Source organism: Isoptericola chiayiensis (genome assembly GCF_013149805.1).
GTDB classification, from domain to species: domain Bacteria; phylum Actinomycetota; class Actinomycetes; order Actinomycetales; family Cellulomonadaceae; genus Isoptericola; species Isoptericola chiayiensis.
Genome location: NZ_JABEZT010000001.1, coordinates 1 through 115,343, shown reverse-complemented (window position 1 = coordinate 115,343; position 115,343 = coordinate 1). Strand labels below are relative to the sequence as shown.

Annotated in this window: 92 protein-coding genes and 1 rRNA gene (1 of these 93 running past the window's edge); 62 read left to right on the top strand and 31 right to left on the bottom strand. The window is 73.1% G+C overall.

The window, feature by feature from the left end; all coding sequences use genetic code 11:
• The 14 genes from HDG68_RS00460 to HDG68_RS00395 all read left to right on the top strand — a co-directional run.
• A protein-coding gene (locus HDG68_RS00460) for a F0F1 ATP synthase subunit delta (RefSeq protein WP_172148266.1) crosses the window boundary here: on the top strand, window positions 1–14 show its 3' portion. It extends 802 nt beyond the left edge of the window; only the last 14 of its 816 coding nucleotides appear in the window; its start codon lies beyond the left edge, outside the window; it ends in the stop codon at window positions 12–14.
• Window positions 15–93: 79 nt separating this feature from the next.
• Window positions 94–1,722, top strand: a complete 1,629-nt coding sequence (atpA, locus tag HDG68_RS00455; RefSeq protein WP_172148264.1) for a F0F1 ATP synthase subunit alpha — start codon at window positions 94–96, stop codon at window positions 1,720–1,722.
• A 4-nt stretch (window positions 1,723–1,726) separates the two neighbouring features.
• A complete protein-coding gene (locus tag HDG68_RS00450) occupies window positions 1,727–2,626 on the top strand; it encodes a F0F1 ATP synthase subunit gamma (RefSeq protein ID WP_172148262.1) in 900 nt (299 codons plus the stop codon).
• Window positions 2,627–2,690: 64 nt separating this feature from the next.
• On the top strand, window positions 2,691–4,175 hold the full coding sequence (gene atpD, locus HDG68_RS00445) for a F0F1 ATP synthase subunit beta (RefSeq protein ID WP_172148260.1): 1,485 nt from the start codon (window positions 2,691–2,693) through the stop codon (window positions 4,173–4,175).
• A gap of 101 nt (window positions 4,176–4,276) precedes the next feature.
• On the top strand, window positions 4,277–4,564 hold the full coding sequence (locus HDG68_RS00440; protein WP_172148258.1) for a F0F1 ATP synthase subunit epsilon: 288 nt from the start codon (window positions 4,277–4,279) through the stop codon (window positions 4,562–4,564).
• A gap of 15 nt (window positions 4,565–4,579) precedes the next feature.
• Complete coding sequence (locus HDG68_RS00435; RefSeq protein ID WP_172148256.1) at window positions 4,580–5,002, top strand: DUF2550 domain-containing protein; 423 nt, start codon at window positions 4,580–4,582, stop codon at window positions 5,000–5,002.
• Window positions 5,003–5,023: 21 nt separating this feature from the next.
• Window positions 5,024–5,719: an endonuclease NucS gene (nucS, locus tag HDG68_RS00430; RefSeq protein WP_172148254.1), complete on the top strand. Its 696-nt coding sequence runs from the start codon at window positions 5,024–5,026 to the stop codon at window positions 5,717–5,719.
• A gap of 53 nt (window positions 5,720–5,772) precedes the next feature.
• The gene (locus tag HDG68_RS00425; protein ID WP_172148252.1) at window positions 5,773–7,041 is read left to right on the top strand and encodes an N-acetylglucosamine-6-phosphate deacetylase; all 1,269 of its coding nucleotides are present in this window, start codon (window positions 5,773–5,775) and stop codon (window positions 7,039–7,041) included.
• Window positions 7,042–7,110: 69 nt separating this feature from the next.
• Window positions 7,111–8,559: a GH1 family beta-glucosidase gene (locus HDG68_RS00420; protein ID WP_343037340.1), complete on the top strand. Its 1,449-nt coding sequence runs from the start codon at window positions 7,111–7,113 to the stop codon at window positions 8,557–8,559.
• A gap of 509 nt (window positions 8,560–9,068) precedes the next feature.
• The gene (nrdH, locus tag HDG68_RS00415) at window positions 9,069–9,311 is read left to right on the top strand and encodes a glutaredoxin-like protein NrdH (RefSeq protein ID WP_172148242.1); all 243 of its coding nucleotides are present in this window, start codon (window positions 9,069–9,071) and stop codon (window positions 9,309–9,311) included.
• 81 nt (window positions 9,312–9,392) lie between these two features.
• Entirely contained in the window at window positions 9,393–9,824 is a 432-nt protein-coding gene (nrdI, locus tag HDG68_RS00410; protein ID WP_172148240.1) for a class Ib ribonucleoside-diphosphate reductase assembly flavoprotein NrdI, read from the top strand.
• Entirely contained in the window at window positions 9,782–11,989 is a 2,208-nt protein-coding gene (gene nrdE / locus HDG68_RS00405) for a class 1b ribonucleoside-diphosphate reductase subunit alpha (protein WP_425483719.1), read from the top strand. The genes nrdI and nrdE overlap by 43 nt, the downstream gene beginning before the upstream one ends.
• Before the next feature lie 50 nt (window positions 11,990–12,039).
• Window positions 12,040–13,020, top strand: coding sequence for a class 1b ribonucleoside-diphosphate reductase subunit beta (gene nrdF, locus HDG68_RS00400; RefSeq protein WP_172148238.1), 981 nt, complete (start codon window positions 12,040–12,042; stop codon window positions 13,018–13,020).
• 168 nt (window positions 13,021–13,188) lie between these two features.
• A complete protein-coding gene (locus HDG68_RS00395; protein ID WP_216647863.1) occupies window positions 13,189–14,997 on the top strand; it encodes a 5'-nucleotidase C-terminal domain-containing protein in 1,809 nt (602 codons plus the stop codon).
• 72 nt (window positions 14,998–15,069) lie between these two features.
• On the opposite strand, the gene HDG68_RS00390 is transcribed toward HDG68_RS00395, so the two are convergent.
• Both HDG68_RS00390 and HDG68_RS00385 read right to left on the bottom strand, forming a co-directional pair.
• A complete protein-coding gene (locus HDG68_RS00390; protein WP_172148236.1) occupies window positions 15,070–15,567 on the bottom strand; it encodes a phosphoribosyltransferase in 498 nt (165 codons plus the stop codon).
• Window positions 15,568–15,748: 181 nt separating this feature from the next.
• Entirely contained in the window at window positions 15,749–16,717 is a 969-nt protein-coding gene (locus tag HDG68_RS00385; RefSeq protein ID WP_172148234.1) for an FKBP-type peptidyl-prolyl cis-trans isomerase, read from the bottom strand.
• A 109-nt stretch (window positions 16,718–16,826) separates the two neighbouring features.
• On the opposite strand from HDG68_RS00385, the gene HDG68_RS00380 reads away from it, so the two are divergent.
• The 3 genes from HDG68_RS00380 to HDG68_RS00370 all read left to right on the top strand — a co-directional run bounded on the left by HDG68_RS00380 (window position 16,827) and on the right by HDG68_RS00370 (window position 18,778).
• Window positions 16,827–17,126, top strand: coding sequence for a hypothetical protein (locus tag HDG68_RS00380; protein WP_172148232.1), 300 nt, complete (start codon window positions 16,827–16,829; stop codon window positions 17,124–17,126).
• 73 nt (window positions 17,127–17,199) lie between these two features.
• Window positions 17,200–17,979 (top strand): alpha/beta hydrolase, encoded by a 780-nt coding sequence (locus HDG68_RS00375; protein WP_172148230.1) that lies wholly within the window; start codon window positions 17,200–17,202, stop codon window positions 17,977–17,979.
• Window positions 17,980–17,986: 7 nt separating this feature from the next.
• Entirely contained in the window at window positions 17,987–18,778 is a 792-nt protein-coding gene (locus HDG68_RS00370; protein WP_172148228.1) for an alpha/beta fold hydrolase, read from the top strand.
• A 92-nt stretch (window positions 18,779–18,870) separates the two neighbouring features.
• Here HDG68_RS00370 and HDG68_RS00365 read toward each other — a convergent pair whose 3' ends face one another.
• The gene (locus HDG68_RS00365; RefSeq protein WP_343037339.1) at window positions 18,871–20,352 is read right to left on the bottom strand and encodes a coiled-coil domain-containing protein; all 1,482 of its coding nucleotides are present in this window, start codon (window positions 20,350–20,352) and stop codon (window positions 18,871–18,873) included.
• 272 nt (window positions 20,353–20,624) lie between these two features.
• Between HDG68_RS00365 and HDG68_RS00360 the strand changes: the two genes are divergently transcribed.
• Genes HDG68_RS00360 through HDG68_RS00350 form a run of 3 tightly spaced genes read left to right on the top strand, consistent with a single transcriptional unit; the run spans window position 20,625 to window position 24,254 of the window.
• Window positions 20,625–22,175 carry a hypothetical protein gene (locus HDG68_RS00360; protein ID WP_172148226.1) on the top strand — a complete coding sequence of 517 codons (1,551 nt, stop codon included), beginning with the start codon at window positions 20,625–20,627 and terminating at the stop codon, window positions 22,173–22,175.
• Window positions 22,172–23,260, top strand: coding sequence for a DUF8094 domain-containing protein (locus HDG68_RS00355; RefSeq protein WP_172148224.1), 1,089 nt, complete (start codon window positions 22,172–22,174; stop codon window positions 23,258–23,260). The genes HDG68_RS00360 and HDG68_RS00355 overlap by 4 nt, the downstream gene beginning before the upstream one ends.
• 49 nt (window positions 23,261–23,309) lie before the next feature.
• Complete coding sequence (locus tag HDG68_RS00350) at window positions 23,310–24,254, top strand: tetratricopeptide repeat protein (RefSeq protein ID WP_172148222.1); 945 nt, start codon at window positions 23,310–23,312, stop codon at window positions 24,252–24,254.
• Window positions 24,255–24,299: 45 nt separating this feature from the next.
• Here the strand turns inward: HDG68_RS00350 and glgB are convergent, their stop codons facing one another.
• From glgB to HDG68_RS00335, 3 genes are all read right to left on the bottom strand, one after another.
• A complete protein-coding gene (glgB, locus tag HDG68_RS00345; RefSeq protein WP_172148220.1) occupies window positions 24,300–26,516 on the bottom strand; it encodes a 1,4-alpha-glucan branching protein GlgB in 2,217 nt (738 codons plus the stop codon).
• A gap of 70 nt (window positions 26,517–26,586) precedes the next feature.
• Entirely contained in the window at window positions 26,587–27,603 is a 1,017-nt protein-coding gene (locus HDG68_RS00340) for a LacI family DNA-binding transcriptional regulator (RefSeq protein WP_172148218.1), read from the bottom strand.
• A gap of 64 nt (window positions 27,604–27,667) precedes the next feature.
• On the bottom strand, window positions 27,668–29,668 hold the full coding sequence (locus HDG68_RS00335) for a cellulase family glycosylhydrolase (RefSeq protein ID WP_172148216.1): 2,001 nt from the start codon (window positions 29,666–29,668) through the stop codon (window positions 27,668–27,670).
• Window positions 29,669–29,839: 171 nt separating this feature from the next.
• Here HDG68_RS00335 and HDG68_RS00330 point away from each other — a divergent pair, with 171 nt between their 5' ends.
• The 8 genes from HDG68_RS00330 (at window position 29,840) to HDG68_RS00295 (ending at window position 40,150) form a co-directional block, all read left to right on the top strand.
• On the top strand, window positions 29,840–31,087 hold the full coding sequence (locus HDG68_RS00330; RefSeq protein ID WP_172148215.1) for an AGE family epimerase/isomerase: 1,248 nt from the start codon (window positions 29,840–29,842) through the stop codon (window positions 31,085–31,087).
• Window positions 31,084–32,001 (top strand): carbohydrate kinase family protein, encoded by a 918-nt coding sequence (locus HDG68_RS00325; RefSeq protein WP_172148214.1) that lies wholly within the window; start codon window positions 31,084–31,086, stop codon window positions 31,999–32,001. Before HDG68_RS00330 ends, HDG68_RS00325 begins: the two co-directional genes overlap by 4 nt.
• A gap of 122 nt (window positions 32,002–32,123) precedes the next feature.
• Entirely contained in the window at window positions 32,124–33,140 is a 1,017-nt protein-coding gene (locus HDG68_RS00320; RefSeq protein ID WP_172148213.1) for a substrate-binding domain-containing protein, read from the top strand.
• 192 nt (window positions 33,141–33,332) lie between these two features.
• A complete protein-coding gene (locus tag HDG68_RS00315) occupies window positions 33,333–34,652 on the top strand; it encodes an ABC transporter substrate-binding protein (protein WP_172148212.1) in 1,320 nt (439 codons plus the stop codon).
• Between the two features lie 167 nt (window positions 34,653–34,819).
• Window positions 34,820–35,665: a carbohydrate ABC transporter permease gene (locus HDG68_RS00310; RefSeq protein ID WP_343037338.1), complete on the top strand. Its 846-nt coding sequence runs from the start codon at window positions 34,820–34,822 to the stop codon at window positions 35,663–35,665.
• A complete protein-coding gene (locus HDG68_RS00305; protein WP_172148210.1) occupies window positions 35,662–36,591 on the top strand; it encodes a carbohydrate ABC transporter permease in 930 nt (309 codons plus the stop codon). Before HDG68_RS00310 ends, HDG68_RS00305 begins: the two co-directional genes overlap by 4 nt.
• Entirely contained in the window at window positions 36,588–39,143 is a 2,556-nt protein-coding gene (locus HDG68_RS00300; RefSeq protein ID WP_343037337.1) for a glycoside hydrolase family 2 protein, read from the top strand. Before HDG68_RS00305 ends, HDG68_RS00300 begins: the two co-directional genes overlap by 4 nt.
• A complete protein-coding gene (locus HDG68_RS00295) occupies window positions 39,140–40,150 on the top strand; it encodes a glycoside hydrolase family 113 (RefSeq protein WP_246253407.1) in 1,011 nt (336 codons plus the stop codon). Before HDG68_RS00300 ends, HDG68_RS00295 begins: the two co-directional genes overlap by 4 nt.
• Here HDG68_RS00295 and HDG68_RS00290 read toward each other — a convergent pair whose 3' ends face one another.
• The 6 genes from HDG68_RS00290 to glgX all read right to left on the bottom strand — a co-directional run bounded on the left by HDG68_RS00290 (window position 40,151) and on the right by glgX (window position 50,750).
• Window positions 40,151–41,539 carry a phosphotransferase gene (locus HDG68_RS00290; RefSeq protein ID WP_172148209.1) on the bottom strand — a complete coding sequence of 463 codons (1,389 nt, stop codon included), beginning with the start codon at window positions 41,537–41,539 and terminating at the stop codon, window positions 40,151–40,153.
• Between the two features lie 11 nt (window positions 41,540–41,550).
• Complete coding sequence (treS, locus tag HDG68_RS00285) at window positions 41,551–43,350, bottom strand: maltose alpha-D-glucosyltransferase (protein ID WP_172148208.1); 1,800 nt, start codon at window positions 43,348–43,350, stop codon at window positions 41,551–41,553.
• Window positions 43,347–45,410, bottom strand: coding sequence for a maltotransferase domain-containing protein (locus HDG68_RS00280; RefSeq protein ID WP_172148207.1), 2,064 nt, complete (start codon window positions 45,408–45,410; stop codon window positions 43,347–43,349). The genes treS and HDG68_RS00280 overlap by 4 nt, the downstream gene beginning before the upstream one ends.
• Window positions 45,411–45,573: 163 nt before the next feature.
• Entirely contained in the window at window positions 45,574–46,572 is a 999-nt protein-coding gene (locus tag HDG68_RS00275) for a hypothetical protein (RefSeq protein ID WP_172148205.1), read from the bottom strand.
• A gap of 188 nt (window positions 46,573–46,760) precedes the next feature.
• Window positions 46,761–48,458 carry an FAD-binding dehydrogenase gene (locus HDG68_RS00270; protein ID WP_172148203.1) on the bottom strand — a complete coding sequence of 566 codons (1,698 nt, stop codon included), beginning with the start codon at window positions 48,456–48,458 and terminating at the stop codon, window positions 46,761–46,763.
• Window positions 48,459–48,512: 54 nt separating this feature from the next.
• The gene (gene glgX / locus HDG68_RS00265) at window positions 48,513–50,750 is read right to left on the bottom strand and encodes a glycogen debranching protein GlgX (protein ID WP_172148201.1); all 2,238 of its coding nucleotides are present in this window, start codon (window positions 50,748–50,750) and stop codon (window positions 48,513–48,515) included.
• A gap of 187 nt (window positions 50,751–50,937) precedes the next feature.
• Between glgX and HDG68_RS00260 the strand changes: the two genes are divergently transcribed.
• Window positions 50,938–51,741, top strand: a complete 804-nt coding sequence (locus tag HDG68_RS00260; RefSeq protein ID WP_172148199.1) for an electron transfer flavoprotein subunit beta/FixA family protein — start codon at window positions 50,938–50,940, stop codon at window positions 51,739–51,741.
• A gap of 11 nt (window positions 51,742–51,752) precedes the next feature.
• Window positions 51,753–52,730, top strand: a complete 978-nt coding sequence (locus HDG68_RS00255) for an FAD-binding protein (RefSeq protein ID WP_172148197.1) — start codon at window positions 51,753–51,755, stop codon at window positions 52,728–52,730.
• 91 nt (window positions 52,731–52,821) lie between these two features.
• Here the strand turns inward: HDG68_RS00255 and HDG68_RS00250 are convergent, their stop codons facing one another.
• The 6 genes from HDG68_RS00250 to HDG68_RS00230 all read right to left on the bottom strand — a co-directional run bounded on the left by HDG68_RS00250 (window position 52,822) and on the right by HDG68_RS00230 (window position 57,164).
• Window positions 52,822–53,490 carry a hypothetical protein gene (locus HDG68_RS00250; RefSeq protein ID WP_172148195.1) on the bottom strand — a complete coding sequence of 223 codons (669 nt, stop codon included), beginning with the start codon at window positions 53,488–53,490 and terminating at the stop codon, window positions 52,822–52,824.
• Between the two features lie 187 nt (window positions 53,491–53,677).
• Window positions 53,678–53,920: a MoaD/ThiS family protein gene (locus HDG68_RS00245; protein ID WP_172148193.1), complete on the bottom strand. Its 243-nt coding sequence runs from the start codon at window positions 53,918–53,920 to the stop codon at window positions 53,678–53,680.
• A 1-nt stretch (window position 53,921) separates the two neighbouring features.
• Window positions 53,922–55,004, bottom strand: a complete 1,083-nt coding sequence (gene moaA / locus HDG68_RS00240) for a GTP 3',8-cyclase MoaA (protein WP_172148191.1) — start codon at window positions 55,002–55,004, stop codon at window positions 53,922–53,924.
• On the bottom strand, window positions 55,004–55,276 hold the full coding sequence (locus tag HDG68_RS16645; RefSeq protein ID WP_216647861.1) for a DUF6457 domain-containing protein: 273 nt from the start codon (window positions 55,274–55,276) through the stop codon (window positions 55,004–55,006). The genes moaA and HDG68_RS16645 overlap by 1 nt, the downstream gene beginning before the upstream one ends.
• Complete coding sequence (mobA, locus tag HDG68_RS00235) at window positions 55,273–55,848, bottom strand: molybdenum cofactor guanylyltransferase (protein WP_216647860.1); 576 nt, start codon at window positions 55,846–55,848, stop codon at window positions 55,273–55,275. Before mobA ends, HDG68_RS16645 begins: the two co-directional genes overlap by 4 nt.
• Window positions 55,845–57,164, bottom strand: coding sequence for a molybdopterin molybdotransferase MoeA (locus tag HDG68_RS00230; RefSeq protein ID WP_172148189.1), 1,320 nt, complete (start codon window positions 57,162–57,164; stop codon window positions 55,845–55,847). The genes mobA and HDG68_RS00230 overlap by 4 nt, the downstream gene beginning before the upstream one ends.
• Window positions 57,165–57,497: 333 nt before the next feature.
• On the opposite strand from HDG68_RS00230, the gene HDG68_RS00225 reads away from it, so the two are divergent.
• The 7 genes from HDG68_RS00225 to HDG68_RS00195 all read left to right on the top strand — a co-directional run bounded on the left by HDG68_RS00225 (window position 57,498) and on the right by HDG68_RS00195 (window position 68,079).
• Entirely contained in the window at window positions 57,498–58,883 is a 1,386-nt protein-coding gene (locus HDG68_RS00225) for an MFS transporter (RefSeq protein ID WP_172148187.1), read from the top strand.
• The gene (locus HDG68_RS00220; RefSeq protein ID WP_172148186.1) at window positions 58,880–61,117 is read left to right on the top strand and encodes a molybdopterin oxidoreductase family protein; all 2,238 of its coding nucleotides are present in this window, start codon (window positions 58,880–58,882) and stop codon (window positions 61,115–61,117) included. The genes HDG68_RS00225 and HDG68_RS00220 overlap by 4 nt, the downstream gene beginning before the upstream one ends.
• Complete coding sequence (locus HDG68_RS00215) at window positions 61,114–62,766, top strand: FAD-dependent oxidoreductase (protein ID WP_172148185.1); 1,653 nt, start codon at window positions 61,114–61,116, stop codon at window positions 62,764–62,766. Before HDG68_RS00220 ends, HDG68_RS00215 begins: the two co-directional genes overlap by 4 nt.
• 239 nt (window positions 62,767–63,005) lie before the next feature.
• On the top strand, window positions 63,006–65,684 hold the full coding sequence (nirB, locus tag HDG68_RS00210; RefSeq protein ID WP_172148184.1) for a nitrite reductase large subunit NirB: 2,679 nt from the start codon (window positions 63,006–63,008) through the stop codon (window positions 65,682–65,684).
• A complete protein-coding gene (gene nirD / locus HDG68_RS00205) occupies window positions 65,681–66,154 on the top strand; it encodes a nitrite reductase small subunit NirD (protein WP_172148183.1) in 474 nt (157 codons plus the stop codon). Before nirB ends, nirD begins: the two co-directional genes overlap by 4 nt.
• 1 nt (window position 66,155) lies before the next feature.
• Window positions 66,156–66,950, top strand: coding sequence for a uroporphyrinogen-III C-methyltransferase (gene cobA, locus HDG68_RS00200; RefSeq protein WP_172148182.1), 795 nt, complete (start codon window positions 66,156–66,158; stop codon window positions 66,948–66,950).
• A gap of 31 nt (window positions 66,951–66,981) precedes the next feature.
• A complete protein-coding gene (locus HDG68_RS00195) occupies window positions 66,982–68,079 on the top strand; it encodes a uroporphyrinogen-III synthase (protein ID WP_172149030.1) in 1,098 nt (365 codons plus the stop codon).
• A gap of 7 nt (window positions 68,080–68,086) precedes the next feature.
• On the opposite strand, the gene HDG68_RS00190 is transcribed toward HDG68_RS00195, so the two are convergent.
• Both HDG68_RS00190 and HDG68_RS00185 read right to left on the bottom strand, forming a co-directional pair.
• Window positions 68,087–69,415: an ATP-binding protein gene (locus HDG68_RS00190; protein WP_172148181.1), complete on the bottom strand. Its 1,329-nt coding sequence runs from the start codon at window positions 69,413–69,415 to the stop codon at window positions 68,087–68,089.
• Window positions 69,412–70,068: a response regulator gene (locus tag HDG68_RS00185; protein ID WP_172148180.1), complete on the bottom strand. Its 657-nt coding sequence runs from the start codon at window positions 70,066–70,068 to the stop codon at window positions 69,412–69,414. The genes HDG68_RS00190 and HDG68_RS00185 overlap by 4 nt, the downstream gene beginning before the upstream one ends.
• A 90-nt stretch (window positions 70,069–70,158) precedes the next feature.
• On the opposite strand from HDG68_RS00185, the gene HDG68_RS00180 reads away from it, so the two are divergent.
• The 3 genes from HDG68_RS00180 to HDG68_RS00170 are packed head-to-tail and all read left to right on the top strand — an operon-like array spanning window position 70,159 to window position 73,194.
• Window positions 70,159–71,385, top strand: coding sequence for a LolA family protein (locus HDG68_RS00180; protein WP_172148115.1), 1,227 nt, complete (start codon window positions 70,159–70,161; stop codon window positions 71,383–71,385).
• Window positions 71,382–72,341, top strand: coding sequence for an ABC transporter ATP-binding protein (locus HDG68_RS00175; protein ID WP_172148179.1), 960 nt, complete (start codon window positions 71,382–71,384; stop codon window positions 72,339–72,341). The genes HDG68_RS00180 and HDG68_RS00175 overlap by 4 nt, the downstream gene beginning before the upstream one ends.
• Window positions 72,328–73,194, top strand: coding sequence for an ABC transporter permease (locus HDG68_RS00170; protein WP_172148177.1), 867 nt, complete (start codon window positions 72,328–72,330; stop codon window positions 73,192–73,194). The genes HDG68_RS00175 and HDG68_RS00170 overlap by 14 nt, the downstream gene beginning before the upstream one ends.
• 31 nt (window positions 73,195–73,225) lie before the next feature.
• On the opposite strand, the gene HDG68_RS00165 is transcribed toward HDG68_RS00170, so the two are convergent.
• From HDG68_RS00165 to HDG68_RS00145, 5 genes are all read right to left on the bottom strand, one after another.
• On the bottom strand, window positions 73,226–74,278 hold the full coding sequence (locus HDG68_RS00165; RefSeq protein WP_172148176.1) for a sulfate/molybdate ABC transporter ATP-binding protein: 1,053 nt from the start codon (window positions 74,276–74,278) through the stop codon (window positions 73,226–73,228).
• Window positions 74,275–75,123 carry an ABC transporter permease gene (locus tag HDG68_RS00160; protein WP_172148175.1) on the bottom strand — a complete coding sequence of 283 codons (849 nt, stop codon included), beginning with the start codon at window positions 75,121–75,123 and terminating at the stop codon, window positions 74,275–74,277. The genes HDG68_RS00165 and HDG68_RS00160 overlap by 4 nt, the downstream gene beginning before the upstream one ends.
• Window positions 75,120–75,926, bottom strand: coding sequence for a molybdate ABC transporter substrate-binding protein (gene modA, locus HDG68_RS00155; protein ID WP_172148172.1), 807 nt, complete (start codon window positions 75,924–75,926; stop codon window positions 75,120–75,122). Before modA ends, HDG68_RS00160 begins: the two co-directional genes overlap by 4 nt.
• Window positions 75,923–76,330, bottom strand: coding sequence for a TOBE domain-containing protein (locus HDG68_RS00150; RefSeq protein WP_172148170.1), 408 nt, complete (start codon window positions 76,328–76,330; stop codon window positions 75,923–75,925). Before HDG68_RS00150 ends, modA begins: the two co-directional genes overlap by 4 nt.
• A 76-nt stretch (window positions 76,331–76,406) precedes the next feature.
• Entirely contained in the window at window positions 76,407–77,273 is an 867-nt protein-coding gene (locus tag HDG68_RS00145; protein ID WP_172148168.1) for a GyrI-like domain-containing protein, read from the bottom strand.
• Window positions 77,274–77,370: 97 nt separating this feature from the next.
• Between HDG68_RS00145 and HDG68_RS00140 the strand changes: the two genes are divergently transcribed.
• The 7 genes from HDG68_RS00140 (at window position 77,371) to HDG68_RS00110 (ending at window position 86,275) form a co-directional block, all read left to right on the top strand.
• Window positions 77,371–78,669: a molybdopterin-binding protein gene (locus tag HDG68_RS00140; protein WP_172148166.1), complete on the top strand. Its 1,299-nt coding sequence runs from the start codon at window positions 77,371–77,373 to the stop codon at window positions 78,667–78,669.
• Window positions 78,669–79,157 carry a cyclic pyranopterin monophosphate synthase MoaC gene (gene moaC, locus HDG68_RS00135; protein ID WP_172148164.1) on the top strand — a complete coding sequence of 163 codons (489 nt, stop codon included), beginning with the start codon at window positions 78,669–78,671 and terminating at the stop codon, window positions 79,155–79,157. The genes HDG68_RS00140 and moaC overlap by 1 nt, the downstream gene beginning before the upstream one ends.
• Window positions 79,154–80,206 carry a molybdenum cofactor biosynthesis protein MoaE gene (locus HDG68_RS00130; RefSeq protein WP_172148162.1) on the top strand — a complete coding sequence of 351 codons (1,053 nt, stop codon included), beginning with the start codon at window positions 79,154–79,156 and terminating at the stop codon, window positions 80,204–80,206. The genes moaC and HDG68_RS00130 overlap by 4 nt, the downstream gene beginning before the upstream one ends.
• A 136-nt stretch (window positions 80,207–80,342) precedes the next feature.
• Complete coding sequence (locus HDG68_RS00125; RefSeq protein WP_172148160.1) at window positions 80,343–82,628, top strand: PhoX family protein; 2,286 nt, start codon at window positions 80,343–80,345, stop codon at window positions 82,626–82,628.
• A gap of 179 nt (window positions 82,629–82,807) precedes the next feature.
• Window positions 82,808–84,049, top strand: coding sequence for a cysteine desulfurase family protein (locus tag HDG68_RS00120; protein ID WP_172148158.1), 1,242 nt, complete (start codon window positions 82,808–82,810; stop codon window positions 84,047–84,049).
• A gap of 55 nt (window positions 84,050–84,104) precedes the next feature.
• A complete protein-coding gene (gene mnmA / locus HDG68_RS00115; protein ID WP_172148156.1) occupies window positions 84,105–85,241 on the top strand; it encodes a tRNA 2-thiouridine(34) synthase MnmA in 1,137 nt (378 codons plus the stop codon).
• Window positions 85,238–86,275, top strand: coding sequence for a uroporphyrinogen decarboxylase/cobalamine-independent methonine synthase family protein (locus HDG68_RS00110; protein ID WP_172148154.1), 1,038 nt, complete (start codon window positions 85,238–85,240; stop codon window positions 86,273–86,275). Before mnmA ends, HDG68_RS00110 begins: the two co-directional genes overlap by 4 nt.
• A gap of 53 nt (window positions 86,276–86,328) precedes the next feature.
• Here the strand turns inward: HDG68_RS00110 and HDG68_RS00105 are convergent, their stop codons facing one another.
• Window positions 86,329–88,488 (bottom strand): prolyl oligopeptidase family serine peptidase, encoded by a 2,160-nt coding sequence (locus HDG68_RS00105; protein ID WP_172148152.1) that lies wholly within the window; start codon window positions 88,486–88,488, stop codon window positions 86,329–86,331.
• A 180-nt stretch (window positions 88,489–88,668) separates the two neighbouring features.
• On the opposite strand from HDG68_RS00105, the gene HDG68_RS00100 reads away from it, so the two are divergent.
• Genes HDG68_RS00100 through HDG68_RS00080 form a run of 5 tightly spaced genes read left to right on the top strand, consistent with a single transcriptional unit; the run spans window position 88,669 to window position 92,723 of the window.
• A complete protein-coding gene (locus HDG68_RS00100) occupies window positions 88,669–90,129 on the top strand; it encodes an ATP-binding protein (RefSeq protein ID WP_172148150.1) in 1,461 nt (486 codons plus the stop codon).
• On the top strand, window positions 90,126–90,545 hold the full coding sequence (locus HDG68_RS00095; RefSeq protein WP_216647859.1) for a roadblock/LC7 domain-containing protein: 420 nt from the start codon (window positions 90,126–90,128) through the stop codon (window positions 90,543–90,545). Before HDG68_RS00100 ends, HDG68_RS00095 begins: the two co-directional genes overlap by 4 nt.
• Before the next feature lie 12 nt (window positions 90,546–90,557).
• Window positions 90,558–90,914 carry a DUF742 domain-containing protein gene (locus HDG68_RS00090; RefSeq protein WP_172148140.1) on the top strand — a complete coding sequence of 119 codons (357 nt, stop codon included), beginning with the start codon at window positions 90,558–90,560 and terminating at the stop codon, window positions 90,912–90,914.
• Entirely contained in the window at window positions 90,895–91,497 is a 603-nt protein-coding gene (locus HDG68_RS00085) for a GTP-binding protein (protein WP_172148138.1), read from the top strand. Before HDG68_RS00090 ends, HDG68_RS00085 begins: the two co-directional genes overlap by 20 nt.
• Complete coding sequence (locus tag HDG68_RS00080; RefSeq protein ID WP_172148136.1) at window positions 91,494–92,723, top strand: cytochrome P450; 1,230 nt, start codon at window positions 91,494–91,496, stop codon at window positions 92,721–92,723. Before HDG68_RS00085 ends, HDG68_RS00080 begins: the two co-directional genes overlap by 4 nt.
• Window positions 92,724–92,744: 21 nt before the next feature.
• Here the strand turns inward: HDG68_RS00080 and HDG68_RS00075 are convergent, their stop codons facing one another.
• The gene (locus HDG68_RS00075; protein WP_172148134.1) at window positions 92,745–94,235 is read right to left on the bottom strand and encodes a flavin-containing monooxygenase; all 1,491 of its coding nucleotides are present in this window, start codon (window positions 94,233–94,235) and stop codon (window positions 92,745–92,747) included.
• 128 nt (window positions 94,236–94,363) lie between these two features.
• A complete protein-coding gene (locus tag HDG68_RS00070; RefSeq protein ID WP_172148132.1) occupies window positions 94,364–95,140 on the bottom strand; it encodes a hypothetical protein in 777 nt (258 codons plus the stop codon).
• Window positions 95,141–95,223: 83 nt separating this feature from the next.
• On the opposite strand from HDG68_RS00070, the gene ligA reads away from it, so the two are divergent.
• Both ligA and HDG68_RS00060 read left to right on the top strand, forming a co-directional pair.
• Complete coding sequence (gene ligA, locus HDG68_RS00065; protein WP_172148130.1) at window positions 95,224–97,653, top strand: NAD-dependent DNA ligase LigA; 2,430 nt, start codon at window positions 95,224–95,226, stop codon at window positions 97,651–97,653.
• Window positions 97,654–97,707: 54 nt separating this feature from the next.
• Window positions 97,708–98,973, top strand: a complete 1,266-nt coding sequence (locus HDG68_RS00060; protein WP_172148128.1) for an acyl-CoA thioesterase/bile acid-CoA:amino acid N-acyltransferase family protein — start codon at window positions 97,708–97,710, stop codon at window positions 98,971–98,973.
• Window positions 98,974–98,991: 18 nt separating this feature from the next.
• Here the strand turns inward: HDG68_RS00060 and HDG68_RS00055 are convergent, their stop codons facing one another.
• Together HDG68_RS00055 and HDG68_RS00050 are read right to left on the bottom strand one after the other, a co-directional pair.
• Window positions 98,992–99,663, bottom strand: coding sequence for a ThuA domain-containing protein (locus HDG68_RS00055; RefSeq protein ID WP_172148126.1), 672 nt, complete (start codon window positions 99,661–99,663; stop codon window positions 98,992–98,994).
• Entirely contained in the window at window positions 99,660–100,856 is a 1,197-nt protein-coding gene (locus HDG68_RS00050) for an ROK family protein (protein ID WP_172148125.1), read from the bottom strand. The genes HDG68_RS00055 and HDG68_RS00050 overlap by 4 nt, the downstream gene beginning before the upstream one ends.
• Window positions 100,857–100,986: 130 nt before the next feature.
• Between HDG68_RS00050 and HDG68_RS00045 the strand changes: the two genes are divergently transcribed.
• The 7 genes from HDG68_RS00045 to HDG68_RS00015 all read left to right on the top strand — a co-directional run bounded on the left by HDG68_RS00045 (window position 100,987) and on the right by HDG68_RS00015 (window position 113,962).
• Window positions 100,987–102,507 carry a sugar ABC transporter ATP-binding protein gene (locus tag HDG68_RS00045; protein ID WP_172148124.1) on the top strand — a complete coding sequence of 507 codons (1,521 nt, stop codon included), beginning with the start codon at window positions 100,987–100,989 and terminating at the stop codon, window positions 102,505–102,507.
• The gene (locus tag HDG68_RS00040) at window positions 102,504–103,535 is read left to right on the top strand and encodes an ABC transporter permease (protein WP_172148123.1); all 1,032 of its coding nucleotides are present in this window, start codon (window positions 102,504–102,506) and stop codon (window positions 103,533–103,535) included. The genes HDG68_RS00045 and HDG68_RS00040 overlap by 4 nt, the downstream gene beginning before the upstream one ends.
• 82 nt (window positions 103,536–103,617) lie before the next feature.
• Complete coding sequence (locus HDG68_RS00035) at window positions 103,618–104,688, top strand: substrate-binding domain-containing protein (protein WP_172148122.1); 1,071 nt, start codon at window positions 103,618–103,620, stop codon at window positions 104,686–104,688.
• A 109-nt stretch (window positions 104,689–104,797) separates the two neighbouring features.
• Window positions 104,798–105,976 carry a Gfo/Idh/MocA family protein gene (locus tag HDG68_RS00030; RefSeq protein WP_172148121.1) on the top strand — a complete coding sequence of 393 codons (1,179 nt, stop codon included), beginning with the start codon at window positions 104,798–104,800 and terminating at the stop codon, window positions 105,974–105,976.
• Window positions 105,977–106,121: 145 nt separating this feature from the next.
• Window positions 106,122–112,046, top strand: coding sequence for a ThuA domain-containing protein (locus HDG68_RS00025; RefSeq protein WP_246253406.1), 5,925 nt, complete (start codon window positions 106,122–106,124; stop codon window positions 112,044–112,046).
• A 250-nt stretch (window positions 112,047–112,296) separates the two neighbouring features.
• Complete coding sequence (locus HDG68_RS00020; protein WP_172148120.1) at window positions 112,297–112,911, top strand: hypothetical protein; 615 nt, start codon at window positions 112,297–112,299, stop codon at window positions 112,909–112,911.
• A gap of 49 nt (window positions 112,912–112,960) precedes the next feature.
• Window positions 112,961–113,962, top strand: coding sequence for a sugar phosphate isomerase/epimerase family protein (locus tag HDG68_RS00015; protein WP_172148119.1), 1,002 nt, complete (start codon window positions 112,961–112,963; stop codon window positions 113,960–113,962).
• A gap of 101 nt (window positions 113,963–114,063) precedes the next feature.
• Here HDG68_RS00015 and HDG68_RS00010 read toward each other — a convergent pair whose 3' ends face one another.
• On the bottom strand, window positions 114,064–114,624 hold the full coding sequence (locus HDG68_RS00010) for a GNAT family N-acetyltransferase (RefSeq protein WP_172148118.1): 561 nt from the start codon (window positions 114,622–114,624) through the stop codon (window positions 114,064–114,066).
• 656 nt (window positions 114,625–115,280) lie between these two features.
• On the opposite strand from HDG68_RS00010, the gene HDG68_RS00005 reads away from it, so the two are divergent.
• Window positions 115,281–115,343, top strand: a 16S ribosomal RNA gene (locus tag HDG68_RS00005); the annotation flags it as partial.

The following is a 115,343-nucleotide window of genomic DNA, read 5'->3' as shown; positions in this document are numbered from 1 at the left end:
GGCTGGCCGGCTGACCTACACGACGCCCAGCCGGCCGCCGGTCGGCGCAGATGAACGTTCGGTCGCACCTGCGGCCACGACAGGAGAAGAGCAATGGCTGAGCTGACGATCCGGCCGGAGGAGATCCGCGCCGCACTGGACAGCTTCGTGAAGTCCTACGAGCCCGAGGGAGCGGCGACCGAGGAGGTCGGCCGCGTGACCTTCGCCGCCGACGGCATCGCGAACGTCGAGGGCCTGCCCGGCGCGATGGCGAACGAGCTGCTGCGCTTCGAGGACGGCACGCTCGGCCTCGCGCAGAACCTGGACGTCCGCGAGATCGGTGTCGTCGTCCTCGGTGAGTTCACCGGGATCGAGGAGGGCCAGGAGGTCCGTCGCACCGGCGAGGTGCTCTCGGTCCCCGTGGGCGAGGGCTACCTGGGTCGCGTCGTCGACCCGCTGGGCAACCCGGTCGACGGTCTCGGCGACATCGAGTCCGAGGGCCGCCGCGCCCTCGAGCTGCAGGCGCCCGGCGTCATGCAGCGCAAGTCGGTCCACGAGCCGCTGCAGACCGGCATCAAGGCGATCGACTCGATGATCCCGGTCGGTCGGGGTCAGCGTCAGCTGATCATCGGCGACCGCCAGACCGGCAAGACCGCGATCGCGATCGACACGATCATCAACCAGAAGGCCAACTGGGAGTCCGGCGACCCGGACAAGCAGGTGCGCTGCATCTACGTCGCCGTCGGCCAGAAGGGCTCGACCATCGCCTCGGTGCGCGGCGCGCTCGAGGACGCCGGCGCGCTGGAGTACACGACGATCGTGGCCGCCCCGGCGTCGGACCCGGCGGGCTTCAAGTACCTCGCCCCGTACACCGGTTCCGCCATCGGCCAGCACTGGATGTACGCCGGCAAGCACGTGCTGATCATCTTCGACGACCTGTCGAAGCAGGCCGAGGCCTACCGCGCCACGTCGCTGCTGCTGCGCCGCCCGCCGGGCCGCGAGGCCTACCCGGGTGACGTCTTCTACCTGCACTCCCGGCTGCTGGAGCGCTGCGCCAAGCTCTCCGACGAGATGGGCGCGGGCTCGATGACCGGTCTGCCGATCATCGAGACCAAGGCGAACGACGTGTCGGCCTACATCCCGACCAACGTCATCTCCATCACCGACGGGCAGATCTTCCTGCAGTCCGACCTCTTCAACGCCGACCAGCGCCCCGCTGTCGACGTCGGCATCTCGGTGTCCCGAGTCGGCGGTGACGCGCAGGTCAAGGCCATGAAGAAGGTCTCCGGCACGCTGAAGCTCGAGCTGGCGCAGTACCGCTCGCTCGAGGCCTTCGCGATGTTCGCCTCGGACCTCGACGCGGCGTCGCGCGGGCAGCTGGCCCGCGGTGCGGTGCTCATGGAGCTGCTCAAGCAGCCCCAGTACACCCCGTACCCGGTCGAGGAGCAGGTCGCCTCCATCTGGGCCGGCACCAAGGGCAAGCTGGACGACGTTCCCGTCGCGGACGTCAAGCGGTTCGAGTCCGAGCTGCTGGAGCACCTGCGCCGCAACACCGACGTCTTCAGCACCATCACGGAGACCGGCAAGCTCGAGCAGGAGACCGAGGACGCCCTGGCCGCGGCCGTGGAGGACTTCCGCAACGGGTTCCTCAAGGGCGACGGCTCGGCGCTCGTCGGCGGCGAGGACGTGTCCGGGGACACCGACGTCGAGCAGGAGCAGCTCGTCGTGCAGAAGAAGGGCTGATCGTATGGCCGGAGGATCCCAGCGCGTCTACAAGCAGCGGATCAAGTCGACGCAGTCGCTGAAGAAGATGTTCCGCGCGCAGGAGCTGATCGCGGCGTCCCGCATCGGCAAGGCGCGCGGCCGGACGGCTGCCGCCGCGCCGTACGAGCGCGCGATCACGCGCGCCGTGTCGGCCGTGGCGACGCACACCTCGACCGATCACCCGCTGACCACCGAGCGCACCGACACCGACCGCGTCGCGGTGCTGGTCATCGCCTCGGACCGTGGCATGGCCGGGTCCTACTCGGCCGCCATCATCCGCGAGTCGGAGCGGCTCGTGGCCCGGCTGACGGCCGAGGGCAAGCAGGTCTCGCTCTACGCCGCCGGGCGTCGCGCGATCTCGTACTACAAGTACCGGGACCGCGAGCTGGCCGGTCAGTGGTCCTACGGGTCCGACAGCCCGGAGTCCGAGGTGGCCGGCGACATCGCCGACACGCTGCTCGGTGCCTTCCTGGCCCCGGAGGCCGAGGGGGGCGTCAGCGAGCTGCACGTCGTCTACACGCAGTTCGTGAACATGGTGACCCAGCGCCCGCGGGTCGTGCGCATGCTCCCGCTCGAGGTCGTCGAGGGCGTCGCGACGCCCGGCGAGCACGACGCGCTGCCGCTGTACGACTTCGAGCCGTCGCCGGAGAGCGTCCTGGACGCTTTGCTGCCGCGGTACGTGCGCAGCCGCATCTTCAGCTTCATGCTGGAGGCGGCGGCGTCCGAGCTGGCGTCGCGCCAGCGTGCGATGCACACCGCGACGGACAACGCCGAGGACATCATCCGCAACTACACGCGCCTGGCGAACCAGGCCCGCCAGGCGGACATCACCCAGGAGATCAGCGAGATCGTCTCGGGTGCTGACGCCCTCGCGGCGTCGTGACGTCCCGCGTCCGACGCCGTCGATCGACGAACTCACACCCGAACCTTTCGAAGCGAGGCAAGCAATGACCGCCACCACTGTGGAATCGCCGCAGGGCGCGGCCCCCGCCGGGCCGGGCACCGGCCGCGTCGCACGCGTGATCGGCCCTGTCGTCGACATCGAGTTCCCCGAGGACTCGATCCCCGACATCTACAACGCGCTCACGGTCGACATCGACCTGTCGAACCAGGGCGAGGGCGAGAGCTCCTTCACCCTGACCCTCGAGACCGCTCAGCACCTGGGCGACTCCCTCGTGCGCGCCATCGCCCTCAAGCCGACCGACGGCCTGGTCCGGGGCGCGGTCGTCACCGACACGGGCGAGCCCATCTCGGTGCCCGTCGGCGACGTCACCAAGGGCAAGGTCTTCAACGTCACCGGCGAGGTCCTGAACCTCGCCGAGGGCGAGCAGATCGAGGTCACCGAGCGCTGGCCGATCCACCGCAAGCCGCCGGCGTTCGACCAGCTCGAGTCGAAGACGCAGATGTTCGAGACGGGCATCAAGTCGATCGACCTGCTCACCCCGTACGTGCAGGGTGGAAAGATCGGTCTCTTCGGTGGTGCGGGCGTCGGCAAGACGGTCCTCATCCAGGAGATGATCCAGCGTGTCGCCCAGGACCACGGCGGTGTCTCCGTGTTCGCCGGCGTCGGCGAGCGCACCCGTGAGGGCAACGACCTGATCCACGAGATGGACGAGGCCGGCGTCTTCGACAAGACCGCCCTGGTCTTCGGCCAGATGGACGAGCCGCCGGGCACGCGTCTGCGCGTCGCCCTGTCCGCGCTGACGATGGCGGAGTACTTCCGCGACGTCAAGAAGCAGGACGTGCTGCTGTTCATCGACAACATCTTCCGCTTCACGCAGGCGGGTTCCGAGGTCTCCACGCTGCTCGGCCGCATGCCGTCCGCCGTGGGCTACCAGCCGAACCTCGCCGACGAGATGGGTCTGCTGCAGGAGCGCATCACGTCCACGCGCGGTCACTCCATCACCTCGCTGCAGGCGATCTACGTGCCCGCGGACGACTACACCGACCCGGCGCCGGCGACGACGTTCGCCCACCTGGACGCCACGACGGAGCTCTCGCGCGAGATCGCCTCGCAGGGTCTGTACCCGGCGATCGACCCGCTGACCTCCACCTCGCGCATCCTCGACCCGCGGTACGTGGGCCAGGAGCACTACGAGGTCGCCACGGCGGTCAAGCAGATCCTGCAGCGCAACAAGGAGCTGCAGGACATCATCGCGATCCTCGGTGTCGACGAGCTCTCGGAGGAGGACAAGACGCTGGTGGCCCGTGCGCGCCGCATCCAGCAGTTCCTCTCCCAGAACACCTACATGGCCAAGAAGTTCACCGGTGTCGAGGGTTCCACGGTGCCGCTGAGCGAGACGGTCGAGGCGTTCAAGAAGATCACCGAGGGCGAGTACGACCACGTGGCCGAGCAGGCCTTCTACAACATCGGTGGTCTCGAGGACCTCGAGCGCAACTGGGCGCGCATCCAGAAGGAGTACGGGGCCTGACGACCGCGTCGCCCCTCTCGACGGCGTCGCCCTGCCGTGTACCGTACGGACCGGTGGGGCGACGCCGTACCACCCTCGACTGAAGAACCCTGGAGCCCGACATGGCAGAGCTGAACGTCGATCTCGTCGCGGCCGACCGCAAGGTCTGGTCCGGCGCGGCGCGCGAGGTCAGCGCCCCGTCCGCCGACGGTCAGATCGGCATCCTCGCCGGACACACGCCGCTGCTCGCGGTGCTGCGCCCCGGCACCGTCAAGGTCTCCACCGCACCGGGCCAGGTCGCGGTCGAGGCTCAGGTCAGCGGCGGGTTCGTGTCCGTCGACGACGACGTCGTCACGCTCGTGGTCGACGACCTCTCCGAGGTCGGCGGCCACGCGGGGACGCGAGCCTGAGGGACGGATCGCGAGATGGGTCAGTACGTGCTCGTGGCGCTCGGCGTCGTGCTGCTCGTGCTGGTCCTGGTCGCGCTGGCCGGGGCGTCCCGGCTGCGTACCCTGTCGCACCGGGTCGGGTCGTTCCAGTGCAGCGCCCGGGCCGGCAGCCGGCCGCAGGCCGCCTGGTCGGTCGGTATCGCCCAGTACGGCGCGGGACGCATCGACTGGTGGCGCTGCTGGTCGCTGGCCCCCCGCCCGGCGCGGACGTGGCAGCGTGACCGGCTCGCGATCACCGGCCGGGTCTCGCTCGACCAGGCCGGACAGCCCGACCTGGTCCTGGTCCGCTGCCGTTACGACGGCACGGACTTCGAGCTGACGATGTCGCCCGGGGCGTACTCGGGCCTGGCGTCGTGGCTGGAGTCCGCACCCCCGGGTCGCCGCGACCTCGTCGTCTGACCTGTTCCCTCGAGGAGTTCTGTGCGTCTCGTCGTCGCCCGCTGCTCGGCCCGGTACACGGGTCGGCTGACCGCTCATCTGCCGCCGGCTACCCGGCTGCTGCTCGTCAAGGCGGACGGCAGCGTGCTGCTGCACTCCGACGGCGGGTCGTACAAGCCGTTGAACTGGATGAGCCCGCCCTGCACGACCGCGGTCCGCGAGCCGGAGCCGGAGGCCGCCGAGCGCGGTGTCGTCGAGGTCTGGGCGGTGCAGCACCAGAAGTCCGACGACCGGCTCGAGATCGAGCTGTACGAGGTGCTGCACGACTCCGCGCACGAGCTCGGCGTCGACCCCGGCCTGGTGAAGGACGGGGTGGAGGCGCACCTGCAGGAGCTGCTCGCCGCCCAGATCGACCTGCTCGGTGCGGGGCACTCGCTCGTGCGCCGGGAGTACATGACGGCGATCGGGCCGGTGGACATCCTCGCCCGGGACGCGGACGGCGCGTCGGTCGCGGTGGAGATCAAGCGTCGTGGCGAGATCGACGGGGTCGAACAGCTGACGCGCTACCTGGATCTGCTCAACCGTGACCCGCTGCTGGCGCCGGTGCGAGGGGTGTTCGCCGCTCAGGAGATCAAGCCGCAGGCCCGGGTGCTCGCCACCGACCGGGGGATCGACTGCCTGGTGCTCGACTACGACGCGATGCGTGGGGTCGACGACCCGGGGTCGCGGCTCTTCTGAGGCGTTAGGCAGGACTGCTTCCTAATGCCCGACCGGTGGGGCAGGATGGGTCCATGACCAGCGATCGCGACACCGACGTCCTCGTCCCGGAACCGCCCCAGGTCTTCGCCCTGCGCGGAGACGTCGTCACCCCCGACGCCGTCGTCCCCGACGGCGCGGTCGTGGTGGCCGACGGCACGATCGTGTGGGCCGGGCCGATCGAGGAGGCCGCGGGGGCCGGCGTGGGCGACGAGGTCGCCGCGGCGGAGGAGCCCCCGCCCGGCACGTACGTGCTCCCCGGGCTGGTCGACCTGCACAACCACGGCGGCGGGGGAGCGGGCTTCCCCGACGCCGCCGACGCGGACGAGGCCCTGCGCGCCGTCGTCGAGCACCGGACGCACGGGACGACGACGCTGCTCGCCTCCCTGGTGACGGCTCCCACGGAGACGCTCGTGCGCCAGCTCGAGCTGCTGAGCGGCCTGGCCGAGGCCGGCGAGATCGACGGCATCCACGCCGAGGGGCCGTTCCTCGCGGCCGCGCGGTGCGGTGCCCAGGACCCGCGCTACCTGATCCCCGGCGACGTCACGCTCGTGCGCGAGCTCGTGGAGGCGGCGGGTGGCCACCTGCGGACGATGACCGTCGCCCCCGACGTCGACGGCGTCGGGGGGCCCGGCGGGGCGGCGGTCGCGCTCGTCCGGGCCGGTGTGATCCCGTCGCTCGGACACACCGACAGCAGCACCGCGCAGGCCGAGGACCTGGTGGGCCAGGTCCTCGGTGCCCTGGCCGAGGCGCCCGGACCCCGCCGGCGGATGACCGCCACGCACCTGTTCAACGGGATGCGCCCGCTGCACCACCGCGATCCCGGGCCGATCGCCGCCTGTCTCGCGGCGGCGTCGCGGGGCGACCTGGTCGTCGAGCTGATCGGCGACGGCGTGCACCTCGATCCGGCGACGGTGCGGACCGTGACCGAGACGGTGGGCGCGGACCAGGTCGCCCTGGTCACCGACGCCATGGGTGCGGCCGGGATGGCCGACGGGGCCTACCGGCTCGGTCCCCAGGACGTGACGGTGACCGACGGCGTCGCGCGCCTGACCGACCCCGCGGACCCCGGCAACGGCGCCATCGCCGGCGGGACCGCGCACCTGGTCGACGTGGTGCGCAGCGCGGTCGTGGACGCCGGCCTGCCGCTGGTGACGGCGGTACGCTGCGCCTCGTGGGTCCCCGCGGGCGTGCTCGGCCGCGACGACGTCGGCGGTCTGGTCGCCGGGCGCCGCGCCGACGTCGTCGTCACCGACCGGGACCTGCGGGTGCAGCACGTGTGCCGGGGCGGCCGGCCCGTCTGATCGGGTCGCGCAGCGGTCGGGTGAGCGTCGGGCCGAGCACGTCGGCCCCGGAGGGGTGAGGAGCCAGCTGTGAGCACCATCAACGCCGGCACGTTCGGCCAGGACTTCCTGTGGGGGACCGCCACCGCGGCCTACCAGATCGAGGGCGGCGCCACCGAGGGCGGTCGCGGACCGTCGATCTGGGACACGCTGTGCCGCGTCCCCGGCGCTGTGCAGGGCGGCGACACCGGCGACGTCGCCTGCGACCACTACCACCGGTGGCGTGAGGACGTCGACCACCTCGAGCGCCTCGGCGTCGGCGGCTACCGCCTGTCGATCTCCTGGCCCCGGGTCCAGCCCGGCGGTCGCGGACCGCTGAACCCCGAGGGCGTCGCCTTCTACCGCGACCTGCTCGACGCGCTGCGGAGCAAGGGGATCACCCCTTTCGTGACGCTCTACCACTGGGACCTGCCCCAGGAGCTCGAGGACGCCGGCGGGTGGGCCGTGCGGGAGACGGCCGAGGCGTTCGCCGACTACGCCCGGGCCATGGCCCGCGAGCTCGGGAACCGCGTCGCGACGTGGACGACGCTCAACGAGCCGTGGTGCAGCGCCTGTCTCGGGTATGCCTCCGGCGTGCACGCCCCCGGACGGACCGAGCCGGCGTCGGCGCTCGCGGCGGTGCACCACCTGAACCTCGCGCACGGCCTGGCGGTGCGTGCGATCCGCGAGGAGCTGCCCGGGGCGCAGTGCTCGATCACGCTGAACCTGCACGTCTTCCGCGCCGCGACCGCCTCGGACCAGGACGCCGACGCCGTGCGCCAGGTCGACGGCCTCGCCAACCGGGTGTTCCTGGGCCCGCTGCTCGAGGGCGCCTACCCCGACGACGTGCTCGCCGACACCGCGGACGTCTCGGACTGGTCGTTCGTGCGCGACGGCGACCTCGACGTCACGCGGCAGCCGATCGACGTGCTCGGGGTGAACTACTACTCGTCGACCCGGGTGCGGCGGTTCTCCGGCAACGGCGAGCCGGTGCGCGCCGACGGGCACAGGACGACCGTGACCTCGCCCTGGGTCGCCGCGGACGACGTCGAGTTCCTGCCCCAGCCCGGTCCGCACACCGCGATGGGCTGGAACGTGGAGCCGGCAGGGCTGACGGAGCTGCTGGTCTCGCTGCACGAGCGCTACCCGGACCAGCCGCTGGCGGTGACGGAGAACGGCGCGGCGTTCGACGACGTCGTCGTGCCCGACACGGCGCTCGGGATCGACCGGGTGCACGACGTCGCGCGTGTCGCCTACCTGCGCGACCACGTGGCGGCCGTCGGTGCGGCGATCGACGCGGGTGCGGACGTGCGCGGCTACTTCGCCTGGTCGCTCATGGACAACTTCGAGTGGGCCTACGGCTACTCGAAGAGGTTCGGCCTGCTCCGCGTCGACTACGACACGGGCGAGCGCACCTGGAAGGACTCGGCCTACTGGTTCGCCCGCCTGGCCCGGACCGGTCGGCTCCCGGCGGTGTTCGAGGCGCAACCGGTCCTCTGACACGCCGGGCGCCGAGGTGTGAGGAAGATCTGAGCCAGGCTCGTGCGGGCCCCGGACCGGATCTGCACAGCCTGTGGACCGTCGTCGTCCACCGGGTGTGGACGACGGGTGCCGTGCCGCGCGAACCTGCGCCCCGGGAGCCGTCGGGCCGGTGCACGCGGCGGTGGACGACCGCGGTGTCGGAGGCGGGTGAGAAGGTGGTCCCAGGCGTCGTCGAGGTGGCCCGTACCGGCGATTCCGGACGAATCACACGGGCGAAATCACACCCGTGTGAACCACAACATGTCGTGGGCGAGCGGCCGCCGAACACTAGGTGTAGTGTTGGGGACACGTCGCAGCCCTAGGCTCCGACGGAAAGAACATCGGCGTAGTTCCACCGGTGTCGTCCCAGGTCGGAGGCTCTCGCGGAGGGCTTCGCGGGGTCTCGGACGGCAGCTCCCGGAGCTCGTCGGAGCAGAACTCGGGACATCGGACGACCGCCGATCGGGCGGCGAGACAGGGAGTGCGACATGAGCGTCACGGTCTACAGCAAGCCGGCCTGCGTGCAGTGCGACGCGACCTACCGTGCCCTCGACCGCAAGGGCGTGGAGTACGACGTCGTCGACATCACGCAGGACGCCGACGCGCTCGAGATGGTCCGTGGGCTCGGCTACCTGCAGGCGCCGGTCGTCGTCGCCGGCGACACCCACTGGTCGGGCTTCCGCCCCGACCAGATCAGCGCCGTCGCGGCGCAGCAGGCCGTCTCGGCCTGACCCTCGACCCCGGCCCGGTCCCCGACGTCGTCGGCGACCGGGCCGGCTCCACCGCAGCACGACCGACGGGGGGAGCGTGACATGGGATCGCTCGTCTACTTCTCCAGCGTCTCGGAGAACACGCACCGCTTCGTCCAGCGCCTCGGGCTGGAAGAGCTCGGGATGTCGGTCCACCGCATCCCGCTGCGTCCGTCCGACGGCTTCCTGACCGTCGACGAACCGTACGTCCTGATGGCCCCCACCTACGGCGGGGGCAACGAGGGCGGCGCCGTCCCGCGGCAGGTGCGCAAGTTCCTCGGGGACGTGGGGAACCGTTCCTTGATCCGCGGCGTCGTGGCCGCGGGCAACACCAACTTCGGCGCTGCGTACTGCATCGCCGGCGACATCATCTCCGCGAAGTGCCAGGTGCCCTACCTGTACGCCTTCGAACTTCTCGGGACGGCCGAGGACGCCCAGCGCGTCCGTGACGGATTGGGACGATTTTGGCAACGACAGTCACTGATCTCGGCGTGAGCGCAACCTCCGCCGACGCTCCGGAGCAGACCGGGAGCGTGACGCTGCAGCAGTCCGAGCTCGACTACCACGCGCTCAACGCGATGCTGAACCTCTACGGGCCGGACGGCGAGATCCAGTTCGAGAAGGACCGCGAGGCCGCGGCGGCCTACTTCCGTCAGCACGTGCTGCCCAACACGATCGAGTTCGACACGCTCGACGCCAAGCTCGACCACCTGGTCGAGAACAAGTACTACGACCCCGCCGTGCTGGCCAAGTACTCCCGGGCGTTCGTCAAGGAGCTGTTCCAGCGTGCGTACGCCGCGGACTTCCGGTTCGAGTCGTTCCTCGGCGCGTTCAAGTACTACACGTCGTACACGCTCAAGACGTTCGACGGCAAGAAGTACCTCGAGCGCTTCGAGGACCGCGTCTCGATGGTCGCCCTCGGCCTGGCGGACGGTGACGAGCAGGTCGCTCGCGACATCGTCGACGAGGTCATCGCCGGGCGGTTCCAGCCCGCGACCCCGACGTTCCTCAACGTGGGCAAGGCGCAGCGTGGCGAGCCCGTGTCCTGCTTCCTGCTGCGCATCGAGGACAACATGGAGTCCATCGCGCGCGGCATCAACTCCGCCCTGCAGCTCTCCAAGCGCGGCGGCGGCGTCGCCCTGCTGCTCAGCAACGTGCGCGAGCACGGCGCGCCCATCAAGCACATCCAGAACCAGTCCTCCGGCGTCATCCCCGTCATGAAGCTGCTGGAGGACTCGTTCTCCTACGCCAACCAGCTCGGGGCACGCCAGGGCGCCGGCGCCGTCTACCTGCACGCCCATCACCCCGACATCCTGCGTTTCCTCGACACCAAGCGCGAGAACGCCGACGAGAAGATCCGCATCAAGACCCTCTCGCTCGGCGTCGTCATCCCGGACATCACGTTCGAGCTGGCCAAGCGCAACGAGGACATGCACCTGTTCAGCCCGTACGACGTCGAGCGCGTGTACGGCAAGCCGTTCGCCGACATCTCGATCACCGAGAAGTACGACGAGCTCGTCGCCGACGACCGCATCACCAAGAAGACGATCAGGGCGCGCGACTTCTTCCAGACGATCGCGGAGCTGCAGTTCGAGTCCGGGTACCCGTACGTGATGTTCGAGGACACCGTGAACCGGGCGAACCCGATCGCCGGACGTATCACCCACTCCAACCTGTGCTCGGAGATCCTCCAGGTCTCCACGGCGTCGACCTTCAACGAGGACCTGTCGTACGACGAGGTCGGCCGGGACATCTCCTGCAACCTCGGGTCGCTGAACATCGCCAGGACGATGGACTCGCCCGACTTCGGGCACACCATCGACACCGCGATCCGGGCGCTCACCGCCGTGTCGGACCAGACGAGCATCGAGTCGGTGCCGTCGGTGAAGAAGGCGAACGAGCTCGGTCACGCCATCGGCCTCGGCCAGATGAACCTGCACGGCTACCTCGCGCGAGAGCGGATCCACTACGGGTCGACCGAGGGCATCGACTTCACCAACATCTACTTCTACACCGTCGCCTACCACGCGATCGCGGCCTCCAACCGGCTCGCGAAGGAGCGTGGCCGGGCGTTCGGCGGGTTCGCGGACTCGGCGTACGCCTCGGGGGAGTACTTCGACAAGTACACCGACGCCGAGTGGAAGCCGGCGACCGAGCGCGTCGCCCGACTGTTCGCGGACGCCGGCGTGCACGTGCCGACGCAGGACGACTGGCGTGCACTGAAGGCGTCCGTCATGGAGCACGGGATCTACAACCAGAACCTCCAGGCGGTGCCCCCGACCGGGTCGATCAGCTACATCAACCACTCGACGTCGTCGATCCACCCGGTGGCGGCGAAGATCGAGATCCGCAAGGAAGGCAAGCTCGGCCGCGCCTACTACCCGGCGCCGTACATGACGAACGACAACCTGGAGTACTACCAGGACGCGTACGAGATCGGGTACGAGAAGATCATCGACACCTACGCCGCGGCCACGCAGCACGTGGACCAGGGCCTGTCGCTCACCCTGTTCTTCCCGGACACGGTCACCACCCGCGACGTCAACAAGGCGCAGATCTACGCCTGGCGCAAGGGCATCAAGACGCTCTACTACATCCGCCTGCGCCAGCTGGCGCTCGAGGGGACCGAGATCGAGGGCTGCGTCAGCTGCATGCTGTGACGCCTCCGCACCTCCGTCCCCGAACCGCCGCGCACCCCGAAGGAACCGCCATGGCACCCACCGGACAGCTCAAGCTCATCGACCGCGTCAGCGCGATCAACTGGAACCGCCTGCAGGACGAGAAGGACCTGGAGGTGTGGGACCGGCTGGTCGGCAACTTCTGGCTGCCGGAGAAGGTTCCGGTGTCCAACGACATCCAGTCGTGGAACACCCTCTCCGAGGCGGAGAAGCTCATGACCACCCGGGTGTTCACCGGTCTCACGCTGCTGGACACGATCCAGGGCACGGTCGGGGCGGTGTCCCTGATCCCGGACGCGCTGACCCCGCACGAGGAGGCGGTGTACACCAACATCGCGTTCATGGAGTCGGTGCACGCCAAGAGCTACTCGTCGATCTTCTCCACGCTGATCTCCACCAAGGAGATCGACGAGGCCTTCGCCTGGTCCGAGCAGAACCCGCACCTGCAGCGCAAGGCCGAGATCGTCCTCGAGTACTACCGCGGCGACGACCCCCTCAAGCGCAAGGTCGCCTCGACCATGCTCGAGTCGTTCCTGTTCTACTCGGGCTTCTACGCCCCGATGTACTGGTCGAGCCGCGCCAAGCTGACGAACACGGCCGACGTCATCCGCCTCATCATCCGCGACGAGGCCGTCCACGGGTACTACATCGGCTACAAGTACCAGAAGGGGCTGGCCAAGCTCTCGGCCGCCGAGCAGGAGGAGATGAAGGGCTACACCTTCGAGCTCCTCTTCGAGCTGTACGAGAACGAGGTGGAGTACACCGAGTCGTTGTACGGCGAGCTGGGGCTCACCGAGGACGTCAAGAAGTTCCTGCGGTACAACGCCAACAAGGCGCTGATGAACCTCGGCTACGAGGGCCTGTTCCCCAAGGACGAGACCGACGTCAACCCGGCGATCCTCGCGGCGCTGAGCCCGAACGCGGACGAGAACCACGACTTCTTCTCCGGCTCGGGTTCCTCGTACGTGATCGGCAAGGCCGTGGAGACCACGGACGACGACTGGGACTTCTGAGGTCCCGACCGTGGACCGGCCGGGGTGCCGGCCGCGGAGCGGCTGAACCGGCGGAGAACTCTTCGCGACGATGCGCCGGTGAGCCTGGACATGGTGCAGATCCTGTGCCTGAATAGCGAAGGTCGAACGAACCCTGCTCCCGGAGCTCGCCTCCGTCGAAGGAGAAACGTGTCCTCACTCCGCAGCCGACTCATCCCCGCGACCGCGGCCCTCGGCGCCGTCGCTCTCACCGCCGGGCTGGCCGCGCCGGCCGTGGCCGGCGACCGCGACCGGCATCACGGCCACAGCGGCGCCGACTTCACCCTGACGATCCTGCACAACAACGACGGCGAGTCCAGCCTGCTGCCGACGACGGTCGACGACGCCGAGTACGGCGGCATCGCCCGGTTCGTCCGCAAGGTCGACACCCTGCGGTGGCGCTCGTACCTCAACTACGACCGCGGCGAGTCGTTCAAGCGCGGCGTCGTCACGCTGAACTCCGGGGACAACTTCCTCGCGGGCACGACGTTCCAGGCCTCGCGCGAGGAGGGCGCGCCGTTCTACGACGCGGTGGCCCAGAACCTCGTCGGCTACGACGCGCTCGGAGTGGGCAACCACGAGTTCGACTTCGGTCCGGGCGTGTTCGGCGAGCTGGTGCGCGACGTCAAGCGCACCCCGTTCGTCTCCGCCAACCTCGACTACTCGGCGGAGGACTCCCTGGCCGGCCTGCGCCAGCTCGTCCCCAGCACCGTGATCCGCGAGCGCGGCGAGAAGATCGGCGTCGTCGGCCTGACCACGCCGTCGCTGCCGACGATCTCCTCGCCGGGCGACGTCGAGGTCCTGACCGACCTCGCCGGGATCGCGCAGGAGCAGGTCGACGCGCTCACCGAGCGCGGCGTGGACAAGATCATCCTGGTCTCGCACCTGCAGGGGCTGAGCAGCGAGCTCGAGCTGGTCGGTTCGCTGACCGACGTCGACGTCGTCATCGGCGGCGGCGGCGACGAGATCCTCGCCGACGACTCGACCCAGCTCTTCCCGGGTGACGCCGACGACGTGTACGGCGAGTACCCCCAGATCGCCACGGACGCCGACGGCACCGAGGTGCCGGTGGTGACGACGCCCGGCAACTACCGGTACGTCGGTCAGCTGGAGGTGACGTTCGACCGCAAGGGCGACGTCGTCGGCATCGACGGCGGCGACTCGGGCATCAAGGTCGTCACCGACACCGGTGCCGAGGCCGTGGGCACGAGCCGGAAGGCCGAGCGCAAGATCGAGGAGCCGGTGGCGGCGTACGAGGCCGCCCTGGCCGAGGACATCGTGGCGACCAGCGACGTGGTCCTCGACTGCGAGCGCAGCGAGGTGCGCGGCGTCGAGGCGAACTGCGGCAACCTGATCGCCGACGCCCACCTGTGGACCGCGCAGCAGGCGGCCGCCGACTTCGGTCTGGACGCGCCGCAGGTGGCGATCCAGAACGGTGGCGGCATCCGCGGCGAGATCGACCAGGAGGCGGGTCCCGTCTCGGTCGCCGACACGTTCCGGCTGCAGCCGTTCGGCAACTTCGTCGCCATCGCCGAGGACGTGCCGGTCGAGACGTTCCGCCAGATCCTGGAGGAGGGCGCCTTCCGGCTCCCCGAGTCCGGGGACGGCGCGTTCGTCCAGGCCGCCGGCTTCAGCTACACCGTCGACACCTCCTTCCCGGCGCGGGACGCGGACCAGTCCACCGGTGAGCAGTTCGCCCCGGGTGAGCGGGTCCGCTCGGTCGTGCTGGACGACGGGACGGTCCTGGTCGAGGACGGGGTGTCGGTCGACGGCACGGTCGACGTCGCCGGCCTGAACTTCTCGCTGAACGGCGGGGACGCCTACCCGACGCTCGAGAACACCACCATCGGTGTCTCCGACCAGCAGTCCCTGGAGAACTTCCTGGCCGAGGCGCTCGGTGGGGTCGTCAGCCAGGCCGACTACCCGCGCGGCGGGGAGGGGCGGATCACGATCGAGTGATCGGCTCGCACGTCCGCTGAGACGGGCCGCGCTCCACCGGGGCGCGGCCCGTCGTCGTACCGGGCCCCGGCCTCACGCCACGACGTCGGGCGCGGCGCCCTCGACCGGAGGTTCGGCGGACCAGGGGAACGTGATCCACAGGTCCGTCTCCCGCCAGGAGTAGTCGGGCCGGATGATCGAGCGTGGTTTGGTGTACAGGACGGCCGAGCGTGCGTCGGCACCACGTTCGCCCAGCTTGCGCATGACCAGCTCCAGCGTCCGCCCCGAGTCCGCGACGTCGTCCACGACGAGCACGCGGGAGCCGGGCAGCTCGGAGGTGTCCATCAGCGGCGGCAGGATGCGCGGGTCGTCGAGGGTGCGTCCGATGTCGGTGTAGAACTCGACGTTCATCGTCCCGACGCCCTTGGTGCCCAGCGCGTAGGCGACGGCCCCGCCCGGCACCAGCCCGCCGCGGGCCACGGCGACGACGACGTCGGGTCGGAACCCGTCGGCGACGACGTCCTCGGCCAGCCGGCGCGCCGCGGTGCCGAAGTCGGACCAGGTCAGGATCTCGCGCTCCGTGCTCGTCATGGATCCGAGGTTCTCACGCCTCGCACGTCCGGGCCGCCTCCCGGTGGACGACGACGCCCCCGCACCTCGAGCGGTGCGGGGGCGTCGTGGTCGGTGCGCCCACGTCGCGGGGGAGTTGCCTACCCCGGCGGAGGTTTGCCTACCTCGCGGGGGAGTTGCCTACTTCGCGGGAGGGGCAGGGTCAGGAGGCGTCGAGGATGTCGACGACGAAGATCAGGTCCTGACCGGCGAGCTCGTTGTCCTCGCTCTCCTCGGCGCCGTAGGCCTGCGCGGCGGGGATCACGAGCAGCACCTGGCTGCCGACGGTCTGGCCGGACAGGCCCTCGGTCCAGCCCTCGATGACGGCCTGCAGGGAGAAGGACGCGGGCTCGCCGCGCTCCCAGGAGGAGTCGAAGACCTCGCCGTCGGTGGTCCAGCCGGTGTAATGGGCGCGCACCGTCTGGTCGGCGGAGACCTCGGCGCCGTCACCCCGGATCAGGGTCTGGGCCACGAGCTCGTCGGGCGCCTCGTAGCCGTCGGGGATCTCGACGGACGGGGTGCCGTCGTCGGCCAGGGAGACGGTCGGCAGGCCCTCGGCGGGCTCGACGGCCTCACCCTCGGCGCGGGTCGGCACCTCGACGACGTCGGTGACCTCGATGAGGTTGACGACGGTGGTCGGGTTGTTCTCGGCGTCGTAGGTGGGGTTCGCGATCAGGATGCGCGCGCCGACCTGCTGACCGGCCAGCGGGTCGGTCAGCAGCGAGTAGTTCGCCTCGCCGAAGAAGAAGCTCTCGGGGGCGTCGGTCTCCCAGGTCGACCCGATCCGCTCGCCCGCGGCGTCGTAGGCCACGTACTGCACCGTGACCTTCATGCCCTCGGCGATCTCGGCCCCGTCACCCTCGTCGACGACCCGCGAGGTCGGCACGGACACCTCGATCGAGTCGTAGGACAGCTCCGGCTCCTCACCGGGGTCACCCGTCACCTCGACGGCCTCCAGCGCCGCCACGTCCTCCTCGGTGGGCTCCGGCGGTGCCGTCGCCTCGGCGGACTGGGTGGCCTCCGTCGACGCGGACTCCGACGCCGTCGGTTCGGCCGACCCTCCGTCGGAGCACGAGGCGAGCAGGAGGGTGGAGGCGAGCGCTGCGGCGACGCCTGCGGTACGGAGCTTCACGAGAGACCCTTCGGTCGCGGGGGAGTGCTGGTCCGGGTCGACGGACCCGGGACACTCTAACGGTCGGGACGTCCTCCCGGTTCCGGGCCGACGCGCGAGAATGGGTGCCATGCCCTCACGTCGACCCTCGCGCAAGCGGCCCTGGAACGCCCAGCACCAGCCCCTCGACCTCGACCGGGCGCTCGGCGGCGTCCGGCACGTCAGCGGCGGCGACGGGGAGTGGACCGTGCGCCGCGTCAAGGGCGGCGACAAGGCGTACACGTGCCCCGCGTGCCACCAGACGATCCCTCCCGGCACGGCGCACGTCGTCGCGTGGCAGCGCGACGTCGTCGGCGGCGAGCAGGCCGGCCTGGAGGCGCGTCGGCACTGGCACCGGTCGTGCTTCGACCGGCGCGAACGCCTGCTCTGAGCAGGGGAGCCGCTCCCGGCCGCGCCGTCGTCCCCACCGGGCGGGAGCGCGGGCGCGAACTAGGCTGGAGACGATGAACGACGACGCCGCCACCGGCCACCAGATCCGCTCGATGACCGTCCTGCCCGCCCGCCGCGAGGACGTCGACCTGCACACCGCGGACGGGCTGACGCTCGTCGGCGAGCTCGCGCTGCCCGCCGCGAAGGACCCCGCGGCGAGCCTGCTGACGCTGCACCCGCTGCCCACCCACGGCGGGTACATGGACTCCCACGTCTACCGCAAGGCCGCCTGGCGGCTGCCCGCGCTCGCCGACCTCGCCGTCCTGCGCTTCAACACGCGCGGCACCTCCTCGCCGCGCGGCACCTCCGAGGGGGAGTTCGACGGCGGTGACGCCGAGAGGTTCGACGTCGCGGCCGCGCTCGAGCTCGCCGAGTTCCGCGAGCTGCCCCGCCCGTGGCTCGTCGGCTGGTCCTTCGGCACCGAGCTGGTGCTCAAGCACGGCGCCGACCCGAGCATCGAGGGTGCGATCCTGCTCTCGCCGCCGCTGCACCGCGCCACCGACGCCGACCTGGACCGGTGGGCCGAGTTCGGCAAACCGCTCGTGGTCCTGGTCCCGGAGCTCGACGACTACCTGCAGCCCGCCGAGGCCCGCGAGCGGTTCGCCCGCGTGCCGCAGGCCGAGGTCATCGGCGTCGACGGCGCCAAGCATCTCTGGGTCGGCGAGCCGGCGGTGCGCCGCGTGCTCGACGAGATCGTCCAGCACGTGCTGCCGGGTCACGACCCGCTGCCCACCCACTACGACGGCGACGTCGAGCAGGCCTCGGACGTCGCCCCGGCCACCACGAGAGGATGAGGGACCGATGACGCGACCGCACCTGGCCACGACCGTTCTGCGCGACGGAGCCGGTCCACCGCTCGTGCTGCTGCACGGCTTCCCGCTGGACCTGCGGATGTGGCGGCCGGTGGCCGAAGCCCTGCCGGCCGGGATCCGTGTCATCGGCGTCGACCTGCCGGGTCAGGGGCACAGCGACCTCGACCACCTGCCCCCGTCGCTCGACGCGGCGGCCGACGCCGTGCACGCCACCCTGCGGGCCCAGGGGGAGGGCAACGCGGTCGTCGTGGGGCTCTCGATGGGCGGCTACGTCGCGCTCGCCCTCGCCGAGCGGCACGGCGACTTCGTGCACGGTCTGGGGCTGGTCGACACGAAGGCCACCGCCGACACGCCCGAGGCGCGGGACAACCGCCGCAAGATCGCGCGGGACGTCGAGGACACCCAGACCGTGGACGCCGTGCGCGGCATGCCCGCCAAGCTCCTCGGCCCGACCAGCGAGCTCGAGCGTCGTGCCCTCTACCCGGCCGTCGACCACTGGATCCGCAGCCAGTCCCCGACCGGCGTGGCCTGGGCCCAGCGGGCCATGGCGGCTCGCCCGGACCGCACCGCCGCGCTCGCCGACTTCGACGGGCCCGTGGCCGTCGTGGTCGGCGCCGAGGACGACATCACCCCGGTCGACGACGCCCGCCACATGGTGGAGGCGGCCCGCCACGGGGTCCTGACGGTGGTGCCGAACGCCGGCCACCTGACCGCCCTCGAGGAGCCCGCGGCCGTCGCGAAGGCCCTCGCGGACCTGCACCACCGGGCCGCGCACGGCTGACGCCGCTCCGGCACGACGGGCCGACGCCCGGCAGACGACGAGGCCCCCGCGTCGCGCGACGCGAGGGCCTCGTGGTGCCCGAGGGCTGCGGCTCAGGCCTGCGACCGGGCCGGGGTGTCCTCGGCCGGGGTACCGGCCTCGGCCTCGTCGTCGGCGGAGTGCGTCGACGCGGCGCGCGCCACCTGGGCAGGGGTCCTGCCGTCGGAGGCGTCCCGCGCCGGCGTGCCGGCCTCGGCGTCGTCGTCGCCCGCACCGGACGCCGAGGACTCCGCGGGCGAGCCGGCCCCGCTCTGGGCCGAGTCGGTCCAGGAGGGGCTCTCCTCGGTCACCGTGTCGTCGCCCCCGGCCTCCTCGGCGCGCTCCGTGCCCAGCAGACCGCGCAGCTCCTCGAGGTAGGAGTTGATCGAGTCGTGGCGACGGGTGAGGTCCTCGAGCTGGCGCTCCGCGGTGGTGCGGCTCTGGTCGGCCTCGGTCCGCGCGTCGTTGACGGTCTGCTCGGCGAAGGTCCGGGCCTCGGAGACGATGGAGTCCGCCGTGCGGCGCGCGTCGGCGACGAGCTCCTTGACGTAGGTGTCGGACTCGGACCGCACCTGGTCGGCCTGCTGCAGCGCCGCGGCGACACGCTTCTCCGCCTCGGAGGCGTGCTCCTCGGCGACGGCGATCAGCCGTTCGGTCTCGGCTCGCGCCGTCTCGTGGCGTTCGGCGGCCTCGGCCTCGACCCGCTCGCGGGTCTGCGCGGCCTCGAGCTCGGCGTCGGACAGCTCCCGGCGCGCCCGCTCGCGCAGCTCCTCCAGCTCGGAGGTGACCGAGTTCGCGGCTTCCGCCGCCTGGTGCTTGGCCTCGGCGACGATCCGCGCGGCCTCGTTCCGGGTGCGTTCCAGCAGGTCGTTGGCCTCCCGCTCGGCCTCCTCGCGCGCGGCGGCGGCCTCCGCCGCGGCCTCGGCGCGCAGCTGCGCGATCTCGCGGTCCGCGGCGACACGGGCCTCGGTGATCTCCCGCTCGGCCGTGGACCGCTGGGTCCCGATCTCGCGCTCGAGGCCGGCGCGGCGCTCGTTCTCCTCGGTGGTCAGCGTGCTGGTGATCAGCGCGGCCTCCCGCTCGGCGGAGCCGACGAGCTCCTCGGCGCGCCGCTGGGCCCCCTGGAGGGTGCCCTCGGCCTCCGCGCGGGTCGTGGACCGCACCTCCTCGGCCTCGCGCCGCGCGCTGGCGAGCAGCTCGGAGGCCTCCGACTCGGCGCGCTGGCGCACCTGCCCGGCGGAGAGCTTGGCGCGGGCCATGATGTCCGAGGCCTGCTGGTTCGCCTGGGTCATCACCTCGGCGGCCTGCTCGTCCGCGGACCGCAGGAGGCGCTCGGCGCGGGCCCCGAGGCCCGCGTAGGAGGGCTTGTCGTTCTCCCGCAGCTGGCGGTGCGCCTCGGCCAGCTCGGACGAGAGCTGCATGGCGCGTGCGTCGGTGGACTCGACGTTGCGGCGGGCCTCGTCCACCGCCTGCTCGAGGCGGGAGATCTGGTTCTCCACCGCGGCCCGGTCGTAACCGCGCATGGTGATGGGGAAGAGCGTGCGCTCGTCGGACACGTGGAGACCTCCGTGTAGTCAGTGGGTGCCCCGGCTCCGGTCAGGATAGTGGGCACGGGTGCGCACCGATACCTGAGGCGCCGGTCCGGCGGTGCTGTGGGCCACGTCGCCGCAGGCGGGGTGGGCACGGCGATGCCAGTCGTGGCAGGCTCGGGGACGCCGGTACCGGACTCGTGAAGGGTTCGTGAACCGATCCTGCGCAGAGCCTCCCGACGACCGGAGGTCCGGCGCGGATACCTATCCTGAGGAGTCCACGTCGAAAGGGAATCTCGGTGCTGCAACGCATACTCGGTGTCGTCCTCGTGGTCGCTGGCCTGGGCGCCATCGTGTTCGGGGTCGCGACGGCGACGGTCCTGCGCGAGTCGGACTCCGTCGTGGCCACGGCCGCGCCCGCCGGAGACGGCACGCTCGTGGTCACCGACCCCGGCGTCCTCGGGCTCGTCGACTCCGACGTGACGGTGACCGCCTCGGTGCCGCAGGGGCAGGAGGTGACGGTCGTCGTCGGTCGCGACGTCGACGTCGAGGGCTGGATCGGCGAGGACCCGTACACCCGGGTCACGGGACTGAGCGACTGGGAGACCCTCGCGACCGAGGAGGTCGTGCCCGAGACCGACGAGTCCGAGGAGCCCGCCGAGTCCGAGGACGCCGACGCCGCCCCGCCGGCCGACCCCGCCGGCTCCGACATGTGGGTGACCGAGCTCTCCGACGCCGAGCAGGTGACCCTGCGCTGGACCGACCGCCCGGGCCGCTGGGTCCTGCTCGCGGCCGGGACCGGGCCGGCGCCCGTCGAGGACGGCGCCGAGGACGAGCAGGAGGGTGCGGACGCGCCGGCCGACGAGGCCGTGGCGCAGGCGCCGACCCTGGAGCTCACCTGGGACCGCCAGGTGGGGACGCCGCTGCTCTGGCCGGCCGTCGGCGGCGGCGCGGTGCTGCTCCTGATCGGCGTCGTGCTGCTGATCGCCGGCCGACGCCGCCGCAAGCGGTCCCGGCGTTCGACGGCGGCCGCCGGGGTCGAGGTCGCCGCACCCGCGTCGAGCGGGTCGGGCGCGTCGCCCGCGAGCACGTCGTCCCCAGCGCGCGACGACGTCGCCTCGTCGCCGGCACCCTTCGCGCCGACCACCCTCGGCCCGGGCGCGAGCGGGTGGCCGGCGGCCACGCCGAGCACGTCGAGCACGCCGGGCACGTCCGGCACGTCGAGCACGCCCGTGCCCGCGCCGTTCGCGGCCGGCGGGCAGGACGGGACCGACACCGGTGCCGGCGAGACCACCGCGGAGCCCGCCGCGGAGCCCGCCGCGCAGGACGACGAGACCGCCGAGAGCTCGTCCGCGTCCGGGGGGCGCACCGGTACCGCGCCGGTACCCGTCGCGGGCCGCTTCCGGCGTTCGCGCCTGCGGCGTCGGTCCGACGACGGCGCCCCGGCGGCGTCCGACGGCCCCGCGGCGCCCGCGGCGGACGGCCCCGCGCCGGTGCCCGCACCCGTGCCCGCGCCGTCGCCCGCCACCGGCTCGGACGACGTACCGGCCGACGCGCCGACCTCGGCGACCTCGCCGACCCTGCCGGAGGGACGGCCCCTGACCCGGCGCGAGCTGCGCCGTCGCGAGGAGGAGCGCCGCGCGGCCGAGCAGACCGGCGTCGGACGCGCCTTCCGGGCGCTGACGGGCCAGACGCCGGCGGTGCCGCCCGCCGCCGCCCCCGCCCCCGAGGACGGCACGACCGAGGCGACCGGCTCGCGGCGCGCCTCCGCCTGGCGCGAGACCTGGGGCTTTGGGGACGCCGCCGGCACCACGAAGCCCGACGACACGACCGACGGGGGAGCACGATGACCCGCACCGAGCCGATCAACGCACCCCTCCGCCGCCGTCGGGCCGGGCGTGGTGCTGCCGCCGTCGCGGCGGCGGCGACCACCGGACTGCTCCTGACGGCCTGCGCCGAGGAGATCCCGCAGCCGGCCGCCGACGAGCCCTTCGCCGGGCCCGCGCTCACCGCGGACCAGGAGACCGCGGTCGTGCAGGCCGTGGCCGAGACGGTCGAGAAGGCCGACGCGGAGCTCGCGCCCAAGCAGCTCGACGCCCGCGTCCAGGGACCGGCCCGCGAGGTGCGCGCGAGCCAGATCAAGGTGGCGAAGGCGCGCGACGACGACTCCCTGATCACCTCGATCCCGGCCGAGCTGCAGCGCATGATCATTCCCACGACCGAGTCGTGGCCGCGGGTGAGCTTCACGATCACCGAGGAGACCGAGAACCTCGAGGTGCCGCGCCTGGTCGCCTACGAGCAGTCCTCGGCGCGCGACAACTACAAGATGCGCAGCTGGGTCCAGCTCATCCCCGGCACCACCATGCCGAACTTCGCCGACCCCGAGGTGATCGGCTCCGAGGCCGTCGCCACCGACGACGACTCGCTCGCCGCCTCCCCGGAGCAGGCCCTGAACCGCTACGCGGACCTGGTGGCCAACGGCGACGACTCGGAGTTCGCCGACCAGTTCGAGCTGCCCGGGGACAGCCCGGACCTCGTCCAGCGCGTGCAGGCCGACGCCCGCAACGTGCGCGGCGACGACGGGTTCCAGGAGGCCGACGGCTCCTACCGGCTGGCCTTCGCCTCCCGTGGCGGCGAGGTCGTCGCGGTACGGACCTCCGACGGCGGGGCGCTCGTGATGGGCGTCCTCGACGGCAACGTCCGGGCCACGGTCGAGGAGGACGGCGAGATCGGTCCGCTCACCGAGACGCAGAAGGCCCTCATCGGGGACGAGGACAACACCAACGAGCTCTATGTCGAGTACACCGACCAGGTGGCGCTGTACGTGCCGCCGTCGGGCTCGGAGGAGAAGATCCGTCCGCTCGGCTACTCCCACGTGCCGACCGACGCCTCGACGTCGGTGCCGGCCAAGAAGGACCGCAACACCGCCCGGTGACCGCCGTCCGACGGCGCGGACGGCCACCACGAGTTCGTAGGATGTGCGCATGAGCAACCCCACGCCCGAGCCGACCTTCAGCCCGCGCGGCGCCGTCGACCTGTCGGCGCTGAACCGCCCCCAGTCGCCGCCCCCGGGGGAGCCGGGCGGCGCGCCGACCGCCGGCGGGTTCGTCGTCGACGTCACCGACGCCAACTTCGAGCAGACGGTCAAGGACTCCACGAAGCACGTCGTGGTGATGCTGCTGTGGAAGCCCACGGACCAGGCCAACGCCGAGCTCGCCACCACGCTGGGCCGGATCGCCGAGGAGTACGCGGGCCGGTTCCTGCTCGGTCGTCTCGACGTCGACGCCTACCCGCAGATCGCGGCGGCCTTCCAGCCGCAGGGCGTGCCGACCGTGGTCGCTGTGCTGCAGGGCCAGCCGCTGCCGCTGTTCGCGGGCGCGGCCTCCGAGGAGCAGGTCCGCGGCGTGCTCGACCAGGTCTTCGCCGCCGCGGAGCAGAACGGAGTCACCGGTCGGGTCGCCGGCGCGGGAGATGCTGCCGGCGAGGAGGAGCCCGCCGAACCGGTCGAGGAGCCGCTGCCGCCGCTGCACCAGGAGGCCTACGACGCCATCGAGCGCGACGACCTCGAGGCGGCCGAGGCGGCGTACGCCAAGGCGATCAAGCAGGACCCGAAGGACGCCGACGCGATCGCCGGGCGGGCGCAGGTGCGCCTCATGCGGCGGACCCGCGGGGCCGACCTGCAGCAGGTGCGCCAGGCGGCCGCGGACGCGCCGGCGGACGTCTCCGCGCAGCTCGCGGTGGCCGACATGGACATGCTGGGCGGCAAGGTCGACGACGCGCTCGACCGGCTGATGCAGCTGCTGCCCGCCTCCGACGGCGACGACAAGGAGGCGCTGCGGGCGCGGCTGGTCGACTACTTCGAGGTCGTCGGCCCGACGGACCCGCGGGTGGCCAAGGCGCGCCGGCGCCTGGCGATGTACCTGTACTGAGGCACCGGCAGGCACCGGCACCGCGTCGGGTGCCGGCCGGGCGGCTCAGGGGGCCGTGGCCGGGACGAGCACCAGGGCGCCCAGCGGGGGGACCCGCAGGGCGGCCGAGTGCTCCCGCCCGTGCCACGGCACGTCCTCCGCGAGCACGGGTCCGGTGTTGACCACCCCGGAGCCCCCGTACTCGGGGGCGTCGGTGTTGAGGGCCTCGGTCCACGTGCGCCCGTCCGGCAGCCCGATCCGGTAGCCCTCGTAGGGGATGCCCGCGAAGTTGACGACGACCACCACGGGGGAGCCGTCCGCGGCGCGACGCACGTAGGACAGCACGTTGCGGGCGGCGTCGTCGGCGTCGATCCACTCGAAGCCGGAGCCGTCGAAGTCCCGCTCCCACAGCGCCGGCGTCGCGCGGTACAGAGCGTTGAGGTCGCGCACCGTGCGCTGCACCCCGGCGTGACCGGCGTCGTCGAGGTGCCACCAGTCGACGCCGCGACCCTCGTTCCACTCGGCGTCCTGGGCGATCTCGGAGCCCATGAAGAGCAGCTGCTTGCCCGGGTGCGTCCACTGGTAGGCCAGGAACGAGCGCACGCCCGCGAGCTGCTTCCACCGGTCGCCCGGCATCTTGCGCAGCAGCGACCCCTTGCCGTGCACGACCTCGTCGTGGCTGATGGGCAGCACGTACTGCTCGGAGAACGCGTAGACCAGCGAGAACGTCAGCTCGCCGTGGTGGTGGCTGCGGTACATCGGGTCGCGGGACACGTACTCGAGGGAGTCGTTCATCCAGCCCATGTTCCACTTCAGCCCGAACCCGAGGCCGCCGGAGCTCGTGGGCCGGGTGACCCCCGGGTAGGCGGTGGACTCCTCGGCGATGATCATCGTGCCGGGGTTGCGCCGGTAGGCCGTGGCGTTGGCCTCCTGCAGGAACGAGATCGCCTCGAGGTTCTCGCGCCCGCCGTGGACGTTGGGCACCCACTCGCCGTCGTTGCGGGAGTAGTCGAGGTAGAGCATCGAGGCGACGGCGTCGACCCGCAGACCGTCGGCGTGGAACTCCTCGAGCCAGTAGGTCGCGTTGGCGACCAGGAAGTTGCGCACCTCGCGGCGGCCGAAGTCGAAGACGTAGGTGCCCCAGTCGGGCTGCTCGCCGCGGCGCGGGTCGGGGTGCTCGTACAGCGGGGTGCCGTCGAACCGCGCGAGCGCGAACTCGTCCTTGGGGAAGTGGCCGGGCACCCAGTCGAGCAGCACGCCGACGCCGGCCTGGTGCAGCCGGTCGACGAGGTGGCGGAAGTCGTCGGGCGAGCCGAGCCGGGAGGTGGGGGCGAAGTAGCCCGTGACCTGGTAGCCCCACGAGCCGCCGAACGGGTGCTCGGCCACCGGGAGGAGCTCGACGTGCGTGAAGCCCTGCTCGACGACGTAGGCGGTGAGCTCCTCGGCGAGCTCGCGGTAGCCGAGACCCGGCCGCCACGAGGCCAGGTGGACCTCGTAGACGCTCATCGGGCCGCCGTGCGGGTCGGCCTCACGCCGACGGGCCATCCACGCGTCGTCGCCCCAGGTGTACTCGGAGTGGGTGACGACGGAGGCCGTCGCCGGGGGCACCTCCGCGGCCTTGGCCATGGGGTCGGCCTTGGCGCGCCAGATGCCGTCCGGTCCGCAGACCTCGTACTTGTAGCGGGTGCCGGGGCCCACGTCGGGCACGAACAGCTCCCACACGCCGCTCGAGCCGAGGGAGCGCATCGGGTGCACCCCGCTCCACCGGTTGTGGTCCCCGACGAGGCGGACGCCGCGGGCGTTCGGGGCCCAGACGGCGAAGCTCGTGCCGACGACGTCGCCCAGCGCGCTGGGGTAGACGTGGCGGTTGGCGCCGAGCACCCGCCAGAGCTGCTCGTGGCGGCCCTCGCCCACGAGGTGCAGGTCGACCTCGCCGAGCGACGGCAGGAACCGGTACGGGTCGTCGCCGGTGTGCACGTCGTCGCCGTACCGCGTGCGCACCCGGTAGTCGGGGGCGTGGCGGGTCCCGTCGTCGTCCGTCGGCACGGGCACGACGGCGGTCCACACGCCGGCCGCCTCGTGCCGGGCCGCGTGTTCCCAGGGTCCGTCGGGGCCGTCGCCGAGGACGACGACCTCGTCGGCGAGCGGGCGCAGCACGCGCACGGCGGCCCACGGTCCGGACTCGAGCAGGTGCGGGCCGAGCACGGCGTGCGGGTCGTGGGCCGTGCCGCGGGCGACGGCGGTGAGGTGCTCCGGGTCGACGGTGGGCGGCTCAGGCGTCATACCGCCACCCTTCCACGCCCGGCGCGAGGCTGCGTGCTGAACACGCGTGTCCGGCGGGCCTGCTGCTGATTCAGCGGGACAGGCGCCCGCGTCGCACGAGCGTGGTCGGTACGACGGTCCGGCGGGCCGGGGCGTCGGGCTCCTCGAGCCGGTCGAGGACGCAGCGGGCCGCCTCCTGCCCGAGTCGTGCGGCGTCGTAGGTGACGACGCTGATGCCGAGGGCGTCGGCGAGCTCGAAGTCGTCGAAGCCGACCAGGACGGGGTCGGGGCGGGGCCCGAGCGCGCGCACGACGGCGGTGCTGGCCCGGTTGTTCGCGGCCAGGACGGCGGTGGGCGGGTCCGGCCGGTCGACGAGCTCGCGGACGACGTCGACGAGCCCGGCGTCGCCGTGGTCCCCGAGCCGTTCCCAGGCAGAGGGCGTCTCGAGCCCTGCCGCGGCGAGTCCGGCGCGGTAGCCCTCGAGCCGGTCGCGCAGGGTGACGAGCTCGGCCGGAGTGCCGAGGAAGGCGATGTCCCGGTGCCCGGCGGCAGTGAGGGCCGCGACGGCGCTGCGGGCTCCGCCCACGTTGTCGAGGACCACCGTGTCGACCTCGAGACCGCGGGCCGGACGGTCGAGCGCGACGACAGGGGTGCCGAGCCGTTGCTCGTGCGCGAGATGGGAGCTGTCCCCGGCGATGGGGACGACGACGAGGCCGCGGACGCGTTCGGCCAGCAGGGCGTCGACGGCGGTGCGTTCGGCCGCCGGGTCGTCCTCGGTGGCGGCCAGGACGAGGGTGAGCCCGCGGGCGGTGAGCTCGCGCTCCATGCCGGCCGCGACGGCGGCGTAGAACGGGTTGCCCAGGTCGCCGACGACGAATCCGACGGTGCGGGACACCCCGCCGCCGCGCAGGCCGGCGGCGAGCCGGTTGGGCCGGAACCGCAGCCGGGCGGCGGCCTCGAGGACGGCGTCGCGGGTGGCGGGGGCGACGTTGGGCTCGCCGGACACGACGCGGGACACCGTCTTGGCGCTGACCCCGGCCAGGCGTGCGACGTCGGCCAGCGTGGCGCGGGTGCCGCGGCGGTCGGAGGGGGAGTCGGTCGAGGTCATGGAGGGCAGGTTAACGGTCGGGGCGGCCGGTGCCGCTGCAGGTGGCACCGGCCGCCGGGCGGGATCAGATCAGGGTGAGCCGATCGACGGCGAACGTGCCGGCGTCGAGATACACGAGGATGTCGTGCACCTCGTCGAGAGCCTCCCGGGCACACCCCAGGTCCTCGATGTCGATGGCGACGGTGGCCGTCCTACCGGGTTCGATCCATTCGAAGGGTGACTGGCACCAGGTCCAGTCGGAACCTGTCCGCACCGCGAGGGCGACGGACGTGCCGTCCGGTCCGGTCCGGACGTCGATCTCCAGCGCGGTGCGGTCCGTCAGGTCGAGGGGTGGGTCGAGCTGCGGGGAGCCGAACCAGGCGCCGTTCGAGACGATCTCTAGCGAGCGCTCGCCGTGGCTCGACCACGTCTCGGAACCGGCCACGGTTCCGGGGGCGGACTGCCAGTCGGCGGGGACCCAGCCCGCGGTGCCCGTCTCCCAGGACTCGACGACCTCGGCGGCTCCAGGCGGTGGCTTGACGACGACGGTCAGGTCGGCCGAGGTGGTGCGTCGCAGCCGGTCCTGGACCGCGTAGGGAATCGTGACGGTGCCGGTGAAGTCGTCCGCGGCGGTGACCTCGACGGTCCAGTCCGCCGTGATGCGTGCCGTCACCCCGTCGATCGTGACGTGGTCCCGAGCCCCCTCGGCGTCGGACAGCGTCAGCGTCCGGGCCCGGACGGAGGTGAGGAGGGCGACGTCGTTCGCCAGGACGTCGACGGTGGTCGAGCGCCCCGACTCGAGGACGACCTCGTCGTGGTCGGCGATCGGGTGCGGGACGGACCACCGGTCCGGTCGCGGTACCAGCCGGGCGTGGGTCGAGACCAGCTCGCACACGGGCGAGGGACAGTAGACCGTGAACCCGTCGTAGTCGGCGTAGAGCGTCCCGTCGTCCTGCTCGGCCGACAGGATCCAGTACAGCGCGCCGTCGACGCCCCAGCGCCGGACGTCCTGCAACCACTCGTGGTAGACCGGCATGCGGGTGGCCTCGTCGGTGATCCCGAACTCGCCGAGGTAGACAGGTTTGCCGATCCGCAGGGACGCCTTGGCGTGCTCCGCGATCCAGCCCGAACCCCACTCCGGTGTCGTCTTCCAGTGGTCCGGGTACAGGTGCATCGACATCATGTCGATGTCGTCCAGCGAGGCCAGGGCGACGGTGTCGACGCCCTCGGCGCAGTCCTCCCCGAAGTCCGGGCCGTACCCGGAGGCTCCGTAGCGGTCGTCCATGACGCGCCGCGCCTCGTCACGGCAGAAGAACCCCTCGTCGCCGGCGGTGAGCAGGTGGTTGTCGTCGACGGACTTGACGTGGGCGCTCATCTCGGCGGCCCAGGTGGTGATGGTCCGGGTGTCGCAGTCCCCGTCGGGGTAGGCGCCGGCGCTGGTGCACCGTGGCTCGTTGGCGAGCTCCCAGGCCATGATCGTGGGGTCGTCCTTGTACGCGACCCCGGTCACCGTGTTGACCCGGTTCAGCAGGGTGCTGATCCACTCCTTGAACCAGGTGCGGATGCGGGGGTCGGTGTAGAAGTCGGCGTGCTCGTCGGCGCCGGCCCACCGGACGTACTGGTCCATGCCGCCGAACGCGTTCCAGTTGTTGGTGAAGGGGATGACGAGCCGCAGTCCCCGCTCGGACGCCGCGGCGACGACGTGGTCGAGGCGCTCGAGCCCGTCTGCCCCGGTGTTGACGACGGGTCGGCCGGCCTCCTCGTCCCAGGCCTGGTACCAGACGCCTTCGAAGTTCTGATGGACGGATCCGGAACCGTCGGGGTTCTGGTAGTCCTGGAACCCCCAGGTCCGGACGACGTCGAACCCGGCCTCGGCGGCGTCGTCGAGGACCGCCTCGGCCATCTGCGCGGACTTGTAGCCCAGGTAGTAGTTGTTGGTCCCGGCGAACTCGTAGGGTTCGCCGTCCAGGACCAGGCGGTGTCCTTGCGTCTGCACGAAGCCGGTGTCGCGCGTCGGGCCGGTGTCGTGCGTCGGGCCGGCCTCGGCCGGTACTGCTGCGGCCAGGACCAGTGCTGCGGCGGCCACGGCTGCTGAGCCGACCGGCGCGCGTCGTCGTCGACCAGGGTGCATCGTCGTCCTCCCTGTGGTGGTGGTGGCCGCGGCGGTGCGGCCGGCTGCCAGTGGACTACATTAAGCGTTTAATGTCAACGCTGTCAGATAGGGTGACCACCCTGAGATCGACCTGCTGGAGCGAGGATGACCGTGACTGCCTGGACCACGAGCCCCGAACACCGCGCCTGGTTGCGCACCGAACGCCTCCGACTGCTCGACTTCGGTCGGCACGCCGCGCTGCCCGGCGGCGGCGCCGGCTGGCTCGACGTCGAGGGCCGGCCCGACCTCGACCGCGGGATCGAGACCTGGATCACCGCCCGGACCGTGCACACCTACTCCCTCGGCGCCCTGCTCGGCGTCCCGGGCGCCCGGGACGTCGCTCGCGGTGCGCTCGCCGGGCTCTTCGGCCCGCAGGCGCCGCTGCGCGACCGGGAGCACGGCGGGTGGTTCGCCAGGGTCGCCCGGGACGGGACGGTCCAGGACGGCGACAAGCAGTGCTACCAGCACGCCTTCGTGGTGCTGGCCGCCTCGACGGCCGTCGCCGCCGGCCTCGACGGCGCCACCGAGCTCTTCGACGAGGCGACCACGACGTTCCTCGAGCGTTTCTGGGACGACGCGGCCGGGATGTGCGTCGACGCGTACGACCGGACGTTCGCGGAACTCGACCCCTACCGCGGTGTCAACGGCAACATGCACGCCGTCGAGGCGATGCTGGCGGCCGGCGACCTCACCGGCGACGTCGCCTGGCGCGACCGGGCGCTGCGGGTCGCCCGCCGCGTGGTGACGGAGGCCCGGGCCCACGACTGGCGCATCCCGGAGCACTACGACGCGACCTGGACCGCCGACCTCGACCTCAACCGCCAGCGCCCCGACGACCCGTTCAAGCCGTACGGCGCGACCGTGGGGCACGGCTTCGAGTGGTCCCGCCTGCTCGTGCACCTGGAGGCGAGCACCGGAGCGGAGGACCTGCTGACGGCTGCACGAGCCCTCTTCGCCCGCGCCGCGGCCGACGGCTGGGCGGTCGACGGCCGCGAGGGGTTCGTCTACACCACCGACTGGACGGGTGCCCCCGTGGTCCGCGACCGGATGCACTGGGTGCCCGCCGAGGCGACCGCCGCCGCGGCGGTGCTGCACGCCCGGACCGGCGACGAGGACTACGCCCGCTCCTACGCCACCTGGTGGGACCACGTCGCGACCGCCTTCGTCGACACCGAGCGAGGGTCGTGGCACCACCAGCTGGACGCCACCAACACGCCGACCGACACGGTGTGGCCCGGCAAGCCGGACCTCTACCACGCGGTCCAGGCCACGCTGCTCCCCGTCGCCCCGCTGTCGCCGGGGCTGGCCGTGGCGGTGCGCGACGGTCTCGTCCCGACGAGGACCGACGCATGAGCGCCGCGCTCCCCGCCGTCGGGGTCACCGTCGTCGGCGAGGCACTCGTCGACATCGTCCGCCGGGTCGACGGAAGCACGCAGGAGCTGCCCGGGGGCAGCCCGGCGAACGTCGCGCTCACCCTCGGCCGGCTCGGTCGCGGGCCCCGGTTGCTCACCCGTCTCGGCGACGACGAACGGGGCCGCCGGGTGCGTGCCTGGCTGGAGGAGTCCGACGTCGAGGTGCTGTCCTGCCCGGCGACCCGCACCTCGACGGCGCTGGCACGGCTCGACGCCGACGGCTCCGCCGAGTACGAGTTCGACCTCGACTGGGACCTGCGCGGCGCCGAGGTGCCCGCCGCCGCGGTGCTGCACGTCGGCTCGATCGCCGCCGTGCTCGAACCCGGCGGGACGACGGTGCTGGAGGCCGTGCGCTCGGCGTCCGGACTGGTCACCTACGACCCGAACGTGCGTCCCACCATCACGCCCGACCCCGACGTCGTCCGGCCGCGCGTCGAGGAGATCGTCGCGTCGGTCGGCGTCGTCAAGGTCAGCGACGAGGACCTCGCCTGGCTCGCACCCGGCACCGCACCGGAGGAGATGGCGTCGCGCTGGTCGCGTTCCGGCCCCGCCCTGGTCGTCATGACGGCCGGCGGCGACGGGTCGGTCGTGCTGCGCGACGGCGTGCCGGTCGCCCGCGTCCCCGTGCCCTCCGTGACGGTGGTCGACACCGTCGGCGCGGGTGACACCTACATGGGCGGACTGATCGACGGCCTGCTCGCGCTCGGCCTGGACACCGCCGAGCGGATCGGGGCCGCGACGGACTCCGACCTCGGCGCCGTCTGCGGGCACGCCGCACGTGCGGCCGCGGTGACCGTCTCCCGGCCCGGCGCCGACCCGCCGCGCCGGGGCGAGCTCGGCCTGCCGCGCACCTGAGCCGGGCACGCGGCACGAGCGCCCGCGGCGTGCCGGCGCGACCCCGGCCGTGACCGGCGGCCGCGGGGGCGTGCGACGGCTACGCTCGGACGGTCACGAGGCGGAGCGGACCAGGAGGTCGGGTGCAGCGGATCACCATCGCGGACATCGCGCGGGAGGCCGGGGTGTCGACCGGAGCGGTCTCGTACGCGCTCAACGGCCGACCGGGCGTGTCGCGGGCGACCCGGGACCGGATCCTCGCGATCGCCGAGGAGCTGGGGTGGGAACCCAGCCCGGCGGCCCGGTCGTTGACGGGGGCCAGCACCCAGACGATCGGCCTCGTCCTCGCACGCCACCCGAGCACGCTCGGTGTGGAGTCCTTCTACATGCAGTTCATCGCGGGGATCGAGTCCGAGCTGGCTCCGCGGTCCTTCGCCCTGCTCCTGCAGGTGGTGCCCGACATCGAGGCCGAGCTGCGGACGTACCGACGGTGGCGTGCCGCACGGCGGGTCGACGGGGTCGTCGTCGTCGACCCGCGGCACGACGACCCACGGGTCGCGCTCCTCGGCGAGCCCGACGCCCTGCCCGCCGTCGTCGTCGGGGACCCCGCCCTGGCCGGCGGGCTGACCAACGTGTGGACCGACGACGCCGCGGCCGTGCGGGAGTCGGTGCGCTACCTGTACTCCGCCGGGCACCGGCGGATCGCCCGGGTGAGCGGTCTTCCCGAGCTCGGGCACACCTTCATCCGTGACGTCGCCTTCGCCGAGGAGATGACGCGCGTCGGCCTCGAGGGCGAGATCGCCGGGACCGACTACACCACGGGATCAGGAGCCTCCGCGACGCGGAGGCTCCTGACGTCGCACGAGCCGCCTTCCGCGATCGTCTTCGACAACGACGTGATGGCGCTCGCGGCCATGGGTGTGGCCGCCGAGCTGGGCCTGCGGGTCCCCGACGACCTGTCGATCATCGCCTGGGACGACTCACCGCTCTGCCAGGCGACGTTCCCCGCCCTCTCCGCGCTCAGCCACGACGTGACCGGGTTCGGTGCCCACGTGGCGCGGCGGTTGTTCGAGCGCATCGCGGGTGAGCGGGGCGGCAGCCATCTCGACTCGACCCCCACGCTGCGTCCGCGAGGCACCACGAGGGCCCGGCTCGTCTGACGCCTCGCCGTCGCGGGCGTCCCGAGACCTGATCGTGACCATGACAGCGTTGACACCCGGCACTTAAGCGATTAATTTCAGGGAGTGCCCCCTCAAGGTGGGGCCGTCGTCGAGCGGTATCGAAGCTCGGCGACGACCGGGACACCGGCGAACTGAAGCGCTTGATCGGTCGACGACGACAGGAGATGCACGATGGCGCGCAAGCACATGACCGCGATCGCGGCCGCAGGAGCCCTGGCTCTGGCCCTGACCGCCTGCGGCAGCGAGGACGACGCCGGCGACGGGGCCACGGACCCGACCGGCAGCGGCGAGGTGAGCGGGGACATCACCGTCCTGACCAACCGCACCGACCTCGTCGACACCACGTTCCAGGAGTACAAGGAGAGCTTCGAGGCGGAACACCCCGAGGTGAACGTCGAGTTCGAGGCCGTCACCGACTACGAGGGCGACGTCTCGATCCGCCTGAACACCCAGGACTACGGTGACGTCCTGCTCATCCCGAACACCGTGAGCAAGGACCAGCTGCCGAACTTCTTCCTGCCTCTCGGCACCACGGACGAGGTCGCCGAGACGTACCGGTTCGTCGAGGAGCAGGCCTACGACGGGCAGGCCTACGGGGTGGCCATCACCGGCAACGCCCAGGGCTACGTGGTCAACAAGGCGGTGTGGGAGAGCGCCGGCGTGACCGAACCACCCACGACCCCCGAGGAGTTCCTCGCCGGTCTGCAGGCGATCGCGGACACCACCGAGGCGACGCCGTACTACACCAACTACGCCGACGGCTGGCCGCTGAGCCAGTGGCAGGGCAACCGGGGCGTGATCGCGGGACCCGAGACGGAGCAGGAGCTCGCCGCCACCGACGCGCCCTGGTCGGAGGGGGAGGAGCAGTACGCGCTCGACTCGCTCCTGTACGACGTCGTCGACGCCGGGCTCAGCGAGCCGGACCCGACCACCACCAACTGGGAGGAGTCGAAGAACCTGCTCGGCTCGGGGCAGGTCGCCACGATGGTGCTCGGATCCTGGGCCGTCACCCAGATGCAGGACGCCGCCGAGGCCAACGGCGGGTCGGCCGACGACATCGCCTACTGGCCGATGCCCTTCCAGGTGGACGGCACGTTCCGCTCCACGATCGGCGGGGACTACAAGAACGCCGTGAGCAAGCACACCGAGAACCCCGAGGCGGCACGCGCCTGGGTCGACTGGTTCGCGCAGGAGTCCGGCTACGCGCAGTCCGAGGGCGGCCTGCCGCCCACGGTCGGCGGCGACCTCCCGGACACGTTGTCGGAGTTCGAGCCGCTCGGCGTCGAGCTCGTCGAGATCGCGCCGGCACCGGCCGGGGAGGAGAGCCTGCTCTCCGACATCTACGACACCGCGGAGATCGACCTCTGGGGCAACGTCTACCGGCAGAAGCTCGTCGACGTCGCCCGCGGTGCCGCCGACGGTGACAAGCAGTCGTACTTCGACGAGCTCAACCAGCGCTGGTCCGACGCTCGCGCCGAGGTGACGGGCTGAGCCCACACGCTGTCCGGCGGCCCCCGCTGCGGCGGGGGCCGCCGTCCCCATCGAAAGGACCACAGATGTCCGTGACGACCGGACTCGACTCCCGGGCAAGGAACGTCGCAGCGCGCAGGACGTCGGCGCCTCGCGGACCCGGGCCACGACCGCGCAGGGGTGCGGCCGTGCCGTGGCTGTTCCTGCTCGCACCGATCCTGCTGCTGGTGCTCTTCACCTACGTGCCGGTCGCCAACATGGTCTGGTACGGGTTCACCGACTGGGACGGCCTCGACCCCGTCAAGGAGCCGGTCGGCCTGGCGAACTACGTCGAGATCTTCACGCGCCCCGAGATCTTCCAGGTCTTCCTCGTCTCGCTGTACTACGTCGTCGGAGCGTTCGTCCAGCTGATCGTGGCGCTCTACTTCGCGACGGTACTGAGCTTCAGCACGAGGTTCCGGAACTTCTTCAAGGGCGTGCTGTTCTTCCCCTACCTGCTCAACGGGGTGGCCATCGGCCTGGTGTTCCTCTACTTCTTCCGGCCGGGCGGCACCCTCGACGCCCTCCTGGCGCTCGTCGGGGTGGGGGAGCCGCCGCTCTGGCTCGGCGACCCCGACATCGTCAACGTCTCCCTGGCCGCCACGTCCGTCTGGCGCTACATGGGACTCAACTTCGTCCTGTTCCTCGGGGCCATCCAGTCCATCCCGTCCGAGCTCTACGAGGCCGCCGAGCTCGACGGTGCCGGCGGATGGGACAAGTTCCGCTCGATCGTGCTCCCCGGCATCCGCCAGATCGTCGGTCTGTCCTTCATCCTGGCCGTCTCGGGTGCGCTGAGCGTCTTCGAGATCCCCTACATCATGACCGGCGGGGCCAACGGGTCGGAGACCTTCGTGATCAAAACGGTCACGACCGCCTTCACCTTCTCCAAGGTCGGCCTGGCCTCCGCGATGGCGGTCGTCCTCCTGGCCATCGTCCTGATCTTCACCTGGCTGCAACGCCGCATCTTCCCCGACGACAAGGTGGACCTGACATGAGTGCCGCCCAGACCTCCTCCACCGCGGACACCCGGCGTCCCGGGGGACGCCTCGAGGCCGGCACCCTCGCCCTGCGCCGCGGGATCCGCGGCCTCGCGCCCGTGCTCGGGCCGTTAGGGACCACCGCCAAGTACGTCAGCCTGCTGGCTGCGGTCGTCGTCGCGCTCCTCCCGCTCGTCACCGTGCTCATGGCAGCCTTCAAGACACCGGCGGAGTTCGCCTCGACGTCGCCCCTCGACCCGCCGTCGAACTGGCTGAACGTCGACAACTTCGTCACGGCCTTCGTGCGCGGCGGCATGCTGCAGGGCTTCGTCAACACCACGATCATCCTGCTGCTGGCCGTCACCGGCACGGTCGTCATCGGCACGATGACGGCCTACGCCCTGGACCGCTTCGAGTTCCGCGGCCGCAGGCTGGTCCTCGGCGGCTTCCTGCTCGCCACCCTGGTCCCCGCGGTCACGACCCAGGTCGCGACGTTCCAGGTGATCAACTGGCTCGGGCTGTTCAACACCCGGTGGTCCGCCGTCGTGCTCTTCATGGGCACCGACATCGTGGCGATCTACATCTTCCTGCAGTTCATGCGCTCGATCTCGCGCTCGCTCGACGAGGCGGCCATGCTGGACGGTGCGAACCGTTTCACGATCTACGCCCGGATCATCTTCCCGCTGCTCAAGCCGGCGATCGCCACCGTGGTCATCATCAAGGGTCTCGCCATCTACAACGAGTTCTACATCCCCTTCCTCTACATGCCCTCCCAGGACCTCGGTGTGATCTCGACGTCGCTGTTCCGGTTCAAGGGGCCGTTCGGAGCCCAGTGGGAAGTGATCTCTGCCGGGGCGATGATCGTGATCATCCCGACCCTGGTCGCCTTCCTGTTCCTCCAGCGCTACATCTACAACGGCATGACGTCAGGAGCCACCAAGTGACGAGCACGACCCCCACCAGCACCGACGAGCGTCGACCGGCGGTCCACGGCGCACGGCGCGTGCAGCACGACCTCTCCACCGGGTGGACCGTGCGGCACGTCGGCGGTCCCGTCCCCGCGAGCACCGCCGCACCGCTGCACGAGGTACCCGCCACGGTGCCGGGCAGCATCCACACCGACCTGCTGGCCGCCGACCTGATCGTGGACCCCTACCTCGACGACCACGAGCGGCAGCTGCAGTGGATCGGCCGCTGCGACTGGGAGTACGCCACCACCTTCACCGTGGACCGCACCAGCAACGAGCGGCACGAGCTCGCGTTCGACGGTCTCGACACGGTCGCGACCGTCGCGCTCAACGGCACCGAGGTCGCCCGGACCGCCAACCAGCACCGCCGCCACCGGTTCGACGTGACCGACCTGCTGCGCGACGGCGAGAACGAGCTCACCGTGCGGTTCTCCGCCCCGGTGCCGTTCGCGGACGCGCAGAGCATGGCGCTCGGGCAGCGTCCGCAGGTGAACCACCACCCCTTCAACGCGATGCGCAAGATGGCCTGCAACTTCGGGTGGGACTGGGGGATCGACGCCGCCACCGTCGGGATCTGGCGCCCCGTCCGGCTCGAGTCGTGGACCGCGGCTCGCCTGGGTGTCGTCACCGCCGTGGGCACGGCCGACCTCGCCCCCGACGGCAGCGCCACCGGTCGCCTCGAGGTCCGCGCCGCGGTCGAGCGGGCCGCCGGCGCCCCCGCCGAGGACGTGGAGGTGACCGTGACGCTCGACGGCGGGCGCAGCGCGACCGTCACCGTCCCGGCCGACGCGAGCTCCGCCGTCGTGCACCTGGACGTCCCGGACGTGGCGCTGTGGTGGCCCCGCGGGTACGGGGAGCAGCCCCTGCACGACGTCGAGGTCACGCTCGGCGACACCACCGGGACACGGGACGCGTGGCGCACCCGCACCGGGTTCCGGTCCGTGCGTCTGGACACGACGCCGGACGACGACGGCACACCCTTCACGATCCTCGTCAACGACCGTCCGATCTGGGTCAAGGGCGCCAACTGGATCCCGGACGACGTGTTCGCCCACCGCGTCGACCGCGCCCGCTACGCACGCCGGCTCGACCAGGCCGAGCAGGCGAACATGAACCTGCTGCGCGTCTGGGGCGGCGGCATCTACGAGGACGACGCCTTCTACGAACTGTGCGACGAGCGCGGCCTCCTCGTGTGGCAGGACTTCGCGTTCGCGTGCGCCGCCTACAGCGAGGCCGAGCCGCTGCGCTCCGAGGTGGAGGCCGAGGCCCGCGACAACGTCGCCCGCCTCGCCCCCCACCCGTCCCTGGTGCTGTGGAACGGGTCCAACGAGAACATCTGGGGCGTGCAGGCCTGGGGCTGGGAGCCGCTGCTGGCGGACAAGAGCTGGGGTCTGGGGTACTACACCGACCTGCTGCCGACCGTCGTCGCCGAGATCGACGGGACACGGCCGTACACGCCGTCGTCGCCGTGGTCGGGCGTGCTGCCGATCGACCCGACCCGGGACCAGAACGAGACCGACCACGGCTCCATGCACTCGTGGGAGGTGTGGAACCGGCTCGACTGGACGCACTACCGCGACGACGTGCCCCGGTTCATGGCCGAGTTCGGATGGCAGGCACCGCCCACGTGGGCCACCCTCACCCGGGCCGTCTCCGACGACCCCCTCACGCCCGAGTCGCCCGGCATGCAGGTGCACCAGAAGGCCATGGAGGGCAACAAGAAGCTCTCCGTGGGGCTGGTGCGGCACGTCGCCGTCCCGGACGACATGGACGACTGGCACTGGGCCATGTCGTGGAACCAGGCCACGGCGGTGCGCACCGCCGTCGAGCACCTGCGGTCCTGGGCGCCGCGCTGCACCGGATCGGTGGTCTGGCAGCTCAACGACTGCTGGCCCGTGACGTCCTGGGCCGCCGTCGACGGTGACGAGCGCCCCAAGCCGCTGCTGCACGCGCTCGGCCACGCGCACGCCGACCGCCTCGTGACCATCCAGCCGCGGCCCGCAGGACTCGCGGTCGTGGTCGTCGACGACACCGACACGCCCTGGGTCGGAGACGTCGTCGTGCGGCGCCTCACCTACGACGGCACGGAGCTGGCCACCGGGACCGTCGCGGTCGACGTGGGTCCCCGCGGTGCCGCGACCGCCGTGCTGCCCGCCGAGGTGGCCACTGCCACGGACCCGGGCGGCGAGCTGGTCGTCGCCGAGCTCGACGGGGTCCGGGGGCTGTGGTTCTTCGCCGAACCCCGCGACTCCGCGCTGCCCGCACCCGCCGTCCGCACCGCCGTCGTCCCCGCCGACGGCGGCTGGCGCGTCCGCGTGCAGGCCGACACGCTCGTGCGGGACCTCACCCTGCTCGCGGACAAGGCGCACCCCGACGCGCGCGTCGACGACCAGATGGTCACCCTGCTGCCCGGGGAGTCCGTCGAGCTCACGGTGCGGGTCCCCGACGGTGTCACCGTCGACCCGGAGGCGCTCGCGGCCCCGCACGTGCTGCGCAGCCTCAACCAGCTCGTCGGCGGTGGACGATGACGGCCGGGTCCCCGCACGACGCCCTCGTCGTGCCCCTGCCGGGCGGTCCCGTGCTTGGCATGACCTGGGGCTGGACCGGCGTCCGTGGCACCTGGGCCACGTCCCGTGCCGAGGCCTCGATGGACGCGATGGTCCGCGAGCTCGGCACCACCTGGACGGCCGTGACCTACGCGGCCGAGCAGGCCACGGCGCAGTCCACGACGATCCCGTTCCGGGACGCGCCCGCCCTCACCGACGACGAGGTGCGCTGGGCCGTGCGCGCAGCCCACGCCCGCGGGCAGCGCGTCTGCCTCAAGCCGGTGGTCAACGTCGCGGACGGCACCTGGCGAGCCCACATCGGGTTCCTGGACCCTGAGGTGCCGAACGAGCCCACCTGGGCCGAGTGGTTCGCCGCGTACACGCAGTTCGTCGTCCACCACGCGCGCCTCGCTGCGGAGGAAGGTGCGGAGATGTTCTGCGTCGGCTGCGAGATGGTGCGCGCCGACGCCCACGCCGACCGGTGGCGTGCCATCGTCGCCGCCGTCCGCGAGGTGTACGACGGGCTGATCACCTACAACTGCGACAAGTACCAGGAGGACCGTCTGACCTGGTGGGACGCCGTGGACGTCATCAGTGCGTCCGGGTACTACCCGCTGGGTGGGTGGGAGTCCCAGCTCGACCGGATCGAGGCCGTCGTCGCACGTGAGCGCAAGCCGTTCTTCTTCATGGAGACCGGGTGTCCCAGCCGCCGCGGCTCCGCGGCGCTGCCCAACGACTGGACTCTCTCCGGACCGCCCGACGGCGGCGAGCAGGCACGTTGGTACGTCGACATGCTCACCGCGACGTCGGCGCGGCCCTGGGTGCAGGGCTGGGTCCTGTGGGACTGGCCGGCAGCGTTGTACCCACCTGAGGAGGCGGCGACGAACGGCGACTACTGCCCGTCCGGCAAACCCGCCGCCGAGGTGATCCGGGCGACCTACGAGCGTGTCGCCGACCTGTCGGCGGCCCGTGACGGCTCGCCGCGCTGATCAGCCCAGCACGCGGTCGACGGCGGCCAGGGGGATCGGCAGCCACTGCGGGCGGTGGTGGTTCTCGTACACCACCTCGTAGAGCGCCTTGTCCAGCACCAGGGCGTCCAGCACCAGGGCGGCGGTGTCCGCGTCGAGGCCCGACGGCGGAGCCACCGTCGCGCCGTAGGCCTCGCGGAACGCCGCGGCCGCCTCGGCCTGCCACCCGGCCGGGTCGGACGCACCGCCGACCGCGGCGGCGTAGTCGAAGGACCGCAGCATCCCGGCGACGTCACGCAACGTCAGGTCGGGCGCCGTGCGCTCGGAGACCGGCCGCTGCGGCTCGCCCTCGAAGTCGAGGACCTTCCAGTCGGAGTCGCCGTGCAGGGTCTGCCCCAGGTGCAGGTCGCCGTGGACGTGCTGGGTGGTCACGGGGCCCGGCAGGCCGGTCAGCCGGCGCTCCAGCTCGTCGAGCAGGGCGACGATCTCGGCCGCCCGCCCGGCCAGCTCCGGGGCCTCGGAGACGGCACGGTCGGCGCGGCGTCGCAGCCCGCCGACGAACTCGCCGGCGTCCAACGACGGGCCCGGCGGCAGCACCCGGCCCAGGCGTCCGTGCAGCTCCCCGACCAGCCGGCCCAGCGCCGCCGCCTGCTCGGCGAACGACTCGTCCCGGCTCGCCAGGTCGCAGGCCAGCTCGAACCCGTCGACGGCGTGCCCGACCAGCTCGGACAGGATCGCCAGGTGCAGCGGGACGCCGTCACCGGGGTCCACCTCGAGCGCGCCGAGGAAGCGCGGCACCCCGTCCCAGCCGTCCGCCGTCAGGGCCTCCGGCACCACCACGTCCGGGTGCGGGCCGTCCGCGATCGTGCGCAGGATCTTCAGCATGCCCCCGGTGCCCGCGGGCGACGGCACGGCGGGCAGGATCACCGACGTGTTGGACTGCTCGCCCGCCAGGGCCCGGCCCCGCTCGGTCAGCACGTCCGGCTCGCCCTCGACGCCCATCGCGTGCAGCAGCGTCACCCACCCCGTCGGGTGCGCGCCGCCGTCGTGCACCGCGACCTCCCCGGCCGGAGTCGTCACCGTCCCGATGTGGCCGAGGCCGATGTGCTCCACGTCCGAGAGCACCAGCGGGACCTGGGCGATCACCTCGCCGCCGGGGAGCGCCTCACCGACGAGCCGGACGAGGAGCAGCACGAGGTGCGGTTCGTGCGGGACGCCCGCCCCGTCGTCGGACACCGGAGCCGCACCCGGAGCGCCGTCGCCGGACCCGTCGTCGAACGTGACGGCGAGCCACGGCTCCACCTCGACGTCGCCCGTGCCGGGGTACCACCGCCGGGTGGGCAACCAGGCGGCGAGCAGCTCGCCCACGCTCGGGTCGGGGACCGCGGGCTGCACGGCGACGTCGATCATGGCTCGTCTCCTCAGGTCTCGACGGCGGACGTCCCGGTCGGGGACTCGGCGGGCGGGGTGGCCAGCAGCCAGTAGAAGTCGCGCGACCCCCACGACAGCTGCACGGTGCCGTCGTCGCCGACGCGCGGGAACCGCCCGCCGCCGAACACGTCGGTCAGGTCCCACCCCTCCAGTCCCGGTGCGGAGATCGTGGCCGACCGGGCGGTGGTGGACAGGTTGGCGGCCACCAGCAAGGTCTCGTCGTCGGTGCGGGTGAAGGCGAGGATCGCCTCGTCGTCGACCTCGCACGCCGTGAACGCTCCCGTGCCGAACGTGGGGTGCAGGCGGCGCACCGCCAGCATCCCGTGCACCCAGTGCAGCAGGGAGGTCGGTTGGGCGAGCTGCGCCTCGACGTTGGCGTGGTGGTAGTGGTGCACCAGCGACTGGTTCAGCGGCAGGTACAGCTTGCCGGGGTCCGCGGTGGAGAAGCCGGCGTTGCGGTCCGGGGTCCACTGCATCGGCGTGCGCACCGCGTCACGGTCCGGCAGCCAGATGTTGTCGCCCATGCCGATCTCGTCGCCGTAGTACAGGCACGGGCTGCCCGGCAGCGACAGCAGCAGCGCGTGCGCCAGCTCGATCTCCTTGCGGGAGTTGTCCAGCAGCGGGGCGAGCCGACGGCGGATGCCCACGTTGGCGCGCATCCGCGGGTCGTGCGCGTACCACCCGTACATGGCCGCGCGCTCCTCGGTGGAGACCATCTCCAGCGTGAGCTCGTCGTGGTTGCGCAGGAACGTGCTCCACTGCCCCCCGGACGCTGGGATGTCCGGGGTGTCGGCCAGGATGTCCAGGAGCTGGTTGGCCCGCTGGTCCCGCAGCGCGTAGTAGATGCGCGGCATCACCGGGAAGTGGAAGCACATGTGGCACTCGGGCTCGGACTCCGAGCCGAAGTAGTCCACGACGTCGTGCGGCCACTGGTTCGCCTCCGCCAGCATGATGCGGCCGGGGAACTCCTCGTCGATCATGGCGCGCACCGTCCGCAGGAAGTCGTGGGTGCGCGGGAGGTTCTCGCAGTTGGTGCCCTCCTCCTCGAACAGGTAGGGCACGGCGTCGAGCCGGAACCCGTCCACGCCGGTGCGCAGCCAGAAGCGGACCACCTCCAGCATTGCCTCGGCGACCTTCGGGTTCTCGAAGTTCAGGTCGGGCTGGTGGCTGAAGAACCGGTGCCAGAAGTACTGCCGGCGCACCGGGTCGAACGTCCAGTTCGAGGTCTCGGTGTCGACGAAGATGATGCGGGCGTCCGGATAGCCCTCGTCGTCGTCCGCCCAGACGTAGAAGTCGCCGTACGGCCCCTCGGGGTCGGAGCGGGACGCCTGGAACCACGGGTGCTGGTCGCTGGTGTGGTTCATGACCAGGTCGATGATGATGCGGATGCCGCGGGCGTGCGCGGCCTCGATGAGCTGGCCGAAGTCCTGCAGCGTGCCGTACTGGGCCGAGATCGCCGTGTAGTCGGACACGTCGTAGCCGCCGTCGCGCAGCGGCGAGGGGTAGAACGGCGGCAGCCACAGGCAGTCGACGCCCAGCCACTGCAGGTAGTCGAGCCGGTCGATCACCCCGCGCAGGTCGCCGGTGCCGGCGCCCTCGGAATCCGTGAAGGCCCGCACGAGCACCTCGTAGAACACCGCCTTGCGGTACCAGTCCGGGTCCTCGGTGAGTCCCGGCTTGGGCAGCGGCGGCGGCTCGGGCTGGCGCCGCGGGGGGAGTGCCTGGACGGGGATCTGGCGGGTGATGGGACGCGGGACCTCGACACCGCCGGCGCTGATGGAGGCGTTCATGCCGGCGTCACCCGCAGCACGTGGGCGACCTGCTGGTGGGGTTCGAGCCGGACGTACGGATGCCTGCCCCACGGATAGGTGGCGCCGGACAGCTCGTCGTGGACCGTGAAGAACGGTTGGTCCTCCACCCCGTCGGGCGGGGTCAGTCCGAGGGCTTCGAGGTCGAGCAGCACGGTGGACTCCTGGGCCTGGTGGGGGTCGAGGTTGACGATCACGAGCACGACGTCGTCCGCCGTCGCCCCGGGGCGCCCGGCGGCGGGCAGGTGCTCGGCCCGGACGCGGCGCGAGAAGGCGACGACCTGGCCGTTGGTGGTCGGGTGGACGGTGAGGTTGCGCAGCTGCTGCAGCGCGGGATGGTTGCGGCGGATCTCGTTGAGTCGGCCCAGCAGCATCGACAGACCGAGGTCGTCCGCACGCGCCCAGTCACGGGGCCGGTACTCGTACTTCTCGTTGTCGATCTGCTCCTCGACGCCGGGTCGCGGCACGTTCTCCACGAGCTCGTAGCCGGAGTAGATGCCCCAGGTCGGGCTGCCCGTCGCCGCCAGCACGGCCCGGACCGCGAACCCGGCCGCACCGCCGTCCTGCAGGTAGGGCGGCAGGATGTCGTGGGTGGTCGGCCAGAACGCCGGCCGCATCACCGCGCCCTGCTCCCCGGAGACCTCGGTGAGGTACTCCTCGATCTCCTCCTTGGTGTTCCGCCAGGTGAAGTACGTGTACGACTGGTGGAACCCGATCCGCGCCAGCGTCTGCATCATCGCCGGCTTGGTGAACGCCTCGGACAAGAAGATCACCTCGGGGTCCGTGGCGCGGACCTCCGCGAGCAGCCACTCCCAGAAGTCGAGCGGCTTGGTGTGCGGGTTGTCGACCCGGAACAGCGTCACGCCGCGCTCGATCCACACCCGCACGATCCGCAGGATCTCCTCCGACAGCCCGCGCGGGTCCCGGTCGAAGTTCAGCGGGTAGATGTCCTGGTACTTCTTGGGCGGGTTCTCGGCGTAGGCGATGGAACCGTCGGCGCGCACCGTGAACCACTCGGGGTGCTCGGTGACCCACGGGTGGTCGGGGGAGCACTGCAGGGCCAGGTCCAGGGCCACCTCCAGGCCGTGCTCGCGGGCCTCGGCGACGAACGCCTTGAAACCCCGTTCGGTGCCGAGGTCCGGGTGGATGGCGTCGTGGCCGCCGTCGGCCGAGCCGATGGCGTAGGGGCTCCCCGGGTCTCCCGGTTCGGCGTCGAGCGTGTTGTTGCGGCCCTTGCGGAACGTCGTGCCGATGGGGTGGATCGGGGTGAGGTAGACGACGTCGAAGCCCATCGCGGCGATGGCCGGCAGCCGCCGGGCTGCCGACACGAAGGTGCCGGACCGCCACGTGCCGTCCCGCGTCTGCGTCGCGCCCTCGGAGCGGGGGAACATCTCGTACCAGGACCCGGCCAGGGCCAGCCGGCGCTCCACCCGCAACGGGTACGTGGCGCTCGGCGTCATGAGTCGCCGCAGCGGGATGCGGCGCAGGGCGTCGTGGACGGACTGCTGGGTCGCCATCGCCAGGCGCGCCTCGGCGGGCCGGGAGGTGTCGGCGAGCTCGCGGGCGACGTCCTCGAGGAGCTGGGCGTCCTGGGGGGTGCGCCGGCGCTGCAGCTTGCGGGAGACGATCTCCTCGAACAGCAGCGCGCCCTCGGTGAGCATCAGGTCCACGTCCTGGCCCGCCGCCACCTTGATCGAGGCGTCGTGGGCCCAGGTGGCGTACGGGTCGGACCAGGCCTCCACCCGGAAGGTCCAGTCCCCGACGGCGTCGGGCTGGAGGAACCCGCGGAACCGGTCCAGGCCGGGGGCGACGTCGACCATGGGTGACCACGAGTGCACCCGTCGGTCCGGTCCGAACAGTACGGCGGTGGCGTTCACGGCGTCGTGCCCCTCGCGGAACACGGTGGCCTCGACCGGCACGACCTCGCCGGGGGTGGCCTTGGCGGGCCAGCGACCGCCCTCGACCACGGGAGACACCTCCAGCACGGGGATGCGGCCGATCGGACAGGGTGGTGCGGGCTGCGGGGACGTCACGCCCCCCACGCTAGCCAGGCCGGGCGGGGTCTGCGCGTCAACATGCCCGGATCGCCCGACCCGATCTCTCGCCGACCCTTCCGCCTGGCCCGATCTCCCCGGCCGCCGAGGTCGTACCCTCCGTCTCGGGGTCGTACCCGGCGTGTACGACCCTGCGACGGAAGGTACGACCTCAGCGTCGACGAACCGACCGGGCCTCCGCCGCCACCAGGGCACGGTGGCAGCGCGCGATCAGCCGTGCCGGGTCCGTCAGGTCCGCCCAGACCACGCGCAGGAGGACCCATCCCGCCTCGACCAGGGCGTCGTGACGGCGCTTCTCGGCGAGGAGCCGCCCGGCCGGGTCCCCGTAGGCACCGCCGGAGTACTTCACGGCGCCGTCGAACTCGATCCCGACGCGCAGGCCCGGCCACCCGAGGTCCACCCAGGAGTCACCGACCGGCGTGCTGACCCCGACGGCGAGGTCCGGGACGTCGAACCCGTGCTCGTCGAGGTGCCACCGGACCAAGGACTCGCCGGGCGACTCGGCACGGGGGTCGGCCAGCGCCACGATCCGTCGCGCGCGACGGACACCCGCCCGCCCTCGGGCGTCGCCGAGGACGCGGTCCACGACCACGGGGTCGGCGCCGGCACGCAGGGCCGAGTCCGCGATCACCAGGGCGCGGTCTCCCGGCAGCCATCGCGCGCAGTCGACCAGGGTCCGTTCCAGGGTCGTGACGGGCCGACCGCCGACGAGCATCCGGTCGCCCGCCGGGACGTCCACCGGATGGCGGTGCAGCTGGCGGCCGCTGCTCCGGCTCGGTGGCTTCCACGACTGGGAGACGTGCACCTGCTCGCCGAGCCGGTAGTGGCTCAGGCCGTGCAGCAGCGCCGCGGTCTCGTGCGAGAACACGAAGTCGGTCCGCAGCGTCGACGCCACGGCGGCGGCGAGCTGGAGGACCTGCCGTTCACGGCGGAGCGCGATGCCGCCCTCGTCGGGGACGGGCACGGAGTACCGGCCGCGTCGACGTCGGACGAGCTCGCCGCGTCGTCGCCGGCGCTCGATAGCTGTCCGGCGGTCGTCGCGATTCCGGACGGTCGTCGGGAGATCGCGGGGACGGACACGGGCGGTGTCGCCGGGGCGTCGGCGCGGGAGCGACGGGCCGGACGTCGGAGAGGCGTCGTCGGTGGACATGCGTGGCACCGTGCCACGGCCGAGCAGCGCGTTGTCGCCGTGGGAGCAGCGGCTGTGGACGGCCCGCCGGCGGACGTCGCCTGTGGATGACGTCGGGTGTCGCCGCCAGGTCGTACCTTCTGTCGCGCGGTCGTACACGCCGGGTACGACCGCGCGACAGAAGGTACGACCTCGCGGTCATCCGGGGGTCAGGCGTCGGCGGCCAGGGCCCGCCCGGTGACCCGGCCTGTGTGGAGGCAGCCGCCGAGGAACGTGCCCTCCAGGGCCCGGTGACCGTGCACCCCGCCGCCGCCGAACCCCGCGGCCTCCCCGACGGCCCACAGACCGTCCAGCACGGTGCCGTCGTCGCGCAGCACCCGCCCGGACGGGTCGCACCACAGCCCGCCGAGCGTCTTGCGGGTCAGGACCGAGAGCCGCACGGCGAGCAGCGGGCCGTCCTTCGGCGTCGTCAGCGGGCGCGGCGGCGAGACCCGGATCATCTTGTCCACGCGGAAGTCGCGGGCGGCCCGGGTCGCGACCACCTGGGGGTCCTTGCCGAGCCCGGAGGCCACCTGGGCGTCGCGGGCGTGCACGACGGCGGCCAGCCCGGCCGGGTCGATCGTCCCGCGCGAGCCGGGGGTGGCGGCCGTGAGCGCGTTCATCCTCCCGGCCAGCTCCTCGGGGGTGTCGGCCCACAGGAACTCCGGGGAGTCGGCGGCGAACCGGGCGACGGGGCCGACGGCGCCGGGCAGCACCCGCTGGGCGAGCAGCCGCACGTCCTTGCCGGTCAGGTCCGGGTTCTGCTCCGACCCGGACAGCGCGAACTCCGCCTCCATGACGGCCCGGTTGAGCACGAACCAGGAGTGGTCGTCCCCGCGGCCGGTCACGTGCTGCAGCGCCCCGAGGGCGTCGAACCCGGGGAACAGGGGAGCGGGCAGCCGGCCGCCGTCGGCGTCCAGCCAGAGCGAGGAGGGTCCCGGCAGGATGCGGATGCCGTGGTTCGTCCAGACGGGGGAGTGGTTGGCGATGCCCTCGGGGTAGTGCCACATGCGGTCCTCGTGGACCAGCGCGGCCCCGGCGTCGGCGGCGTGGCCGAGCAGGAGCCCGTCGGTGGAGTCGGGCACCCCGGACAGCATGCGGGCGGGCAGCTCGCCGTGCGTGCGGTCCCAGCGCTCGCGGGCCAGGTCGTGGTTCGCCCCGATGCCGCCGGAGGCGACGACCACGGCACCGGCGCTCAGCTCCTCGGTGCCCACGACCTCGCGGGACGACGGCGCACCGCGCACCGCGCCGTCGTCGGCCAGGATCTCGGCGCGCACGCCCGTGACCCGGCCGTCCGTCGTCACCAGCCCGGTGGCCCGACGCCGGAAGCGCAGGTCGAGCAGCCCGGCCGAGCGGGCCTCCAGCGCGGCGGCGACGAACGGTGCGACGATCGCCGGTCCGGTGCCCCAGGTGACGTGGAACCGCGGCACCGTGTTGCCGTGCGCCGTGCCGTGCCCGGGGCCGAACGCGTAGCCGCCGCGCTCGGCCCACTGCACCAGCGGGAACCAGCGCACCCCCTTGGCGTGCAGCCAGGAGCGCAGGTCGCCCGAGGCGGCCTCGACGTAGTGCTTGGCCCAGGCGTACCCGTGCCGGTCAGCGCCCTCGCCGTGCTCGGCGCCGGGCGCGAACCGTGCCGAGCCCAGCCAGTCCGACCAGGCGAGCTCGGCCGAGTCGTGCACGCCGAGGCGCCGCTGCTCGGGCGAGTCCACCAGGAACAGGCCGCCGAAGGACCACCACGCCTGCCCGCCCAGGGAAGCCTCGGGCTCCTGGTCGAGCAGGATCACCCGCCGTCCCGCCGCCGTGAGCTCGGTCGCGGTGACCAGGCCGGACAGGCCGGCCCCGATGACGATGACGTCCGCGTCTGCCATGCGGGCAGTCTGGCAGAGCCGTCGGCCCCGCGCCCAGGGCGCGCGGGACGTCCGTCACCGGCGCGCCACGAACACCTCGACGCTGAGCGTCTCGACCAGCGCCGTGCCGGGCGCCTCCTCCTCGTCCGCCTGCTCCGGGCCCTCGGGCGCGTCCCAGGTCGAGCTCCACACCCGCTGCCACGGGTCGGCGCCGTCCAGGACGTCCGGCAGCGTCACCTCGGCGTCCTCCAGGCCGCCGTGCAGCACGACCAGCACGTCCGCGTCGCCGGCGTCGGGCCCCGGTCGCAGCATCTGGATGATCCGCCGTCCGTCCACCGACCAGGCCTCGCCGTCCATCGCGGCCCCCGCCTCGTCGAACCACAGCAGGTCGGGGAACTCCTCGCCCGGCCGCGGGGTGCCGAGGAAGAACGACTCGGCGCGCAGCGCCGCGTGCTCGCGGCGCAGACCCACCAGGTACCGGGCGGTCGCCAGCAGCTCGAGGTCCGCGGTGTCCAGGTCCCAGTCCAGCCACGAGATCGCGGTGTCCTGGGCGTAGGCGTTGTTGTTGCCGCCCTGGGTCCGACCCATCTCGTCGCCCGCCGTGATCATGGGCGTGCCCGCCGCCAGCAGCAGCGTCGCGAGCAGGTTGCGCTGCGAGCGCCGCCGCAGCGGCACGACGGCGGACCACGGTTCGGTCGTGGCGTCGTCGCCGGTCGGGGCGTGGCCCTCGATGCCGTGGTTCCAGGAGCGGTTGTCGTCGGTGCCGTCGCGGTTGTCCTCGCCGTTGGCCTCGTTGTGCTTGTGGTCGAACGAGACGAGGTCGGCGAGCGTGAACCCGTCGTGCGCGGTGACGTAGTTGACCGACGCGACCGGACCCCGCATCAGCGGCGGGTCGGAGTGCCCGAAGAAGTCCGCCGACCCGGCCAGGCGCGTCGTCAGCTCGCGCAGCCCGTGCATGGGGGCGCCGTGGGAGCCGGCCTTCGGGGCCTCCAGCCAGAACGAGCGCGCCGCGTTGCGGAAACGGTCGTTCCACTCGGCCATCGGCGCGGGGAACCGGCCGGTCTGCCAGCCGCCCGGTCCGACGTCCCACGGCTCGGCCACCAGCTTGAGCTGCGAGAGGACCGGGTCGGTGCGCAGCGCGGACAGGAACGGGTGGTCGGGGGTGAATCCGTCGTGGTCGCGGCCCAGGGTGACGGCGAGGTCGAACCGGTAGCCGTCCACGCCCACGACCTCGGCCCAGTAGCGCAGCGAGTCCAGGGCCATCTGCACCACGCGGGTCCGGCGGAAGTCCAGCGTGTTGCCCGTGCCGGTGACGTCCGCCAGCGCCGCCGGGGTGCCGCCGTCGTGCAGGTAGTACGCCGTGTTGTCCAGGCCGCGCCACGACACGTGGAGCGCGTCGTCGCCGCCCTCGCACGTGTGGTTGTAGACGACGTCGAGGATCACCTCGATGCCGGCGGCGTGCAGCAGGTGGACCATGCCGCGCACCTCGTCGAGGACGGCGGCCGGGCCGGCCTCGCGGGCCGCAGCCGTGGCGTAGGCGGCGTGCGGGGCGAAGAACCCGAGCGTCGAGTAGCCCCAGTAGTTGGTCAGCCCGCGGTCGGCGAGCCAGGGCTCGGGCGTCGAGGCGTGGATCGGCAGCAGCTCGAGCGTGGTGACACCGAGCGCCTGCAGGTGCTCGACCACGGCGGGGTGGGCGAGCCCGGCGTAGGTGCCGCGCAGCTCGGCGGGCACCTCCGGGTGCTGCAGCGTCAGGCCGCGAACGTGCGCCTCGTAGACGACGGTGTCCGCCCAGGGGACCCGGGGCCTGGACTGCGGCGGGGGCTCCGGCAGGTCGCCCATGATCACGGCGTGCGGCACGAACGGCAGCGAGTCCTCCCCGTCCGGGCCGCCGTCGTCGTCGCTTCCCCCGCCGAGGACCGCCGGGACGTAGGCCAGGTCACCCTCGATCCCGCGCGCGTACGGGTCCAGCAGCAGCTTGGCCGGGTTGTGGCGCATCCCCGCCCCGGGGTCCCACGGCCCGTGCACCCGGAACCCGTAGCGTCGGCCCGGTCCGACGTCCGGCACGTGCCCGTGCCAGACGCCGTAGGTGGGGCCGTCGAGCGGGATGCGGCGCTCGGTGTACCGCTGCGGGTCGTGCTGGTCCCTGTCCTCGTCGACGACGTCGACCAGGCACAGGTCGACGCCGTGCGCGTGCGAGGCGAGCACGGCGACGTCGATACCGCCGTCGGGCGTGGTGCGGACCCCCAGCGGCGGGACGTGGCTGCGGGTGCGGGTGGGTCGGGTCAGCGGCGTGACCTTCGGACGAGCCTCCATGCGCCCATCCTGCCTGGCGCCGCCCACGGCGACGAGCCGGCGCCCGCGCGGCGCGTCGCGGCACGGTGTCGCGGCATGCGGACAGCGGTCGGGCCGCGCGACGACGGCGAGTAGGCTCGCCCTGGGCGGTCCGGCCGCCCGCTGACCTGATCAGACCCTGATCCTCGAGACCGTCGAAAGGCTCCTCGTGCGCATCGTCGTAGCCGTGAAGTACGTCCCGGACATCAATGCCGAGCGGAAGTTCGCGGACTGTCGCGTCGTGCGCGACCCGGCCGAGGGGACCCTCAACGAGCTCGACGAGAACGCGCTCGAGGCGGCGCTGCAGATCGTCGAGGCGCTGCCCGAGGGCGAGCAGGAGTCGGCCGAGGTGGTCGCGGTGACCGTCTCGCCGCCCGAGGGTGACGTCGCGCTGCGCAAGGCGTTCCAGATGGGCGTGCACCGCGGGGTGCGGGTGTCCGACGACGCGCTGGCCGGCTCGGACTACTTCGGGACGACGGCGGCGCTCGCGGCCGCGGTGCGCCACCTCGAGGCCGAGGGGCCCGTCGACCTGGTGGTCACCGGCATGGCGGCCCTGGACGGGCTCGGCTCCGTGGTGCCCGCGCTGCTCGCCGCCGAGCTGGGGCGGCCGTCGCTGACGTTCGCCAAGACGGTCGCGGTCGCCGGCGGGGCGCTGGAGATCACCCGGGAGACCGACGAGGCCACCGAGACGCTCACCGCACCGCTGCCCGCGGTGCTGTCCGTCGCGGACACCGCCAACCGTCCGCGGTTCCCCAACTTCAAGCTCATCATGGCGGCCCGTTCCAAGGCGATCGAGGAGCTGTCGTCCGCCGACCTGGGCCTGGACCCCGCCGTCGTCGGCGCCGCCGGTGCCCGCACCGAGACCACGGCGGCCGCACCGCGCCCCGAGAAGCCCGAGGTCGAGCTGGTCCAGGACAAGGGCGAGGGTGGCAAGGCCCTGGCCGAGTACCTCATCCGCAACGAGCTGGTCTGAGAGGGGACCCCGTGACGAACCGAACTGTGCTGGTCCTGCTCGACCCGGCGGACGAGGTCCGGTCCAGCGTGCTGGAGCTGTTGACCATCGGCCGTGCCCTCGGACGGGTGGAGGCCGTGACCCTCGAGGCGCCGAGCGTCGAGGCGCTCGCCCAGCTCGGCGCCCACGGCGTCGAGACCGTGCACCAGGCCGAGCTGCCCGCCGAGCTGCGCGGCGACGCCCGCCACCTGTCCGCCGTCGTCGCCGAGGTGCTGGCCGCCGCCGTGCGGCGCACGGACGCCGACGTCTTGCTGGCCCCGTCGACCTTCGCCGCCAAGGAGGCCGTGGCGCTGGCTGGCCGGGCGCTCGGCGCCGGCGTGATCATCGACGCCGCCGGCGTGGCCGAGGACGACGAGGGCCGCATCGTCGGCACCAAGCGGGTCTTCGCCGGCGCGTGGGACACCTCGAGCCGGGTCACCACCGACGTGGCCGTGCTGACCGTCCGGGCCAACGCCGTCGTCCCGCAGCCCGCCGAGGCCGCGGTGGCGACCGAGGTGGAGGGCTTCGCGGTCGAGGTCGGTGCGGCGCTGCCCACGGTGACCTCACGCACCGAGAAGGAGCGCGACGCCGACCGGCCCACCCTCGAGGAGGCCGCGATCGTGGTGGCCGGCGGGCGCGGGACCGAGGGCGACTTCGGGCCCGTCCAGGACTTCGCCGACGCGCTCGGTGCCGCCGTGGGGGCCTCGCGGGACGCCGTGTTCGAGGGGTGGTTCGACCGCTACGTGGGGCAGACCGGCGTGACGGTCGCTCCGCGGCTCTACGTGGGCGCGGGGATCTCCGGAGCGCCGCACCACCGCGGCGGGATGCAGGCGTCCCAGGTGATCGTGGCGGTGAACAACGACCCCGAGGCGCCGATCTTCGAGATCTGCGACTTCGCCGTCGTCGGCGACCTGGCCGACGTGCTGCCGCAGGCCGCCGAGGTCATCCGCGCCCACAAGGCGGCCCGGTAGCCGGCTCCTGCCTCCCGCTGCCCGCCGAGATCGACGTACCCGTGTCGAGATCGACCTACGGTACGTCGATCTCGATACGGGTGCGTCGATCTCACGGTCGGTAGACGCCAGGATGCCGGTAGACACCGGGGCGGAAGCCCGGTGGCAGCGGTGGCCTGACCGTCGCGTCGAGCGACGGCCCGTCGTACTCCGGCTGGCGGGCCCGCGGGTCCGCGGGAACGACGTCGATATCTGGTGCGGCCATCAGCTCGCCGACAGCATCGCGTGGAGCGCCGATGCCGGCCCAGTGCGGGTCGACGTCGCAAGCCATCACCCAGGCGCGGTCAGCGGGCCACACCATGGCGGGCGGACGGCGTCGACGCTCGGACAGGACCGACCGTCCCTCCTCCAGGTCGCTCCCGTCACCGGCCAGGAGCGCGCATTCCGGACGTTCCGGCAGGTCGAACGTCGGTCCTGGCGGGATGTCGTCAGTGTTGCCGTCGCCGAGCCAGACCGCGAAGTAGACCCGTTCCGGCGTGGCCGTCCACCGTGTCAGCACCCGCAGGGCCCGGGCGCCCCACTCCCCTTCCGACGCCAGGTGCACGGGCTCGTCCTCGACATCGCCTTCGTGCTGTCCAGGCGCCGTCGGGTCGGGAATGAGTCGAAGCCGGGCCGAGGCTTCGAAGGCGTCCGGCCCGAAGGTCACCAACTGCCACCAGGGTGTTTCCGACCCGATGATCCAGTCGGCGGCGGACAGATCGGTGCAGCGCTGCAGGGTCACGTCCGTACCGTACCCTGCCCGTTCCTCGCCGAGATCGATGTACCCGTATCGAGATCGACGTACCGTGCGTCGATCTCGGTACGAGTACGTCGATCTCGACGTGCGGCGTGCGGCGTGCGGCGTGCGACGCGCGGCGCAACGGAGCGGCGCAACGGAGCGGCGCGGCGTGACGGGGCGGCGCGCCCGCTCAGCCGCCGGCGAAGGGCGGCAGCAGGTCGAGCGTCGCCCCGTCGGGCACGACGTCGGACGGCGCGGCCCGACGTCCGTCCAGCAGCACCGAGCAGCGTGCCAGTACCGGGGCCGCCTCGGGCGACCCGGCGCTCAGCCGCCCGACGACGTCCGCGACCGTGACGCCGTCGTCCAGCGGCAGCGACTCCCCGGACCGGCCCAGCGCCGCACGGGCCGCCGCGAAGTAGCGCAGCTCGACCATCTCAGCCCCCGATCGCACTCATGGTCCGGTCCGGCTGGACGAACGACGGGTCGTCCATCCCGTGCCCGGCGCCCTTGCCCCACATCGCGGCCCGCCACCGGTCGGCCAGCTCGGCGTCAGCGGCGCCGTCGCGCAGCGGACCGAGCAGGTCGGTCTCGGTGTGCGCGAACAGGCAGTCGCGGATGCCGCCCTCGGCCGTCAGCCGCGTGCGGCGGCAGTCGGCGCAGAACGGCTCGGTGACCGACGCGATGATCCCGACCCGGCCCAGACGCTCACCCGTGGCGAGCGAGCGCACCGCGAACCGTTCCGCCGGGGCGCCGTCGCGCGGCTCGTCGTCGGCCGAGAGCGCGAACCGTTGCCCGAGCAGCTCGCGGACCTCCGCGGCCGTCACCATCGCCGTTCGGTCCCACGAGTGGTCGGCATCGAGCGGCATCTGCTCGATGAACCGCAGCTCGAACCCGCGCTCCAGGCACCAGGACAGCAGGTCGGCGGCGTGGCCGAGGTTGACGCCGCGCACCAGCACCGCGTTGATCTTGACCAGGTCGAACTCGCGGGCACCGGCGTCGATCCCGGCGAGCGTCCGCTCGAGGAACGGCCGGCGGGCCAGCCGCGCGAAGGTGTCCGGGTCGAGCGTGTCGAGGGAGACGTTGATCCGGTCCAGGCCGGCCGCCCGCAGGGTCGCCGCACGGGAGTCGAGGCCGACGGCGTTGGTGGTCAGGGAGATCTCCGGGCGCGGGTCCAGCGCGGCGATGTCGGCGACGATCTCGGCGAGGTCGCCGCGCAGCAGCGGCTCGCCGCCGGTGAACCGCACCTGCCGCACCCCCAGGTCGCGGACCGCGACGCCGACGAGCCGGGCGATCTCGGCCCGTGTCATGACCTTGTCCCGGGGCAGCGCCGGGAGGCCTTCGGCGGGCATGCAGTAGGTGCAGCGCAGGTTGCAGCGGTCCGTCAGGGACACGCGCAGGTCGGTGGCGAGGCGCCCGTAGCGGTCCACGAGCCCGGGCGTCGCGGGCCGGTCGGCGGGCAGCACGGCCTCGCCCCGGGTGCTGGGGACCGCCGGGATGCCGAGGTCGACGAGACTCATCAGGTGCCCTCGGAGTCCCAGCCCAGGGCGAGCCGGGCGGCTCGTCCGGCCACGTCGTCGTCGGGGGTGACCTTGCCCTGCGCCATCGCCAGCCCGCGCGCGTATCCCACCAGGTAGGTGGTCACGGGGGCGGCGGGGCGTGCCACGTGGTGGGCGGCGTCCCGCGCCAGGTCCAGGACCTCGGTGACGTCGATGCTGGCGGCGGGCAGCCCGAGCTCGGCCTCCACGGCGGAGACCCAGCGCGCCAGCACGGTCGGGGTGTCGTCGGTCATGGTGCCTCCTCGGAGAGTCTGGTCACATCGTCCCAGGTATCGACGTCGTCGCTCACCCCGGTCTCGTCGGGGATCCTCGCCAGGTCGAGCCCGGCCATGAGCCGCCGCACCGGAGCGCCGTGCGGTTCCAGCGCGGCGAGCGCCTTCTCGAGCGCGGCACGACGGTACAGGCCGGTGAGCCACTGGTCCCGCCCCCGGCGCACCAGGTGGACGCCGTCGCTCCCGGCCGGAGGCGAGGCGAGGAGCCGGTCGGCGGCCGCGCGGGCACGCGGGACGTCGACGGCCAGCAGCAGCACCAGGGCGGGCGCGCCGGGTCGTCGCAGCGCGGCGAGACCGGCGGCGATCCCGGCCACCGGGCCGCCGAACGGGGGGTCCTCACGGGTGATGACGACGTCGTCGCGAGCGCCGGCGGCCGTCCCGGGCGGCCCGACGACGGCGGTACGGTCGGCGCCGACGGTGGCGGCGAGCGCGCGGTCGAGCAGGGTCGTGCCGCCGACCTCGACGGTCGGCTTCGGTGTGCCGCCGAGCCGGGTGGCACGTCCTCCGGCGAGGACGACGGCGTCGTACCTCATCGGGCCTCCGGCAGGGGGAGGAGGGGCAGGTCGTCGGCGGGGGAGACTCGCTCGAGCTGGGCGGGGACGATCACGAGGGCGTCGGCGTCGACCAGCGCGGAGAGGTGGTGGCCGTCGCTGCCGGCCGGGGTGACGCCGTCGGGCCGGGTGACGACCGGGACCACCTGCTGGGTGCCGGCCGGGCTGGTCCAGGAGGCAGCGGCCCGGGCGGTGCGCGGCGGTGCGTCGGGGTGCCCGGCGAGCCGCCGCACGGCCGGCAGCGCGTACAGCGCGGCCGAGACGAAGGCGCTGACGGGGTTGCCGGGCACGGCCACCCAGGGGACGCCGCGCCAGGTGGCGAGGGCCTGCGGCTTGCCGGGCCGCTGCGCCACGGTGGCGACGTCCACGTCGGTGGCGTCCGGGCGGGCGAGGAGCTCGCGCACGACGTCGCTCGCCCCGGCGGACACGCCGCCGGAGGACACGATCAGGTCCACCCCGGCGTGCTGCCGGCCGTCCGCCGCGCCGGGCGCGGGCCCGGTCAGGTCGTCGAGGGCGGTACGGAGCGCGTCCACGTGGTCGGGGACGGCTCCGACGCGCACCACCTCGGCGCCGGCCGCGCGCACGAGCGCCGCCAGCATCAGCGAGTTCGAGTCCGCGATCGTGCCCGGCGCGGTGGTTCCCAGCGGGGCCAGCTCGGAGCCGGTCGACAGCACCGCGACCCGGGGACGACGGCGGACGGGCACCGTGACGAGTCCGGCCGCGGCGGCCGTGGCCACCAGTCCGGGGCCGACGGCGGTGCCGGCGCGGGCGACGGGCGCACCGGCGGCCAGGTCGGTGCCGGTGCGGCGTACGTGGTCGCGGTGCTGCCGGGCGAGGGTCACGGTGCGCTCCGCCGTCGGGCCACCCGCCACGAAGCGGCCCGTGGACGTGCGCTCGACGGGGACGATGGCGTCGTACCCCGGTGGCAGGGGCGCACCGGTCATGATCCGTACCGCCCCCCTCGATGCTGTGGGCAGGGAATCTGCAGCCTCGTCAGGGTCCGGGGCTGCAGATTTCCTGCCCACAGCGGTCGGTGGGGTGCCGGGGCGCGCGTCGGCGAGGACCGGCAGCGTCACCGCCGTGCCGTCGTCGGGCAGATCGGCGGACCGCACGGCGTACCCGTCCATCGCGGCGTGGTCGAACGGCGGCACGGGAGCGGCGGCGACGACGTCCTCGGCGAGCACGAGGCCCACCACGCCGGGGTCGTCCAGGCGCTGCTCGACCACGGGAAGCGGGCCGACGCGCGCCAGCACGGCGGTGGCGTGCTCGGCGATGCTGCGCGGTGCTCCGGCCTTCATGACGACCACTCTAGGGAGGCCGTGTGTCCGCGGTGCAGCCCGGTTCTCACAGGCGTCCCGGGCGCGCTGTGAGAAGATGGGTCCTCGTTCGCGGCGGTGCTGCCGGGACCGGCCGAGGCCCCCGGACCGCCACGGAGCACTTCTCACAACCGCCTCCCCGGCGGTGAGAGTTTTGGCTCATGGGAAGTTCACGGCGAGCGACCGTGACGCGAAACACCCGCTTCCTACTGTCGTCGTACCGGCCCGACGTCGAGCCGGTCCGGGACCGGCGCCCGTCGGACCCGCGGACCACGCCCGGCGTCGCCGGGTACGACCACGGATGGGAGAACGTCGATGGTTGCTCCGACGAGTGGCACCACCGAGTCCGAGCCGGTAGCCCCCGGCGCGGCGACAGACACCGAGGCCCTCGCCCGCCGGCCCGTGCACCGCTCCGGCCGGTGGATCGACCACTGGGACCCGGAGGATCCGGTCTTCTGGCGCAACGGCGGCCGGACGATCGCACGGCGCAACCTGTGGATCTCGATCTTCGCCGAGTTCCTCGGCTTCTGCGTCTGGGCGATCTGGTCCATCGTCGTCCCGCAGCTCCCCGACGCCGGGTTCGCCCTGACGACCGACCAGATGTTCTGGCTCGTCGGCCTGCCGGCCCTGGTCGGCGCCTCCCTGCGCGTCCCCTACACGCTGGCCGTGCCGGTCTTCGGCGGACGCAACTGGACCATGATCTCCGCCGCCCTCCTCCTCATCCCCACGCTCTCGCTCGTCTGGGTCGTGCAGCGCCCGGAGACGTCGTTCGGCGTCCTGCTCGCCATCGCGGCGCTCGCGGGCTTCGGCGGCGGCAACTTCGCCTCCTCGATGGCCAACATCTCGTTCTTCTTCCCCGAGAAGGAGAAGGGCGCCGCCCTCGGCTGGAACGCCGCCGGCGGCAACATCGGCACCGCGGCCGTCCAGTTCGTCGTGCCGCTGGTCATCGTCACGGCTGCCGGCGTCTCCCTGCCGCGCGCGGGCTGGGTCTTCATCCCGTTCATCCTGCTGGCCGTGCTCCTCGCCTGGCGGTTCATGGACAACCTGACCGCCGCCAAGGCCGACCCCCGGTCCTTCGGCACCGCGGCGCGGGAGAAGCACACCTGGCTGATCTCCTTCATCTACATCGGCACGTTCGGCAGCTTCGTCGGGTTCGCCGGAGCCTTCCCGACCCTGCTGAACAAGGAGTTCCCCGAGGTCACGCTGTCCCTGGCGTTCATGGGCGCCCTCGTCGGCTCGGTCACCCGCCCGCTCGGCGGCTGGATCGCCGACCGCACCGGCGGCGCCGTGATCACCGTGGCGAGCTTCGCGGTGATGGTCGTCGGCGCCTTCGGTGCCATCCAGGCGCTCGGCAGCGGCTCCTTCGGGCTGTTCTTCGGCTCCTTCATGCTGCTGTTCGTCGCGACCGGCATCGGCAACGGGTCGGTCTACCGCATGATCCCGGCGACCTTCCGCATCGCGAACGTCGCCGGCGGCGGTGCCGCGACGGCGAAGGCCGCGGCGGGCTGCATCGGCATCGCCGGCGCCGTCGGCGCCTTCGGCGGGTTCCTCATCCCGCGCGGGTTCGCGATGTCGGACACGGCGACCGGCTCGATGGTGCCGGCCCTGTGGACGATCATCGGCGTCTACGTGGTCATGGGCCTGCTCACCTGGGCCGTCTACGGTCGCCGCAGCAGCCGGATGGGGGCTGCTCGGGTATGAGCAGCGCCACCGCCGCTCCGGCCGCTCCGGCCGCGACGCACTGCCCCTACTGCGCCCTGCAGTGCGGCATGGAGCTCACGCCCGTCGAGGGATCGGCGTCGTCCGCAGCCGCGGTCGCCGCGCCGGCCCCCGGCGGGCGTGCGCCCCTGCCCGTGGCCGTGAGCCCCCGGGACTTCCCGACGAACGCCGGCGGGCTGTGCCAGAAGGGGTGGACCAGCGCCTCCGTGCTCGGGGTCCCGGACCGGATCACGACGCCGCTGGTGCGCGGCGCCGACGGCGAGCTGGCCGAGGCGACGTGGGACGAGGCGCTCACGCTCGTCACGGACCGCGTCCGGGCGATCCAGGACCGGCACGGTCCGGAGGGTGTCGCGATCTTCGGCGGCGGCGGGCTGACGAACGAGAAGGCCTACGCCCTGGGCAAGTTCGCCCGGACGGTGCTGCGCACGCCCAACATCGACTACAACGGGCGGTTCTGCATGTCCTCGGCGGCCGCGGCGGGCAACCGCGCCTTCGGCGTCGACCGGGGCATGCCGTTCCCACTGACCGATCTCGGCGGCGCCGACGTCGTGCTGCTGCTCGGCTCCAACCCGGCCGAGACGATGCCGCCGTTCGTGCAGCACCTGGCCGGGGCGCGCGACGCCGGCGGACTCGTCGTCGTCGACCCGCGCCGGTCGGCCACGGCGCGGCTGGCCGACGACGGCCAGGGCATCCACGTCCAGCCCGTTCCCGGCACCGACATGGTGGTGCTGCTGGCGCTGCTGCACGTGGTGGTCGCCGAGCGGCTCGTCGACGCCGACTACCTGGCGGAGCGCACCGCGGGCTACGACGACGTCGTCCGCTCGGTCTCGGCGTGGTGGCCCGAGCGCGCGGAGACGGTGTGCGGGGTGCCGGCCGAGACCCTGCGGGTCGTGGCGCGCCGGCTGGCCGCGGCGTCCCCGGCGCACGGCGGTCGGGGGGCGTACGTCCTCACCGGTCGCGGCGTCGAGCAGTCCGCGCAGGGCACCGCGACCGTCACCGCGGCCATCAACCTCGCGCTGTCCCTCGGCTTGGTCGGTCGGGAGGGCTCCGGCTACGGATGCCTGACCGGCCAGGGCAATGGCCAGGGCGGCCGTGAGCACGGGCAGAAGTCCGACCAGCTGCCCGGCTACCGCAAGATCGACGACCCCGCCGCGCGCTCGTACGTCGCCTCCGTGTGGGGGGTGGATCCCGAGACCCTCCCCGGACCGGGCAAGCCCGCCGTGGCGCTGCTGAGCTCGCTGGCGACGCCCGGCGGCCCGCAGGCGCTGTTCGTGCACGGTTCCAACGTGCTCGTCTCCGCTCCGAACGCCGACCGGGTCCGCGAGCGCCTCGAGGCCCTCGACCTGCTGGTGGTGTGCGACTTCGTCCCCTCGGAGACGGCACGGTTGGCCGACGTCGTGCTGCCGGTGACGCAGTGGGCCGAGGAGGAGGGCACGATGACGTCCCTGGAGGGGAGGGTCATCCGCCGTCGCCAGGCCGTCGAGGCCCCGGGGCAGGCCCGCTCGGAGCTGTGGCTGCTCGCCGAGCTGGCGCGCCGGCTCGGCTCGGACGTGCACTTCGGCACCGACCCGGCCGAGGTCTTCGACGAGCTCGCCCGCGCCTCCGCCGGGGGCCCGGCGGACTACTCCGGCCTGTCGCACGCCCGCCTGGACGCCGACGAGGCCGTGGGCGGTCCGGGTCTGTACTGGCCGTGCCCGGCGACGACCGCGGAGCACCCGGGCACGCCCCGGATGTTCCTCGACGCGTTCGGCACCCCGGACGGCCGTGCCCGCATGGTGCCGGTCGACCACGGCGGCCCGACCGACGACGTCCGCGGCGACGCACCGACCTACCTGGTCACCGGCCGTGTGCTGCAGCACTACCAGTCCGGTGCCCAGACCCGCCGGGTGGCCGAGCTGGACCGCCTCGTGCCGGAGCCGTACGTCGAGCTGCACCCCCAGCTCGGGCTGCGGGTCGGGGTGGCCGACGGCGACCGGGTACGGCTGGAGTCCGCGCGCGGCGTGGTCGAGGCGGTCGCGCGCTGGACCGACGCCGTCCGACCGGACACCGTGTTCATGCCGTTCCACTGGGGCGGCCTCGGTGGCGTCAACCGCATCACCAGCGACGCCGTCGACCCGATCAGCTCCATGCCCGAGTTCAAGGTCTGCGCGGTGGACGTCATCCCGGTCACCGCTGCCGACACGACAGCCCACGACACCCAGGAGGTGCCGGTATGACGCTCCACGTGCCGACGAAGATCGTCGTCGTCGGGAACGGCATGGTCGGGTCCCGTTTGGTGGACGAGCTCGTGCGCCGCAGCGCGGACGCGTTCGACATCACGGTGCTCGGTGCGGAGCCGTACGAGCCGTACAACCGGGTGCTGCTCAGCGACGTCGTCGCCGGCCGCACCGACGTCGCCGCGATCTCCATGCCCGCCGTGTCCGGCGAGCACGTCAGGACGCTGCGCGGGGTGTCGGCCGTGTCGGTGGACCGGGTGCGCCGGACCGTCACCGACGACGCCGGTGCGGTGCACCCGTACGACCACCTCGTGCTGGCCACCGGGTCGCAGGCCCGCGTCTTCCCGATGCCAGGTCTGGTCGACGACGACGGCGTGGTCGAGCTGCCGGGCGGCGTGCACGCGCTGCGCACCCTGGACGACGCCCGCGAGATCGTCGCCGCGACGATGAACTCCTCGCGCGCGGTCGTCGTGGGCGGCGGTGTGCTGGGGGTGGAGTCCGCGTACGGGCTGGCCGCCCGCGGGCTGGACGTGACGCTGGTGGACCCGGCCGCGGCGCCGATGAACCGACAGCTCGACGCCGATGCCGGCTCCGTGCTGGCCGCCGGCCTGACGGAGCACGGGGTGACCGTGCGGTCCGGGACCCGACCCACCGAGGTGCTGGTCGCCGGCGGCCGTGCCGTCGGGGTGCGGATCGACACCGGCGACGGCGGCGACGGCGAGGTGCTCGCCGCCGGCCTGGTGGTCCTGACCACCGGGACCGTCCCCGAGACGGGTCTCGCCGCGGCCGCGGGCCTGCCGACCGACCGCGGGATCGTCGTCGGGCACGACCTGGCCAGCCCGGCGGACCGCCGCGTCTTCGCCGTCGGGGACTGCGCGCAGCCCCCGCAGGGGTCGCGCGGGCTGGTCGCCGAGGGCTGGGACCACGCGCGTCGCCTCGCCGACCACCTCGCCTCCCTGGTGGTGGCGCTGCAGGACGCCTCCCAGCGGTCGCAGGAGCGCCCCCGGGAGCACCTGCGGTTCCCGAACGAGGACGAGCGGCCGTCGATGGCGGTGCGGCTGGGCACGCTGCTCGCGACGCGGGCGGCCACGGACGACGGTGTCGACACCCGCGGGACCGACGTCGTGAAGGTCAAGGCGGGCCCCCTGAGCGTGGTCTCCATGGGTGCGGCCGGCACCGGGCGGGCGCCGCGACCCGGAGAACGAGCCGTGCGCCTGGCCGACACCGTCGGCGGCAGGTACATCGAGGCGGTGGTGGCCGACGGCGTCCTCATCGGCGCCACGTGCGTCGGCGACGCGCAGGTGGCGGCCGATCTCACCGCCGCCTACACGCGGCGCAGCCCCGTGCCGGTCGACCCCGCGTTCCTGCTGCTGACGCCGGTCATGCCGAGCGCGGAGCCGGCCACGTCCCCGGAGCACATGCCGGACGACGCGACGGTGTGCCGCTGCAACGGGGTGTCCAAGCACGACATCACGTGCGCCTGGGACGACGGCGCCCGGACCAAGGACGACATCGCGGCGGCCACCCGGGCGACGACCGGCTGCGGGAGCTGCACGGAGGCGGTCTGCGGCCTGGCCGACTGGTTGTCCGCCACGCGCGACGGCGGGCCCGGGGCCGAGCCGGAGGCGGCGGACCTCGCCTCCGTGTGAACACGTCGCGGAGGCGAGACACGCCCGGACCCCGAGGCGCTCGACGGACCCCTCGCCGTCGGGCGCCCCGGACGTTCGTCGCCGCCCCCCTGCAGGTCGCCTACCTCGCGGGGAAGTTGCCTACCTCGGCGGCGCGACCGGCTTCTCTCACGGGTCCGCGTGCCGACGTGAGCAAGATGTTCGCATCAGGTAACTCCACCCTGACGGTCCGGTCACGGTGGCTCCCTAGTGTCGAGGACATGAGCAGCGAGCCCCCCACCAGCAGCACCCGGCACGTCGTCGTCGTCGGCGGCGGGATGGTCGCGCAGCGCTTCGTCGAGGCCCTGCGTTCCCGCGACACCGACGGCACCTGGCGCATCAGCGTCTTCGCCGAGGAGCCGCGCAAGCCGTACGACCGCGTCGGGCTGACCCGGTACTTCGAGGTCCGCGACGCCGAGGAGCTCACCCTGGGCGACCCGGCGCTGTGGGACGACCCGTTGGTCACCCTGCACCGGGACTGCAAGGTCGAGAAGATCGACCGGGAGCAGCGGACGGTCACCGACCGTCTCGGCCGCGTCCACGCCTACGACGAGCTCGTCCTGGCCACCGGATCGAACGCGGCGATGCCGCCGATCCCCGGCAACGACCTGCCCGGCGTGTTCGTCTACCGCACCATCGACGACGTCGCGGAGCTGCGCGGCTGGGTCGAGGCCAAGCGCGAGGCGGGTCGCGTCGAGACCCGCGGCGGCGTGGTCGAGAAGCCGGTCCGCGGTGCCGTCATCGGTGGCGGCCTGCTCGGCCTGGAGGCGGCCGGCGCGCTGAAGGCGCTGGGCGCCCAGGCCACCGTCATCGAGTTCGGCACCCACCTGATGGGTGTCCAGTGCGACCTCGGCGGCGGTCAGGCCCTCAAGCGCCTCATCAACGACAAGGGCATCTCGGTGCGGCCCGAGACCGCCACCAAGGAGATGAAGCCCCACCGCCGTACCGGGCACGTCGGGCGCCTCGACTTCAACGACGGCGGCCGGCTGGACGTGGACGTGGTCGTCGTGGCCACCGGTGTGCGGCCCCGCGACGAGCTGGCGCGGTCTGCCGGCCTGGAGATGGGTGAGCGCGGTGGCGCCGTCGTCGACCTGACCTGCCGCACCGAGGACCCGAACGTGTGGGCCATCGGCGAGGTCGCCTGCATCGAGGGGCGCTGCCTCGGACTGGTCGCGCCCGGCAACACGATGGCGGAGGTCGTCGTCGACCGGCTCCTCGGTGGGCAGGCCGAGTTCCCCGGCGCCGACACGGCCACGAAGCTCAAGCTGTCCGGCGTCGACGTCGCCTCGTTCGGCGACGCCCACGGTCGCACCGAGGACTGCGTCGAGGTGGTCTGGGCCGACCCCACCGCCGGCGTCTACAAGAAGCTGGTGCTCTCCGACGACGCCAAGACCCTGCTCGGCGGCGTCTTCGTCGGGGACGCGACGCCGTACGCCACCCTGCGACCGATGCTCGGCGCCGAGCTGCCCGGCGACCCGGCGGCGTTCCTGCTGCCCGAGGGCGCCGGCAACGCCCCGGACATCGAGCTGCCCGACGAGGCCAACGTCTGCTCCTGCAACAACGTCTCCGCAGGCACCATCCGCGGCGCGGTGACCGACCACGGCTGCACGTCGGTCGGGGACGTCAAGAGCTGCACCAAGGCGGGCACCACCTGCGGCGCCTGCCTGCCGCTGGTCAAGAAGATCACCGAGACCGAGATGACGCGGGCCGGCATCGAGGTCTCGAACGCCCTGTGCGAGCACTTCGAGATGACCCGCGCCCAGCTCTTCGACGCCGTGCGGGTGTCCGAGCTGCACTCGTTCAGCGACATCATCGAGCGCTTCGGCGTCGTCCCCGAGGGCGCCACGAGCGCCGGCCGCGGCTGCGACATCTGCAAGCCCGTGGTGGCCTCGATCCTGGCGAGCCAGGGCAACGGGCACATCCTGTCGGGGGAGCAGTCGACCCTGCAGGACACCAACGACCACATGCTGGCCAACATGCAGAAGGACGGCACCTACTCCGTCGTCCCGCGCGTCCCCGGCGGCGAGATCACCCCCGAGGGCCTGATCGTCATCGGCGAGGTCGCGAAGGACTTCGGCCTCTACACCAAGATCACCGGCGGTCAGCGCATCGACATGTTCGGTGCCCGCGTCGAGCAGCTGCCCGACATCTGGAAGCGCCTGGTCGACGCCGGGTTCGAGTCCGGCCACGCCTACGGCAAGTCCCTGCGGACGGTGAAGTCCTGCGTCGGGTCCACCTGGTGCCGCTACGGGGTGCAGGACTCGGTCGGCATGGCCGTCGAGCTGGAGCTGCGCTACCGCGGGCTGCGCAGCCCGCACAAGCTCAAGCTCGGCGTCTCGGGCTGCGCCCGCGAGTGCGCCGAGGCCCGCGGCAAGGACGTCGGCGTCATCGCCACGGACAAGGGCTGGAACCTGTACGTGGCCGGCAACGGCGGGCAGACGCCGAAGCACGCCCAGCTCCTGGCCGAGGACCTGGACTCCGAGACCCTGCTGCGCACCATCGACCGGTTCCTCATGCTCTACATCCGCACCGCGGACCGCCTGCAGCGCACCGCGCCGTGGGCCGAGGAGTACGAGGGCGGCCTGGAGGCGATCCGCCAGGTGATCATGGAGGACTCCCTCGGCATCGCCGACGACCTCGACGCCGCCATGGCCGCGCACGTCGGCGCCTACGAGGACGAGTGGAAGGCCGTCCTCGAGGACCCGGACAAGCTGGCCCGGTTCGGCTCGTTCGTCAACGCGCCGACGACGCCGGACCCGAGCCTGGCGTACGTGGCCGAGCGCGGGCAGAAGCGTCCCGCCACCGCCGAGGAGATCGCCGCCGGTCCCGACGGCCCGGTGGACCCGGCGCTCGCCGGCCCGGTCCTGGTGACCGGTCCCACGCTCGAGGTCCGGGCATGATCCCGCTCGCCGCCGCCCCGACCGACCGCCCCGCCGAGATCCCCGACCCGGAGGACACCGTGACCACCACCCAGGACGCCGCCGACGTGGCGGCCGACGCGACCGCCGGCGGATGGGCCGCGGTGTGCCGCCTCGACCAGCTCGTCCCGGAACGCGGTGCGGCGGCCCTGCTGCGGCGGGCCGACGGCGCACCGTTCCAGGTGGCCGTCTTCCGGCTGCTGGACGACTCGGTGCACGCCGTCCAGCAGCTCGACCCCTACGCCGCGGCGAACGTCATGTCCCGGGGGATCGTCGGCACGCGCGGCGAGGAGCCCACGGTGGCGTCGCCCGTGTACAAGCAGGTCTTCGCGCTGCGCACCGGCGAGTGCCTGGAGTCCGGCGGCAAGACGCCGAAGGCGGGTCTCGGCGCGCACCTGGAGGCCTTCCCGGCCGAGGTGCGGGACGGCGTCGTGCACGTGCAGGTGACCTGAGGTGACGGCGCAGCCGACGCCGGGGCGGGTCACGCTCGTCGGGGCGGGTCCCGGCGCGGCCGACCTGCTGACCTACCGGGCCTGGCGTGCGGTCGCCCGGGCCGACGTCGTCGTCCACGACCGGCTGGTCCCGTCGGAGGTCCTCGACGACCTGGCCCCCGAGGTCGAGGTGATCGACGTCGGCAAGGCTCCCGGACGGCACAAGGTGCCCCAGCCCGAGATCAACGCCCTGCTCGTCGACCGGGCCCGCGCCGGCCGGTGCGTCGTGCGCCTCAAGGGCGGGGACCCGTTCGTGTTCGGACGCGGCGGCGAGGAGTACGCGGCCTGCCGCGAGGCGGGGATCGACGTCGACGTGGTGCCCGGGGTGTCCTCGGCGCTGGCGGTGCCGGCGCTCGCCGGCGTGCCGCTCACCCACCGGGGCACGACGACCGCCTTCCACGTCGTGACCGCCCACACCCGCACGGGTGAGCAGGAGCTGGACGACACCGCCGTGTCCTGCGTCACGCGGCGGAGCGCTACGCTGGTGATCCTCATGGGGGTGTCTTCCCTGCCGGCGATCGTGACCAGGCTGCTCGACGCCGGAGCGGACCCGGCCACCCCCGTGGCGATCGTGGAACGAGGCTCGACCCCCGACCAGCGGGTCACCCGGACCGGGCTGGACCTGGCGGCCAAGCGCGCCGACGAGCTCGGGGTCCGGGCCCCGGCGGTGATCGTGGTCGGAGACGTGGCGGCGCAAGGACTGCTGGAGGGTGCGGGTGACGGACACGGAGCACACGTGGGGGACGCGCGTGGCTGAGACCTCGACACGACCGGCCCTCGGCCAGGTCATGGCGGGATGCACCGTGCTGGTCACCGCGGACCGACGCTCCGGTGAGCTCGCCGCCGCGCTGGAGCGCCGCGGCGCCTCGATCCGGCACGCTCCCGCGCTGAGCATGGTCCCGCACGTGGACGACGACGCGCTCATCACCGCGACCGCGGCCCTCGTCGACGACCCGCCCGACGTCGTCGTCGCCACGACGGGAGTCGGGTTCCGGGCCTGGATCGAGGCGGCGGACGCCCACGGGCTGGCCGACGACCTGCTCCGGGTGCTCGGCGCGGCACGCATCGTGGCCCGCGGTCCGAAGGCGCGCGGCGCCGTGCAGGCCGCCGGCCTGGGCGCCGACTGGGTCGCCGAGTCCGAGACCTCCGCGGAGGTGGCGGAGGTGCTGCTGAGCGAGGGCGTCAGCGGCCAGCACATCGCCATCCAGCACCACGGTGCCGGCGCGGACGGGCTGGACGAGGTCTTCGCCAAGGCCGGTGCGACGGTGTCCCCGCTGGTGGTCTACCGGTGGGGTCCGGCGCCGGACCCGGAGGCCGTGGCCACGTCGGTGCGGGCCGCGGCCGACGGCGAGATCGACGCGGTCGTGTTCACCTCCGCGCCGGGTGCCGAGGCCTGGATGGAGGCCGTGGAGGACGCGGGCCTGCTGGACGAGGTGGTGTCGCGGTTCTCGTGCGGCGAGATGGTCGCCGCTTCGGTCGGCCCGGTGACCTCCCGGCCCCTCGCGTCCCGCGCGGTGCCGACCGTGGAACCGGAGCGCGGCCGGCTCGGGGCGCTGGTGCGCACCCTGGTCGGCCATTACGAGCACATCGAATCCGTCGCGCTGAGCACGGTCGCCGGCCCCCTGGTGATCCGGGCGCGGGTCGCGGTGCTCGACGGTGAGGTGCTGCCGCTGTCTCCGACGGGGGTCCAGGTGCTGCGGCTGCTCGCCGCGGCCGGAGGCGACGTCGTCACGCGGGACCAGGTGCTCGACGTGCTGCCGGGCGTGTCCCGGGACGGGCACGCCGTGGAGGTGGCGATCGCCCGGCTGCGCGAGGCGACCGGTCGGCGGGACCTGGTCAAGACGGTCGTCAAGCGCGGCTACCGCCTGGAGCTGGCGCACCCCTGAGCACCGCTCAGCGGTGCGGTGCCTGCGCTGCCGGTCCGGTCGGCAGCGTGACCGTGGCCCGCAGGCCGCCGAGCGGGCTGTCGGACAGCGCGACGTCGCCGCCCTGGTCCCGGGCGACCTCCCGGGCGATGGCGAGACCGAGCCCGGCCCCGCCGGCGTCGCGACCGCGTGCCGGGGAGAGCCGGGTGAACCGCTCGAACACGCGCTCGCGGTCCTCCGGGGCGATGCCGGGGCCGTCGTCGTCGACCGTGACGACGCCGTCGGCCACCGTGACCCGGACGCGGTGGGCGTGCCGGCGGGCGTTGTCGACGAGGTTGCGCACCACCCGCGCGACGGCGTCCGGGTCGACGACGGCGCGTCCGTCGCCGCGGACGTCGACGTCAGCGGCGGCCTCGCGGACGACGTCCCGCAGGTCGACGTCGCGGACCTCGGGTCGCGAGGCGCCGACCCGCGCCAGGACGAGCAGGTCGTCCGCGAGCGCCTGCAGGCGCGCGACCTCCTGCGCGAGGTCGGCCGTGAGCTCGGCGGGCGGGTAGGTCTCGGGGTGCTCGCGCGCCACCTCGACGCTGGTGCGCAGCGCGGCGATCGGGGAGCGCAGCTCGTGGGCGGCGTCGGCCACGAAGTCGGTCTGCCGGCGTGCGGCGGTGTCGAGGCGGTCGAGCATGGCGTTGAGGGTGTGCGCCAGCGCGGCGAGCTCCCGGGGCCGGGGCACGGGCAGCGTGCCGGGCCCGCCGACGCCGCTGACCCGGTCGGCGCCGGCCCGCAGCTCCTCCACGGGCCGCAGCGCCCGCCCGAGCAGCGTCCAGGTGACCAGACCCAGCGCGAGGGTCAGGAGGGGGACGACGACGCCCAGGGAGAGGCGTAGCGCGGCGAGGGCGCCCTCGATGGTGGCCAGGGGCAGGGTGGCGACGACCCGCTGGTCCGTGGGCAGGGTGGCCACGTAGGCGCGGACCGGACCGGAACCGTAGGCGGAGTCCTCGCGGGTGGTCGCGCCGTCGGGCGTGGTGCCGAGCAGGGCGGGAGCGAGTACCGGCAGGGTGCGGGAGGCGTTGGGCGACGAGGCGACCACCCGCCCGGAGGGGTCGACGAGCTGGACGATCTCTCCCGGCTCGTCGGCGGCGAGCACGTCGGGCAGCCGGTCCTCGGCGACGAGGGCCGCCACCTGGTCCGCCGTGCCGCGCAGGACGGCGTCCGTCGCGGCGATCCGGCTCTGGGAGACGACCGAGGTGAGCGCGAACGCGCCGAGCACCAGGGCGACGGCGGTGAGTCCGGCGGCGACGAGCGTGAGTCGGAGGCGCAGCGACCAGCCCGGCCGTGCTGCGGGCGGCGCGGTCACTGCCCCACGACCCGGTAGCCGGAGCCGCGGACCGTGTCGATCGCGTCCTTGCCGAGCTTGCGGCGCAGGTACCCGACGTAGACCTCGACGACGTTGAGGTCGTCACCGGCGGCGTCCCACACGTGGTCGCGCAGCTCGACCTTGGTCAGCACCTCGCCGGGGCGGCGCATGAGGTGTTCGAGCAGGGCCGTCTCGCGGGTGGTGAGCTCGACGGCCCGGCCGTCCAGGCGCACCTCCCGGGTGGCCGGGTCGAGGGTCAGGCGCCCGGCCTCCAGGACGGCGGGTCGGGGCGGGGCGCCGCGGCGCAGGAGCGCCCGCAGCCGGGCGACGAGGACGGTGAAGGCGAACGGTTTGGCCAGGTAGTCGTCGGCACCGACGTCCAGGCCGCGGGTGACGTCGTCGTCGGAGTCCTTGGCGCTCAGGACGAGCACCGGGGTCCAGATCTCCGCGCGCCGCATCTCGCGCAGGATCTCGAGGCCGGAGCGTTGCGGGAGCATGAGGTCCAGGACGACGATGTCGTGGTCGCCCTCGAGCGCGGCCTCCAGGCCGGTCTCGCCGTCGGCCGCCAGGTCGACCGCGAATCCCTCCGCCTGCAGGCCACGGCGCAGGGCCCGCGCGAGCACCGCCTCGTCCTCGACCACCAGGATGCGCACCACCGCAGCATGGCACCGTCGGGCACGGTCCGCGTGCTCAGTCCCGTCGTTCTCAGCCTCGTCTCAGGAGGCCTCGGCCACAGTGGTGCCATGAACACCACGCGCACCCTCTCGCCCCGGGCGCGGTGGGCGGTCCCGGCCGTCGTGGCCGGCGCCGTCGCCGCCGCGTTCGCCATCCCCGCCGCCGTCGGCGCCGTCGCGAGCGACGACCTGCCGGCCGTCACCGCCGACGAGCTGGTCGACCGCGTCGCGAACGCCGAGCCGGTCCCCGTCTCCGGGACCGTGGTCTACACGGCGCGCCTGGGCCTGCCGGACGTGACCGTCTCCGAGCTGCAGGGCGCCGGCCCGCTGGACCTGCTCGGTGGCAGCAGCACGATGCGCGTGTGGTCCGACGGCGAGGACTCCTCGCGCGCCGCGCTGCTCGGCGACGTCTCGGAGTACTCGGTGGTGCGTTCCGGCGCGGAGGCGTGGACCTACTCCAGCGCCGACGACGAGGCCGTGCACTACGTCCTCGAGCCGGCGGACCAGGAGCGGTACGACGAGCTCGCGCAGCGGGCCCTCGAGCCGGAGGTCGAGGGCGACGTGCCGGCGCCGTCGGAGCTGGCGGACCTGGCGCTGGCGCAGGCACGGATCTCCACCGACGTGGAGGCCACGGACCCCGTGGAGGTCGCCGGGCGCGCCGCCTACCAGGTGGAGCTGACGCCGCAGACCGACGCCACCTTGGTCGACCGGATCCGCGTCGCCGTCGACGCCGAGACCTGGGTGCCGCTGCGGACCCAGGTGTGGAGCGTCCAGGACGCCGAGGCGCCGGCGCTCGAGGTGGGCTTCACCGACGTCTCCTTCGACGCGCCCGACGCCGGCGTGTTCGAGTTCTCCGCCCCGGCGGGCGCCGAGGTGCGCGAGGTCGTGGTGCCGCTGCCCGAGCCGGGCACGACGGGGAGGCCGAGCAGCTCCGCGCTGGGCGGGGACGGGGACGGGGACGTCGCGGTCTCCGGCACCGGCTGGGAGACCGTCGTGGAGGTCTCCGAGGTGGACGTCGAGGCGATCCTCGGCGCGACGGCGGAAGGCCGGCTGCCGGAGGGCAGCACCGGGTCCAGCGGCGCGGACGACCTGTTCGAGGAGCTCACCGAGGCCGAGGAGGGCGAGCTGCCGGGCATCCCCGAGCTCGACACCCGCGCGCTGTACGAGCAGCTCACCACACCGGTCGACGGCGGGCGGCTGCTCAGCTCGGCGCTGCTGTCCGTGCTGGTGACCGACGACGGCCGGGTCCTGGCCGGATCGGTGCCGCCGGCGGTGCTCGAGGAGCTCGCCGGATGACCGCAGGCGTGCCCGCCGCGCCGCCGGCGGTGCGCACCGGTGGGCTGACGAAACGGTTCCGGTCGGGGCAGGTCGGCGTCGACGCGATCGACCTGCACGTGCCGCGCGGCGCCGTGTACGGGTTCCTCGGGCCGAACGGGTCGGGCAAGACGACGACGATCCGCATGCTCCTCGGGCTGGTGTCGCCCACCGCCGGGTCGGTGGAGCTGCTGGGTGCGCCGATGCCGCAGGCGGGCCCGGCGGTGCTGCCGCGGGTCGGGGCGCTCGTGGAAGGTCCGGCGTTCCACCCGTACCTGTCCGGGGAGGCGAACCTGCGCCGCCTGGACGCCGCGGACGCGACGGCGTCGCCGGCGAGCCGCGCGGGCCGGGTCGGTGCGGCGCTGGAACGCGTCGGGCTGACGGCGGCCGCCGGCAAGAAGTACCGGCAGTACTCGCTCGGCATGAAGCAGCGCCTCGGGCTCGCGGCGGCGCTGCTGCGTCCGCGGGACCTGCTGCTGCTCGACGAGCCCACCAACGGGCTCGACCCGCAGGGCACGCGGGAGGTGCGGGCGCTGGTGCGCGAGCTGGCCGACGGCGGTGCCACCGTGCTCGTCTCGTCGCACCTGCTCAGCGAGATCGAGCAGGTGTGCTCCCACGTCGGGATCATGAGCCGGGGCAAGCTGCTCGCCCAGGGGCCGCGCGCGGAGATCGCCGGCTCGGGGACCACCGAGGTGCGGGTGGCGACCCGTCCCGACCAGCGCGACCACGTGGTGCGGGTGCTCGCGGGGCTCGGGCTGGCGGACGTGCGCGTCGACGGCGAGGTCGTCGCCGCGCCGCTGGGGAGCGTGGCGGTCGAGAAGGTCGCCCAGGCGGTGGTCGGCGACGGCGTCGACCTGCTCGGACTCGAGGTCCGGCGGCCGACGCTGGAGGACGTGTTCGTGCGGCTGACGGGGGAGGGCTTCGATGTCGCTCGCTGAGGCTCCCGCGGCGGAGGTGTGGGCGGCACCTGCCCGCGCGACGGCCCGCCTGCTGCGCAGCGAGCTGCGCCTGGTGTTCGGCCGGGTGCGCAACATCGTGCTGCTGGCGGGCCTGGCGGCCGTCCCGCTGCTCATCGGCACGGTCCTGTTCATCACCCAGGACACGCCCGTGGCCGGGCAGGGGCCGCCGTTCCTCGACCGCGTGACCGGCAACGGGGTGTTCCTCGTCTTCGCCGCGCTGGTGAGCTGTCTGCCGTTCCTGCTGCCGCTGTGCGTGTCGATCGTGTCCGGTGACGCGGTCGCGGGGGAGGCGGGTGCCGGCACCCTGCGGTACCTGCTGGTGGTGCCCGTGCCGCGCACCCGGCTGCTGCTGGTCAAGGCGGTCGCCGCCCTGGCGTACGCGGGGGTCGCCGTCGCCGCGATCGCCGTCGTCGGGCTGGTCGCCGGCGCCGCCTTCTTCGGGGTGGGCGACGTGGTGCTGCTCTCGGGGGACACGATCCCGCTGGCCGAGGGCATGCTGCGCACGCTCGGTGTGGTCGCCTACGTCATCGCCTCGCTGACGGGGCTGGTCGCGGTCGGTCTGTTCCTGTCGACGCTCACCGAGGTGCCGGTGGCCGCGATGGCCTCGACCGTGGTCGTGGCCATCGTCAGCGGCGTGCTCGACGCGCTGCCGCAGCTCTCCGCGATCCACCCGGGGCTGCTGACGCACCACTGGCTGGACTTCGGGGAGTTCCTGCGCCTCGAGGTGGACGGCTCGACGCTGCTGGCGGGGCTGGCCGTGCAGGCGGCGTGGGTCGCGGTCTTCGGGGCGCTGGCCTGGAGCCGCTTCACGACGGCGGACGTGTCGTCCTGACCGGTCGCGGTCACGCCTGGTCCGTCGTCGCTCACACCGGGTAGACGTCGACCTCGGCGGCCTTGACCGCCAGCCAGACCTCCCGGCCGGGAGCCAGGCCGAGCTCGGCCACGGATCCGGGCGTGACGTCGGCGGCGAGCCGGTCGGTGCGCACCCGGACGAGGTCGCCGTGGGGTGTCAGCGACCGCACCGTGGCCCGGAAGGTGTTGCGCGGCGAGCCGTGCGGCGCGGTGAGGTGGACGGCGACGGCGGCGGGTCGGCACACCGCCGTCATCGCGGTGCCGAGGACGACGTCGGGGGCGCCGTGCCCGTGCACCACCTCCCCGCCCGCGGTGGCGACGCCGTCGGACGTCCAGGTCCCGGACAGCAGGTTGAGGCCGGCGATCGACGCGGCGAAGGCGCTGCGCGGGCGGGACAGCACCTCCGCCGTCGGGCCGCGCTCGACGACGCGCCCACCGTCGACGACGGCGACCTCGTCCGCGAGCACCAGCGCGTCCAGGACGTCGTGGGTCGCCAGGATCGTGGTCTGCTCGGCGAGCAGGTGCTGCAGTCTCTGGCGCAGCGCGGGGGTGGTGTCGACGTCGAGGGCCGCCATCGGCTCGTCGAGGAGCAGCAGCCGGGGTGCGGCGGCCAGCGCGCGGGCGATCGCGACGCGCTGCGCCTGCCCGCCGGACAGCGTGGCCGGACGGCGGTCGGCGAGATCCGTGAGGTCGATCGCCGCCAGCCACCGGTGGGCCCGTGCGGCGGCCTCGCGGCGGGTCGCTCCCTGGGCGCGGGGACCGAACGCGATGTTCTCGCGCACGGTCAGGTGGCCGAACAGCATCGGGTCCTGGGCGAGCAGCGCGACCCGACGGCGGTGCGGGGCCACCCAGGCGGTGCGGCGGCCGTCCTGCGCGGCGGCGAGCGTGCGGCCGTCCAGGGTGATCTCGCCGTCGTGCGGGCGCAGCGTCCCGGCGGCGAGGCCGAGGGCGGTGGACTTGCCGGCCCCGTTGGGCCCGAGCAGCGCGAGCGTGCGGCCCTCGGCGACGTCGAGGCGGACGTCCAGGCCGCGCGACGGCACGGTGGCGGCGAGCTCGAACGTCATCGCACCGCACCTCCGGCGCCTCGGCGGTGGGTGGCGGCGATGACGACGACGGCGACGGCCACCAGCAGCAGCGACAGCGCGACGGCGGCGTCCGGGTCGGTCTCGCGCTGCAGGTAGACCTCCAGCGGGAGCGTGCGGGTGACGCCCTGCAGGCTGCCCGCGAAGGTGATGGTGGCGCCGAACTCGCCGAGGGCCCGCGCGAACGCCAGCACCGTCCCGGACAGCAGCCCCGGCCACACCAGCGGCAGGGTCACGCGCCGCAGCACGGTCGTCGGGCTTGCGCCGAGCGACGCGGCCACGACGTCGTACCGCTCACCGGCCGTGCGCAGCGCCCCTTCCAGGCTGACGACGAGGAACGGCAGGGCGACGAAGCTCTGCGCCAGGACTACCGCCGTCGTCGAGAAGGCGATCTGCAGGCCGAGCACCTCCATCGACTCCCCGAGCAGACCGCGGCGGCCGAACGTGGACAGCAGGGCAACACCGCCGACGACGGGCGGCAGCACCAGGGGGACCAGCACCAGGGAGCGCAGCAGACCCTGGCCGGGGAACCGGCCGCGGGCCAGCACGAGCGCCATCGGGATGCCGAGGACCAGGCACAGCAGGGTGCTCGCCACCGCCGTCTGCAGGCTGAGCACCAGGGCGGCACGGGCCGACTCGCTAGTGACCAGGGCCCCGTAGTTTGACCAGTCGACGCGGGTGCCCATCGCGATCAGGGGCAGGACGACGAACAGGCCGCCGACGACGGCGGGCAGGTAGGCCCAGCGGGGGAGGCCGGCGGGGACCTCGGCCGGGTCGCGTCGCGTGCGGGTGGTCGCGGCGCGCTCGCGGGTGGCCGGGGCGCTCATGGTGCGGCGAACCCGAGGTCGGCGAGCACGGCCTGGCCGCCGGGGGAGAGGACGGCGTCGACGAACTGCTGGGCGAGGTCGGCCTGGTCGGTGTTCTGTCCGGTCCGGTCGACCGTGGCGATCGGATACGTGTTCACGGCGGCGTCGGACTCGTCGAAGGCGATGCCCTCGACCCGGTCGCCGGCGCGGGCGACGTCGGTGACGTAGACGAGCCCGGCGTCGGCCTCGCCAGCGGTCACCTTCCCCAGGACGTCGGTGACGCTCTGCTCCTCGCTGACCGGCTGCAGCGTGAGGCCGGCGTGATCGACGACGGCGGTCGTGGCGGCCCCGCACGGCACCTCCGGAGCGCAGACCACGACGTTCACGTCCGGGTCGGTCAGGTCCTGCAGCGTGGTGACATCGGCCGGGTTGTCCGGCGGGACGGCGATCTCCAGGGTGTTGGTGGCGAAGGTCTGCGGGGTGCCGACCAGGTCGTCCGCGACGAGCGTGTCCATCGTCGCCGTGTCGGCGGTGGCGACGACGTCGGCCGGGGCGCCCTGCTGGATCTGTGCGACCAGGCTGGACGACCCGGCGAGGCTAAGCGCGACGTCGACGTCGGGGTGGTCAGCCTCGAAGTCCGCGGCGATCTCGTCGAACGCCTCGGTCAGGGACGCGGCGGCGAAGACGGTCAGCGTCGTGTCGGGCTCATCGTCCGGGGTGGCGGACGTGCCGGTGCTGCAGGCCGTGAGGACGACGGCGGCGCTCGCGGCGACGGCCAGCGCTGCGGTGGCGCGCGTCGTGCGGCGGGGGAGTGCCGTCGTCATGCGTGGCCCCGGTCGGTGGTCTCGACGACGACGTTCGTCGACTTGATCGTGGCCACCGCGACGGAGCCTCGGTCCAGCCCGAGGTCGCGGACGGCCTCGCTGCTCATCAGCGACACCACGCGGAACGGCCCGCACTGCAGCTCGACCTGCGCCATCACGGTGTCGACCTGCAGGTCGGTGACCAGCCCGACGAACCGGTTGCGGGCCGAGCTCTTCATGCCGTGGGGCAGCCCGGGCGGCGTGGCGTGCTCGCGGGCGACCATCGCGACCTCGTAGCCGTCGACCACCTTGCGGCCCGAGTCGTCGCGGTCGGCGGTGAGCAGCCCGCGGTCGACCCAGCGGCGGACGGTGTCGTCGCTGACGCCCAGGTAGACGGCAGCCTCACTGATCCTCATCTGCGGCATGAGATCCACTCTAGACCCGTGGATGCGTGACGGGCCGGTGATGGGCGCTCGCGGCCCACCACCGGCTCGTGCGGGCTCAGGCTCGCTCGACGGGCAGCCAGAGCTCGGTGGTGGCGGTGCTGAAGTCGTCGGCCCGCTCCAGGACCGCCACGATCGACGGTCCGGGACGCAGTCGCCACGGGTTCGACGGGAACCACTCCGTCGCCGAGGCCGCGTACGTCTCCTGCAGCACGGCCGGGTAGGCGCCCGAGCTGCGGAACACGACCCACGCCCCGGCGGGTACCTCGATCACGTCGAGGTCCTCCGGGGCGTGCGTGCCGGCGTCGACGGCGACCCCGTGCAGGTACGTGAGCTCGCTGCCCTCCGTGTAGTCCGGGTCGACGTCGGTGCTCACCTGGAGCAGGCCGGCGGGTTCGGTGTTCCCGAGAGCCTTGAGGCGCGCATGCTCGTCTGCGGGCAGCGAGGCGACGTGCGCCTGGATGTGCGGGTTCACGCCCTCGTGGATCAGCGGCACGCGGGCGGCGTGGCCGACGAGGCGGACAGCGGGGCGGTCGGTGATGCGGGTGTCCATGGGGGAGCTCCCTTCGACGGTCAGGCGGAACCTGAGGCGTGGTTGTGACCGAAGGGGGCCGCCGTGGGTCCTGACGTCGGCGGGCCGGGAACCGTGCACGGCACGGAACGCCCGGCCGAACGCCTCGGCGGAGCCGTACCCGTAGCGGACCGCGACGTCGAGAGCCGGGTCCCCGGCGACGATGTCGGTCGCGGCGACGGTCATGCGCCGGCGCCGCACGTAGTCGGACAGCGGCATGCCGGCCAGCGACGAGAACATGCGCCGCAGGTGGTACTCGGTCGTGCCGAGGTCGGCCGACAGCCGAGCGAGGTCGATCTCGTCGGAGAGATGGCTCTCGACGAGGTCGATCAGGCGGTTGAGCTCGGTGATCACGGCGACTCCCTTCGTGACCCAGCCTGCGGCGGCGGTGTGCTGCTGCGCCCGATCATCGTGGACCGATCCGATCGGGGCGCGACGTAGGCTGCCTGGTGTGCACGCTCAGTCGAGACGTCGGCCCGTCGACGTCCATCGTGAAGCGGTCCGGACGCTGATCGGACCGGCTCTCGCCGGTGCGCGCGGCGTCGAGACACGCCTCGTGGCCGAGGACCTCGCCACAGCCGGTGCCGGCGCCACCGTCGGCTCTCGCGTCGTGGCGTCCGGCGTCCTCGCTGCCATCGACCTGCCGGGCTTCGACAACTCGCAGATGGACGGTTACGCCGTCCGCGCCGTCGAACTGGCCGGAGCGACGCCGTCGGACCCGGTCGAGCTGCCCGTCGCGGCGCCGGTTCCGGCGGGCACCCAGCCGCCACCTCTCGCGCCCGGCACCGCGGCCCCGGTGATGACCGGCGCCCCGATCCCGCACGGCGCCGACGCCGTCATCAGGATCGAGGAGGCCGACCCGCCGGCGTTCCCCGAGCCGGGCGCCACCGCGACGGTCCGGTTCAGCGCACCGGTGGCGCCGGGCACCTTCGTCCGCCGCGCGGGTTCCGACGTCGCCGCCGGTGACGTCGTCGTCCCCGCGGGCACCTGGCTCGGTCCGGCGCAGGTCGGCGTCCTCGTGGCGTCCGGCGTCTCCGAGGTCGAGGTCGCCGAGCCGCCCCACGTGCTGCTGATCTCCACCGGCTCCGAGCTCGTCGAGGCCGGCGAGCCGCTCGGCCCGGGACAGCTGTACGACGCCAACGGTGCCGCGCTGACCGCCGCCCTGGCCGAGGTGGGGTGCCGTGTCACCCATCGCGTGGTGCCGGACGACCCGGCCGCCCTGCGCGGTGTTCTGGCCGAGGCGCCGGACGACGTCGCGCTGGTGGTCACGAGCGGCGGCGTGTCTGCCGGTGCCTACGAGGTGGTGCGCCAGACCCTCACGGACGCCTGGTTCGGGCACGTCGCCGTCCAGCCCGGCGGGCCGCAGGGACTCGGCACGATCACGCTCGGCGAAGCCTCGGCATCGAGGTCGGCGCCGCGCGCGTTTCCGCTCGTCGCGTTCCCCGGCAACCCGGTCAGCGCCCTGATCTCCTTCGAGCTGTTCCTGCGCCCCGTGCTCGCCGAGGCCACCGGCGCGGTGCCCGCGCACCGAGCCCGCGGCCGCGCGCCGCTCGCCGACGCGATCGACTCACCCGAGCACCTGCACCAGGTCCGTCGGGGCCGCCTCGGCGCCGACGGCCGTGTCGAGATGGTCGGCGGGCCGGGATCCCACCTCCTGGCCCACCTCGCGATGGCTACGCTGCTGGTTCACGTGCCACCCGGCGTCGGGCACCTCGACACGGGGGACGACGTCGACTACTGGGAGATCTGATGAGCGACCTGTCCCACTACCGCGACGACGGCGCCGCCCACATGGTCGACGTCAGCGCCAAGGACGTCACGAAACGCCGCGCCACCGCCCGCGGCGTGCTGCGCACGCGGGCCGACGTCGTCGACCGGATCGCCTCCGGCGACCTCCCCAAGGGTGAGGCGATCGCGACCGCTCGCATCGCGGGGATCATGGGCGCCAAGCGCACCCCGGACCTGGTGCCGTTGTGCCACCCGCTGCCGATCTCCGGCGTCGAGATCGACGTCACCCCGGCCGACGACGGCTCCGGGACGGTCGAGATCACCGCGACCGTGAGGACCACCGGCCGTACCGGCGTCGAGATGGAGGCCCTCACCGCCGTCACCGTCGCCGGGCTCACGCTCTACGACATGATCAAGGCCGTCGACAAGGCCGCGGTCCTCACGGACATCGAGGTCGTCGCCAAGTCCGGCGGAAAGTCCGGAGACTGGACGCGGGAGGGGCAGGCATGAGGGCCGCGATCGTCGTCGCCTCCGAACGCGCCGCCGCCGGCGTCTACGAGGACCGCTCCGGACCGGCCGCCACGGAGTGGTTCATCGCCCGGGGCTGGGAGGTGCTGCCCGTCGTCGTCGTGCCCGACGGCGAACCCGTGCGGGACGCGCTGCTCGAGCTGGTCGAGGGGGACGACGTCGCACCCGACGTCGTCGTCACCTCCGGCGGCACCGGGATCTCGCCGACGGACGCCACCCCCGAGGCCACCCTGGCCGTGCTGGACCGGGAGGTGCCCGGCATCGCCGAGCTCGTGCGCGCACGGTCGCTGGCGCCCACGGACCCGGCCAAGAAGGTCGTCCCCGGTGCCGCGCTCTCGCGGGGGATCGCCGGGGTCGCCGACCGCACCCTGATCGTCAACCTGCCGGGGTCGGTCGGGGGAGTGCTCGACGGCCTCGACGCCCTGGCCGAGGTGCTGCCGCACGCCGTCGAGCAGCTCGCCGGCCACGACCACACGCACCGTCCGCCGGCCGACCCCGCCGACGCGCGAGGTCGTACCTCCCGCTCCCCGGTCGTACCCGAGGGGTACGACCCCGCGACGGAAGGTACGACCTCGCGGACCGAGGACGCCGTCGTCCTGCGTGCCGACGTCCTCGACACCTCGCTCGAGGGCCTCCTGGTCGAGCTGAGCGACCTGGTCCGTGACGACACCTGCGGGGCCGTCGCCACGTTCGTCGGTCATGTTCGCGACCACGACGACGGCCGCGGTGTCACCGCGCTGCACTACGAGGCCCACCCGCAGGCTGCCGAGATCCTGCACGACGTCGCCCACCAGGTGACCACCCGCACGGCCGCGGCCACCGGCGACACCGTGCGCACCGCCGTCGTGCACCGCACCGGCGACCTGCGGGTCGGTGACGTCGCCGTCGTGGCCGCCGTCGCCTCCGGCCACCGCCAGGCCGCGTTCACGTGCGCGAGCGACCTCGTCGAGGAGCTCAAGGCCGAGGTCCCCATCTGGAAGCAGCAGGGGTTCACGGACGGCTCCAGCGAATGGGTGGACTCGCTGGGCTGACCTCGGACGACGCCGGGCAACTCACCCCGGGCAATCATCTGCTGTTCACCCGCGTGTCAGGCGCGGGTCGCCCTGACGCCACGGAGCATTCCTACCGTCGGGCTGGTCACACCCCCAGCCCACCAGGAGAGCTCCGATGACGATCACTCCCGAGTCCCGCCGCCAGCTTCCCGTGGTGACGACGCCCCACTACGCGCGCGGCAAGCGGTCCGCGGCCACCTGCCGGTTCAAGTGCGCGGACGCCTGCGCCCACCCGGCGCCCAACGAGAGCGCCAACGAGTACTTCCGGGACATCGCCTCGCGGGCGATGAGCCGCCGCGTCATGCTCGGTGGGGCCGCCGCGGCTGCAGCCGCCGTCGTCGTGGGCGCCGAGGTCCTGGGTGCCGAGCCCGCGTCCGCGCTGCCGACCCGACGCGGCGGGCACGGTGCGCGCGGGCTGTCCTTCGGCGCCATCGCACCCCAGGCCATGGAGGTCGACGACTTCGCCGTCCCCGAGGGCTACGAGTGGTCGCCGATCATCCGCTGGGGCGACCCGATCCTGCCGGGCGGGCGGGCGTTCGACCCGCTCCGCCAGTCGCCGGAGCAGCAGGCCAAGCAGTTCGGCTACAACTGCGACTACCTCGACATCCTGCCCGAGGACCCGAAGCACATCCGCTCCATGGTGGAGACGCGGCGCGGCACCAAGGGCGTGCTCGTGGCGAACCACGAGTACACGAACCCGCACATCATGTTCGACGCGTCCTACGACGACGCCACCCGCCGCGCGATCGAGCGCGCCGCGCACGGCATGTCCGTGGTGGAGCTGCGCCGCGACAGGACCGGGAAGCCGTGGGAGTACGACCGGATCGCCCGCCTGAACCGGCGCATCCACATCGGCTCGGAGTTCACGATCGACGGCCCGGCCGCCGGCCACGACCTCCTGAGGACCGTGGACGACCCGACGGGCCGGAAGGTCCTCGGCACGCTCAACAACTGCGCCGGCGGCACGACGCCGTGGGGCACCGTGGTCTCCGGCGAGGAGAACTTCCACGGGTACCTGCGCGTGAACGGCCAGGACTCCCGCGACGCGCGCTACGGCCTGCGCAACGCGCCGACGGGGTACGGCTGGGAGCTCGACGAGCCCCGCTTCGACGGCAACAACCCCGGTTACGAGAACGAGAACCACCGCTTCGGCTGGGTCGTCGAGATCGACCCGTACGACCCGGACGAGGCTCCGGTGAAGCACACCGCGCTGGGCCGCTTCAAGCACGAGGGCGCGAACGTCATCATGTCCGACGACGACCGTGCCGTCGTCTACATGGGCGACGACGAGCGCTTCGACTACGTCTACAAGTTCGTCTCGACCGAGCGCATGCGGCGGGGCAACAGCCGTTGGGCGCGTCGGCACAACAAGACGCTGCTGTCCTCCGGCGACCTGTACGTCGCGCGGTTCGACGGCGACTCCCCGGCCTCCGAGATCGACGGTTCCGGTGCCGTGCCCTCCGACGGTGCCTTCGACGGCACCGGGCAGTGGCTGCCGCTGGTGCTCGACGGCGCCTCGCAGGTGGACGGCATGTCGCTGGAGGAGGTGCTGGTCTTCACGCGCCTGGCCGCCGACGCCGTGGGCGCCACCAAGATGGACCGCCCCGAGGACGTCGAGCCGAACCCGTACACCGGCCGCATCTACGTCGCCTGCACCAACAACTCCAACCGTGCGCGCGACGGCTACCCGGCCGCCGACGAGGCGAACCCCCGCGGGTCGAACCGTGACGGGCACGTCGTGGAGATCATCGAGGACGGCGGCGACCAGACCGCCACCACCTTCACCTGGAACCTGCTCATCGTGGCCGGCGACCCCGAGGTCAACGACTCGACCTACTTCTCCGGCTACCCCGCGGACAAGGTCTCGCCGATCTCGTGCCCGGACAACCTCGCCTTCGACACCGACGGCAACCTGTGGATCTCCACCGACGGCCAGCCGTCGTCGATCCAGAAGAGCGACGGGCTGTTCAAGGTCACGCTCGACGGGTCGCGGCGCGGCCGGGTCGAGCAGTTCCTGGCGGTGCCGCGCAGCGCCGAGACCTGCGGTCCGGTGCTCGACGTGCGCGACTCCATGGCGTACGTCAACGTCCAGCACCCGGGCGACGACGGCAGCTGGGACGCCCAGACCTCGTACTTCCCGGACTACCTGGGTGATGACGAGGACGTGCCGGCCGGCGCGTGGCGCGGGCCCCGGCCGTCGACGATCCAGGTGTACCGGACGGACGCGGTCGAGGACGACGACCGCTGGGGCCACGGGAAGGGCCGGGGGAGCGGTCGCGGTCGGGGTGACGACCGGCACGACGGTCCGGGACCCTTCCGGACCGCCCGCGGGGGGCGTGGCCGCGGATCGACGAACCGGCCGACGTACCGCCACGGCGCCGGGGAGCAGTTCCGCGGCTGACGCCCGCCGCTCCCGCCGAGGTAGGCAACGATCTCGCGACGTAGGCCTCCTGCTGCGAGGTAGGGCACGAATCCGTGCCCTACCTCGCGGTGGGTCTGCCTACGTCGGCGGTGAGTTGCCTACCTCGGTGAAGCGGGACGGCGGGATGAGACGGGCGCGCCCGGCGGTTCGTAGACTTGATGACCGTGACAACCTCCCCCGACCCCGGCGCCTACCTCGACCACGCCGCCACGACGCCGATGTCGTCGGCGGCGCTCGAGGCGTTCGTCGCCGCGGCGGGCCGGACAGGCAACGCCTCCTCGCTGCACTCGGCGGGACGGGCTGCCCGACGCGTGGTCGAGGAGTCCCGCGAGGCCGCGGCCGCGGCTCTCGGCGCCCGGCCGAGCGAGGTGATCTTCACGGCCGGCGGCACCGAGTCCGACAACCTCGCGGTCAAGGGCATCTTCTGGGGGCGGCGCTCCCAGGACTCCCGACGACGGCGCGTGCTGGTCTCCGCCGTCGAGCACCACGCCGTGCTCGACCCGGCGTTCTGGCTGGCCGGCCACGCGGGCGCGGAGATCACGCTGCTCCCGGTCGACGCCGAGGGACGCCTCGACCTGGACGCCCTGCGCGCGGAGCTGGCCGCGCACGCCGACGAGATCGCCCTGGTCAGCGTGATGTGGGCGAACAACGAGGTGGGCGCCGTGCAGCCGGTGCGCGACGTCGTGCGCCTCGCCCACCAGCACGGCGTCCCGGTGCACACCGACGCCATCCAGGCAGTCGGGCAGGTCGAGGTCGACTTCGCGGCCTCGGGCGTGGACGCCATGACGGTGACGGGGCACAAGATCGGCGGACCGGTCGGCGTCGGCGCCCTGCTGGCCCGCCGCGACCTCGCCCTGGAGGCCGTCTCCCACGGCGGTGGCCAGGAGCGTGGCGTCCGGTCGGGCACCCTGGACGTCCCGGCGATCCGGGCCTTCTCCGTGGCCCTGACCGACGCCGTCGGCCGCCGCGAGGAGCACGCCGCACGGCTCGCCGCGCTGCGCGACACGCTCGTCGACGGGGTCCGCCGCGTCGCCCCGCGGGCCGTCCTGCGCGGCCCGGACCCGGCGTCGTCCACCCCGGACGGCGTGCCCGACCGCCTGCCCGCCAACGCCCACTTCACGTTCCCGGGGGCCGAGGGCGACTCGCTGCTGTACCTGCTGGACTCGGCGGGCGTGCAGGCCTCGACCGGGTCGGCCTGCCAGGCGGGCGTCCCGCAGCCCAGCCACGTCCTGCTCGCGATGGGTGTCGAGGAGGCCGACGCCCGCGGTGCCCTGCGCTTCTCCCTCGGCGCCACCTCCACCGCGCAGGACGTCGAGGCGCTGCTGGACGCGCTGCCGGGAGTGGTCGAACGCGCGCGGGCCGCGGGCCTGGTCTCCGCACGGCAGGGAGGTGCCGCATGATCGTGGAGAGCTCCCGCGCAGGGGCATCGCAGGCACCAGGCACCGAGGAGGCATCGTGAGAGTACTCGCCGCCATGTCCGGGGGAGTGGACTCCGCCGTCGCCGCGGCGCTCGCCGTCGAGGCCGGGCACGACGTCGTCGGCGTCCACATGGCCCTGAGCCGCAACCGCGACCAGTTCCGCACCGGGTCGAGGGGCTGCTGCTCCATCGAGGACGCGGGGGACGCCCGCCGCGCCGCCGACGTGCTCGGCATCCCGTACTACGTGTGGGACCTGTCCGAGACGTTCGAGGAGACGGTCGTCGCGGACTTCCTGTCCGAGTACTCCGCGGGCCGCACGCCGAACCCGTGCGTGCGCTGCAACGAGCACATCAAGTTCACCGCGCTGCTCGACAAGGCCACGGCGCTGGGCTTCGACGCGGTCGCCACCGGCCACTACGCGCGGATCGAGGACGGCCCCGACGGTCCCGAGCTGCACCGTTCGCCGAACGACGCCAAGGACCAGTCCTACGTGCTGGCCGTCATGGGTCCCGAGCGCCTCGCCCGGTCGGTGTTCCCGCTCGGCCGCTTCGCGACCAAGGACGAGGTGCGCGCCGAGGCCGAGCGCCGCGGACTGTCCGTGAGCGCCAAGCCGGACTCCTACGACATCTGCTTCGTGGCCGACGGCGACACCCGCGGGTTCCTGCGCGACCGGCTGGGCGAGAAGCCCGGCGAGGTCGTCGACACCGACGGCACCGTCGTCGGGGAGCACCGCGGCGCGTTCGCCTACACCATCGGCCAGCGCAAGGGCCTCGGGCTCGGGCGCCCCGCCGCGGACGGGCGGCCCCGCTACGTCGTCGACGTCGACACCGAGTCCAACACGGTGGTCGTCGGGCCGTCCGAGCTGCTCAGCGTCGACCGGATCGACGCGTCGAGCGCCGTGTGGCTGGTCGCGGCCCCCCAGGAGTGGACCGACGTCACCGTGCAGGTGCGCGCGCACGGCCGGGCCGTCCCGGCGCAGGTGCGGGCGGTGTCCGACGGCGGTGGTCCGGCCATGGAGGTCCACCTCGGCGAGCACCTGCGCGGGATCGCCTCGGGCCAGTCCATCGTCGTCTACCGCGGCACGCGCGTGCTCGGGCAGGGCACGGTCTCCGGCGCGCACCGGGCGGACGTCCCGGTCGCCGCGCAGGTCGGCGCCACGGCGGCCCGCGCATGACGGCGGTCTCCGGCCACGGCCCCTGGCCCGGCGGTGAGCAGGACGTCCTGACCGCCCAGCTCACCGTCCTGGACGACCTGGCCGCGCTGCCCACGGGTGTCGACGCCGTCCCGTTCCTGGTCCAGCTCACCGACCGCGGCCCGGGAGCGGACCCGGTGGGCCGCGCGGGCGCGCTGCTGTCCGAGCTGCCCGTGGAGATCGGACCCCACGGCTGGAAGCTCGCCGACCGGCCCGGTGCCGACGCCCGGCGTGCGCAGGCGCTGCAGCAGGCCGACCTGGAGGCGCTGGCGATCGCCGCCCACGGGTACGACGGCCCGCTGACGGTCGAGGTCACCGGCCCCTGGACGCTCGCCGCCGAGCTCTGGTCGGCCCGCGCCGACCGGGTGCTCGCCGACCACGGTGCGCGGCGCGACCTCGCCGCGGCGCTCGCCGCCGGCCTGGCCGGCCACCTCGCCGAGATCACCGCCCAGGTTCCGGGCGCCCGCCCCGTGGTCCAGCTCTCCGAGCCGCTGCTCGGGCAGGTGCACGCCGGCGTGCTGCCCACCTTCTCCGGCTACGCGCGCCTGCGCAGCGTGCCCGGGCCCGAGATCGTCGACGGCCTGCGGCCCGTGATCGATGCGGTGCACGACGCCGGTGCCACCGCCGTCGTGCACCTCGGCGGCACCTGGGTGGGCATCCCGCCCGCGGTGCTGGCCGGGGCGGACGCCGTCGGGCTGGACCTCGCCGACGTCGGCCCGCAGGGCTGGAACGAGAAGGCGTGGGAGCTCGTGGCCCGGGCGACCGAGCGGGAGGTCGGGCTGTGGGCCGGCCTGCCGCCGGCCACGGTGTCGCAGTGCTCGGGTCCGCAGCTCGGCGAGCTGGTCCGGACCGTGGCCGAGCCGTGGCGGCGGATGGGGCTGCCGGCCGACGGCCTGGCTGCGGTGACGCTGCTGGCGTCGCGCCGTCGGCGCCTGGTCGGTGTCGACGAGCACCGTGCCGAGCTGGCCAACCTGGGCCGTGTGGCCGAGGCGCTGGCCGAGCGCGCCGCCGCCTGATCCCGGCGCCGCGACCCGCCGCCTGACCGCCGCCGCAGCCCGTGCGGCCCCCCTCAGTTCAGCCGGTCGCGCAGGAACGTCCAGGCCAGGGCCGCCATGTGCGCCGCCTGCGCGTTGTTGGCCGCGCCGCCGTGCCCGCCCTCGATGTTCTCGTAGTAGGTGACGTCCTTGCCGGCGGCCAGCATCTTCGCCGCCATCTTGCGCGCGTGCCCGGGGTGGACCCGGTCGTCCTTGGTGGAGGTGGTCAGCAGCACCGGGGGGTGGTCACGCTCCGGGTCGAACTGGTGGTACGGCGAGAAGGCCTGCAGGAACGCCCAGTCCTCGGGCACGTCGGGGTCCCCGTACTCGGCCACCCAGGACGCACCGGCGAGCAGGTGGGAGTAGCGCTGCATGTCGAGCAGCGGGACCTGGATCACCACGGCGCCGAACAGCTCCGGGTACCGGGTGAGCATGTTGCCGGCGAGCAGCCCGCCGTTCGACCCGCCCTGGGCGGCCAGGTGGCGGTGCGACGTGATGCCGCGGGCCACGAGGTCGCGGGCGACGGCCGCGAAGTCCTCGTAGGCGCGGTGGCGGTTCTCCCGCAGGGCCGCCTGGTGCCACGCGGGCCCGTACTCGCCGCCGCCGCGGATGTTGGCCACCACGTACACCCCGCCGCGGGTCAGCCACGTCCGGCCGGCGAACGCCGCGTACCCGGGCAGCAGGGGGATCTCGAACCCGCCGTACCCGTACAGCAGGGTGGGCGCGTCGCCGGGCGTCGACGGGTCGGCGGGGCGGACGAGGTCCTCGCGGCCCACGACGAAGTACGGCACCCGGGTGCCGTCGTCGGACGTGGCGAAGTGCTGGTCCGCCACCAGCCCGGTGGCGTCGAAGAACGCGGGTGCGGACTTCAGCGGCTCGGGCGCGGTCGCGGTGCCGTCCGGTCCGACGACGGTCGCCAGCGCCAGCGTGGCGGGCTGCAGGTAGCCGCTGCGGGTCACCCAGACGTCGTCGCTGTCGATCGTGGACACCGCGCGCACGCCGACGGTGAGCAGGCCGTCGCCGACGGGCAGCTCCGACGGGGTCCAGGCGGCGTTCGGGTCGGCCCCGGCGGCCAGGTCGGGAGGCGTGAGCACCTGGACGGCGTTCTTGACGTCGTCGAGCACGGTGAGCACCAGGTGGTGCCGCGTCCACGTCGCACCGACGAGGGACGTCGAGGCGGTGGGCTCGAACAGCACGGTCAGGTCCCGCGACCCGGCCAGGAAGTCGTCGAAGGGCGCGGCCAGCAGCGACCCGGCGCGGTGGGTGCGGCCGCCCACGGTCCAGTCCTCGCGCAGGTCGACCGTGAGCCACTCCCGGTGGGCGCCGATCTCCGCGGACTCGGGCACGTCGATGCGCACGAGCTCCTGCTCGGCGGTCCCGACACCGTGCACCACGTAGGTCTCCGACCGGTAGAAGGCGAAGGACCGCCGCACGATGTCGCGCTCGAACCCGGGCGTCCGGCGGCGCAGACCCGTGACGGCGAGGTCGCCCTCGGACCCCTCGAAGACGAGCGCCGCGTCGTCGATCGGGGTGCCGCGCCGCCACAGCTTCACCAGGCGCGGGTAGCCGGACGACGTGGTCGTGCCGGGCCCGAGGTCGGTCGCGAGATACACCGTGTCCTCGTCGGCCCACGACAGGCCGCCCTTGGCCAGCGGGCGCTCGAAGCCGCCCTCGGAGGCCGGCACGAACCGCTTGTCGACCAGGTCGAACTCGCGGGTGACGTCCGCGTCGGACCCGCCGGGGGACAGGTCCACCAGGGCGCGGCGCCAGGGTTCGCCGGCGTCGAGCTGTTCGGGCGTGGGCCGGAGCACGGAGGCACCGTGCCACACCCAGGACTCGCCCTCGTTCGCGGCGAGGGCGTCCAGGTCGAGGACGGTCTCCCAGCGCGGGTGGTCCGTGCGGTAGGACTCGAGGGTGGTGCGTCGCCACAGGCCCCGCTCGTGGTCGGCGTCGCGCCAGAAGTTGTACAGGTGCTCGCCGATGCGGGCGACGTCCGGGATGCGGTCGTCGGAGTCGAGGACCTCGCGCACCGCCGCCTCGGTGCCGCTCAGCTCCGCACCGCCCAGGGCCTCGTGCGCGGCCTCGTTGCGCCGCCGCACCCAGGCCAGCGCGTCGGGGTCGAGGACCTCCTCGAGCCAGACGTGCGGGTCGGTGTCGAGGGCAGGGAGGGCGGCGGTGTGCGGGTCGGCGCTCATGCTGCGGACCCTAGCGCGCGCCGCGGACAGACCTTCCCCGCGGGTGAAGCCTGTGGTAGAAACTCCTGGTCAGGGCCGTGATGCCCCGATCCATCTTCCCAGCGCGGTTCGCGGGGACGGTCGCCCGAGCGGCCGGTCGCACGACACCGACGAACCGCCCTCATATCCGACGGGGGTGCGGTGAGCAGCACGACCGCGAGACCACGCGCGACGGGTCGCGCCCTGCCCTGGCTCTGCGTCGCCGCGATGGTGCTCTGCGTCGCCGCGCTGCCTCTCGTGGCGTCGGAGGACGTGGGCTGGCCCGCCTGGGCGATCGGCGCCGCCGCCGTGGTGCTGCCGGTCGTCGCGGCGGTGCTGCTGACCCGGGCCGCGCGGCGCGAGGACGTCGCTTTCGGTGCCCTGGCCGGCGAGCGCGACGCCCTCGCGTCCGAGCTGAGCCGCACCACCCGGCTGCTGGAGGAGTCGACGGCGTCCCTGGTCGCCGAGCAGCAGCGTCGTGCCGACGAGCAGGCCTCGGTGGAGACGGCGGTCGTGGCCCTGAGCCGCAAGGTCCAGGCGTCCGCCCACCGCGTGCAGGAGGAGGCGGCGCGGATGGTCCAGCGGCATCCGTCCGACCCGGACGTGCTCGAGAGCTCCATGCGCATCGACCACGCTGCCGCCCAGCACGCCCGGCAGGCGCAGAGCCTGGTCGCGCTGTGCGGACGCCGGCCCGGGCAGACGTGGGACGACGCCCTGCCGCTGCCCGACGTGGTGCGGGCCGCGGCGGGCCGCATCACCGCCTTCGGGCGCGTCGAGGTCTCGGGCGACCCGGGCCTGGCGGTCTCGGGGCGGGCCGTGGAGCCGCTCGTGCACGTCGTGGCGGAGCTGCTGGCCAACGCGACGCAGTGCTCGCCGCCGAACACCCAGGTGCTGGTGACGCTGCGGCAGGTGCAGCGCGGCGCGGTCGTCGAGGTGGACGACTGCGGCGTGGGGATGGACGAGCACGAGCTCGCGCGGGTCCGCGCGATCGCGAACGGGCAGACGCCCGTGGGGCTCGCCGCCCTGGGCGAGGTGCCGCAGACCGGGCTGGCCGTCGTCGGCACCTACGCCCGGTTCCTCGGGCTGCGCGTCGACCTGGTCGAGTCGGTCTACGGCGGGCTGCGCGCCGTCGTCCTGGTCCCCGGCGAGCTCACGGAGACGGCGGCGGCTCCCGTCGCGCTGGCCGCGAGCGCCCACGAGGGCTGGCAGGACGGTGCGCTGCCCGCCACGGGCAGCCTGGTCGCGCAGGCCGACCACGGCGCCCCGGGCCCGGACGAGGGGGGCGCCGCCGCGGACGCGCCGGCCGGCACGGGCCGGGTGACGGTCGCGGAGCCCGCACCGGAGTCCGGGACGACGCCGGTCCTGCCGCAACGCCGGTCGCGGCGCGCGGCGCTGGACCGTCCGGGCGGGTCCGACGCGGACCCGGTCCGGTCCCCGGCAAGGCCGAACCCGCTCACGGAGCCGATGAGGACGCCGTCGGCCCCGCGGGTGGCGGACCAGACGGCCGCGGAGGCCGGTGCCTGGATGGGCGCCTTCTTCGCCGCGACGCACACCGACCGACGAACCGATCCCCAGCACAGCGAACCGTCCGCGCCCGCGGACGCCGAACCGGAGGACCGATGACGACGCACGCCACGGCCGGCACCACGGCCGACGCCCATCCCGACAGCTGGATGCTCGACCACGTCGCCGAGGTGCGGGGCGTGCGTCACGCCGTCGTGCTGAGCTCGGACGGTCTCGTCAAGGTGCGTACCGACGTCACCGACCCGGACACCGCCGACAAGCTGGCGGCCGCGTGCGCGGGCCTGGCGGCGCTCGGCACGAGCATGGGCCGCGAGTTCGGCGAGTCGGACACGCTGCGGCAGGTGGTCGTGGAGTTCGGCGGCGGTTTCCTGTTCGTCCGGGGTGCCGGGGACGGGTCGCGCCTGGCCGTGGTGACGGACTCCGCCGTCGACCCCGGGCTCGTGGCCCAGCAGATGCAGGCCCAGGTGCTGATGATCGGTGAGCGCACGCTGGGCACCGAGCCGGCCGGACGCTGAGGTGGGAGGCCCGTGCAGACCGAGGGATACCGAGACCATCCGGTCCGCTCGTACGTCCTGACCGGCGGCAGGGCGCACCCGACCCGCAACACGTTGCGCCCCGAGACGCTGCTGCGGGCGGCCGACGACGGCGGCCGCGACCTGCCCGCCACGGCCGGGCGCCACGAGCGCGCCGTGCTCGAGCTGTGCCAGGGCACGCTGGCGCTGGCCGAGCTGGCCGCCTACCTGCGTCTGCCGGTGAGCCTGGTGACGGTGCTCGTGTCCGACCTGGTGGACGCCGGCACCCTCGTGATCCGCTCCACCGCCGCGCACGACCTGCCCGGAACCGACCTGCTGGAGGAGGTCCTCGATGGGCTCCGCAACCTCTGAGGACGCACGCCACCTGTCCGCGGACGTCGACCGTTCGGTCAAGGTGTTGGTGGTGGGCGCCTACGGCGTCGGCAAGACGACGCTGATCGACGCCGTCAGCGAGATCCCGATGCTGCGCACCGAGGAGCAGATCACCACGGCCAGCGTCGGCGTCGACCCGCGTCGCGGCGCGAAGGACACGACGACGGTCGCCATGGACTTCGGCCGTGTCACCCTGGGCGCCTCGACGGCGCTGTACCTGTTCGGCACGCCGGGCCAGCGACGCTTCTGGGACCTGTGGGCCGGGCTCGCCGACGGCGCGGTCGGCGTGCTGGTGCTGGTCGACACGCGGCGGCTCGAGGACAGCTTCGAGGTGCTCGACCAGCTCGAGGAGCACTCGCGGCTCCCGGTCGCCGTCGTCGTGAACCAGTTCCCCGACTCGCCCCGCCACCCGGACCCGGAGGTGCGGCGCGCTCTCGACCTGCCGCCCGAGACGCCGGTCGTCTCCGGGGACGTGCGCGAGCGCCCGCACGCCGTGGCCGCGCTGGTGGCGCTGGTCGAGCACGCCCTGCGTCGCCAGGGCGCCGGGAGCGTGGCGGCATGAGCATCACGGCCGCGGGACGCACCGTCCGCCTCGAGGAGGTGGCCGACCGGCCGCTGCTCGCGGACCTGGCCGGTGCGCCCGACCCGCGGGCCAGCTACGACGCGTTGCGGTCGCGGTGGGGGACCGTCGCGCCGGTCGACCTCGAGCCCGGGGTGCCGGCCTGGCTGGCGCTCGGGTACGACGAGGTCTCCACGGTGCTGCGCAACGAGGTGTCGTTCTCCCGCGACGTGCGCCACTGGCGCTACGAGGCCGAGCGGCTGGTGGCCTGGCGGGCACCGGTCCGTGCCGTGCTGGGCTCCCGGGACAGCGCGCTGGACCGGGACGGCGACGACCACCGCCGGCTGCGCGGCCCGCTGTCGGACGTCCTGGCCGGTCTCGACGAGAAGCGGTTGTCCCGGACGGTGGCGGTGGCCTGCACCTCGGTGCTCGATCGCGCCGCGGCCCGCGGGGAGCTCGACCTCGTCGACGGGTACGCGGTGGAGGTCACGGTGCGTGTGCTCGCCGACCTGCTCGGCCTGACGCCCGCGGACGCCCGGCACCTGCACGAGCTGACGGTGCGGCAGCGTTCGGGGGTGGCGGACGCCCGGGAGGCGTCGGCCGAGGAGGAGAACCTCCTGGCCGAGCTGGTGACGGCACGCCGGGCGGAACCGGGCGACGACCTGATGTCGGCGCTCGTGGCCGCGCCCGGTCACGCCAACGACCTGGAGGTCATGGGAGCCGTCGGGCTGGTGTTCCGGACCGCGCACGACGCCGAGGTCGCCTGGATCGCCGTCGCCGCGCAGCGCCTGCTGTCCGACGCCGACCTCGGCGCCCGGGTGCACGGGGGGCGGCTGTCCCTCGACGACGCGCTGGACGAGATCGCCCGGGAGTCGCCGCCGTTGCCGCACCTGCTGCCCCGGTACGCGCGCTCCGACGTCCGGCTCGGGGGGCAGGCGGTCGCGGCGGGCGACGCCGTGGTCCCGGCGGTCGCGGCCGCCAACGCCGACCGGGCGGTCCAGGCCGCGGACCCGTGGGAGCAGGTCGACGCGCGGTTCCACCTGACGTGGGGCGCGGGCGCGCACGCGTGCCCCGCCCACCGGCCCGCCCCGCTCGTGACCCGGCTGGCGGTCGGTTACCTGCTCGGGCGGATCGCCGACATGGATCTCGCCGTCGCGCCCGAGCAGGTCGTGCCGGTGCGCTCCGCCTGGGTGCGCCACCCGGCGTCGCTGCCGGTCCGGTTCCGCTGAGCCGGACCGGCAGCGACGGCCTCAGCCGCCCAGGCGTGCCTCGAGGCGCGCGGGGACGTCGCGGTAGGCCGACGGGTCGATCGGCAGCAGCCACTGCGACGCACGCCGCCCGGAGGACAGGTTGAGGTCCAGGTCGTCGAGCATCTCGTCGATCTGGTGCATGGAGAACGGGATGATGTTGGTGCCGCGGGCGTGCTTGCCCTCGGTGCGCTTCTCCATCCAGTCGACGCGGTCGGCGACGAGCTCGCGCCGGACCTCCACGGGTGGCAGGTCGACCGCGTCGGCGAGGTGCGCTGCGGTCCAGGCGGCGCCGATCTCGGCGGACAGCGGGCTGAAGAGCGACGAGTTGTACCCCGCGAAGGTCAGGTGGGGGACGTCGTGGGGCAGGATCTGCCGGTAGAGCTGGAAGTTGCCGCGGTCGTCCAGCAGGCGCCGGGTGGTGTCCTCGTCGAGGAAGGGGACCCGCTGGTGGAACCCCGTGCCGCAGACCACCAGGTCGGCCCGCACGGTGGCACCGTCGCTGAGGACGGCGACCGGGTGGCCGTCGTCGTCGGTGCTGAAGCGTTCGATCTCGGTGTCCCGGTGGACCACGAGCGTGCCGTCGGCGACCTGGTCGTAGAACCCGTCCGTGGCCAGGGAGACGGTGGAGCGGGCGATGGCGTCGAACTCGTCGTGGGGGACGAGGCCGAGCTCCTTGAGGCGGAGCTGCTTGGTGGCGACGGAGCCGACCGAGCCGAGCATGGAGCGTCGCACGGGGTCGCCGGGACCGTGCAGGAACTTCTCCGCCCCGCCGGAGACGTTCTGGTACCGGAACAGCGCCTCGCCGAGCCGCGTGAGCAGCAGGTACTTGTAGTTGAGGGCGTTGCCGAGCTTCTTGGGCATCTTCCACAGCAGGTGGCGCGCGACGACGGCGGTGCTCGCGGCGACGGGCCCGACCTCGGCGGCGACGTCGCACGCGGACTTGCCGTAGCCGACGACGACGACGTGCTTGTCCCGGGCGTCCTCGACGGTGGCGAGCTGGCTGGCGGCGACCACCTTGCCGCCGGCGCGGAGCAGCTGGGCGAGCCCGTCGAAGGCAGGGAGCACCGGGTCGGAGAAGATCCCGTTGGCGACGATGAGGTGGTCGAAGGTCTCGGGGTCGCCGACCGGTTCGCCGGTGCGGCGGGCGGTGACGAGCCAGCCGTCCTCGGCGGGCGTGAGCTCGGCGCGCACGACCTCCGTGCTCAGCCGCAGCGTGCCCCGCAGGTCGTGCTTGTCGACGTACTGCTCGAGGTAGGCCTGCACCTGCTCGCCGCTGGGCCACTCGGGGTAGTCCTTCGGCATGGGCAGGTCGCTGAAGGCGTAGGAGCCCTTGTTGTTCTGCGTGGTCAGACCCGAGTACCGGCGGGTGGCGCTCCACACGCCACCCACGTCGGGGGCCTTGTCGAACACGGTGACCCGGTGCCCGCACCCGGCCAGGATCTTCGCGCTGGCCAGTCCGGCGAACCCGGCTCCGACGACGGCGATTCTCATCAGCGTCCCTGCTCTCGATCGTTGCTGTCCCGAACGGCAGGATCGTAGCGGTCCGGACACATCGGGCGATAGGGGCGAGCGGGGATGACCTGGGACGATACGGGTCGGTCGCCGGCGGAGCGCCGGGATCACGCCGTCGGGAGCAGGTCCTCCATCCCGGTGGGGACCACCCGGTCGTGGGTGACCAGGTGGGCGCGCACGCGGTCGCGCAGCGACCCGTCGGCCGCGAGCCGGCGGGCCACCTCCCGGTGGTCGCCGTCCCCGGCGAGCCCGGCCAGCACCGGGTCGGTGCGCAGCCGGTCCCACAGGTCGGACTGCGTCCCCAGGGGCAGGGGGAGCCCGTCGGTCCCGCCGATCGCGCCCAGCTCGGAGACGTACAGCGACCAGGGCTCGTCGTGCCCGGCCACGGTCAGGCCGTCGCCACCGGCGCAGCGGGCGTAGCTCTGCTCGGTCGCGTCGAGGGCGTCCGCCTGGGCCGGGGTGAGCAGCGAGACGACGACGGCGGTCCGGCCGCCCGGCGCGACGAGCGGCACCGCGGCGACGTACCCGGCCGGGTTCACCCGCGGGATGTGGCCGAGGCCGACGCCGGCGAGGTCGCCCGCCAGCATCGGCACCGTCGTCGAGACCTCGAGCCGCGTGAACTTGCGGTGCATGACCGCCGGTGAGGCGTTCGACCCGATGGCGACCACGGCCTGCCGGTCGTCGAGGCCCGGCACCCCCGCGTCGTCCAGGAGCGCCTCCAGGCCGGTCCCGTCGGCGTCGGTCCAGGTGCCGTCGTCGCGCCGCAGCTCGTGGAACGACCCCCCGCTCAGCAGGCCCGACGACGGCGCGGCGGGGCCGGGGTAGCGCCACGGGTGGGTGCGGAGGTCGACGTCGATGCCGAGCGTCTGCAGCGTGCGCGTCATGACTCCATCGTGGCAGAGCAACGTGCGGGCGACCCGGCACCGTCGTCGTGCCGGGTGTGGGTGGCAGGCGGCAGGATAGGACCGTGACCGAGACGACCGACGCGCCCGATCCCGTGCTCGACGAGGCCGCGGCCCAGCGCCGCTGGGCCGAGCTCGTCGCCCTCGTCGAGGAGGACCAGGCCGCCTACTACCAGCACGACGCCCCGAAGGTGTCCGACGCCGAGTACGACGCGCGCATGCGTGAGCTCGAGGCGCTCGAGGGGGCGCACCCGGCGCTGCGCCGGCCCGACTCGCCCACGCAGCGCGTCGGCGGGCAGGCGGCGACCGGTTTCTCGACGGTCGAGCACCTGGAACGCATGCTCTCGCTCGACAACGTGTTCAGCACGGACGAGCTGCGTGCCTGGGACGCCCGCGTCGCCCGGGACCTCGACGTCCCCGGCGGCGCCGTCGGCTACCTGTCCGAGGTCAAGATCGACGGCCTGGCGATCGCGCTGCTGTACGAGCGGGGCCGCCTGGTCCGCGCCGCCACCCGGGGCGACGGCCGCACGGGCGAGGACATCACCGCCAACGCGCTGCGCATCGCGCAGATCCCGCGGCGGCTCGAGGGCGACGAGCACCCGGACGTCGTCGAGATCCGGGGTGAGGTCTTCATCCCCACGGCGTCGTTCACGCGGCTGAACGAGCTGCAGGGCGAGATGCGGGAACGGGTCGTCGCCGAGGCGCGGGAGCGCGCGGGGTCCCGCGAGCTCGACGAGGAGCGGGCCCGCTTGGCGGCGCTGCGCCGCTTCCCGCAGTTCGCCAACCCGCGCAACGCCGCCGCCGGCGGGCTGCGTCAGCTCCTGGACAAGAAGTCCGGGCTCGAGCACGAGGCGGGGCTCGCCCGCATCGAGGCGCTGCGCCTGTACGCGCACGGCGTCGGCGCGCTCCAGTGGACGGAGGGTGAGCACGAGGAGCTCGCGAACCTGTCCGACGCCTACGACCTCTTCGCGCGGTGGGGCATCCCGATCTCCCCGCACAACCGGGTCGTCGAGGGCGTCGACGCGGTGCTCGACATGATCGACCACTTCGGTGAGCACCGCCACGACATCGAGCACGAGCTGGACGGCATCGTCGTCAAGGTCGACGCCCTGGCCGACCAGCGCCTCCTGGGCGCCACCAGCCGGGCACCGCGCTGGGCGACGGCCTACAAGTACCCGCCCGAGGAGGTCAACACGCGCCTGCTCGCCATCCAGGTCGGCGTCGGCCGCACCGGCCGCGCCACGCCGTACGCCGTCATGGAACCCGTGCTGGTCGCCGGGTCCACGGTGCGGCAGGCCACCCTGCACAACCAGGACGTCGTCAAGGCCAAGGGCGTCCGCATCGGCGACATGGTGGTGCTGCGCAAGGCCGGCGACGTCATCCCCGAGATCCTCGGTCCGGTCACGGCGCTGGCCGACGACGGCTACCCCCGCGAGGACTTCGTCATGCCTGCCGAGTGCCCCGAGTGCGGCACCCCGCTGCGGGCGATGAAGGAAGGCGACGTCGACCTGCGCTGCCCCAACGCGGAGTCCTGCCCGGCGCAGGTGCGCGGCCGCGTCGAGCACATCGGCTCCCGCGGCGGGCTGGACGTCGACGCGCTCGGCGAGGTCACCGCCGCGGCCCTCACCCAGCCGCTGGAGCCCAGCGACCCGCCCCTGCGCACCGAGGCGCGGCTGTTCGACCTCACCCTCGACGAGCTCGCGCCGATCCGCGCCGTGGTCCGCGACTCCGAGACCGGCCTGCCCAAGGAGTTCGACGGGCGCGGCGAGTCCGCCGAGTTCGAGATGCCGGACGGCTCGGTCCAGACGGTCAAGGTCGTGCGGCCGTTCCAGAAGAAGCGCAAGCTGTCCAAGGCCGAGGAACGCGCCGCCGTCGAGGCGGGGGAGTCGCTGCACGAGCCCAACGCCCAGGCCACCAAGCTGCTCGACGAGCTCGAGCGGGCGAGGACCAAGGACCTCTGGCGGATCCTCGTCTCGTTGAACATCCGCCACGTCGGTCCGGTGGCCGCCCGGGCGCTCGCTGACTGGTTCGGCTCCCTCGACGCGGTCCGGGAGGCCTCCCGGGAGGACCTCGCCGCCGTCGAGGGGGTCGGCCCGGTCATCGCGGACGAGGTCCTGGCCTGGTTCGACGTCGACTGGCACCGCGAGATCGTCGACGCGTGGGCGACCGCGGGCGTGCGGTTCGCGACGCCGGGACACCCCGGTCCCGCGGCCATGGCGGAGCAGGCCGCCGAGGGGCCCACCGGTCCGCTGGCGGGACTGACGGTCGTGGTGACCGGATCGCTCGACGGGTACTCCCGGGACGGGGCCAAGGAGGCGATCCTGGCCGCGGGCGGCAAGGCGGCCGGGTCGGTGTCGAAGAAGACCGACTACGTCGTCGTCGGGGCGAACGCCGGGTCGAAGGCGGCCAAGGCGGAGGAGCTGGGCCTGCCGATCCTCGACGAGGAGGGCTTCACGCGGCTGCTGGAGGACGGCCCGGCGGCGCTGGAGACGTGACGTGCCGCCGCGGCCGGGATGCGCCGCGGCGGTGATCCCTGCCACGATCGACGCATGGCCCGACGCCGTGACGCCCGCCGCTCCGCCGTCCTGACCGCCGTCGCCGCCGCCCTGGTGCTCCCCGCCGCGTGCACGGCGTCGCCCGATCCCGAGATCGAGGTCACCGAGGTCGACGGCCCCTTCGTCCCCCTGGACGTGACCCTGGCCGGGCTGCCGCCCGGCCAGGAGGTCACCCTCGAAGCCGCGACCGCCGTCGGGGGTGGCGTCGACTTCGTGTCGCAGGCGACGTTCACGGTGGCCGACGACGGCACGGTCGTCCTCGCCGAGACGGTGCCCGAGTCCGGTGACTGGGAGTCGGCCGACCCGACGGCGCCGCTGTGGGCGATGGTCGCCGAGAGCCGGTACTACGCGGCGATGTGGGAGGAGCCGTTCGTCGTCGACCTCGTGGTCCGTGACGACGCGGGCGAGGCGCTCGCCACGACGACGGTCGAGCGGCCCGGCACTGCTCCGGGCGTGGAGAGCCGGCGCGTCGACGACCGGGGCCTCGTCGCGGAGTACTCGGTCCCGTCCGGCCTCGAGGGACGGCGTCCGGCCCTGGTGGTCTTCGGTGGTTCGGAGGGCGGCCTGAACACCGGGGCGGGCATCGCCCGGACGGTGGCCTCGCTCGGGTACCCCGCGCTGGCGATCTCGTTCTTCGGCGCTCCGGGGCAGCTGGAGAACCTGGAGCGCGTCCCGGTCGAGACCTTCCTCGAGGCGCTGCGGTGGTTGCGGGCGCAGCCGGAGGTCGACACCGAGCGCGTGATGACGTTCGGGGTGTCGCGTGGCGGAGAGATGGCGCTCTGGCTGGCCGCGGAGCGGCCGGAGCTCGTGCACGGTGCGATCGCGCCGGTCGGGGCAGGGGCGCTCGTCTGCGGCATCCCCGACTTCGGGGTGCCCGCGTGGACGCTCGACGGCGAGCCGCTCGCCGACGTGTGCCCGAACTACGGCCGTGTCGAGGAGATGCGGGACGCCGCGGTGGACGTCGCGGACATCGGTGGGCCCGTGGTGCTGGCCTGCGGCGGACGCGACGAGCTGTGGCCGTCGTGCGACTACGCGCAGCACGTGCTGGACCGCCGGGGTGACGAGGAGACGGTCCTGGTGCGCCACGAGGACGCCGGGCACGCCGTGGCGCTGCCGCCCTACGTCCCGATCGCCTTCGAGGAGGACCTCTACGAGAGGTACGACGTCACGTCCGCCGCCGTACCCGCTGCCACGCACCAGGTCCGTGTCGAGTTCTGGCAGGCCGTCGCGGCGACGCTGGCGGAGCTGCGTGAGGAGTGAGCGGGCGAGCGACGTCGGTCAGCGCGGGTCGCGGGCGGCCCAGACCAGCCCGCGCGAGATCACCTCGTGCACCGTGGGGTCCCGCAGGTCGTCGACGGTGTGGCCTATCGCGCAGGCGAAGACCCTGCCCCGGCCCCAGCGGCGCGTCCAGGTCACCGGCACGGTGACCGGCTCGTGCCAGGGGGCACCGGCCCGGGGGCGGTGGGTCGTGGTCATCAGCACGTCGCAGGCGGGGTCGTGCTGGATCCAGTACTGCTCGGTGGTCAGGTCGACCCTGGACGGCAGGCCGGCGACGACGGGGTGGTCGGCGCGCTCGGGCCTGACGTCGACCGTGTGGTCCACCAGGTCGCCCGGGTGGGCCACGAACTGGCCGCCGACCAGGTGCTGGTAGTCGGTGGCGTTGCGGAACGCGTCGAGCAGGCCGCCGTGCCAGCCGGCCAGGCCGGTGCCGTTCTCGACGGCGACCCGCAGCCCGTGCATCTCCTCGACCAGGATGTCACCCATGGTCCACGACTGGACGACGAGGTCGGTACCGGCCATGGTGTCCTCGTCGGCGTAGACCTCGAGGGACTCCTCGACGGTGAGGTCGAACCCGGCGTCCCGCAGGACCGGAAGGAACAGGTCGGTGGTGCCGACGGGGTCGTGGCCGTCCCAGCCTCCGCGGACGACGAGGGCGTTGCGCGCGCTCACGAATCCTCCTTCGCGTTGATGAGCGACTCGACCGACGCCGGTGCGAGGTACTGCTCGATGACCAGGACGGCGGCACCGACGACGCCGGCCTGGGCCCCCGCCCCGGAGGGCGTGATGCGCAGGTGCTGGGTGGCGAGCGGGAGCGAGCGCTGGTAGACGACCTCGCGGATGCCGGCCATGAGGTGCTCGCCCGCGCCGGCCAGGATCCCGCCGATGACGATCCGCGACGGGTTGAGCAGGCTCACCGACGCGGCGAGCACCGTACCGACGTCACGGCCGGCCTGGCGTACCGCCTGACCGGCGGCGACGTCGCCGGACCGCACGAGGGCGACGATGTCGGCCGTCGTGGCGACGGTGGCGCCGGCGCGGCGCAGCTGTTCCACCAGGGCGGCGCCGCCGGCGACCGCCTCGAGGCACCCGGTGTTGCCGCACCGGCACGGGATGTCCCCGGCGCCGGGGACGGTGACGTGCCCGAGGTCGCCGGCCGCGCCCTGGGCGCCGCGCCGCAGGTGGCCGTCCATGATGACGCCGGCGCCGATGCCGGTCGCGACCTTGACGAACAGCAGGTCGTCCACGTCCGGGGCGATGGTGCGGTGCTCGCCGAGCGCCATGATGTTGACGTCGTTGTCGACCATCACGGGCGCGCCGAGCCGGCGGTGCAGCTCGGCGGGGACGTCGGTGCCGTCCCAGCCCGGCATGATCGGGGGGTTCACCGGTCGGCCGGTGGTGTGGTCGACGGGTCCGGGCAGGCCGATGCCGATGCCGGCGAGCTCGTCGCGGTGGCGGCCTGCCTGCGCGACCAGCTTGTCGCCGGCCTCGGCCACCCAGGACAGGACGTGCTCGGGGCCGTCGGCGATCGCGAGCGGCTCGTCGAGGTGGGTCAGTGGCTCGCCGGCGAGGTCGGTGACGGCGATGCGGGCGTGGGTCGCCCCGAGGTCGACGCCGAGCACGATGCGGGATCGGGGGTCGAAGGCGAAGGTCGAGGGCGGTCGGCCGCCGGTGCTGCTGGCCTCGCCCGCGGGGACCAGGAGTCCGACGGACCGCAGGGCGTCGATACGCGCGGCGACGGTCGACCGCGACTGGCCCGTCTCGGACACCAGCGAGGCGCGCGTACGCGGCGCACCGTCCCGGAACAGCTGGAACATGTCTCCCGCCCCCGTCGGGCGAGGGGGGAACTTCGCCAGTCCTTCCATGAGCACAGTGAACCACGCCTCCCTTCTTCGCACGCTTTCGTCCCTCGGTGTGTATCACGGGGAGGTAACGATCCTAAAGTCGCGGAACTTATGATTGACGATGAACAGAAGGTGTGTCTAGAGTCGCCGCATGGTCACCGAAGACCCCGCGGCACCGCTGCTGCAGATGCAAGGGATCGTCAAACACTTCCCGGGCGCCAAGGCGCTCGACGGCGTCGACCTCGACGTGCTCCCCGGTGAGGTGCACTGCCTCCTCGGTCAGAACGGAGCCGGCAAGTCCACGCTCATCAAGGTGCTCGCCGGCGCCCACCAGCCCACGGCCGGCACCATCCTCATGGACGGGCAGGAGATCCAGATCTCCCACCCCGTGGCGGCGCTGGAGCACGGCGTCGCCACCATGTACCAGGAGCTCGACGTCGTCGACGGGCTGACGGTCGCGGAGAACATCTACCTGGGCCACGAGCTCGCCAGCGCCGGGTTCACCCAGCGTCGGACGGTGGCCTCCCGCACCCGGGAGCTGATGGCCCGCCTCGGCCACCCCGAGATCCCGCCCCACCGGGAGGTCGGCGAGCTGTCGGCCGCAGGGAAGCAGATCGTGTCGATGGCGCGAGCCCTCTCGCGAGACGCCCGCGTGATCGTCATGGACGAACCCTCGGCCGTGCTCGACTCCGGCGAGGTGGACAACCTCTTCCGGGTCGTCGACGAGCTCACGTCCCAGGGCGTCGCGATCGTCTACATCTCCCACCGGCTCGAGGAGATCCGCCGGATCGGCGACCGGATCACGGTCCTCAAGGACGGTGTCACGGTGGGCCGCAACCTCGATGTGGCCGACACGCCCACGGACGAGCTCATCAAGCTGATGACCGGCAAGAACGTCGAGTACGCCTTCCCCGAGCGCCCCGGCGTCCCGCAGGACGCCCCGGTGCGGCTCGAGGTCACGGACCTCTCCCTGAGCGGGGTCTTCTCTGACGTGTCGCTCTCGATCCGCGCCGGCGAGATCGTCGGGCTGGCCGGCCTGGTCGGGTCGGGGCGCTCCGAGATCCTCGAGACCATCTACGGTGCGCGCCGGGCGACGCACGGACGCGTGCAGCTCGACGGGAAGTCGCTGCGGCGCGGCTCGGTCGGTGCCGCCGTGGCTGCCGACATCGGCCTCGCCCCGGAAGAGCGCAAGAGCCAGGGGCTGCTGCTCGACGAGCCGGTCTACCGCAACGTCACGCTGTCGTCGTTCGCGCGGATCGCCCGCGGTGGCTGGCTCGACGAGCGCGCCGAGAAGGCTGCCGCCACCGAGCAGGCCGCAGCCCTCGACCTGCGGCCCGCAGGCGTCGATCGTGCGATCCGCACCCTCTCCGGCGGCAACCAGCAGAAGGCGATGCTCGCACGGTGGCTCGTGCACGGGTGCGAGGTGCTGCTGCTCGACGAGCCGACGCGCGGCGTCGACGTCGGCGCGCGGTCCGAGATCTACGACCTGGTGCGACGTCTGGCCGACGCCGGTACCGCCGTGTTGGTCGTCTCCAGCGAGATCCCCGAAGTCCTGGGCCTGGCCGATCGTGTCCTCGTGATCTCCGACGGACAGGTCGTGCACTCCGGGCCCGCCGAGTCGATCGACGAGCACCAGGTGCTCGATATGGTCATGGAAGGAAGTGCCGCGTGAGCGAGCAGCAGACGCCGTCGAGTCCGGCGGCAGACAACCCGACGAAGCACCGGGAGAGCTCCCGTTCACGGCTGGGACTCTCGGGAGCGACCGTCCGCAACCTCGGCCTCGTCGCCGCCCTGCTCCTGCTGTGCCTGGTCGGGTTCCTCACCGGCGGGGATCGCTTCGCCAGCGTGCAGAACCTCATGATCGTCCTGAGCCTGGCCTCGGTGACGGGGGTCATCGCCATCGGGATGACGTTCGTCATCACCACCGGCGGCATCGACCTCTCGGTCGGCTCCGTGCTCGGCCTGACGACGGTCTGGGCGTCGACCCTGGCCACGCAGACCATGGCGGACCAGTACGGCTGGATCGTGATGGTCGGCTGCGCCCTCCTGGTGGGACTCGCCGCCGGGCTCATCAACGGCGTGATCATCGCCTACGGCAATGTCGTCGCGTTCATCGCGACGCTCTCCATGCTGGTGGCGGCCCGTGGGCTGGCCGAGCTGATCGCGAACCGCCGCACGCAGATCGTCAACCAGAGCTCGTTCGAGTCGACGTTCCAGGGCGACCTGCTCGGTGTCCCGAAGATCGTGTGGATCTTCGCGATCGTCGCGGTCGCGGGCTGGTTCCTGCTCAACCGGACCACCTTCGGACGCCGCACGGTCGCCGTCGGCGGCAACGCCGAGGCCGCACGCCTCGCCGGCATCAACGTCAAGCGCCACCTGCTGTACGTCTACGGCCTGGCCGGCCTCACGGCAGGTGTCGCCGGCGTCATGCTGCTCGCCCGCACCGGAGCCGGGTCGTCCACCAACGGACTGCTCCTCGAGCTCGACGTGATCGCCGCGGTCGTCGTCGGTGGCACCCTGCTCGTCGGTGGTCGCGGCACGATCGTCGGCACCGTCATCGGCGTCCTCATCTTCGCGACGCTCACCAACGTCTTCATCATCAACAACATCGACAGCTCGGTGCAGCAGATCGCCCGTGGCGCGATCATCGTCGCCGCCGTGCTGCTCCAGCAGCGGTTCGCCCGACGCTCCACGAGCTGATCGAGCCGTCACCCGACCCTGTCCGCCGACCCCCGACCCATCCCTGCAAGTACCCGCACACCGGACCGAATCGAGGAAGATCATGTCCGCACGCACCACCCGCCGCCGTCGCCTGATCGCGGCACCACTCGCCCTGGCCGCGTCGGCCGCCCTGCTGGCCGGCTGCGTCAGCAACGAACCCGCCGAGGAGGAGGGCAGCGACTCCGAGGAGATGAGCTCGGAGGAGGGCTCCGGCGGCACCATGAACGACGAGCCCGGGGAGACCGTCACCATCGGCTTCTCCGCCCCGGCGGCCGACCACGGCTGGATGGGTGCCATCACCAGCGCGGCCGAGGACGCCGCGGCCGACTACGAGGACGTCGAGCTCCGCGTCGCGGAGGGCACCAACGACGTCAACGTCCAGATCAGCCAGATCGAGACGTTCATCGCCGACGGCGTCGACGCCATCGTGCTGCTGCCGTTCGACGGCGCCGCGCTCACGGACGTCGCCACCGAGGCCATGGAGGCCGGGATCCCGGTCGTCAACGTCGACCGGGAGTTCTCCAGCCCGTTCGCCGCGCGCAGCACGGTGCTCGGCGACAACTACGGCATGGGCGTCAGCGCCGGGACCTACATCTGCGAGCAGCTCGGCGACCAGCCCGACGCCGTCGTCGCGGAGATCCAGGGCATCGCCTCGCTGCCGCTGACGCAGGACCGCTCGCAGGGCTTCGAGGACGCGCTGGCCGACTGCGGTCTCGACGTCGACAACCAGGTCGCCGCCGAGTTCACCGTGCAGAGCGGTGAGCAGGTGACGGCGAACCTTCTCCAGGCGGCCCCGGAGATCGACGCCATCTGGAACCACGACGACGACCAGGGCGTCGGCGTGCTGCAGGCGATCGAGAACGCCGGCCGAGACGAGTTCTTCATGGTCGGCGGCGCCGGTTCGCTCGACGTGATGGAGCACATCCAGTCCGGCGACACCGTGCTGGAGGCCACGGTCGTCTACCCGTCCACGCAGGCGGCCGACGGCATCAAGCTGGCCCGCCTGATCGCGCAGGAGAAGAACCTGGGCGACCTGGCGTCGTCGACGGTGCCGCGCACCGTCCAGCTCTACGCGCCGGTGGTCACCGCGGACAACGTCGACCAGTTCATGGACATCGGCTTCCGCTCCTGACCTTCGGTCACACACCCACGGCGGCGGGGCGTCTCCGCGCCCCGCCGCCGCGGCCTCGTCCGCCCTCGCGCGGTGACCCGGGCCGCACGAGGAACGAAAGGACACCCCAATGGCTGCAGCAGATCGCGCGCGACTCGGCGTCGGCATGGTCGGCTACTCGTTCATGGGCGCCGCCCACTCCCAGGCGTGGCGTACCGCCCCCCGCTTCTTCGACCTGCCGCTCGCCGTCGACATGCGGGTGGTGGCAGGTCGATCGGCCGACGGCGTGGCCGCCGCCGCCGACCGCCTCGGCTGGCAGGAGTCGACGACCGACTGGCGCACGCTGCTCACCCGGGACGACGTCGACGTGATCGACGTCTGCACGCCGGGCAACACGCACGCCGAGATCGCGGTCGCCGCGCTCGACGCCGGCAAGCACGTCCTGTGCGAGAAGCCGCTGGCCAACTCGGTCGCCGAGGCCGAGCAGATGGTCGCCGCCGCCGACCGGGCCGCCGCGCGCGGCGTGCGGGCGATGGTCGGCTTCACCTACCGCCGGGTCCCCGCGATCCAGCTCGCGCGCCAGCTGGTCGCCGACGGCCGCATCGGCCAGGTCCGGCACGTGCGCGCCCAGTACCTGCAGGACTGGCTCTCGGACCCGTCGACGCCGCTGAACTGGCGCCTCGACAAGGACAAGGCCGGCTCCGGCGCCCTGGGGGACATCGGCGCCCACGTCGTCGACCTCACCCAGTTCATCACCGGCGAGCGCCTCACGGGCGTGTCCGGGATGCTCGAGACGTTCGTGCGCGAACGCCCGGTCGCCACCGAGTTCTCCGGCCTGTCCGGCTCGGGGGGCACCGAGACCGGACCCGTCAGCGTCGACGACGCCGCCGTGTTCTTCGGCCGCATGTCGGGCGGGGCGCTGGCGAGCTACGAGGCCACGCGGTACGCCCAGGGCCGCAAGAACGCGATCCGCATCGAGATCAACGGGTCGGCGGGGTCGCTCGCGTTCGACTTCGAGGACATGAACGTCCTGCACTTCTTCGACGCGGCCGAGCCGGCCGAGACGGCGGGCTTCCGTCGCATCGTGGTCACCGAGCCCGAGCACCGCTACATCGAGGCGTGGTGGCCGGCCGGGCACGGGCTGGGCTACGAGCACGCGTTCACCCACCAGGTGGTCGACCTCGTCGGCGCGCTCGCGGCGGGCGACCAGCCCACGCCGTCGTTCGCCGACGGGCTCGCCGTCCAGCGCGTGCTCGACGCGGTCGAGCGCAGCGCGTCGGACAAGCACCGCTGGATCGACCTGACCTGACTCGCCCGCCGTGGCGGGACAGCACGAGGCATCGACGAGAGGAGGGCGCGCGCCCCGCGCCGGGGCGCGGATGGAGCAGGACCGGTGACCGTGGGCGTCAGGGCCGACGCACGGTGATCCCGGAGCGCAGCAAGACCGTTCGACGATGACGACGAAGGAGATCTTGGTGACCAGAAGGCTCTGGGGAGCACCGCGCGCGGGGGGACGGCTCGTCGCCGTCGCCGTCGCGCTCGCGGTGGCCGCTCCCATCACCATCGCCGGCGCGACGCCGGCCGCCGCGGCAGCACCTGCCGCTCCGTCCGGGCCGCTCGCCGCGGCGCCGGACGTGTCCGACCCGTTCGACGTGCTCGTGTTCTCCAAGACGGCCGGCTTCCGGCACGGTTCGATCCCCGCGGGGATCGCGGCGATCGAGCAGCTGGGCACGGAGCACGGCTTCTCGGTGGACGCCACGGAGGACGCCGATGCATTCACCGACGAGAACCTCGCGAACTACGACGTCGTGGCCTGGCTCTCGACCACGGGTGACGTGCTCGACGACGACCAGCAGGCGGCGTTCGAACGCTACATCCAGGACGGTGGCGGGTACGCCGGCATCCACGCGGCGTCCGACACCGAGTACGACTGGCCGTGGTACGGCGAGCTGGTCGGCGCGTACTTCAACTCCCACCCGCAGAACCAGGACGCGACGATCGACGTGCACGACCACGTGCACCCGTCGACCGAGCACCTGCCGCAGCGGTGGGAGCGGTTCGACGAGTGGTACAACTTCCGCTCCGACCCGACCGACGAGGTGCACGTGCTGGCCTCGCTGGACGAGTCCACGTACGACGCCGGTACCGGTGCGATGGGTGCCGAGCACCCGATCGCGTGGTGCCAGCCGTACGACGGCGGCCGGTCCTGGTACACCGGCGGCGGTCACACGAACGAGTCGTTCGCCGAGCCGGAGTTCCTCGAGCACCTGCTGGGCGGTCTGCAGACGGCGGCCGGGGTCGTGGACTCCGACTGCTCGGCGACGCAGAGCGACAGCTACGAGACCGTGCCCCTCGACGAGGACACCGCCAACCCGATGATGCTGGACGTCGCCGACGACGGCACCGTCTTCTACGTCGAGCGCGACGGGCGCGTGCAGGTGATCGACCCGGAGTCGAACACCACCAGCACCGCGATGACCCTGTCGGTCACCCAGTCGAACGAGGACGGGCTGACCGGCGTCGTGCTGGACCCCGACTTCGCGTCCAACGGGTGGATCTACCTGTTCTGGTCCCCGCAGGACGTCGGTGACGACGGCCCTCACAACCGCGTCTCGCGGTTCGACTACGACGCGGCGTCGGGCAGCATCGACCCGGCCACGGAGGAGACCGTGCTGGTCATCCCGACGCAGCGGCAGACCTGCTGCCACGCCGGCGGGGACATGGTGTTCGACTCCGAGGGCAACCTCTTCGTCGCCACGGGCGACAACACCAACCCGTTCGAGTCGCAGGGCTACTCGCCCCTCGACGAGCGCGACGGACGTGAGAACTTCGACTCCCAGCGCACCTCGGCCAACAGCAACGACCTGCGCGGCAAGATCCTGCGGATCACCCCGCAGGACGAGGGCGGCTACACGATCCCGGAGGGCAACATGTTCGCCCCGGGCACGGCGGACACGTTGCCGGAGATCTACGCGATGGGCTTCCGCAACCCGTTCCGCATCGGGGTCGACCCGGCGAACGACAACGTGCTCGTCGCGGACTACGGCCCGGACGCCGGCTCGGCGAACCCGGACCGCGGCCCGGCCGGGACCGTCGAGTGGAACGTCGTGAGCGAGACCGGCTTCTACGGCTGGCCGTACTGCACGGGGGCCAACAACGCCTACCACGCGTACGACTTCGCGACCGGTCAGTCCGGTGCCGAGTTCGACTGCGACGGCGGCCCCGTCAACGACTCCCCGCACAACACGGGGATCACCCAGCTCCCGCCGGCGATCGAGGCCGAGGTCTGGTACGGCTACTCGACCAACCCGCTGTTCCCGGAGATCGGTGGCGGCGGTGCGCCGATGGGTGGCCCGGTCTACTCCTACGACGCCGAGCTCGACTCCGACGTCAAGTGGCCCCAGTACTGGGAGGGCAAGGCGCTCTTCGGCGAGTGGAACCAGGGACGGATGTACTCGTTCCAGCTCGCGGGCGAGCAGCGCGACGACCTGGTGGACATCAACCGGATCCTGCCGGGCGTCTTCGACCCGAGCGTCGGGTTCGACCGGCCGATGGACTTCGACTTCGGCCCGGACGGCGCGCTGTACGTCGTCGACTGGGGTTCCGGGTTCGGCGGCAACAACGACAGCTCGGGCGTCTACCAGGTGAACTACGTCGAGGGTGACCCGGCGCCGATCGCCCGTGCGTCCGCGGACGTCACGGACGGCCTGGCACCGCTGACGGTGCAGTTCTCCTCCGAGGGCACCCGGCACCCTGCCGGCGACCCGATCACCCTGCAGTGGACCTTCGGTGACGGATCGGAGCCGAGCACCGAGGCGAACCCGACCCACACGTACACCGAGAACGGGCGCTACACCGCCCAGCTCACGGCCACCGACGCCTCCGGGCAGACCGGTGTCGCGAACGTGACCGTCGTGGTCGGCAACGTGGCTCCGGAGGTGAGCATCACCTTCCCGGAGAACGGTGGCTTCTTCGAGTGGGGCGACCAGGTCCTCTACGAGATCGAGGTGGACGACCCGGACGGCGAGGTGAGCTGTGAAGACGTCTCGCTGTTCACGTCGCTCGGGCACGACTCGCACGCGCACCCGTTCGACGAGCTGACCGGCTGCTCGGGGGTCATCCAGACCGCCCGGGACGAGGGTCACGGCATCGAGTCGAACATCTTCTGGGTGATCGAGGCGTTCTACACGGACGACGGCGGTGACGCCGGCGCTCCGCTGACCACCACCGACCTGCAGGTGCTCCAGCCCAAGCTGGTCCAGTCGGAGTTCTTCACGGCCACCGGTCGTGCGGACGGCATCGGTGACGGTGCGGGGGACCCGGGCGTCCAGATCGAGGAGACGGGCGACACCGCCGGCGGCGGCCAGAACATCGGCTACATCGAGCCCGGTGACTACTGGGCCCACGAGCCCGTCAGCCTGACCAACGTGGACGGGATCTCGCTGCGCGCGGCGTCGTCCGGGAGCGGCGGGGAGGTCTCGGTGCGCTGGGACGCCCCCGACGGTCCCGAGATCGGCAGCATCACCGTGCCCGGCACCGGCGGCTGGCAGCAGTACGTCGACGTCGGCACCGAGCTGTCGAACGTGCCCGGCGGTTCCGGATCGCTGCACTTCGTGCTGCTGTCCGGTGGGATCAACGTCAACTGGATGGAGATCGACGGGCGCGGTGTCACGGACAACGAGCGGCCGGAGGTCGAGCTGACGGTCGACCCGGTCTCGGGCGACGCCCCGCTGACCGTGACCGCGACCGCCGACGCCACCGACCCCGACGGGTCCGGCGAGCTGTCCTACGCCTGGGACGTGGGTCTCGGCGACGGGTTCGTCGAGGGTGGCGAGCCCACGCTCGAGCACACCTACGACGCGCCGGGCACGTACCGGCTCCAGGTGCGCGTGACGGACGACGGCGGTGCCTACGCCGTCGAGTACGTCGAGGTGGAGGTCACCGGCACGACGCCGGAGCCGACACCGTGCCTGTCCGGCCGGTCGGACGACTTCCTCGGCTCCGAGCTCGACCCGGAGCGGTGGACCGTGCTCGACCGCAACCAGGACCTGCAGGTCGCCGACGGGGTCCTCACGATCCCGGCGACGGCCACGGACTTCTACGGAACGAACAACGTCACCGTGCCGAACGTCGTCCTGCAGGACCTCCCGGACGGTCCGTTCACGGCGACCGCCAAGGTGACCATCCCGGCCTACGCGCAGTACCAGCAGGCCGGCCTGGTGATCTACGGCGACGCGGACAACTACGCGAAGATGGTGGTGCAGGGCCGGTCGGCACCGGCCGACCCGGCGACGCGCATCTTCCAGTACATCCGTGAGGAGGCAGGTGCACCGAACGAGGTCGGGGACTCCAACACCGCGGCACTCGGCGCGGCGTACCCCGACACGGTGTACGTGCGTCTGGCCAGCAGCGACGGCGACGACCTGACGGCGTCGTACTCGGACGACGGCGTGGACTTCACGGCCATGCCGCAGACGAAGTCGCTGACCGGTATCGACGACCCGCAGATCGGACTCGTGGCGCTCGCGGGCGCCGGTTCGGCGGCGGACGTGGTGGACGCGCAGTTCGACTGGTTCCAGATCACGCCGGACGACACCGCCGAGGCCCCCGGGCCCGACGACGAGTTCGACGGGGACTCTCTGGACGCCTGCCGCTGGGACGTGGTGCGCGAGGACCCGACGGGCTACCGGGTGACCGGTGGCGCGCTGGAGATCGACACCACGGCCACGGACATCTACACCGGCGACAACACCGGCACGCCGAACATCGTCGTGCAGGACCTGCCGGACGGTGACTGGACCGTGGAGACCCTGGTCGACGGCTCGACGTTCGACCAGCAGTACCAGCAGGGCGGTCTGATCGTCTACGGCGACGACGACAACTACGTCAAGCTCGACCTCGTCACCGACAACGCGGCGGGCGACCCCGTCACGCGGCGGATCGAGTTGCGCAGCGAGGTCGACGCCGTCGTCCAGGACCCGCAGCCCAACGCGAACGAGCTCACCGAGAGCGTCTGGCACCTGCGCCTGACCAAGGACGGGTCCACGTACTCCGGCGAGTACAGCGCGGACGGCGAGGACTGGACGTCCTTCGGGCAGTCCGTCGCCCACGAGGGGCTGGAGGACGCCCGGGTGGGCCTGTACGCCCTGGGCGCCTCGCAGCAGTCGGTGGCCACGGCGTCCTTCGACCACTTCCGGGTGGCCGGCACCGCCGAGCCGCTCGAGGTGGTCGGGACGCTCGACCCCGCCGAGCCTGACGGCCCCGACGGTCAGTGGCTCGGTCCGGTGACCGTCACGGTGGAGACCACCGGTGGACCTGAGGGTGCTCAGGTGTACCGGGAGGTCGACGTCGACGGCGGTGGCTGGGCGGAATACACCGCACCGGTGGAGATCTCGGAGCCCGGCGCCCACACCGTCCAGGTGCGGGCCTCGGCCGACGGCGAGGAGGCCACGGGCGAGACGCTCGAGTTCACGATCGCCGAGCCCGACGTCGCGGAGGCCACTCCCGCCGTCGAGCTCACCCAGCCGACCTGCTCGCTGGACGACGACGGCTCCACCGTCGTGTCGAACGGTGCGGTCTCCGGGGTGTCCATGGACGGCGTGCAGCGCTACGTGGTGTGGGCGGCCGACGACCTCGGCACCTACATCGGCGACGGGTCGGACCTGCCGCCGGGTGACTACGTGGTGCGGGCCTGGCCGGCCGACGGCTACGAGCTCGTGGCCGGCGAGGGCTGGACGGAGATCTTCCAGGGACGCGTCCAGACCACGGTGACCCTGTCCGAGCCGGACTGCCCTGCCGCCCCGGCGGTCGAGGTCGTCCAGCCGACGTGCACCTACGACGCGGACGACTCCGAGGTCGTGACCGGGGGCTCGCTCGTCCTGGCCGACGTGCCGGGGGTGCGCTCCTACGTGGTGCGGGAGCTGGTCGACGGGTCCGCCGGCGACCGGCTGACCGACCTGGAAGACCTCTCGCCGGGGGAGTACCGCATCGCGGCCCGCCCGGCGGACGGCTACTTCCTCGTCGGTGACGGCGACTGGAGGGTCCGGGACAACGGGCTCGCGGTGCTCGTCGTGACGCTCGAGGAGCCGGAGTGCCCCGACCCGAACACCCCGGACGTGGCCGTCGAGGCGGCCACCTGCGACGCCGGCGGGTCGATCTCGCCGGTGACGCTGCCGGGGGTGCGCAGCTACACCGTGCACCGGTGGGTCGACGGTTCGGCGGACGGCAAGGTCAAGGAGCTCGACGACCTCGCCCCCGGCGACTACCGGGTGATCGCCTCGCCGTCGCCCCGCACCGACCTCACGGTGACCGGCGACTGGACGCTGAGCCCCTCGGGCAAGGCGCGGCTGATCGCCACCGTCGAGGAGGTGTGCGACTGACGGACCGGGGTGTGCGCCGGTGGCCCTGATCCCCGGCGCACACCCCTCGCCAGACCGCCGGCGTCGCGCCCGGCCGCATCGAGCCCCCGCCGACGACCCCGGCCCAGGGTGTTCGGTGGGGGTGCGGCGGGTGCGCCGCCGGCATCGGCCGACTCCGGTCGGCCACCCTCGGCACGGGGCGGGTGCGCTCCGGCCCCGTGCCGAGGGCCCGGGGCCACCGGTCCCACCCACACCACGAGGAGGCAGCACGATGAGAAGGTTCGGACGAGCAGGCGCCGGAGTGGCGCTCGCGCTCGGACTGGCCGCCGGGCCGGTGGCTGTCGCCGGACCGGCGGTCGCCCACGGCGGCGAGATCGACGTCGAGATCGGCACGGACGGCAGCGGCGGCGTCTCGGCGTCGCTGGTCTGGGCGGGGGACGGGCATCCTGTCGAGGAGTCCGCGATGGTCGTCGTGCGGGCCGTCTCTGACGACGGCGAGGAGGTCGGTCCGGTGACGCTGGCGTCGGCGTCCGAGGGCGTCGGCTGGTACCGCTCGGACGCCGAGCTGCTCGAGGCTGGACACTGGACGGTCACCGCACGGGTGAAGGAACCGCAGAAGACCAAGGTGACCACCGAGATCGATGTGGTGGCTCCGCCCGAGGCGCCCTCGCCCGAGGAGTCGGAGGTCGCGACCGGCGCGGACGCCGGGGGAGAGGACAGCACCGGGCAGACGGACGACGCCCCGGCCGCGGGGAGCGACGCCGAGCAGGCCGCCGCGGCGTCGTCGGGCCCGGACGGACTGCCGGCCTGGAGCGTGTGGACGCTGGGTGCCCTCGTGGTGGCCGGCGTCCTCGGGGCCGTCGTGGTGCGGCGGCGGCGCAGTTGAGAGCCACGGCTCGGCACGGCCGGGACCAGGAACAACGAGAGGAAAGACCATGACACGACCGATCAGTCTCTTCACCGGCCAGTGGGCGGACATGCCGCTGGAGGAGCTCGCAGAGCTCGCCTCCGGATGGGGCTACGACGGCCTCGAGCTGTGCTGCTGGGGCGACCACCTCGACGTGACCCGGTGGGACGACGCCGAGTACGTCCAGGGCCGCAAGGACCTCATGGCCCGGCACGGCCTGCGGATCGTCGCGATCTCCAACCACCTGACCGGCCAGGCGGTCTGCGACGACCCGATCGACCGGCGGCACGAGGAGATCCTGTCGCCGCACGTCTGGGGCGACGGCGACCCGGAGGGCGTCCGGCGACGGGCGGCCGAGGCGATGAAGGACACCGCCCGGATGGCCGCGAAGCTCGGGGTGCGCACCGTCGTCGGGTTCACCGGCTCGTCCATCTGGAAGACCGTCGCCATGTTCCCGCCGGTACCGGCCGACATGGTCGAGGCCGGCTACCAGGACTTCGCAGACCGCTGGAACCCGATCCTCGACGTCTTCGAGGAGGTCGGCGTCCGCTTCGCGCTCGAGGTCCACCCGAGCGAGATCGCCTACGACTACTGGACGACGCACCGCACGCTCGAGGCGATCGGGCACCGCGAGTCGTTCGGCCTGAACTGGGACCCGAGCCACATGGTCTGGCAGGACGTGGACCCGGTGGGCTTCCTCTGGGACTTCAAGGACCGCATCTACCACGCGCACTGCAAGGACACGAAGAAGCGTCTCAACGGTCGCAACGGCCGCCTCTCGTCGCACCTGGCCTGGGCGGACCCGCGCCGTGGCTGGGACTTCATCTCGACCGGGCACGGCGACGTGCCCTGGGAGGACTCGTTCCGGATGCTCAACGCCATCGGGTACGACGGCCCGCTCTCGGTCGAGTGGGAGGACGCCGGCATGGACCGTCTCGTGGGCGCCCCGGAAGGGCTGGCCTTCGTGCGTCGCCTCGCCTTCGACGCCCCGGACGCGGCCTTCGACGCGGCGTTCTCGTCCAAGGACTGACCCACTTCAGCAGTGACGAGACGGGTCGAGCGTCTCTGTTCGTACCGCATCACCACCTGATGCGGAACGAACAGAGACGCTCGACCCGTCAGCGGGCGGGCTCAGTGACCCGGCTGTCGGAGCATGACCACGTCGGCGTGCTGCACGCCGCCGACGTCGTAGGTCCGCTCGCCGACGACCTCGAACCCGTGCTTGCGGTAGAAGGTCTGCGCCCGATGGTTGGCACCGTTGGTCCCCAGCCACAGGGACGCCTCCGGCGCGAGCCGCTCACCGGCCTCGAGGGCACCCGTCATCAGGGCGTGCGCCGTGCCGTCGCCGAGCCGGTCGGGGTGCACGTAGATCTTCGACAGCTCGACGTACGGGCCGGGGCCGGCGGCCTCGCGCAACACGTCGGCCTCCGCCTCGCCGTCGGGACTCCCGTGCACCAGGAGGGCGTAGCCCACGACCTCGGGGCCGGCGAGAGCGACCACCGTCTCCCGCGCGGGGTCGCCGATCCAGCCCGCTACCCGCCGCGGCGAAAGGTGACGGGCGATGTGGGCGGCCATCGTGGCGACCGGCGTGCCCGGTGGACACGCGAGGGGGAACGTCAGGGCGGCGAGCCAGGCGATCTCGGCAGCCTCGGTCGGGCGTGCCGCACGGACGAACAGCGGATGGGAGCTCACTCGACAGACGGTAGCGCCCGACGGTGTGACGACGGTGTCATGGCCCCTCGGGGCGGCGCCGCGGCTCGATCGGGGCGTCCAGGACCGACCCGAGGTCTGGGCGTCGGCGCGGGCGTCGGTGTGCACGTCGCAGGACCGGGGTCGCCGTCGTCGGCGGGCGCGCTCACCTGCGATGACACCGACATGCCTCGGTGTGGTGGGGGTCACCGCACGATGAGTTGGCGTCGGGGCAGGCGGCGTGTAATGTTCTCTGACGTCAGCCCGACAGGGAACGGACGCCGCGAGGCGGCCGCCGGGGCTGGAACTCACACCGCAAAGGTCGGGTCGCTTCGTGCGCTCTCGACCGAGCAGCGTGGGGCCGAGCCTGTGAAGCAGGTCGCCGGAAGAGTTCGCAGAGCGGGTTGGACACGGCGGGTTGGTTCGGGTAAGGTTGAAGGGTTGCCCCGGACGGGGTCAGGGCGAAGGTTCTGGTCTTGGATGGTGTGCGTCGGTTGTTTGAGAACTCAACAGTGTGCTTGATAGTCAATGCCAATTTATTGAACCTTCATTGGTTCCTTTGGACTGGATTGGACAGCTAGTTTTTGCTAGTTTGTTTGGTCTGGCCAGTATCGATATGGCATCGCTGGCCTGTTGAGGGTTGGTGGTGTTTTCTCTCTTTTACGGAGAGTTTGATCCTGGCTCAGGACGAACGCTGGCGGCGTGCTTAACACATGCAAGTC

Excerpts from the sequence above, each read along its gene's own strand:
- atpA (WP_172148264.1), top strand. The coding sequence starts at position 94 with ATGGCTGAGCTGACGATCCGGCCGGAGGAGATCCGCGCCGCACTGGAC.
- HDG68_RS00450 (WP_172148262.1), top strand. The coding sequence starts at position 1,727 with ATGGCCGGAGGATCCCAGCGCGTCTACAAGCAGCGGATCAAGTCGACG.
- atpD (WP_172148260.1), top strand. The coding sequence starts at position 2,691 with ATGACCGCCACCACTGTGGAATCGCCGCAGGGCGCGGCCCCCGCCGGG.
- HDG68_RS00440 (WP_172148258.1), top strand. The coding sequence starts at position 4,277 with ATGGCAGAGCTGAACGTCGATCTCGTCGCGGCCGACCGCAAGGTCTGG.
- HDG68_RS00435 (WP_172148256.1), top strand. The coding sequence starts at position 4,580 with ATGGGTCAGTACGTGCTCGTGGCGCTCGGCGTCGTGCTGCTCGTGCTG.
- HDG68_RS00425 (WP_172148252.1), top strand. The coding sequence starts at position 5,773 with ATGACCAGCGATCGCGACACCGACGTCCTCGTCCCGGAACCGCCCCAG.
- nrdH (WP_172148242.1), top strand. The coding sequence starts at position 9,069 with ATGAGCGTCACGGTCTACAGCAAGCCGGCCTGCGTGCAGTGCGACGCG.
- nrdI (WP_172148240.1), top strand. The coding sequence starts at position 9,393 with ATGGGATCGCTCGTCTACTTCTCCAGCGTCTCGGAGAACACGCACCGC.
- nrdF (WP_172148238.1), top strand. The coding sequence starts at position 12,040 with ATGGCACCCACCGGACAGCTCAAGCTCATCGACCGCGTCAGCGCGATC.
- HDG68_RS00390 (WP_172148236.1), bottom strand. The coding sequence starts at position 15,567 with ATGACGAGCACGGAGCGCGAGATCCTGACCTGGTCCGACTTCGGCACC.
- HDG68_RS00380 (WP_172148232.1), top strand. The coding sequence starts at position 16,827 with ATGCCCTCACGTCGACCCTCGCGCAAGCGGCCCTGGAACGCCCAGCAC.
- HDG68_RS00375 (WP_172148230.1), top strand. The coding sequence starts at position 17,200 with ATGAACGACGACGCCGCCACCGGCCACCAGATCCGCTCGATGACCGTC.
- HDG68_RS00370 (WP_172148228.1), top strand. The coding sequence starts at position 17,987 with ATGACGCGACCGCACCTGGCCACGACCGTTCTGCGCGACGGAGCCGGT.
- HDG68_RS00355 (WP_172148224.1), top strand. The coding sequence starts at position 22,172 with ATGACCCGCACCGAGCCGATCAACGCACCCCTCCGCCGCCGTCGGGCC.
- HDG68_RS00350 (WP_172148222.1), top strand. The coding sequence starts at position 23,310 with ATGAGCAACCCCACGCCCGAGCCGACCTTCAGCCCGCGCGGCGCCGTC.
- glgB (WP_172148220.1), bottom strand. The coding sequence starts at position 26,516 with ATGACGCCTGAGCCGCCCACCGTCGACCCGGAGCACCTCACCGCCGTC.
- HDG68_RS00340 (WP_172148218.1), bottom strand. The coding sequence starts at position 27,603 with ATGACCTCGACCGACTCCCCCTCCGACCGCCGCGGCACCCGCGCCACG.
- HDG68_RS00330 (WP_172148215.1), top strand. The coding sequence starts at position 29,840 with ATGACCGTGACTGCCTGGACCACGAGCCCCGAACACCGCGCCTGGTTG.
- HDG68_RS00325 (WP_172148214.1), top strand. The coding sequence starts at position 31,084 with ATGAGCGCCGCGCTCCCCGCCGTCGGGGTCACCGTCGTCGGCGAGGCA.
- HDG68_RS00315 (WP_172148212.1), top strand. The coding sequence starts at position 33,333 with ATGGCGCGCAAGCACATGACCGCGATCGCGGCCGCAGGAGCCCTGGCT.
- HDG68_RS00305 (WP_172148210.1), top strand. The coding sequence starts at position 35,662 with ATGAGTGCCGCCCAGACCTCCTCCACCGCGGACACCCGGCGTCCCGGG.
- HDG68_RS00295 (WP_246253407.1), top strand. The coding sequence starts at position 39,140 with ATGACGGCCGGGTCCCCGCACGACGCCCTCGTCGTGCCCCTGCCGGGC.
- HDG68_RS00290 (WP_172148209.1), bottom strand. The coding sequence starts at position 41,539 with ATGATCGACGTCGCCGTGCAGCCCGCGGTCCCCGACCCGAGCGTGGGC.
- treS (WP_172148208.1), bottom strand. The coding sequence starts at position 43,350 with ATGAACGCCTCCATCAGCGCCGGCGGTGTCGAGGTCCCGCGTCCCATC.
- HDG68_RS00275 (WP_172148205.1), bottom strand. The coding sequence starts at position 46,572 with ATGTCCACCGACGACGCCTCTCCGACGTCCGGCCCGTCGCTCCCGCGC.
- HDG68_RS00270 (WP_172148203.1), bottom strand. The coding sequence starts at position 48,458 with ATGGCAGACGCGGACGTCATCGTCATCGGGGCCGGCCTGTCCGGCCTG.
- glgX (WP_172148201.1), bottom strand. The coding sequence starts at position 50,750 with ATGGAGGCTCGTCCGAAGGTCACGCCGCTGACCCGACCCACCCGCACC.
- HDG68_RS00245 (WP_172148193.1), bottom strand. The coding sequence starts at position 53,920 with ATGGTCGAGCTGCGCTACTTCGCGGCGGCCCGTGCGGCGCTGGGCCGG.
- moaA (WP_172148191.1), bottom strand. The coding sequence starts at position 55,004 with ATGAGTCTCGTCGACCTCGGCATCCCGGCGGTCCCCAGCACCCGGGGC.
- HDG68_RS16645 (WP_216647861.1), bottom strand. The coding sequence starts at position 55,276 with ATGACCGACGACACCCCGACCGTGCTGGCGCGCTGGGTCTCCGCCGTG.
- mobA (WP_216647860.1), bottom strand. The coding sequence starts at position 55,848 with ATGAGGTACGACGCCGTCGTCCTCGCCGGAGGACGTGCCACCCGGCTC.
- HDG68_RS00230 (WP_172148189.1), bottom strand. The coding sequence starts at position 57,164 with ATGAAGGCCGGAGCACCGCGCAGCATCGCCGAGCACGCCACCGCCGTG.
- HDG68_RS00225 (WP_172148187.1), top strand. The coding sequence starts at position 57,498 with ATGGTTGCTCCGACGAGTGGCACCACCGAGTCCGAGCCGGTAGCCCCC.
- HDG68_RS00220 (WP_172148186.1), top strand. The coding sequence starts at position 58,880 with ATGAGCAGCGCCACCGCCGCTCCGGCCGCTCCGGCCGCGACGCACTGC.
- HDG68_RS00215 (WP_172148185.1), top strand. The coding sequence starts at position 61,114 with ATGACGCTCCACGTGCCGACGAAGATCGTCGTCGTCGGGAACGGCATG.
- nirB (WP_172148184.1), top strand. The coding sequence starts at position 63,006 with ATGAGCAGCGAGCCCCCCACCAGCAGCACCCGGCACGTCGTCGTCGTC.
- nirD (WP_172148183.1), top strand. The coding sequence starts at position 65,681 with ATGATCCCGCTCGCCGCCGCCCCGACCGACCGCCCCGCCGAGATCCCC.
- HDG68_RS00195 (WP_172149030.1), top strand. The coding sequence starts at position 66,982 with ATGGCGGGATGCACCGTGCTGGTCACCGCGGACCGACGCTCCGGTGAG.
- HDG68_RS00180 (WP_172148115.1), top strand. The coding sequence starts at position 70,159 with ATGAACACCACGCGCACCCTCTCGCCCCGGGCGCGGTGGGCGGTCCCG.
- HDG68_RS00175 (WP_172148179.1), top strand. The coding sequence starts at position 71,382 with ATGACCGCAGGCGTGCCCGCCGCGCCGCCGGCGGTGCGCACCGGTGGG.
- HDG68_RS00170 (WP_172148177.1), top strand. The coding sequence starts at position 72,328 with ATGTCGCTCGCTGAGGCTCCCGCGGCGGAGGTGTGGGCGGCACCTGCC.
- HDG68_RS00165 (WP_172148176.1), bottom strand. The coding sequence starts at position 74,278 with ATGACGTTCGAGCTCGCCGCCACCGTGCCGTCGCGCGGCCTGGACGTC.
- HDG68_RS00160 (WP_172148175.1), bottom strand. The coding sequence starts at position 75,123 with ATGAGCGCCCCGGCCACCCGCGAGCGCGCCGCGACCACCCGCACGCGA.
- modA (WP_172148172.1), bottom strand. The coding sequence starts at position 75,926 with ATGACGACGGCACTCCCCCGCCGCACGACGCGCGCCACCGCAGCGCTG.
- HDG68_RS00150 (WP_172148170.1), bottom strand. The coding sequence starts at position 76,330 with ATGCCGCAGATGAGGATCAGTGAGGCTGCCGTCTACCTGGGCGTCAGC.
- moaC (WP_172148164.1), top strand. The coding sequence starts at position 78,669 with ATGAGCGACCTGTCCCACTACCGCGACGACGGCGCCGCCCACATGGTC.
- HDG68_RS00130 (WP_172148162.1), top strand. The coding sequence starts at position 79,154 with ATGAGGGCCGCGATCGTCGTCGCCTCCGAACGCGCCGCCGCCGGCGTC.
- HDG68_RS00125 (WP_172148160.1), top strand. The coding sequence starts at position 80,343 with ATGACGATCACTCCCGAGTCCCGCCGCCAGCTTCCCGTGGTGACGACG.
- HDG68_RS00120 (WP_172148158.1), top strand. The coding sequence starts at position 82,808 with ATGACCGTGACAACCTCCCCCGACCCCGGCGCCTACCTCGACCACGCC.
- HDG68_RS00110 (WP_172148154.1), top strand. The coding sequence starts at position 85,238 with ATGACGGCGGTCTCCGGCCACGGCCCCTGGCCCGGCGGTGAGCAGGAC.
- HDG68_RS00105 (WP_172148152.1), bottom strand. The coding sequence starts at position 88,488 with ATGAGCGCCGACCCGCACACCGCCGCCCTCCCTGCCCTCGACACCGAC.
- HDG68_RS00095 (WP_216647859.1), top strand. The coding sequence starts at position 90,126 with ATGACGACGCACGCCACGGCCGGCACCACGGCCGACGCCCATCCCGAC.
- HDG68_RS00085 (WP_172148138.1), top strand. The coding sequence starts at position 90,895 with ATGGGCTCCGCAACCTCTGAGGACGCACGCCACCTGTCCGCGGACGTC.
- HDG68_RS00080 (WP_172148136.1), top strand. The coding sequence starts at position 91,494 with ATGAGCATCACGGCCGCGGGACGCACCGTCCGCCTCGAGGAGGTGGCC.
- HDG68_RS00075 (WP_172148134.1), bottom strand. The coding sequence starts at position 94,235 with ATGAGAATCGCCGTCGTCGGAGCCGGGTTCGCCGGACTGGCCAGCGCG.
- HDG68_RS00070 (WP_172148132.1), bottom strand. The coding sequence starts at position 95,140 with ATGACGCGCACGCTGCAGACGCTCGGCATCGACGTCGACCTCCGCACC.
- HDG68_RS00060 (WP_172148128.1), top strand. The coding sequence starts at position 97,708 with ATGGCCCGACGCCGTGACGCCCGCCGCTCCGCCGTCCTGACCGCCGTC.
- HDG68_RS00050 (WP_172148125.1), bottom strand. The coding sequence starts at position 100,856 with ATGGAAGGACTGGCGAAGTTCCCCCCTCGCCCGACGGGGGCGGGAGAC.
- HDG68_RS00045 (WP_172148124.1), top strand. The coding sequence starts at position 100,987 with ATGGTCACCGAAGACCCCGCGGCACCGCTGCTGCAGATGCAAGGGATC.
- HDG68_RS00035 (WP_172148122.1), top strand. The coding sequence starts at position 103,618 with ATGTCCGCACGCACCACCCGCCGCCGTCGCCTGATCGCGGCACCACTC.
- HDG68_RS00030 (WP_172148121.1), top strand. The coding sequence starts at position 104,798 with ATGGCTGCAGCAGATCGCGCGCGACTCGGCGTCGGCATGGTCGGCTAC.
- HDG68_RS00025 (WP_246253406.1), top strand. The coding sequence starts at position 106,122 with ATGACGACGAAGGAGATCTTGGTGACCAGAAGGCTCTGGGGAGCACCG.
- HDG68_RS00020 (WP_172148120.1), top strand. The coding sequence starts at position 112,297 with ATGAGAAGGTTCGGACGAGCAGGCGCCGGAGTGGCGCTCGCGCTCGGA.
- HDG68_RS00015 (WP_172148119.1), top strand. The coding sequence starts at position 112,961 with ATGACACGACCGATCAGTCTCTTCACCGGCCAGTGGGCGGACATGCCG.